This is a genomic window from Citromicrobium bathyomarinum (assembly GCA_001306305.2).
Taxonomy (GTDB): domain Bacteria; phylum Pseudomonadota; class Alphaproteobacteria; order Sphingomonadales; family Sphingomonadaceae; genus Alteriqipengyuania; species Alteriqipengyuania bathyomarina.
Genome location: CP155577.1, coordinates 115,343 through 227,753 on the forward strand (window position 1 = coordinate 115,343; position 112,411 = coordinate 227,753).

108 protein-coding genes and 2 tRNA genes (2 of these 110 cut by a window edge) are annotated in these 112,411 nt (G+C 66.3%); 45 read left to right on the plus strand and 65 right to left on the minus strand.

The features are described 5' to 3' along the window. Positions 1–243, plus strand: partial view of an outer membrane lipoprotein carrier protein LolA gene (locus VO57_000590; protein ID XBL69870.1) — the final stretch only. Its footprint begins 426 nt before the window's first position; only the last 243 of its 669 coding nucleotides appear in the window; its start codon lies beyond the left edge, outside the window; its stop codon occupies positions 241–243. 392 nt (positions 244–635) lie between these two features. On the opposite strand, the gene VO57_000595 is transcribed toward VO57_000590, so the two are convergent. Further along, positions 636–2,108 carry an alkaline phosphatase gene (locus VO57_000595; GenBank protein ID XBL69871.1) on the minus strand — a complete coding sequence of 491 codons (1,473 nt, stop codon included), beginning with the start codon at positions 2,106–2,108 and terminating at the stop codon, positions 636–638. Between the two features lie 149 nt (positions 2,109–2,257). On the opposite strand from VO57_000595, the gene VO57_000600 reads away from it, so the two are divergent. From VO57_000600 to VO57_000610, 3 genes are read left to right on the plus strand one after another with little or no spacing between them, the layout of a single operon-like run. Further along, the gene (locus tag VO57_000600; protein XBL69872.1) at positions 2,258–3,055 is read left to right on the plus strand and encodes an exodeoxyribonuclease III; all 798 of its coding nucleotides are present in this window, start codon (positions 2,258–2,260) and stop codon (positions 3,053–3,055) included. A gap of 32 nt (positions 3,056–3,087) precedes the next feature. Next, on the plus strand, positions 3,088–4,125 hold the full coding sequence (ribA, locus tag VO57_000605; protein XBL71366.1) for a GTP cyclohydrolase II: 1,038 nt from the start codon (positions 3,088–3,090) through the stop codon (positions 4,123–4,125). After that, complete coding sequence (locus tag VO57_000610; GenBank protein ID XBL69873.1) at positions 4,122–4,667, plus strand: N-acetyltransferase; 546 nt, start codon at positions 4,122–4,124, stop codon at positions 4,665–4,667. Before ribA ends, VO57_000610 begins: the two co-directional genes overlap by 4 nt. Positions 4,668–4,788: 121 nt before the next feature. Here the strand turns inward: VO57_000610 and VO57_000615 are convergent, their stop codons facing one another. Next, on the minus strand, positions 4,789–5,799 hold the full coding sequence (locus VO57_000615) for a right-handed parallel beta-helix repeat-containing protein (protein ID XBL69874.1): 1,011 nt from the start codon (positions 5,797–5,799) through the stop codon (positions 4,789–4,791). Positions 5,800–5,964: 165 nt separating this feature from the next. Here VO57_000615 and VO57_000620 point away from each other — a divergent pair, with 165 nt between their 5' ends. From VO57_000620 to phhA, 5 genes are all read left to right on the plus strand, one after another. Continuing rightward, a complete protein-coding gene (locus tag VO57_000620) occupies positions 5,965–6,300 on the plus strand; it encodes a hypothetical protein (protein XBL69875.1) in 336 nt (111 codons plus the stop codon). Between the two features lie 65 nt (positions 6,301–6,365). Then, on the plus strand, positions 6,366–7,541 hold the full coding sequence (locus VO57_000625; GenBank protein XBL69876.1) for an acyl-CoA dehydrogenase family protein: 1,176 nt from the start codon (positions 6,366–6,368) through the stop codon (positions 7,539–7,541). Further along, positions 7,541–8,761 carry an acetyl-CoA C-acetyltransferase gene (locus VO57_000630; GenBank protein XBL69877.1) on the plus strand — a complete coding sequence of 407 codons (1,221 nt, stop codon included), beginning with the start codon at positions 7,541–7,543 and terminating at the stop codon, positions 8,759–8,761. The genes VO57_000625 and VO57_000630 overlap by 1 nt, the downstream gene beginning before the upstream one ends. After that, positions 8,761–9,609, plus strand: coding sequence for a MaoC family dehydratase N-terminal domain-containing protein (locus tag VO57_000635; GenBank protein ID XBL69878.1), 849 nt, complete (start codon positions 8,761–8,763; stop codon positions 9,607–9,609). Before VO57_000630 ends, VO57_000635 begins: the two co-directional genes overlap by 1 nt. 118 nt (positions 9,610–9,727) lie before the next feature. Next, positions 9,728–10,621 (plus strand): phenylalanine 4-monooxygenase, encoded by an 894-nt coding sequence (phhA, locus tag VO57_000640; GenBank protein ID XBL69879.1) that lies wholly within the window; start codon positions 9,728–9,730, stop codon positions 10,619–10,621. 104 nt (positions 10,622–10,725) lie between these two features. Here the strand turns inward: phhA and VO57_000645 are convergent, their stop codons facing one another. The 5 genes from VO57_000645 to VO57_000665 all read right to left on the minus strand — a co-directional run bounded on the left by VO57_000645 (position 10,726) and on the right by VO57_000665 (position 16,444). Continuing rightward, positions 10,726–10,998, minus strand: a complete 273-nt coding sequence (locus VO57_000645) for a hypothetical protein (protein ID XBL69880.1) — start codon at positions 10,996–10,998, stop codon at positions 10,726–10,728. A 104-nt stretch (positions 10,999–11,102) separates the two neighbouring features. Then, positions 11,103–11,348: a hypothetical protein gene (locus VO57_000650; protein ID XBL69881.1), complete on the minus strand. Its 246-nt coding sequence runs from the start codon at positions 11,346–11,348 to the stop codon at positions 11,103–11,105. Between the two features lie 146 nt (positions 11,349–11,494). Next, positions 11,495–12,304 carry an undecaprenyl-diphosphate phosphatase gene (locus tag VO57_000655; protein XBL69882.1) on the minus strand — a complete coding sequence of 270 codons (810 nt, stop codon included), beginning with the start codon at positions 12,302–12,304 and terminating at the stop codon, positions 11,495–11,497. A gap of 82 nt (positions 12,305–12,386) precedes the next feature. Then, positions 12,387–14,558, minus strand: a complete 2,172-nt coding sequence (locus tag VO57_000660; GenBank protein ID XBL69883.1) for a M13 family metallopeptidase — start codon at positions 14,556–14,558, stop codon at positions 12,387–12,389. 149 nt (positions 14,559–14,707) lie between these two features. Further along, on the minus strand, positions 14,708–16,444 hold the full coding sequence (locus VO57_000665) for an ABC transporter transmembrane domain-containing protein (GenBank protein ID XBL69884.1): 1,737 nt from the start codon (positions 16,442–16,444) through the stop codon (positions 14,708–14,710). A 274-nt stretch (positions 16,445–16,718) separates the two neighbouring features. Here VO57_000665 and phaZ point away from each other — a divergent pair, with 274 nt between their 5' ends. Then, on the plus strand, positions 16,719–17,954 hold the full coding sequence (phaZ, locus tag VO57_000670; GenBank protein ID XBL69885.1) for a polyhydroxyalkanoate depolymerase: 1,236 nt from the start codon (positions 16,719–16,721) through the stop codon (positions 17,952–17,954). A gap of 25 nt (positions 17,955–17,979) precedes the next feature. On the opposite strand, the gene VO57_000675 is transcribed toward phaZ, so the two are convergent. The 6 genes from VO57_000675 to VO57_000700 form a co-directional block, all read right to left on the minus strand. Further along, entirely contained in the window at positions 17,980–18,582 is a 603-nt protein-coding gene (locus VO57_000675) for a DUF4126 domain-containing protein (GenBank protein ID XBL69886.1), read from the minus strand. A 47-nt stretch (positions 18,583–18,629) separates the two neighbouring features. After that, the gene (locus VO57_000680) at positions 18,630–19,583 is read right to left on the minus strand and encodes a DUF5996 family protein (protein ID XBL69887.1); all 954 of its coding nucleotides are present in this window, start codon (positions 19,581–19,583) and stop codon (positions 18,630–18,632) included. A 22-nt stretch (positions 19,584–19,605) separates the two neighbouring features. Next, positions 19,606–20,787 (minus strand): acetyl-CoA C-acyltransferase, encoded by a 1,182-nt coding sequence (locus VO57_000685; GenBank protein ID XBL69888.1) that lies wholly within the window; start codon positions 20,785–20,787, stop codon positions 19,606–19,608. A 103-nt stretch (positions 20,788–20,890) separates the two neighbouring features. Continuing rightward, positions 20,891–21,340, minus strand: a complete 450-nt coding sequence (locus tag VO57_000690) for a MaoC family dehydratase (protein XBL69889.1) — start codon at positions 21,338–21,340, stop codon at positions 20,891–20,893. 53 nt (positions 21,341–21,393) lie between these two features. Then, positions 21,394–22,791 (minus strand): DUF5935 domain-containing protein, encoded by a 1,398-nt coding sequence (locus VO57_000695; protein ID XBL69890.1) that lies wholly within the window; start codon positions 22,789–22,791, stop codon positions 21,394–21,396. Beyond that, the gene (locus VO57_000700) at positions 22,788–22,919 is read right to left on the minus strand and encodes a hypothetical protein (GenBank protein ID XBL71395.1); all 132 of its coding nucleotides are present in this window, start codon (positions 22,917–22,919) and stop codon (positions 22,788–22,790) included. The genes VO57_000695 and VO57_000700 overlap by 4 nt, the downstream gene beginning before the upstream one ends. 118 nt (positions 22,920–23,037) lie before the next feature. Between VO57_000700 and VO57_000705 the strand changes: the two genes are divergently transcribed. Together VO57_000705 and VO57_000710 are read left to right on the plus strand one after the other, a co-directional pair. Continuing rightward, on the plus strand, positions 23,038–24,312 hold the full coding sequence (locus tag VO57_000705; protein XBL69891.1) for a TIGR04063 family PEP-CTERM/XrtA system glycosyltransferase: 1,275 nt from the start codon (positions 23,038–23,040) through the stop codon (positions 24,310–24,312). 12 nt (positions 24,313–24,324) lie between these two features. Further along, on the plus strand, positions 24,325–25,452 hold the full coding sequence (locus tag VO57_000710; GenBank protein XBL69892.1) for a hypothetical protein: 1,128 nt from the start codon (positions 24,325–24,327) through the stop codon (positions 25,450–25,452). A gap of 16 nt (positions 25,453–25,468) precedes the next feature. Here the strand turns inward: VO57_000710 and ung are convergent, their stop codons facing one another. After that, the gene (ung, locus tag VO57_000715; protein XBL69893.1) at positions 25,469–26,155 is read right to left on the minus strand and encodes a uracil-DNA glycosylase; all 687 of its coding nucleotides are present in this window, start codon (positions 26,153–26,155) and stop codon (positions 25,469–25,471) included. Between the two features lie 113 nt (positions 26,156–26,268). Between ung and VO57_000720 the strand changes: the two genes are divergently transcribed. Genes VO57_000720 through VO57_000730 form a run of 3 tightly spaced genes read left to right on the plus strand, consistent with a single transcriptional unit; the run spans position 26,269 to position 28,115 of the window. Continuing rightward, on the plus strand, positions 26,269–26,886 hold the full coding sequence (locus VO57_000720) for a ribonuclease D (protein XBL69894.1): 618 nt from the start codon (positions 26,269–26,271) through the stop codon (positions 26,884–26,886). Between the two features lie 24 nt (positions 26,887–26,910). Continuing rightward, positions 26,911–27,579, plus strand: a complete 669-nt coding sequence (gene lptC / locus VO57_000725; protein ID XBL69895.1) for an LPS export ABC transporter periplasmic protein LptC — start codon at positions 26,911–26,913, stop codon at positions 27,577–27,579. Then, complete coding sequence (locus VO57_000730; GenBank protein XBL71367.1) at positions 27,579–28,115, plus strand: LptA/OstA family protein; 537 nt, start codon at positions 27,579–27,581, stop codon at positions 28,113–28,115. The genes lptC and VO57_000730 overlap by 1 nt, the downstream gene beginning before the upstream one ends. A gap of 45 nt (positions 28,116–28,160) precedes the next feature. Here the strand turns inward: VO57_000730 and holA are convergent, their stop codons facing one another. The 4 genes from holA to VO57_000750 are packed head-to-tail and all read right to left on the minus strand — an operon-like array spanning position 28,161 to position 32,736. Further along, entirely contained in the window at positions 28,161–29,210 is a 1,050-nt protein-coding gene (gene holA, locus VO57_000735; protein XBL69896.1) for a DNA polymerase III subunit delta, read from the minus strand. A gap of 13 nt (positions 29,211–29,223) precedes the next feature. Next, entirely contained in the window at positions 29,224–29,715 is a 492-nt protein-coding gene (gene lptE, locus VO57_000740) for an LPS assembly lipoprotein LptE (GenBank protein ID XBL69897.1), read from the minus strand. Then, positions 29,715–32,240, minus strand: coding sequence for a leucine--tRNA ligase (gene leuS, locus VO57_000745; GenBank protein XBL69898.1), 2,526 nt, complete (start codon positions 32,238–32,240; stop codon positions 29,715–29,717). The genes lptE and leuS overlap by 1 nt, the downstream gene beginning before the upstream one ends. A 28-nt stretch (positions 32,241–32,268) precedes the next feature. Next, entirely contained in the window at positions 32,269–32,736 is a 468-nt protein-coding gene (locus tag VO57_000750; protein XBL69899.1) for a DUF3576 domain-containing protein, read from the minus strand. A 354-nt stretch (positions 32,737–33,090) separates the two neighbouring features. On the opposite strand from VO57_000750, the gene VO57_000755 reads away from it, so the two are divergent. Together VO57_000755 and phbB are read left to right on the plus strand one after the other, a co-directional pair. Next, the gene (locus tag VO57_000755) at positions 33,091–33,846 is read left to right on the plus strand and encodes a hypothetical protein (GenBank protein ID XBL69900.1); all 756 of its coding nucleotides are present in this window, start codon (positions 33,091–33,093) and stop codon (positions 33,844–33,846) included. 126 nt (positions 33,847–33,972) lie between these two features. Next, complete coding sequence (gene phbB, locus VO57_000760) at positions 33,973–34,695, plus strand: acetoacetyl-CoA reductase (GenBank protein ID XBL69901.1); 723 nt, start codon at positions 33,973–33,975, stop codon at positions 34,693–34,695. 39 nt (positions 34,696–34,734) lie between these two features. On the opposite strand, the gene VO57_000765 is transcribed toward phbB, so the two are convergent. Then, positions 34,735–35,496, minus strand: coding sequence for a DUF4019 domain-containing protein (locus VO57_000765; GenBank protein ID XBL69902.1), 762 nt, complete (start codon positions 35,494–35,496; stop codon positions 34,735–34,737). A 113-nt stretch (positions 35,497–35,609) separates the two neighbouring features. Here VO57_000765 and VO57_000770 point away from each other — a divergent pair, with 113 nt between their 5' ends. After that, the gene (locus VO57_000770) at positions 35,610–36,455 is read left to right on the plus strand and encodes an alpha/beta hydrolase (GenBank protein XBL69903.1); all 846 of its coding nucleotides are present in this window, start codon (positions 35,610–35,612) and stop codon (positions 36,453–36,455) included. Next, positions 36,452–36,691, plus strand: coding sequence for a ribbon-helix-helix domain-containing protein (locus tag VO57_000775; GenBank protein XBL69904.1), 240 nt, complete (start codon positions 36,452–36,454; stop codon positions 36,689–36,691). Before VO57_000770 ends, VO57_000775 begins: the two co-directional genes overlap by 4 nt. Before the next feature lie 21 nt (positions 36,692–36,712). Here VO57_000775 and VO57_000780 read toward each other — a convergent pair whose 3' ends face one another. Next, positions 36,713–36,940: a hypothetical protein gene (locus VO57_000780; protein XBL69905.1), complete on the minus strand. Its 228-nt coding sequence runs from the start codon at positions 36,938–36,940 to the stop codon at positions 36,713–36,715. A 68-nt stretch (positions 36,941–37,008) separates the two neighbouring features. Next, positions 37,009–38,292 (minus strand): UDP-N-acetylglucosamine 1-carboxyvinyltransferase, encoded by a 1,284-nt coding sequence (gene murA, locus VO57_000785; protein ID XBL69906.1) that lies wholly within the window; start codon positions 38,290–38,292, stop codon positions 37,009–37,011. A 109-nt stretch (positions 38,293–38,401) separates the two neighbouring features. On the opposite strand from murA, the gene galU reads away from it, so the two are divergent. Then, entirely contained in the window at positions 38,402–39,283 is an 882-nt protein-coding gene (galU, locus tag VO57_000790) for a UTP--glucose-1-phosphate uridylyltransferase GalU (GenBank protein ID XBL69907.1), read from the plus strand. Between the two features lie 250 nt (positions 39,284–39,533). Here the strand turns inward: galU and VO57_000795 are convergent, their stop codons facing one another. From VO57_000795 to VO57_000810, 4 genes are all read right to left on the minus strand, one after another. Next, positions 39,534–41,066 carry an acyl-CoA synthetase gene (locus tag VO57_000795; protein XBL69908.1) on the minus strand — a complete coding sequence of 511 codons (1,533 nt, stop codon included), beginning with the start codon at positions 41,064–41,066 and terminating at the stop codon, positions 39,534–39,536. A gap of 110 nt (positions 41,067–41,176) precedes the next feature. After that, positions 41,177–41,881, minus strand: coding sequence for a M23 family metallopeptidase (locus VO57_000800; protein ID XBL69909.1), 705 nt, complete (start codon positions 41,879–41,881; stop codon positions 41,177–41,179). Between the two features lie 393 nt (positions 41,882–42,274). Further along, positions 42,275–42,742: a peroxiredoxin gene (locus VO57_000805; GenBank protein XBL69910.1), complete on the minus strand. Its 468-nt coding sequence runs from the start codon at positions 42,740–42,742 to the stop codon at positions 42,275–42,277. A 3-nt stretch (positions 42,743–42,745) separates the two neighbouring features. Next, on the minus strand, positions 42,746–45,424 hold the full coding sequence (locus VO57_000810; protein ID XBL69911.1) for a bifunctional [glutamine synthetase] adenylyltransferase/[glutamine synthetase]-adenylyl-L-tyrosine phosphorylase: 2,679 nt from the start codon (positions 45,422–45,424) through the stop codon (positions 42,746–42,748). Positions 45,425–45,543: 119 nt separating this feature from the next. On the opposite strand from VO57_000810, the gene VO57_000815 reads away from it, so the two are divergent. Next, positions 45,544–47,244: a M28 family metallopeptidase gene (locus VO57_000815; protein ID XBL69912.1), complete on the plus strand. Its 1,701-nt coding sequence runs from the start codon at positions 45,544–45,546 to the stop codon at positions 47,242–47,244. 31 nt (positions 47,245–47,275) lie between these two features. Further along, a complete protein-coding gene (locus tag VO57_000820; GenBank protein ID XBL69913.1) occupies positions 47,276–48,256 on the plus strand; it encodes an agmatine deiminase family protein in 981 nt (326 codons plus the stop codon). 151 nt (positions 48,257–48,407) lie between these two features. Here the strand turns inward: VO57_000820 and VO57_000825 are convergent, their stop codons facing one another. The 3 genes from VO57_000825 to VO57_000835 all read right to left on the minus strand — a co-directional run bounded on the left by VO57_000825 (position 48,408) and on the right by VO57_000835 (position 51,745). Continuing rightward, on the minus strand, positions 48,408–49,154 hold the full coding sequence (locus VO57_000825) for a sulfite exporter TauE/SafE family protein (protein ID XBL69914.1): 747 nt from the start codon (positions 49,152–49,154) through the stop codon (positions 48,408–48,410). Between the two features lie 4 nt (positions 49,155–49,158). Then, the gene (gene thrS / locus VO57_000830) at positions 49,159–51,168 is read right to left on the minus strand and encodes a threonine--tRNA ligase (GenBank protein XBL69915.1); all 2,010 of its coding nucleotides are present in this window, start codon (positions 51,166–51,168) and stop codon (positions 49,159–49,161) included. 70 nt (positions 51,169–51,238) lie between these two features. Further along, positions 51,239–51,745 (minus strand): hypothetical protein, encoded by a 507-nt coding sequence (locus VO57_000835; GenBank protein XBL69916.1) that lies wholly within the window; start codon positions 51,743–51,745, stop codon positions 51,239–51,241. Positions 51,746–52,040: 295 nt separating this feature from the next. Between VO57_000835 and VO57_000840 the strand changes: the two genes are divergently transcribed. Genes VO57_000840 through VO57_000850 form a run of 3 tightly spaced genes read left to right on the plus strand, consistent with a single transcriptional unit; the run spans position 52,041 to position 53,013 of the window. Then, on the plus strand, positions 52,041–52,205 hold the full coding sequence (locus tag VO57_000840) for a hypothetical protein (GenBank protein XBL69917.1): 165 nt from the start codon (positions 52,041–52,043) through the stop codon (positions 52,203–52,205). After that, entirely contained in the window at positions 52,202–52,825 is a 624-nt protein-coding gene (locus VO57_000845; protein XBL69918.1) for a hypothetical protein, read from the plus strand. The genes VO57_000840 and VO57_000845 overlap by 4 nt, the downstream gene beginning before the upstream one ends. Then, a complete protein-coding gene (locus VO57_000850) occupies positions 52,822–53,013 on the plus strand; it encodes a helix-turn-helix transcriptional regulator (protein XBL69919.1) in 192 nt (63 codons plus the stop codon). Before VO57_000845 ends, VO57_000850 begins: the two co-directional genes overlap by 4 nt. A gap of 6 nt (positions 53,014–53,019) precedes the next feature. Here VO57_000850 and VO57_000855 read toward each other — a convergent pair whose 3' ends face one another. Beyond that, on the minus strand, positions 53,020–54,696 hold the full coding sequence (locus VO57_000855; protein ID XBL69920.1) for an alkaline phosphatase D family protein: 1,677 nt from the start codon (positions 54,694–54,696) through the stop codon (positions 53,020–53,022). Between the two features lie 290 nt (positions 54,697–54,986). On the opposite strand from VO57_000855, the gene VO57_000860 reads away from it, so the two are divergent. From VO57_000860 to VO57_000870, 3 genes are all read left to right on the plus strand, one after another. Next, positions 54,987–55,739: an alpha/beta hydrolase gene (locus VO57_000860; GenBank protein ID XBL69921.1), complete on the plus strand. Its 753-nt coding sequence runs from the start codon at positions 54,987–54,989 to the stop codon at positions 55,737–55,739. A gap of 128 nt (positions 55,740–55,867) precedes the next feature. After that, on the plus strand, positions 55,868–60,583 hold the full coding sequence (locus tag VO57_000865) for an NAD-glutamate dehydrogenase domain-containing protein (protein ID XBL69922.1): 4,716 nt from the start codon (positions 55,868–55,870) through the stop codon (positions 60,581–60,583). A gap of 14 nt (positions 60,584–60,597) precedes the next feature. Beyond that, on the plus strand, positions 60,598–61,839 hold the full coding sequence (locus VO57_000870) for an FAD-dependent oxidoreductase (protein XBL69923.1): 1,242 nt from the start codon (positions 60,598–60,600) through the stop codon (positions 61,837–61,839). Between the two features lie 93 nt (positions 61,840–61,932). On the opposite strand, the gene queG is transcribed toward VO57_000870, so the two are convergent. Then, entirely contained in the window at positions 61,933–63,027 is a 1,095-nt protein-coding gene (queG, locus tag VO57_000875) for a tRNA epoxyqueuosine(34) reductase QueG (GenBank protein ID XBL69924.1), read from the minus strand. Between the two features lie 45 nt (positions 63,028–63,072). On the opposite strand from queG, the gene VO57_000880 reads away from it, so the two are divergent. The 4 genes from VO57_000880 to msrB all read left to right on the plus strand — a co-directional run bounded on the left by VO57_000880 (position 63,073) and on the right by msrB (position 67,296). Continuing rightward, positions 63,073–64,065 (plus strand): ATP-binding cassette domain-containing protein, encoded by a 993-nt coding sequence (locus VO57_000880; GenBank protein ID XBL71368.1) that lies wholly within the window; start codon positions 63,073–63,075, stop codon positions 64,063–64,065. Then, positions 64,062–65,291, plus strand: coding sequence for an ABC transporter permease (locus VO57_000885; GenBank protein XBL69925.1), 1,230 nt, complete (start codon positions 64,062–64,064; stop codon positions 65,289–65,291). Before VO57_000880 ends, VO57_000885 begins: the two co-directional genes overlap by 4 nt. 97 nt (positions 65,292–65,388) lie before the next feature. Then, positions 65,389–66,720 carry a cytochrome P450 gene (locus VO57_000890; GenBank protein XBL69926.1) on the plus strand — a complete coding sequence of 444 codons (1,332 nt, stop codon included), beginning with the start codon at positions 65,389–65,391 and terminating at the stop codon, positions 66,718–66,720. Between the two features lie 81 nt (positions 66,721–66,801). Then, on the plus strand, positions 66,802–67,296 hold the full coding sequence (gene msrB, locus VO57_000895) for a peptide-methionine (R)-S-oxide reductase MsrB (GenBank protein XBL69927.1): 495 nt from the start codon (positions 66,802–66,804) through the stop codon (positions 67,294–67,296). Here the strand turns inward: msrB and VO57_000900 are convergent. From VO57_000900 to VO57_000930, 7 genes are all read right to left on the minus strand, one after another. After that, positions 67,293–69,113, minus strand: a complete 1,821-nt coding sequence (locus VO57_000900) for a hypothetical protein (GenBank protein XBL69928.1) — start codon at positions 69,111–69,113, stop codon at positions 67,293–67,295. The two genes, msrB and VO57_000900, sit on opposite strands and share 4 nt — an antisense overlap. Then, positions 69,100–69,510, minus strand: a complete 411-nt coding sequence (locus tag VO57_000905) for a GtrA family protein (protein XBL69929.1) — start codon at positions 69,508–69,510, stop codon at positions 69,100–69,102. The genes VO57_000900 and VO57_000905 overlap by 14 nt, the downstream gene beginning before the upstream one ends. A 24-nt stretch (positions 69,511–69,534) precedes the next feature. Next, on the minus strand, positions 69,535–71,148 hold the full coding sequence (locus VO57_000910; protein ID XBL69930.1) for an NAD(P)/FAD-dependent oxidoreductase: 1,614 nt from the start codon (positions 71,146–71,148) through the stop codon (positions 69,535–69,537). Positions 71,149–71,236: 88 nt separating this feature from the next. Beyond that, positions 71,237–72,289 (minus strand): PLP-dependent cysteine synthase family protein, encoded by a 1,053-nt coding sequence (locus tag VO57_000915; GenBank protein ID XBL69931.1) that lies wholly within the window; start codon positions 72,287–72,289, stop codon positions 71,237–71,239. 47 nt (positions 72,290–72,336) lie between these two features. Continuing rightward, positions 72,337–72,421: transfer RNA gene (locus VO57_000920), tRNA-Leu, on the minus strand. 78 nt (positions 72,422–72,499) lie between these two features. Then, the gene (locus VO57_000925) at positions 72,500–72,781 is read right to left on the minus strand and encodes an integration host factor subunit beta (protein ID XBL69932.1); all 282 of its coding nucleotides are present in this window, start codon (positions 72,779–72,781) and stop codon (positions 72,500–72,502) included. 179 nt (positions 72,782–72,960) lie between these two features. Beyond that, complete coding sequence (locus VO57_000930; protein XBL69933.1) at positions 72,961–73,320, minus strand: GntR family transcriptional regulator; 360 nt, start codon at positions 73,318–73,320, stop codon at positions 72,961–72,963. Between the two features lie 190 nt (positions 73,321–73,510). Here VO57_000930 and VO57_000935 point away from each other — a divergent pair, with 190 nt between their 5' ends. The 5 genes from VO57_000935 to VO57_000955 are packed head-to-tail and all read left to right on the plus strand — an operon-like array spanning position 73,511 to position 79,330. Next, positions 73,511–75,370 carry an oligopeptide:H+ symporter gene (locus VO57_000935; protein XBL69934.1) on the plus strand — a complete coding sequence of 620 codons (1,860 nt, stop codon included), beginning with the start codon at positions 73,511–73,513 and terminating at the stop codon, positions 75,368–75,370. A 21-nt stretch (positions 75,371–75,391) separates the two neighbouring features. Next, positions 75,392–76,780 carry an amidohydrolase gene (locus VO57_000940; GenBank protein ID XBL69935.1) on the plus strand — a complete coding sequence of 463 codons (1,389 nt, stop codon included), beginning with the start codon at positions 75,392–75,394 and terminating at the stop codon, positions 76,778–76,780. Further along, complete coding sequence (locus tag VO57_000945; protein ID XBL69936.1) at positions 76,777–78,159, plus strand: amidohydrolase family protein; 1,383 nt, start codon at positions 76,777–76,779, stop codon at positions 78,157–78,159. The genes VO57_000940 and VO57_000945 overlap by 4 nt, the downstream gene beginning before the upstream one ends. After that, positions 78,156–78,635, plus strand: a complete 480-nt coding sequence (locus VO57_000950; protein XBL69937.1) for an FKBP-type peptidyl-prolyl cis-trans isomerase — start codon at positions 78,156–78,158, stop codon at positions 78,633–78,635. The genes VO57_000945 and VO57_000950 overlap by 4 nt, the downstream gene beginning before the upstream one ends. Positions 78,636–78,661: 26 nt before the next feature. Then, positions 78,662–79,330, plus strand: coding sequence for an NnrU family protein (locus VO57_000955; GenBank protein ID XBL69938.1), 669 nt, complete (start codon positions 78,662–78,664; stop codon positions 79,328–79,330). 18 nt (positions 79,331–79,348) lie between these two features. Here the strand turns inward: VO57_000955 and VO57_000960 are convergent, their stop codons facing one another. From VO57_000960 to rpe, 9 genes are all read right to left on the minus strand, one after another. Then, positions 79,349–80,146: a crotonase/enoyl-CoA hydratase family protein gene (locus VO57_000960; protein ID XBL69939.1), complete on the minus strand. Its 798-nt coding sequence runs from the start codon at positions 80,144–80,146 to the stop codon at positions 79,349–79,351. A gap of 63 nt (positions 80,147–80,209) precedes the next feature. Then, entirely contained in the window at positions 80,210–82,795 is a 2,586-nt protein-coding gene (locus tag VO57_000965) for an FG-GAP-like repeat-containing protein (protein ID XBL69940.1), read from the minus strand. A gap of 188 nt (positions 82,796–82,983) precedes the next feature. Further along, complete coding sequence (locus VO57_000970; GenBank protein ID XBL69941.1) at positions 82,984–83,661, minus strand: hypothetical protein; 678 nt, start codon at positions 83,659–83,661, stop codon at positions 82,984–82,986. Positions 83,662–83,668: 7 nt separating this feature from the next. After that, positions 83,669–85,591 carry a 1-deoxy-D-xylulose-5-phosphate synthase gene (gene dxs / locus VO57_000975; GenBank protein ID XBL69942.1) on the minus strand — a complete coding sequence of 641 codons (1,923 nt, stop codon included), beginning with the start codon at positions 85,589–85,591 and terminating at the stop codon, positions 83,669–83,671. Between the two features lie 67 nt (positions 85,592–85,658). Continuing rightward, on the minus strand, positions 85,659–86,129 hold the full coding sequence (locus tag VO57_000980) for a transcriptional repressor (protein XBL69943.1): 471 nt from the start codon (positions 86,127–86,129) through the stop codon (positions 85,659–85,661). 57 nt (positions 86,130–86,186) lie between these two features. After that, positions 86,187–86,882 (minus strand): peptide-methionine (S)-S-oxide reductase MsrA, encoded by a 696-nt coding sequence (gene msrA / locus VO57_000985; protein XBL69944.1) that lies wholly within the window; start codon positions 86,880–86,882, stop codon positions 86,187–86,189. Between the two features lie 257 nt (positions 86,883–87,139). Continuing rightward, positions 87,140–88,729, minus strand: coding sequence for a bifunctional phosphoribosylaminoimidazolecarboxamide formyltransferase/IMP cyclohydrolase (gene purH / locus VO57_000990; GenBank protein XBL69945.1), 1,590 nt, complete (start codon positions 88,727–88,729; stop codon positions 87,140–87,142). Between the two features lie 3 nt (positions 88,730–88,732). Continuing rightward, positions 88,733–90,673 carry a heparinase II/III family protein gene (locus VO57_000995; protein XBL69946.1) on the minus strand — a complete coding sequence of 647 codons (1,941 nt, stop codon included), beginning with the start codon at positions 90,671–90,673 and terminating at the stop codon, positions 88,733–88,735. Continuing rightward, entirely contained in the window at positions 90,673–91,338 is a 666-nt protein-coding gene (gene rpe / locus VO57_001000) for a ribulose-phosphate 3-epimerase (protein ID XBL69947.1), read from the minus strand. The genes VO57_000995 and rpe overlap by 1 nt, the downstream gene beginning before the upstream one ends. Before the next feature lie 234 nt (positions 91,339–91,572). On the opposite strand from rpe, the gene VO57_001005 reads away from it, so the two are divergent. The 3 genes from VO57_001005 to VO57_001015 all read left to right on the plus strand — a co-directional run bounded on the left by VO57_001005 (position 91,573) and on the right by VO57_001015 (position 94,723). After that, a complete protein-coding gene (locus tag VO57_001005; protein XBL69948.1) occupies positions 91,573–92,091 on the plus strand; it encodes a DUF2141 domain-containing protein in 519 nt (172 codons plus the stop codon). 93 nt (positions 92,092–92,184) lie between these two features. Then, positions 92,185–94,512 (plus strand): transketolase, encoded by a 2,328-nt coding sequence (locus tag VO57_001010; GenBank protein XBL69949.1) that lies wholly within the window; start codon positions 92,185–92,187, stop codon positions 94,510–94,512. Positions 94,513–94,528: 16 nt separating this feature from the next. Then, positions 94,529–94,723, plus strand: coding sequence for a hypothetical protein (locus VO57_001015; protein XBL69950.1), 195 nt, complete (start codon positions 94,529–94,531; stop codon positions 94,721–94,723). 129 nt (positions 94,724–94,852) lie between these two features. On the opposite strand, the gene VO57_001020 is transcribed toward VO57_001015, so the two are convergent. Then, a tRNA-Leu gene (locus tag VO57_001020) sits at positions 94,853–94,939 on the minus strand. Positions 94,940–95,123: 184 nt separating this feature from the next. Here VO57_001020 and VO57_001025 point away from each other — a divergent pair. After that, on the plus strand, positions 95,124–96,074 hold the full coding sequence (locus tag VO57_001025; protein ID XBL69951.1) for a complex I NDUFA9 subunit family protein: 951 nt from the start codon (positions 95,124–95,126) through the stop codon (positions 96,072–96,074). A gap of 18 nt (positions 96,075–96,092) precedes the next feature. Here the strand turns inward: VO57_001025 and VO57_001030 are convergent, their stop codons facing one another. The 7 genes from VO57_001030 to VO57_001060 all read right to left on the minus strand — a co-directional run bounded on the left by VO57_001030 (position 96,093) and on the right by VO57_001060 (position 101,762). After that, positions 96,093–96,584 carry an NfeD family protein gene (locus tag VO57_001030; protein XBL69952.1) on the minus strand — a complete coding sequence of 164 codons (492 nt, stop codon included), beginning with the start codon at positions 96,582–96,584 and terminating at the stop codon, positions 96,093–96,095. A gap of 13 nt (positions 96,585–96,597) precedes the next feature. Then, positions 96,598–97,620 (minus strand): SPFH domain-containing protein, encoded by a 1,023-nt coding sequence (locus VO57_001035; GenBank protein XBL69953.1) that lies wholly within the window; start codon positions 97,618–97,620, stop codon positions 96,598–96,600. 182 nt (positions 97,621–97,802) lie between these two features. Then, positions 97,803–98,030, minus strand: a complete 228-nt coding sequence (locus tag VO57_001040; protein ID XBL69954.1) for a hypothetical protein — start codon at positions 98,028–98,030, stop codon at positions 97,803–97,805. A gap of 128 nt (positions 98,031–98,158) precedes the next feature. Further along, entirely contained in the window at positions 98,159–99,037 is an 879-nt protein-coding gene (locus VO57_001045) for a dienelactone hydrolase family protein (GenBank protein XBL69955.1), read from the minus strand. Between the two features lie 64 nt (positions 99,038–99,101). Further along, positions 99,102–99,746, minus strand: coding sequence for a YceI family protein (locus VO57_001050; protein ID XBL69956.1), 645 nt, complete (start codon positions 99,744–99,746; stop codon positions 99,102–99,104). A gap of 144 nt (positions 99,747–99,890) precedes the next feature. Beyond that, positions 99,891–100,907 (minus strand): nitronate monooxygenase, encoded by a 1,017-nt coding sequence (locus VO57_001055; GenBank protein ID XBL69957.1) that lies wholly within the window; start codon positions 100,905–100,907, stop codon positions 99,891–99,893. Positions 100,908–100,946: 39 nt separating this feature from the next. Next, on the minus strand, positions 100,947–101,762 hold the full coding sequence (locus VO57_001060) for a LytTR family DNA-binding domain-containing protein (protein XBL69958.1): 816 nt from the start codon (positions 101,760–101,762) through the stop codon (positions 100,947–100,949). A gap of 155 nt (positions 101,763–101,917) precedes the next feature. On the opposite strand from VO57_001060, the gene VO57_001065 reads away from it, so the two are divergent. Beyond that, positions 101,918–102,442: a DUF2306 domain-containing protein gene (locus tag VO57_001065; protein ID XBL69959.1), complete on the plus strand. Its 525-nt coding sequence runs from the start codon at positions 101,918–101,920 to the stop codon at positions 102,440–102,442. A 4-nt stretch (positions 102,443–102,446) separates the two neighbouring features. Here VO57_001065 and purT read toward each other — a convergent pair whose 3' ends face one another. Then, positions 102,447–103,604, minus strand: coding sequence for a formate-dependent phosphoribosylglycinamide formyltransferase (gene purT / locus VO57_001070; GenBank protein XBL69960.1), 1,158 nt, complete (start codon positions 103,602–103,604; stop codon positions 102,447–102,449). A 10-nt stretch (positions 103,605–103,614) separates the two neighbouring features. Further along, a complete protein-coding gene (locus VO57_001075) occupies positions 103,615–104,892 on the minus strand; it encodes an aspartate kinase (GenBank protein ID XBL71369.1) in 1,278 nt (425 codons plus the stop codon). Positions 104,893–104,960: 68 nt separating this feature from the next. Between VO57_001075 and ubiG the strand changes: the two genes are divergently transcribed. Further along, on the plus strand, positions 104,961–105,689 hold the full coding sequence (gene ubiG / locus VO57_001080; GenBank protein XBL69961.1) for a bifunctional 2-polyprenyl-6-hydroxyphenol methylase/3-demethylubiquinol 3-O-methyltransferase UbiG: 729 nt from the start codon (positions 104,961–104,963) through the stop codon (positions 105,687–105,689). Here the strand turns inward: ubiG and VO57_001085 are convergent. From VO57_001085 to VO57_001125, 9 genes are all read right to left on the minus strand, one after another. After that, positions 105,686–106,675, minus strand: a complete 990-nt coding sequence (locus tag VO57_001085; protein XBL69962.1) for a glycerophosphodiester phosphodiesterase — start codon at positions 106,673–106,675, stop codon at positions 105,686–105,688. The two genes, ubiG and VO57_001085, sit on opposite strands and share 4 nt — an antisense overlap. Before the next feature lie 56 nt (positions 106,676–106,731). After that, positions 106,732–107,079: an arsenate reductase gene (locus tag VO57_001090; GenBank protein XBL69963.1), complete on the minus strand. Its 348-nt coding sequence runs from the start codon at positions 107,077–107,079 to the stop codon at positions 106,732–106,734. Further along, the gene (locus tag VO57_001095; GenBank protein ID XBL69964.1) at positions 107,076–107,402 is read right to left on the minus strand and encodes an antibiotic biosynthesis monooxygenase; all 327 of its coding nucleotides are present in this window, start codon (positions 107,400–107,402) and stop codon (positions 107,076–107,078) included. Before VO57_001095 ends, VO57_001090 begins: the two co-directional genes overlap by 4 nt. A 193-nt stretch (positions 107,403–107,595) precedes the next feature. After that, positions 107,596–107,976, minus strand: a complete 381-nt coding sequence (locus tag VO57_001100) for a hypothetical protein (protein ID XBL69965.1) — start codon at positions 107,974–107,976, stop codon at positions 107,596–107,598. A gap of 123 nt (positions 107,977–108,099) precedes the next feature. Beyond that, positions 108,100–108,567, minus strand: a complete 468-nt coding sequence (ruvC, locus tag VO57_001105; protein XBL69966.1) for a crossover junction endodeoxyribonuclease RuvC — start codon at positions 108,565–108,567, stop codon at positions 108,100–108,102. Positions 108,568–108,698: 131 nt separating this feature from the next. Continuing rightward, on the minus strand, positions 108,699–109,442 hold the full coding sequence (locus tag VO57_001110; GenBank protein XBL69967.1) for a YebC/PmpR family DNA-binding transcriptional regulator: 744 nt from the start codon (positions 109,440–109,442) through the stop codon (positions 108,699–108,701). Between the two features lie 128 nt (positions 109,443–109,570). After that, positions 109,571–109,921 carry a heavy metal-binding domain-containing protein gene (locus VO57_001115; GenBank protein XBL69968.1) on the minus strand — a complete coding sequence of 117 codons (351 nt, stop codon included), beginning with the start codon at positions 109,919–109,921 and terminating at the stop codon, positions 109,571–109,573. 68 nt (positions 109,922–109,989) lie between these two features. Further along, positions 109,990–110,226, minus strand: a complete 237-nt coding sequence (locus VO57_001120) for a DUF2312 domain-containing protein (GenBank protein ID XBL69969.1) — start codon at positions 110,224–110,226, stop codon at positions 109,990–109,992. A gap of 82 nt (positions 110,227–110,308) precedes the next feature. Continuing rightward, positions 110,309–110,620, minus strand: a complete 312-nt coding sequence (locus tag VO57_001125; GenBank protein ID XBL69970.1) for a DUF1244 domain-containing protein — start codon at positions 110,618–110,620, stop codon at positions 110,309–110,311. A 55-nt stretch (positions 110,621–110,675) separates the two neighbouring features. On the opposite strand from VO57_001125, the gene pyk reads away from it, so the two are divergent. Both pyk and VO57_001135 read left to right on the plus strand, forming a co-directional pair. Further along, complete coding sequence (pyk, locus tag VO57_001130) at positions 110,676–112,148, plus strand: pyruvate kinase (GenBank protein ID XBL69971.1); 1,473 nt, start codon at positions 110,676–110,678, stop codon at positions 112,146–112,148. Between the two features lie 109 nt (positions 112,149–112,257). Then, on the plus strand, positions 112,258–112,411 hold the 5' portion of the coding sequence (locus VO57_001135) for a GGDEF domain-containing protein (protein XBL69972.1). Its footprint extends 1,004 nt past the window's final position; 154 of the gene's 1,158 nt are visible here — the first part of the coding sequence; its start codon is at positions 112,258–112,260; its stop codon lies off the right edge, out of view.

Genomic DNA, 112,411 nt, shown 5'->3' on the forward strand with positions numbered 1-112,411 from the left:
AATCCCAACGTGCTCTCGGTCGAGGTGCGCGATCCCAAGAAGCCCGAATACGGCGTCATCACGCTGATCTTCGTGCGCAAGGCCGGTGCGCCGGGTGGGTGGGAGCTGACCAATTGGGTCTCGCTCGACGCCCAGAACAATCGCACCACGGTGCGGCTGGCGAATCAGCGCTACGGCGTGTCGGTGAGCGACTCCACGTTCACCTACAAGGACCCGCGCCGCGCATCCCGTCGGCCACGGTAAACCGTTCGTCGAGCGATGCACCCTGTGAGCGATCGAATGACTGCGGCGTTCATGGGGAAGCAAGGCTCGGCAACCTAGTTTCATTCTTGCAAGGCCTGATGAACCAGCGGGTTTCCCCCCTGTTGCCCCGCGGTTCCCTTCAAACACAGGCCTTGTCGCAAGCGTGACGAACGCGCGTAAGGAACCCCCGTGCCACAGCCCCCGGCGCGGGGGTTTTCTTATCTGTTTGGCTTCAAGCACGAGCGCGCGCATCCGCGCGCTCGGCTATCCTCGCTGACGCTGCGGGCGGCCTCGCAGGTGGCCACTGGCCATCTGCGCCTTCGGCCTCGACTCCGCCCTTGCCGGTCCGCCAAGGCGGACCGGTCTGGTGCGATCCAGGAATGTGGGCCGTCTTAATCTTCTTCCCAGCCGAATGCCTTGCGCATGATATCGGCGACCACGTTCTGCTCGATCACACCGTGGACCCGCTGCGATCCCGGGCCGGTGGCGAACAGCGCGACATCCTCGCCCCCGTGGGTTTCGGAGCCGAGCGGGACCAGCGACTGCTGCTGCGCCTGCGCGCCCGTCTCCGGCTCGCCGCGCTCTCCCTTCACCGCGCCCGGGCCATTGGCGTAGCCGAGCGTGGTATACGGCTGCCCGTCGCCTGCGATCACCGCCGCGTCATTGGCCGCACCCGGATGATCCTCGTCCCCGCTGGCAGGCGGATGGACCAGGCCAAGGATAGGATTGCCGCGCTTGGGATAGCCCGCGATCGTGAACACGTGGCTGTGATCGGCGGTGACCAGGATCAGCGTCTCGTCCGGATCGGTATTGTCGACCGCATACTGGATCGCGCGGGCGAACTCGATCGTCTCCTCCAGCGCGTAGCCCGCCTTGCCCGCGTGGTGGCCGTGATCGATCCGGCCACCTTCGACCATCAGGTAGTAACCTGCCGGATCGTCGGACAGACGGCGGAGGGCCTCGGCGGTCATCTCGGTCAGGGTCGGTTCGCTCGTGTCCGGCTTGCGGTCGAGCTGGTAGGTCATGTGGCTCGGCGAAAAGAGCCCCAGCACCGGCCTGTCGAGCGGTGCTTTGCGCATCGCCTGCGTATCGGCCACGAAGGTGCCGCCCGTGCGCGCGGCCCATGCGGCGGGAAGATTCGCCCCGGCGTCCTTGCGTTCGCCACCTTCACCAGTGCCCAGGAACTTGCGCGATCCGCCGCCCAGCGCGAGATCGAACGGGAAATCGACCAGCTGCTGCGCGAAGTCGGTGCACCCGAGCGCCTGCTGCGGAGCGGGCATGTCAGCGTCGGATTCCCAGTTGCGATCCGGGTTGTGGCCGTAAACTGCCGCCGGAGTCGCGTGAGTCAGTCGCGCGGTGCTGACGATGCCGACCGCCTTGCCATGGTCGAGCGCCTCTTGCGCGACCGTTTCCATCATGTGGCCCTGCGCCGCAGCGCAATCGCCGCGCGGCACGTCGGGCGCGGTGTTGATCACGCCGATCCGCGTCTTGGTCCCGGTGTTGAGCGCGGACGCGGTGCCCGCACTGTCGGCGACCTGCGCATCGGTGTTGTAGGTCTTGACCAGCGCGACATTGTCGAACTTTTCGAAGCTGAGCGAATTTTCCTCGCCCGTCTGGCCCTGCTGTTGCCCGGCAAGGATGCGCGCGGCGGTGATCGTTGAAATGCCCATCCCGTCACCGACGAACAGGATCACGTTCTTCGCCTTGCCCTGCGCTACTTGCCCCTGCTGCACAGGCGCGGCGGACTGCACCGCCGGGTCCGCGCCGTAGTAATTGGTAGTGGAGCTGCACGCCGCCAGCGGCAGCGCGATCAGCGCAAGGGCGGCGGCCCAGCGCCGGTGCGGGCGGGCGGAATGGCGGATCATGGCAGGCTCCCTCAAGTGAATGGCTGAAACGAATGGCCGAATCGGCGTTCCCATGCCCCTCGCCGAGGAATGAGACAAGCGTGCGACCGGTTGGCGCTTGTGATTCGTGCGCCTTGCGGGGGCCGGACCCCGCGCCTAAGTCCGCCGCCATGGTTTCTGTCACCACATGGAATATCAATTCGGTCCGCCTGCGCATGCCGCTGGTCGAGCAATTCCTCACCGCCCAAGCGCCCGACGTGCTGTGCCTGCAGGAGATCAAGTGCGTCGAGGAGCAGTTCCCTGCCAAGGCGTTCCGCGATCTCGGCTATGATCACATCGCGATCCACGGGCAGAAGGGCTATCACGGCGTCGCCACCGTCAGCCGCCTGCCGTTCAGGGAATTCTCCCGCCACGACTGGCAGGATAATGGCGAGGCGCGCCATATCGGCGTGCAGCTGACCGATCCCGTGCATCAGGGCATGGTGATCGAGAACGTCTACGTCCCCGCAGGCGGCGACGTGCCCGACCGGGAGGTAAACGCGAAGTTCGGCCAGAAGCTCGACTTCCTCGAACGCATGACGCGCTGGGCCGAAACGGTCGAGCAGCCGACGCTGATCGTGGGCGATTTCAATATCGCCCCGCTCGAAAGCGATGTGTGGAGCCACAAGCAGCTGCTGAAAGTGGTCAGCCACACGCCGATCGAGGTCGAGGCGCTGCAACGCTTCATGGATGCACACGGCTGGACCGATATCGGGCGCGAGCATGTGCCTGCGCCGGAGCGCTATTACAGCTGGTGGAGCTATCGCAATCCCAACTGGCAGACCAACGACAAGGGTCGCCGACTCGACCACATGTGGGCCAGCCCCGATCTGGCGAAGCAGGCCACGCGGCACACGATTCTGGAAGAAGCGCGCAATTGGGAGCGGCCTTCGGACCATGTCCCGCTGACGACGGAGTTCGAGCTCTGAGCGCGCAGGGCGCAGGCGGCAGCGCCCGCGCGCTGGCGCAGGCGATCGATGCGCTGCGCCATGGCTGGCCGATCCGGGTCGATGACGGCCCCGTATTGCTGCCGGTCGAGACTGCGGCAGAACCCGATGCGAGCGGCGCGCGGATGCTGATCGCGGCGGCGCGCGCGCAGACGCTCAAGCTGGCCAACCGGCGTGAAGCCGCCGTCCCCCACGCGCCGGTGCTGATCGAGGGGAGCGATCGCTTCACGCTCGATCTTGCGCGCGCGGTGGCGGACCCCGCGCTCGACCTTGCAAACCCGATGAAGGGTCCGTTCCGCGCGGTCGCGCTGCCCGAGGCAGAGTGGCCCGCGACCGCGCTCGAGATCGCCCGACGCGCGGGCGTGCTGCCCGCCTTCATGATCGACCCCGCACCGTGCGAAGAACCGCTCGATGTCACAACCGCCGATCTCGCCGCGTTCTCCGCGCCCGATACGCTGCGGATCGCAGCGCGCTCCCGCCTGCCGACCGCCGCTGCCGAGCAGGCCGAGATCGCGGTGTTCCGCTCGCCCGCGGACCTGCGCGAACATGCCGCGCTGATTATCGGGCGGCAGAACGCCGACCGTGTGCCGCTGGTGCGCCTCCATTCCGAATGCCTGACCGGCGACGTGTTCGGCAGCCTCAAGTGCGATTGCGGCCCGCAGCTCGATGCCGCGCTGGCGACCTTTGCCAAGGAAGCGGAGAATGGTGGCTATGGCGTTGTGCTCTATATGCGGCAGGAAGGCCGCGGGATCGGCCTGATCAACAAGCTGCGCGCGTACCAGTTGCAGGATCAGGGGCACGACACAGTCGAGGCGAACCTGCGGCTAGGCCTGCCCGACGAGGCGCGAGACTTTCCCATTGCGGGACGCATGCTTTCACTACTGGGGATTCCACGCATACGTCTGCTGACCAACAACCCGGCGAAGGTTACCGCGCTTGCCGAATCAGGCATCACCATCGTCGAAAGGGTTCCCTTGAGCGCGGGCATCAACCCCCACAACACACGCTATCTCGCGACGAAGCGCGACCGTTCCGGCCACCTTCTGCCATGAGATTGCCGACCATCCGGGAAGAAGTCGAAAACGACATCCCGGCAATTCGCGCTCTGACCCGCGCTGCCTTCGCCCATGCGGAACACTCGCAGGGGAATGAGCAAGACATCATCGATACGCTGCGACGCGACGGGGACCTGACCCTGTCGCTGGTGGCAACCAATATGGACGAGGCGGTAATCGGTCATATCGCGTTTTCCCCGGTCAGTATGTCCGACGGGACGCGAGACTGGTATGCGGCGGGGCCGATTTCAGTGATGCCGACGCGGCAACGTACGGGCATCGGATCGCAGCTTGCCGAAGAAAGCCTTTCGCGGATGCGCGCGTTGGGCGCCAAAGGTATCGTGCTGCTCGGCGAGCCAGACTATTATGCCCGCTACGGTTTCCGTCCCGATCCCGGGCTTGTCTTACCCGGTGCCCCGCCGGAGCATTTCCAGGTCCGGATGCTGGTCAGTGGCCCCCGGCCCGCAGGCATCGTCACCTACGCGTCGGCCTTCGGAGCCCAGCCCCCGCGGTCGAGCGCCGCACCGGAAATCAGATAGGCCGAGCTTTTCGCGATCGGCGCATTCCGGTTTTCCGACCCTGCTTACTTGGCATGTGGCTGCGGAAACGGCCGAAATGATCGCCCCGGCCCCGGCCCCGGCCCCGGCCCCGGCATCGACGTCAGCGCCGCTGGAAGGGCGTGAGGCCGGCACCCAGACGGTTGTCGTCGATCCGGAGGTTGGCCCCGGTCCAGTCCGCGACGAAGGCCGACTGGCGCGACAGCGAGGGCACGAAACGCGCGTCGTTGCCCGCGATCACCAGCCCGTCTGAACTATGGGTTTGCTCTTCGGCACCCACTGCGATGAACGCGGAGTAGTTCTCCTTGTCCTCGCCCTGGACGAACCAGTTATTGGTGATCTGCCCGCGCGCACCCTGCGGCAGGTCGATCATGTAATTGGTTTCGCGGCCATTCGAATCGTCGAAGCTGGAGGCCGCGATCTCGACCATCGCCGCGCGCGCCTTCACGTAATGGCCGCCCGTGCCCTGTTCGAACCGGCTGCGGGTCACGCGCAGGTGGCCGATATCGCCGGTATAGATCGAATGGGCGCAGCCGCCCGAGTTCTCGCAGGTGCCCAGCCGGGTGAAGGTGGATCGGTCGACCACCAGCCGCATCTGGTCGTCATGGCCGGTCAGGATGCCCTGCTGGCTATCGCGGAACCAGGAATTGGCCACAGTCAGCGTGCCCGCTTCCTGGCGGATACCCGCGCCATTGCCGTCCGCGACCGCGATATTGCTGAAGATAAGGCCCGAAACGCTCGCCTCGGTGCCGCGCAGGACCAGCGCCGCCTTGCCTTCGCACGCGGTGCCGGTGAACTCGGCGCTGCCCGGCTCGCTCGCAAGAAAAGCGATCCTTCCTGCCTGCTGCACCGCGCACTGGCGATAGGTGCCCGGCGCGATGGCGATGCTGCCCTCGCCCGATCCGATCGCATCGACGGCGGCCTGCAAGGTGGGGTATCCACGATTGGTCTCGACCACGACGAACGGGGGGTTGGGCGTCTGCGCCATCAGCGCCGCCAGCGGGATCAGCGCGATCGCCGCCACCGCGACCAGCGTGGCCAGAAGCATCGACGGTCGGCCAAGCACGGGCCGATCGACGAAGGTGGGGCTGATGCGGTCGCTATCGTGGGTCATGGGCGACAGGCGTAGGATGGAATGGTTAACAAGCCGCAAAGCCTTTGCATGCTGAATGGGCCGCATTTCCCTTTGCCCCGGGCGCGCAGCTCTGCTTAGTTTGCTCCAGCGCGCGCGGCGCATGCCTGCCGCCCCGCGCGGCATATTCCAACGGAGGATCCGCACATGAAATTCACGACCCGGATGGGGCTGGCTGGGGTGCTCGGCGCGAGTGCGCTGGCGCTGGCCGCCTGTGGCGATTCGGACGACGCGAGTGACGAAGTCGTTGCCGAAGATGTCGAGGTCGTCGCCGACGACGCGATGGACGGCGTCGCCGACGAACCGATCGAAGACGACTCGGCCATGCCCGAAGCGCCGCCGCCCGCCCCGGCGAGCGAAGGCCCTACCGCCGAAGAACGCGCCGAGGCCGATCGCGAGAAGATGCAGAGCGATGCCGAGGCTGCCACAGCAGCTGCCGCCGACATCCAGGCCGAACTTGACAACATGAAGACTGAAAACTGAGTATGACTCGGGGCGGCCCGCGTTCCGGGCCGCCCCGGCTTTCTGCCGCGATAAGAATATAAGGGATGATCATGTCGGGAATGGATGCCGAGGTCTTCGACCAGTTTATCGAACAGCTATGGCGCTACGTGCACGAGCGGCTGATTCCTGCTGAGAAAGACGTGATCGCGGCCAACGCGATTCCAGAAGAAATTCTCGACGAGATGCGCGAGATGGGCCTGTTCGGCCTGACCATGCCGGAGGAATACGGCGGTGCGGGGATGAACACCTCGCAATATGTCGAGACGATCCGCGTGCTGTCCTACGCCCTGCCGGCCTATCGATCGATCACCTCGATCAACCTCGGCATGGTGTGCACCGCGCTGAAGAAGTCGGGCACAGAGGCGCAGAAGGCCGAGTGGCTGCCCCGCCTTGCCGCGGGCGAAATCGCGTGTTTCGGCCTGACCGAGCCGGGCAGCGGCTCCGACAGCGCCGCGATGCAGACCACCGCGGTGAAGGACGGCAACGGCTATCGGCTGAACGGCTCCAAACGCTACATCACCAACGCGCCCTTCGCGAAGCTGGGCCTGATCATGGCGCGCACCAGCAAGGAGCCGCTGCCCAAGAACGCGCACGTTTCCGCGTTCCTCGTCGATATGGAAAAGGCGGGTGTCACGGTGGGCAAACCCGACAAGAAGATGGGCCAGGAAGGCAGCCAGATCGCCGACATCTATCTCGACGATGTGCATGTCGATGGCGACGCGCTGCTCGGCGGCGAGGAAGGCCAGGGCTTCCGCACCGCGATGATGAGCCTCGACAACGGGCGGCTCTCCGTCGCGGCGGCAAGCGCGGGCTACGCGCGCCGCATCCTCGATACCGCGATGCGCTACGCTCAGGACCGCAAGGCCTTCGGCGAACCGATCAACCAGTTCCAGCTGATCCAGGCGATGCTCGCGGACAGCGAGTCGGAAATCTACGCCGCCGAATGCATGCTCAAGGACGCGACCGCCAAGGTCGATGCGGACGAGCCCTCGCTGCTGCCCGCCGCGAGCACCAAGCTGTTCGCCTCCGAGATGTGCAACCGCGTGGCCGACCGCTGCGTACAGATCCACGGCGGTGCGGGCTATCTGGCCGAATACGAGGCAGAGCGGTTCTATCGCGACAGCCGGATCTACACGATCTACGAAGGCACCAGCCAGATCATGCAGCTGGTGATCGCCAAGGCCATGCTGCGCAACTTCGCCAATGGGGCGCAGGGCTGATGGCTCAGCTGCGCCGCGCCGCGATCGTCTCGCCGCTCCGCACGCCGGTGGGGCGGTTCCTTGGGACGCTGACCCCGCTTGAGGCGGGGCCGCTCGCCGCGATCATCATCAAGGCACTGGTCGAACGCTCGGGCGTCGATCCCTCGCGCGTCGACGATGTTGTCTTCGCACAAGGCTACGGCAGCGGCGAAGCACCGGCGATCGGGCGCTGGTCCTGGCTCGCCGCCGACATGCCGATCGAGACGCCCGGCTTCCAGCTGGACCGGCGCTGCGGGTCGGGCCTTCAGGCCGTGATCGAGGCGGCGATGATGGTGCAGACCGGCGCGGCGGACTGCGTGCTGGCGGGCGGCGTCGAGTCGATGTCCAATGTCGAGCACTACACCACCAAGGCGCGCCACGGCGCGAAGATGGGCGACCTCTCGCTCTACGACCGGCTGACGCGCGGCCGCCTGATGAGCCAGCCGATCGAGCGCTTCGGGGTGATCTCGGGCATGATCGAGACGGCGGAGAACCTCGCGAAGGATTACGACATCAGCCGCGAGGCGGCGGATGAATACGCGGTCGCCTCGCACCAGAAAGCCGCCGCCGCGTGGGACGCAGGCAAGTTTGATGCGCAGCTGGTGCCAGTCGATGTGCCGCAGCGCCGCAAAGATCCGATCCTCTTCGACCGCGACGAAGGCTTTCGCCCCGATGCCTCGATGGAGAGCCTCGGATCCTTGCGCGCGATCGAGAAGGACGGGATCGTCACCGCGGGCAACGCCAGCCAGCAGAACGATGCCGCCGCCGCATGCCTCGTCGTGTCGGAAGACAAGCTGGCCGAGCTCGGCCTCGAACCGCTGCTGTGGTTCGAAGGCTGGGCCGCCGCCGGGTGCGATCCGGCGCGCATGGGGATCGGCCCCGTGCCAGCCACCGAGCGGCTCTTCGCACGCACCGGTAAAGGCTGGGACGATATCGATCTGGTCGAACTGAACGAGGCGTTCGCGCCGCAGGTGCTCGCCGTGCTCAAGGGCTGGGGCTGGAGCGAAGACGATTCGCGCCGCGACATGCTCAACGTCAACGGGTCGGGCATCTCGCTCGGCCACCCGATCGGCGCGACCGGCGTGCGCATTCTCGCGGATATGGCACACGAGCTGCACCGGCGCGAAGGGCGCTACGCGCTCGAGACGATGTGCATCGGCGGCGGACAGGGCCTCGCCGCGCTGTTCGAACGCGCCGCCTGATGGCCACCGACTGGTCTGACTGGATCGGGCGCGAGGCGCGCGCTGCCGAACGCCTCGACGAGTCGCTCGCGGCACGCTGGCTCGCAACGCTCGACCTCACTGCGCCTGAGGATGCCGCGTTGCCGCAGGGCATCCACTTCGCCCTGTGCACGCCGCAGGCACCGACCGCGATGCTGGGCGAAGACGGGCATCCGGCAAGGTCGGACGACCCGGCAAGCCTCTACCCGCCGATCGACCTGCCCCGGCGGATGTGGGCGGGCAGCGAGATCGCGTTCCTGCGCCCCTTGATGCTCGGCGACCGGATCGACAAGCTCAGCCGCGTGGTCAGCCTTTCGGAAAAGGAAGGGCGCAGCGGTCGCCTCGCCTTTCTGGAGCTGGAACACGAGATCGCCGCCAATGGCGAGCCCGCAATCCGCGAGCGTCAGACGCTGGTCTATCGTGAGGCCGCCGCACCCGATGCGCCGCTGGTGCCGCCAGTGGTGGGCGAAAAGCTGTTCGATCCCAAGGCATGGGACCGGGTGCAGACGATGGTGCCGTCCGAGGCGCTGCTGTTTCGCTTCTCCGCACTCACCTTCAACACGCACCGGATCCACTACGATGCGCCCTATGCGCGCGAGGTCGAGCGCTATCGCGGGCCGGTGGTCCACGGGCCGCTGCTTGCGACTCTGCTGCTTCAGCTTGCGGCAGAGGTCGCGGGACCGGTCGCCTCCTTCGGTTTCTCCGCCCGTTCGCCTGCGATCGTGGGAGACACGCTGCACTTGGCCGTTCGCGAGCAGGGCGATACGATGCAACTGGCAGCCCTCAATGACGCAGGCGCGGTGCTGACCACGGCGCAGGCCAGCCGCTAGTTTGCGAGCGGTTCGTCGTTAAAATCGGCATAAATTGTTTCGTTACCCGCGAAGTGCTATCTGCACGGGCATGGACGCAGTACTCGAACGCAAGCCCGATTTTTCGCAAATACCCGTCATGCCCGACGACGTATTCACCGCGCCGCTCAAGCGGCCGGCGCATGTCGGGGAGGACTGGCTCGAACCCAAGCAGACCGAGTACGACAGCGAGGACGACCGGATCTGGGACGATCTGTTCGCCCGCCAGATGGAAATCCTGCCTGGACGGGCGGCGACCGCTTTTCTCGAAGGGCTGGAGCGACTCGACCTGGGCGCGGGCGGCGTACCCGAATTCGGCGAGCTGTCCGAGTCGCTCGACAAGCTGACCGGGTGGAGCGTGGTACCCGTACCGATGCTGATCCCCGATCACATCTTCTTCTGGCACCTCGCCAACCGGCGCTTCCCCGCGGGCAATTTCATCCGCACGCGCGAAACCTTCGACTACATCCAGGAACCCGACGTGTTCCACGATGTGTTCGGCCACGTGCCGATGCTGACCAACCCGGTCTTCGCCGATTACATGCAGGAATATGGCCGCGCAGGCTGGCGTGCGATGAAGCATAACCGCCTCAAGGCACTCGGCGCGCTGTACTGGTACACGGTCGAATTCGGCCTGATCATGGAAGGCGGGAATGATCTGCGCGCCTATGGCGCAGGGATTCTCTCAGGCCCGACCGAGGCTGTGTTCTCGGTCGAGGCGAAGAGCCCCAACCGGATCATGCTCAACGTCGATCGTGTGATGCGGACCGATTATGTGATCTCGGACCTGCAGCCGACCTATTTCGTGATCGAAAGCTTCGAGGATCTGTATCGCAAGACGGTCGAGCGCGATTTCGAGACGCTCTACCAGAAGCTGCCGCCGTCCTTCACCTACGCCAATTCGGCGGTGATCGACGTGGACAATGTGGTCAATGTCGGCACGCAGGAATACCTGCTGCGTGGCGGGCGCGGCAGCAGCGCACGGCCCGTATAGGGCTCTGCCCACACGCACCCCGGCACGGGTGCCTTTCGGACAAACAAAAACCGGCCCCGAATCGCTTCGGGGCCGGTCGAATTCATCCGACGGATGAAACCCGATTATTCCGCAGCAGCGGTTTCGTCGGTGGTTTCTTCGGTGGTCGCTTCGTCAGCGGCGTCGGTCGCCATGGTGTCTTCAGCCATCGCGTCGTCGGCGGCGTCGGTCGCCATCGCGTCTTCAGCCATCGCATCGTCGGCAGCGTCGGTCGCCATGGTGTCTTCAGCCATGGTGTCTTCGGTGGTGGTGTCTTCGGCGGTTTCGCCGCAAGCAGCGACGCCCAGGCCCAGAACGACGGTCGACGCGATCAGAGCGGCTTTGAAAGTGGTCTTCATGATTCTTCCCCTAGATTGGTTGGGGCTTCCGCATAGCCACGTTTTTGCCACACGGATACCCTGAATTTGCCTCAATCAGGATGGGATATGCAGATTTCTGCGGATTAGCGGCGGGCGTGCGAGGCCGCAAATGACACAATTGCGAGCACTGCCAGACCAATAGCGATCGCCACGAGCAGCGCGTTGGCACCCAGCGATCCGATCAGCGAGGCATCGCTGACGGCCATGCCAGACACCACGGTCGCGCCTGCACCCAGGGCGATTCGCAGCCACGCAGAGCGCGCATCGTCGGCACCGGTTACAAGCGCGACGATCCAGCCGATGACGCCGCCGCTACAGATGAGGATCAAAAAGCCTATCGCTCGATTCAACAAAAGTTAGGTTTCTGCACTTTTGTCGAACAGCCGAACCCGGGCTTGGTTCCCGCTCGTTTACCCCACCACCCTCAGCAAGGTGCGGATCGGGCGGCCGCGGACAAGGGCAAGCCCCTTGTCGGCTAGAATGCGAAGAGCCAGATCAGCGTGACCGAGCCGATCAGGATGCGGTACCACGCGAAAGGCGCGAAGCCGCGCTTGCTGACATAGGCGACGAAGGCCCGCACCACGACCAGCGCGACCAGGAAGCTGGCGACGAAGCCCAGCGCGATATGCGTCCAGCCGATCGTCGCGGTCCCTGCGAGAAGCTCCGGCTCCTGGACGATCTTGACTACCGACGCACCGAGCATGGTCGGCACCGCGAGGAAGAACGAGAACTCGGCCGCAGTCTTGCGCCCCACGCCCATCGCCAGTGCGCCCATGATGGTCGCGCCCGAGCGGCTGGTGCCGGGGATCATCGCAAGGCACTGGACGAAGCCGATTCCGATCGCCGTCTTCCACGACAGCGCCTCGACCCCCTGCTCCTCGCGCGTGGGGATGGCCTTCTCCAGCACGAGGATCGCGATCCCGCCCACGATCAGCGCGATGGCGACCACGGCGGGGCTTTCCAGCATCGCGTCGATCACGTCGAGGATCAGCAGGCCGATCACTGCGGCGGGCAGGAAGGCGAGCAGGATGTTGCGCACGAACAAAATCGCCTTGCGCTCTCCGCGCAGCAACCCGGTGCCCATGGTCCAGAAGGTTTTGAAATAGGTCACCACTACCGCGAGGATCGCGCCCAGCTGGATGATGATATTGTACTGCCGCCACAGCGCCGGGTCGTAGCCGAACCACGCCTGCGCGAGGATCAGGTGACCGGTCGAGGAGACCGGCAGGAACTCGGTCAGCCCTTCGAGGATGCCGAGCAGGATCGCGGTTACGATGGTGTCCATGGGCGACACGCTCAAAGACAAGGGGCCGCGCAAGTCAAGCTCGCGCGGCCCCACAGTGTCAGGATGACAGGCTTATGCCCGCTTACCAGATCCGGATCCGCTCTTCGGGCGGCAGGTACAGATCGTCCTGCGGGGTCACGTTGAAGGCGTCGTACCACGCATCCATGTTGCGCACGATGCCGTTGACCCGGAACTCTTCCGGGCTGTGCGGATCGGTCAGCAGGCGGGTGCGGGCCGCTTCCTCGCGCTGCTGGCTGCGCCACACCTGCGCCCAGGCGAGGAAGAAGCGCTGGTCGCCGGTCAGCCCGTCGATCACCTTGTCTTCCTTGCCATTCAGGCTGAGCTTGTAGGCGCGGTAGGCAAGGCTGAGCCCTCCCAGATCGCCGATATTCTCGCCCAGCGTCAGGCGACCGTTCACGCAGGTCTCGCCATCGTCGAGCGGGCAATAGCTGTTGTACTGCGCGACCAGTGCATCGCCCAGCTTGTCGAACGCGGCGCGGTCGGCGTCGGTCCACCAGTTGCGCAGCATGCCGGTGCCATCGGACTTGGAACCCTGATCGTCGAAGCCGTGGCCCATCTCGTGCCCGATGACGCCGCCGATCCCGCCGTAGTTCACCGCCGGATCATTGCTCAGCGCGAAGAACGGCTGCTGCAGGATCGCGGCGGGGAAGACGATCTCGTTCTTGGTCGAGTTGTAGTAGGCGTTGACCGTCTGCGGCAGCATGAACCACTCGGTCCGGTCGATCGGGCCGCCCAGCTTGGAAAGATTGTCCTTCCACTGCCAGCGGGCCGCAGCCATCCGGTTGGCGATCGGATCGCCCGGAGTGATGGTCAGCCCCTGATAGGTTTCCAGATTGTCGCGGTAGCCGATCTTGGGATCGAAGCTGTCGAGCTTGTCGAGCGCTTCTTCCTTGGTCGCCTCTCCCATCCAGTCGATCTCGCCGATCGACTGGCGCAGCGCGACACGCAGGTTGGCCACCAGCTCTTCCATCGCGGCCTTGTTTTCCGCCGGGAAGTACTCCGCGACGTAGGACTTGCCGAGCAGCTCGCCGAGCAGGCCCTCGGTCTCGCCGATCGCGCGCTTCCACCGGGGGCGCTGTTCGGGCGTGCCCTGCAGCACCTTGCCGTAGAACGCGAAATCCGCCTCATCGAAACGCGAGGGCAGGACCGAGGCGTTGTTTTCGAGGAATTCCTTGATCGTCCAGGCCTGCAGCACCTCGACCGGGGTATTCACCGCCAGCTCCATCAGCGCGGGCGTGCCGCCGCCGATCTTGTCGAGCGTTTCGTCCGTCAGGCCGAGCTCCTTCGCCTGCTCGAGGCTGGGCGGAAGGTCGCCGACGATGAAGCGGTCGGTATCGGCAAAGCCGCTCGCGGTGAGCAGCGCGGTGAGCGGGAAGCCACCGGCCAGTGCGCCCAGTTCTTCGGGCGTCAGCGCATTGTAGGTCAGGTCGCGGTTGCGGCGCGTCGCGCGGTCCCAGGAGACCTTGCGGGCAATGCTGTCTTCGAAATTGTACACGGACTCGGCCATCGCGGCGGGGTCGTCATAGCCTGCCTCTTTCAGCAGGAAGGTCAGGTATTCGCGATACTTGGCCTGGATCTCGCGGCCCTTGTCCGTCTCGTCGAGATAGTAGTCGCGGTCCGGCAGGCCGAGGCCACCCGATCCGACATAGACCGAATAGCGGGTCGGCTCCTTCGAATCGACGCTGACGCCGCCGCCCATCGGCGAGGAATAGCCCGGCGTGCCCCACAGCGTGGCGAGCTCCGCCAGTGTGCCCGCATCGCGGATCTTGTCGAGATAGGGCTGCGCGGGCGCAAGGCCGGCGGCATTGATCGCGTCGGTATCGAAATAGGAATTATAGGCGTCGACGATACGCTTCTCGTCCGACGTCAGCTGCGCGGCCGGCTTCTTGAGCAGGCTGTCGACCAGCGTGTTCACATCGCTGGTCGACTTCTCGCGCAGCAGGTTGAACGCACCGAAGCGGCTGTATTCCGGCGGCAGCGGGTTCGCATCGAGCCACTTCTGGTTGACGTAGGCGAAGAAGTCGTCGCCCGGATCGATCGTGTCGGACAGCAGCGAGGTGTCGACGCCCCATTCGCCGAAGCTCATCGTCGGCGTGGCGGTTTCGCCCTCGCTCGAGCCATTGTCCTGCAACAGCATCTCGATCCCGTCGGGCGCGTCCCCCTCATGGGCGGCGGCGGGCGCGGCGATCGCCAGCGCGGCAACGCTAGCGGTGGCTAGGAAGGTTCGGATCATGATTATGCCCCTTGTTCAAAGATTTGCTTCTATCGCCGCCCGCGATGAACGGCGGATTGCGCATGGTGCCGTCATACGCCCATGCGGGCCAGGTACAGCGACGCTCGTCGGGCCGAGTCTGTCGCTCATCGATTGAGGCAGCGCCGCAATCAGGCGGTGTCGCTGCGCGGCGCGTCGAATTGCAGCTTTGCGAGCTGCGCATAGAGCCCGCCGCGTGCGACGAGTTCGGAATGGGTGCCCTGCTGCACGATCCGGCCACCGTCCATCACCACGATCCGGTCCGCCTCGCGCACGGTGGCGAGCCGGTGCGCGATGACCAGCGTGGTCCGCCCGCGCATCACGTGGCCGAGCGCTTCCTGCACCAGCCGCTCGCTCTGCGCGTCGAGCGCGCTGGTCGCCTCGTCGAGCAGGAGGATCGGCGAATCGCGCAGGATCGCGCGAGCGATCGCGAGTCGCTGCTGCTGCCCGCCGGACAGGCGCGTGCCGTCCTCGCCCAGATTGGTGTCTAGCCCCTGAGGCAGCGCCTCGATGAAGTCGGCCGCATTGGCGAGGCGCGCGGCCTCCCAGATCTCCTCGTCGCTCGCATCCCAGCGGCCGTAGCGCAGGTTGTCACGCGCATTGCCGGAAAACAGCGTGCCGATCTGCGGGACGAAGGCCATCCGCTCGCGGATTTCGGCCGGGTCGGCGCTCGGCAAGGCAATCCCGTCAAGCCGGATCGTGCCCTCATCGGGATCGTAGAACCGCTGGGCGAGCATGAAGAGCGTCGACTTGCCCGCCCCAGACGGGCCGACCAGCGCGACGGTTTCCCCCGGCTCGATCTCCAGCGTCAGGTCGTCGATCACGACCTCGCCGGGGCGGCTGGGATAGGTGAAGCTGACATTGCGGAACGACAGGCTGCCGCGCGCGGGCACGGGCAGCGGCTGCGGTTTGGGCGGCGGGGCGATGGCCGGCTCTGCGTGTAGCAGCTCGGCCAGCCGGTCCGCCGCGCCCGCTCCGCGCAGCAGATCGCCATAGACTTCGGTCAGCGAACCGAACGCGCCTGCGACCAGCCCGCCGGTCAGCACGAAAGCGGTGATCGTGCCCCCGGTGATGACGCCTTCCGACACCGCGAGCGCGCCGCGCCACATGACCATCGTGATCCCGCCAAAGATCAGCACGATGACGATCGAGGTCATCGCCGCGCGCAGCAGGATGCGCCGTTTCGCGCTGTCGAAGGTTCGCTCGACCACACCGGCGAAGCGTTTGCCCTCGCGCTTTTCCTGGCCGAAGCTCTGGACGATCGGCATCGCGCTCAGCACTTCGGTGACATAGGCCCCGACATCGGCGACCCGGTCCTGGTTGGAGCGCGAAACCTTGCGAATCTTGCGCCCGAAGAACACGATCGGCGCGAGCACCAGCGGAATCCCGATCAGCAAGCCGAGGGTGAGCGAGGGCGCGAGATAGAGCAGCAGCAGGATGCCGCCGATTGCGGTCAGGCTGTTGCGCAGCGCGACCGAAACCGTCGTCCCCACCACGGTTTCGATGATCGCGGTGTCCGAAGTCATCCGGCTCGAAATTTCTTTCGGGCTGTTTTCCTCGTAGAAGCTCGGCGACTGGCGAAGCAGGTTTTCCTGCACCTTGAGCCGGATATTGGCGACCACCCGCTCGCCCAGCCAGCTGACGAAATAGAACCGCAGCGCGGTGCCGATGCCCAGCACCACCACGATCATCAGCAGGTACTCGAAGGCGTGCGCGATCTGCTCCGGCCCCGCGCTGCCGCCGAACGCATCGTCGACGATCACCTTGAAGCGCCACGGAATCGCTAGCGTCGCGGCAGATGTGGTGAGCAGCGCGGCAGCGGCGAAGGCGATCTCGCGCGGGTAGCGTGCCGCCTCACGGTAGACCATGCGCAAGGGGGCGAGCGAGCGAGCCTTGGGCGGGCCGGCCTCGGCTTCAGGTAAACTGCCCCGGCGCCGCCGGCCTTTGTGAGTCTGATCTTCGCGAGCCATGTGCGCCCCGCCTAGCCGCGCGGCGGCGGGAAATCCACGGTCGATGGACACCTCATCCACCTCGTACGTTGCCTATAATACATTGTGCGTTGCACAACGGCATGAACCCGGGCAGGCTATTGCCCAACCCGGAGGCGATTTTCGCCCCGACACTGAATGTAAGAGGCCCCCCGTGCTCTATCACGCTTACGAATTGCAGGCCGCCTGGCTGAACAGTGCCAGCGCGATGGCCTCGATCGGCTCCGAATTGCTGACCAATCCGCGCAACCCGATGGCCTATACCGGTATCGGACCGATCGCCGGCTCCGCGCTGGAGGTTTTCGCGCACGCCACGATCCGGCGCGGAAAGCCCGAATTCGACATCGAAAGCGTCACCGTGAAGGGCAAGGCCGATCCGGTGTCCGAGACGCTGGTGCTGCACCGTCCCTTCGGCGATCTCAAGCGCTTTCGCCGCGCAGGTCTTCCCGATGATGCACCTGCGGTTCTGATCGTCGCCCCGATGAGCGGTCATTTCGCCACCCTGCTGCGCGGTACCGTCGAACGGATGATCGAAAGCGCCGAGGTCTACATCACCGACTGGCACGACGCGCGCGACATCCCCCTCGCCGAAGGGCGCTTCGACCTCGACGACTACATCGATTACATCGTCGAGTTCCTGCAGGAGATCGCGCAGCGTAACGAAGGCGAGGCCGCGCATGTGGTCGCGGTATGCCAGCCCTCCGTCCCCGCGCTCGCCGCGACCGCGCTGATGAACGGCGTGAAGGACAAGGCCTCACCCAAGACACTCACCATGATGGGCGGGCCGATCGACACGCGCGAAAGCCCGACCACGGTCAACGACATGGCGATGAAGCGGCCGCTCAGCTGGTTCCGGCAGAACGTGATTGCTACGGTGCCCGCCCAGTACGCGGGCAGCGGGCGGCGCGTCTATCCCGGCTTCATGCAGCTGGCGAGCTTCATGAGCATGAACCTGGGCGGCCACATCCTCTCGCATTACGAGATGTACAAGCATCTGGTCGCGGGTGAGGACGAAAGCGCCCAGCTGACCAAGGATTTCTACGAGGAATATCGCAGCGTCTGCGACATGACGGCGGAATTCTACCTCCAGACGGTGGAAGAGGTGTTCCAGAAGCACTCGCTGCCGAACAACGAGCTGGAGCATCGCGGCAAGGTGATCGACCTGGGCGATATTACGCAGACCGCGCTGCTCGCGGTCGAGGGGGAGCGAGACGATATTTCGGGCATCGGCCAGACCAAGGCCGCGCTGCCGCTGGCGCGCAACCTGTCGGACAAGAAGAAGCGCTATTACCTCGCCGAAGGCGCAGGGCATTACGGCATCTTCAACGGCAGCAAGTGGCGCACAAAGATCGCGCCGGTGGTTGAGGAATTCATGGCCGAACACGGCTGATTGCAGCCGCAGCAGCTCGGGCACGCTAGGCTACGTCTGGCTTCGGCGTTCGCTTGAGGACGCGCCTCACGGTCCGCCCCACGACCACGATCAGCACGATGCTGAGCACCAGCAGCACGGCGGCGATGACCGCTGCGATCACCGGATTGGCGAAGGCCAGCGCCAGTAGCCCGACGGTGGCAACGTCTTCCGCGGTCGAGGCGACGACGTTGCTGACCGGTTCGGGACTGGTGTTGATCGCGGCGCGCGCGCTCGCCTTGCCCGCATGCGCGGCAAAGGCCGCCCCGCCGCCGAGCAGAAAGGCGACAACCTGCCATGTCGGATCGGACGGATCGATAATCGCCAGCGCCAGCAGCGCGCCCCCGATCGGTCGGATCAGCGAATGGACCGCATCCCAGATCGAATCGAGCCACATGACCTTGTCGGCGAGGAATTCCATCACCGCGCCGACGCCTGCGACGCCCAGCACCCATGGATTGGCGAGCACGTCGAGCACCTGCAGCTGCTCGGGCAGCGGCACCCACCCGGTCCGCATGGCGAGCCCGGTGATCAGGATCGTGGCGTAGAGCCGCCAGCCCGACAGCAGGCTGACACTACCCGCAAGGCCAAGGAGTTCGATGATTCCCATGGGGTCAGCCTAGCACATTTGCCGACGCCGCGCGCGCAAACGAATGTTCAGCGCCGCCGGTGCGCCGCCAGATCATAGGGCTCGCCCAACCGACCGACCGGGATGTCGAGCGCAGCGCAATCCCAATCGCCGCGCGTGGCGACCGCGCGGTAGGCGCGTTCGAGGAACCGCAACAACACCGCCTCGGGATCGTCGGCAGAGCGGACCGCCGCGTAGGGCAGCACGAATTCGCCCAGATCGGTGTGCCAGTAAGCTTCGGCAGGTTCGATGCCAGCCTTGTCCAGCCCCTCGGGCGTGGGGTAGCCATAGGCGTAGAACGCCGCTTCCTCGACCCCGCCACCGCCCGGCCAGAAGCCGAAACTGGCGACCTCGTGGCTATAGGCTTCGCGCGTAACCTCGTCGGGCAGGTTGGGAAAACCGCCGGGATGCAACGGTGCCTCGCGCCCAGAGAAACGAGTCACCGCAAGATCGAAGCTGCCCCAGAACAGATGCACCGGGCTGGACTTGCCGACAAAGCCGGTGCGGAACTCGAACAGCACCCGCGCAGCGTCGGAAAACGCGCGGTGGAGCCGCTGGACCGTGTCGCTATCCCACTCGCGCGGAGCATCGTCCTGCGCGAAGGGGATCGCCTCCTCGACCTCGTTGGGGCTGCCATCGATCGATGTGGCGATGCCCGCCTCGCGCAGCATGTCGCTCAGTTCGGAATGGAAGTCCGCCACGCTCTGCCCGGTGACGGCCATCGTCCGCTCATGCCCGTCCGATGTCGTCAGGACGAGACGCGAGGCGTGGCAATCGAGCAGGATCTCGGCTTCGCCCGCATCGGCCTGCACGGGGTAGGTACGAAAGCCGGTCGGCACGACCAGCATCGCGAGGTGCCAGCTGTGGTTGCACCACGGCAGGGCACGGGTCGGCAGCTTGCCGATCACCTGGAGGTAGGCGTGGACGGTGGCGTAAACCGATTTCTCGGCCTCGAAATCGAGCGCGGGCCACCGTCCAGCCATGTCAGTCTCCGTTATGCGAGGATCACAGGACCTCGAAGATGCCCGCTGCACCCATGCCGCCTCCGACGCACATGGTGACGCAGATGTATTTGGCACCGCGGCGCTTGCCTTCGATCAGCGCGTGGCCGACGCAGCGTGCGCCCGTCATGCCGTAGGGGTGGCCGATCGAGATCGAGCCGCCGTTGACGTTGAGGTCTTCGTCGGGGATGCCGAGCTTGTCGCGGCAGTAGAGCACCTGCACCGCGAAGGCTTCGTTCAGCTCCCACAGGCCGATGTCGCTCATCTTCAGGCCGGTGCGTTCGAGCACTGCGGGGATTGCGAAGACCGGGCCGATGCCCATCTCGTCGGGCTCGGTGCCCGCGACCGCCATGCCGACATAACGGCCCAGCGGGGTCAGGCCGCGCTTCTCGGCGAGCTTTTCTTCCATCAGGATGCTGGCCGACGAACCGTCGGACAGCTGGCTGGCGTTACCGGCGGTGATCGTGCTGTCGGGGCCCATCACGGGGTTGAGCGACTGCAGCCCTTCCAGCGTGGTGCTGGGACGGTTGCCTTCGTCCTTGGCGACGGTGACTTCTTGGTCGGAAACCTCGCCGGTTTCCTTGTCCTTCACCTTCATGGTGACGGTGACGGGCACGATTTCGTCATCGAACTTGCCGGCTTCCTGCGCGGCGGCGGTGCGCTGCTGCGAGCGGAGCGCGTATTCGTCCTGCGCGTCGCGGCTGATGCCGTAGCGCTTGGCGACGGTTTCGGCCGTCTGCAGCATCGGCATATAGACCGCGTTGTGCATCGCCATCAGCTCGGGATCGGGCATGACGCGCATTTCGGGGGTCTGGACGAGGCTGATCGATTCCTGGCCGCCGCCCGCGACGATATCCATGTTGTCGACGATGATCTGCTTGGCAGCGGTCGAGATCGCCATCAGGCCCGAAGAGCACTGACGGTCGATCGTCATGCCGGAAACGCCGATCGGGCAGCCCGAACGCAGCGCGACCTGGCGGCCGAGGTTACCGGCCTGCGCGCCCTGCTGGAGCGCGGCGCCCCACACGACGTCGTTGATTTCGCCGGCCTCGATCTTGGCCCGCTCGATCGCGGGGGCGAGCGAGTAGGAGCCGAGGGTCGCGCCCTTGGTGTTGTTGAAGCCGCCTTTGTACGCGCGGCCGATGGCGGTGCGGGCGGTGGAAACGATGACTGCACTACGGGTCATGGGAAGGGTCCTCTTGCTGAGTCCCAGCGGAAGCCGGGACCTCCTTATTCTTGCTGCCTGATCGCATGAGGTCCCAGCTTTCGCCGGGACTCACGCCAAGGATTTAGACGAAGAACATCGTCATCCATTCGCAGATCAGGGCGGGCTTATCCTCGCCTTCGATCTCGATCGTGATCTCGACCGTCTGCTGCCACTGGCCGGGGCGCTTCTCGGTCATTTCGAGCAGCTTCCAGTGGCCGCGGATCTTCTTTCCGCTCCGCACCGGGTTGATGAAGCGCGTCTTGTTGCCGCCGTAGTTGACGGCCATCTTGATCCCGTCGGGCTTGGGCAGGTCAGCTTCGGCGCTGAGATAGGGAATCATCGAAAGGGTCAGGAAGCCGTGGGCGATGGTGCCGCCGAACGGCGTCATCTTGGCCGCTTCCTCGTTCACGTGGATGAACTGGTGGTCGCCGGTTGCCTCGGCGAACTGGTTGATCCGGTCTTGGCTGATCTCAACCCAGGGGCTGGTGCCGATCTGTTCGCCGACCTTTTCAGCGATATCCTGCGGGCTCATGCGCGCCTCTCCTTTGCGTGGATTTGTGCGCGCTCCATGCCGTATGCCGGGCGCTAGCGCAATGGAGGCGGGCCTGTCGCTACGGCATCGGGAGCGGCGGCGCGCCGCTGTGCGGCCAGCCGCTCTCCCACAGTGGCACCCTGCGGCGAATCATAGCGCTTCGCATAGATTGCCAGCGCGATCTGGAGCCCTGCCAGCATCATGATGAAGGGCTGCCACGCGATCCCCTGAAACAGCGCGCCGACCAGATAGATCAGCTGCGCATATTGGAGCGCGATGGCCAGATGGCCGAGCCATTCGACCTGTGGGTCTGCCCGCCTGCGCATTCGCCGCCGGACCAGTTCCATCTGCAACAGGCCCAGCGCCTGGAGCAGCAGCCACGCGATCAGGCCGGGCCAGCCCTGTTCGCCCAGCATCTCGAAGATCGCCGAGTGATAGGCGCGACCCTCGTCCACCACCTTCTCGAACCGGGTGGTGGTCATGTTCCCCTCGCCCGTCGTCTGCGGCATGCGATAGGTGAAGCTGTTGGCGCGATAGGCCTCGAACCCACCGCCCAGCGGCCGGTCCTTCGCGTAGTCGATCGTCCATTCCCACACCGCCATCCGGGTCGAGGCGCTTTCGTCCTCCTCCGCAGTCATCATCGTGGCCATGCGGTCGGCATAGGATTGCGGCAGGAACGGGAAGGCGGCGACGCACAGCAGCACGCCGCCGACCGCGAGCAGCAGCTTGTGGCGGCTTTCGCGCAGGATCAGCAGGCCGAGCATGGCGATGCACAGCAGGCCCGTGCGCGCCTCGGTCCCGATCGGGATCAGCAGGCAGGCCCCTGCCAGACAGGCCGCGAAGATCTTGACCGGCAGGCTGGGGGGAAAGATCGTTCCGTAGCGGGTGAACCAGTAGAGCAATGGGATGATCGCGATCGCCACGGTCGAGATGGTGGAGCTCTCGTAGATGCCGCTATTGTCGTTCACGAACAGCGACAGCGTGCCGTAGCCGCCGCCGCCGAACACGGTCTTGATCCCGCCGGAAATGATGATCGCCCCGGCCGTCAGCACCATGACCAGCGCGGCGGCTTCGAAGCGCAGCTTGGTGGTCACGGTGAACGGCAGGAAAATCGCGAACACCAGCGTCTTCCACACCCAGTCCCACTTGGCGAGCGCGGGCTCGGTGAACTCGGCCCCCTGCAGCGTGAACCAGCTCCACACCAGCAGGAACAGCATCAGCGCCTGGCGGAAGGTAAAGGTCGGCTTCGTCTTCTTGTCCATCAGCAGCCAGCCGCCGAAGGCCGCCGCAAAGGCGATCAGCGAGACCGGCACGCTGGTGATGATCCCGAAACCCATCTTCTGCGGGGCGAGGATATCGACATAGAGATAGGCGCAGACCCACAGGAACGGGCGCTTGAGCCCGAACAGCAGGAGAAGGCCGAAAAAGCCGAGGAGGAACAGGTCGGTCATGCGCCCGGGTCGCTATCGGCTCCCGGTTCGAGCAGCGGATCCTCGTCTAGGTCGTCGCGCAGCATTAGCCGATAGGCCGCCAGCAGCAGCAATCCGTGGATCGAAACGATGACGATCATATCGATCACGGCGTGAATGCTCCATCGGGCAGGTGACGGGCACGGACCTTTCCGGGCCATCTCGCAGCCGCGCTATCAGGGCGGAGTTGACGCGGCGTTAAGGGCACCGCGCTAGGCACAGCCTGCCATGCGCGTTCTTCACGTCCTCGATCATTCGCTCCCGCTGCACAGCGGCTACGCCTTCCGCACCCGAGCCATCATGCGCGCGCAGCTGGCGGCCGGGCTGGATGTGCGCGGGCTCACCGGTCCGCGCCACAGCGCCGTCGGCCCGCAGACGGAAAGCTGCGAAGGACTCACCTTTCATCGCAGCGAGGGTGCGGCAGGCGGCCCTCCGCTGATCGGCGAGTGGCGCGAGGTTAAGGCACAGGCCGATGCAATCGTGCAGCTGGCGGAAGAATGGCAACCCGATGTACTCCACGCGCATTCGCCTGCGCTATGCGGTCTCGCTGCCGTCCGGGCGGGCAGGAAGCTCGATATCCCGGTGGTGTACGAGATCCGCGCCTTCTGGGAGGACGCAGCGGTCTCCAACGGGACCGGGCACGAAGGGTCGGCCAAATATCGCCTGACCCGGATGCTCGAAAACCATGTCGTGGGTCGCGCGGACGCGGTATTCACGATCTGCGAGGGGCTGCGCGACGATCTGGTCGCGCGCGGTTTCCCGCCCGGCAAGATCGGCATTTCGCCCAATGCGGTCGACCTGACCCAGTTCGGAGATCCTGCTCCGCGCAACGGCGAACTCGCCGCCCGGCTCGGCGTGAGCGACGGCCCGGTGATCGGCTTCATCGGCAGTTTCTACCCTTACGAAGGGCTCGACGATCTGATTGCGGCGCTGCCCGCGCTGCAAAGGCGCCACCCGGACGCGCGCCTGCTGCTGGTCGGCGGCGGGCCGGACGATGCCGCTCTGCGCGCACAGGCGGACGCCTCGAGCGCGGGCGACTCGATCGTCTTCGCAGGCCGCGTCCCGCATGGCGAGGTGGCCGACTACTATTCGCTGATCGACATTCTCGCCTTCCCGCGCAAACGCAGCCGCCTGACCGAACTGGTCACCCCGCTCAAGCCGCTGGAGGCAATGGCGCAGGGGCGTATCGTCGCCGCCTCGGATGTCGGCGGGCACAGGGAACTGATCGATCACGGGCAGACAGGGGTGCTCTTCCCCGCCGACGATCCGCACGCATTGGCCACCGTGCTGGGCGACATGCTCGATCGGCAGGCCGAATGGCCCGCGATCCGCGAAAGGGCCGGCAAGTATGTTGCGCTCGAACGCGACTGGGCGATAAATGCCCAGCGTTATCAAGCCATTTACCATCGCCTGCTAGGCAGGCCTTTGGATCGGTCGCCCGAAGGCGCGGCGTGGGCAGTTCCCGCTGGGAGAGCCCGCGCCAGCCAGGGCGGCACGCGATAGAGGACAAGCAGGGTGACCGAGAGCGATCACACCGCACAGACACACGCCGGCAAAGGTGCCGGATTTACGCAGAGCACGGCCTTCGTCATCATCGTCGGCCTGTGGTTCGCCGCGCTGTTCGGCGGCGGCTGCCTGCTGCTGCCTCCCGTATTGTTCGACGCGGCGTTTTCCGGCGAGCCGCCGTTCGGCCCCAACACGCGCATCATCTTTGTCGCGGTCGCTGCCGGGCTGGGGCTGCTGCTGGGCCTGTTCATCGCGAGCCGTGTGCGCAGCGATGACGAGCAGGCCCCCCGCTCGATCGAAACCAGTGCCGAACCGCGCAAGACCCGCAAGAGAAAGGCGCGCGCGCCGCTCGACGTTCGTGCCGCGCTCGGCATGCTGCGCGGCGCAGAAGACGAGGACGCGGACAAGGTGGCCGAGGAGAAGGAGCGCCCCGCCCCGCCTCCGCAAGATGCCCGCTACGAACTGACCGACGAGATCGGCCCGCCGATCGACGATCCCTATTTCGCATCGGCATGGAGCGATTCGGGCAGCCACGACGCCGATGTCCCGACCGACGAGACAGAGGATGCCGAGCAGGACGAATCCGTGCCGCTGCCCGGGCACGATCCGCAGGTCTTTGGCGCTGACGCAGCCCCGGACGACGGGAGCGACGACGCATGGCCGGTCGAGCAGGAAATCGCTCAGCCGACGCCCGTCCCGCAACCCTCGCGCTACAACCCTTTCGCCGATTTCGTGTCCAAGGAAGAGCCGGAGGACGCAGAGCCGCGCCGCAAGGAAGCGCCCGCTGCCCAACCGCTGTCTTTCGCGCCCGCAGCGCAGGCACAGCCCCCCCTCGACCTCACGCAGATCGAGCGGATGATGTCGCGCCCCACCGCGCCGCCTCCGCCCCCGGTCTGGCCCGCACCGCGTGCCGAAGAACCGGAATTGCAGGAGCTCGGAGTTGCAGAACTGGTCGAACGTCTCGCCCGCGCCCTGCAGGGTGAGGCCGAAGCGCAGGCTGGCACCACCCCGCCGCGCACCGGCGCACATCGCCACGAATCGGCGCTGGCGCCGAAATCCGTGCCCGATGAAAGCGACATCGACCGGGCGTTGCGCGTCGCGCTGGACCGACTGACCCGGCTCGACGACGTGGCCTGACAGCGCGCGGATTCGCTCAGGCGATCTGCCAGTCGACCGGGCCGAGGCCGACCTGTTCCAGAAACGCATTGGCACGGCTGAACGGTTTCGAGCCGAAGAACCCGCGATGCGCCGAGAGCGGGCTGGGATGCGGCGAGCGAATCACGCAGTGCCGCGTCGGCTCGTTCAGCTCCGCAATCCGCGACGCTTTCTTCTGCGCATGGCTGCCCCACAGGATGAACACCGCCGGCTGTTCGCGCGCCGCCACCGCCGCGACGCAGGCGTCGGTGATCGCGTCCCACCCGCGCCCCGCGTGGCTGCCCGCATTGCCCGCTTCGACCGTCAGCGTGTTGTTGAGCAGCAGCACGCCGCGCTGTGCCCACGCGGTCAGGTCGCCCGACGCGGGCGCCGGGATACCGCAATCATCCGCCAGTTCCCTGAAGACGTTCCGCAGCGAGGGCGGATGCGGCACGCCATCGGGGACGGAGAAGCTCAGCCCCATCGCCTGCCCCGGGCCATGGTAGGGGTCCTGCCCCAGAATCACGACCTTGACCTGGTCCAGCGGGGTCAGCTCCAGCGCGCGCAACCGGCAGCCCTGCGGCGGATAGATCGCCTTGCCTGCGGCTTCCTCCGCGCGCAGAAAGCCGCCCAGCTTGCGCGCCTCCGGCGTGGCGAGCACCGGGGCCAGCGTGTCTTGCCAGCTATCGGGTAGGTCTTGGCCCATGCCCCCTCGCTATTGGTCCGGGGGCCCAGAGGCCAGATGCCCTTCCCCTCTTTCCCCAATATGCCTAGGGAACGCGCAAGGGGCGGGCTGGCACCAGACGAAGAAAGTTCTCCATGGCCGTATATTTTCACGAGGAAGACCTGCCCGAGGGCGTGCTTGCCGAAGGCGCGGTGGCGGTCGATACCGAGACTATGGGTCTCATCACCCGGCGCGACCGGCTGTGCCTCGTGCAGATCAGCGACGGCAAGGGCGACGAACATCTGGTCCGCTTCGGCGTCGACAGCAGCTTCGATGCGCCCAATCTCAAGGCCGTCCTCGCCGATCCTGCGCGGACCAAGCTGTATCACTTCGGCCGCTTCGATCTCGCGGCGATCGAATACTGGCTCGGCGTCACCGCCGCTCCGGTGTTCTGCACCAAGATCGCGAGCAAGCTGACCCGCACCTATACCGACCGCCACGGGCTCAAGATGCTGGTCAGCGAACTGCTGGGCGAGGATATCTCCAAGCAGCAGCAAAGCTCCGACTGGGGCGCGCCCAAGATCAACGACGCACAGCGCGAATATGCCGCGTCGGACGTGCGTTACCTCCACCGGCTGCGCGATATTTTCGAAGAGCGGCTGGCACGCGAAGGGCGCACCGAAATCGCGCAGGCCTGTTTCGATTTCCTGCCGACCCGCGCGCGGCTGGACATTATCGGCTGGCCCGACACCGACATCTTCAGCCACGAGTAAGCCCGGTTAGGGTCTGAACCCATCATGCAGCACGATCAGGTGGAAGAAACGAGCGAGGCAAGCCGGCAGCGCCGCGGGCGGCAACGCCAGGCCGCGCCGGGCGGGTTTCACGATCGCCTGATCAAGATCCTCGCGGTCGCCCTGCCGATGGCGACCGGGGTGATCGTCGCCTTCCTCGTGATCGCCCCGTTCTCGCCGCGCGACGAGGTTTCCTTCGTGCTCGATCGCGACAAGGTGCAGGAAATCGACGAGCGCCTGAGGATCGACAACGCGACCTATCGCGGGTCGGACAATCAGGGCCGCCCCTTCTCGCTCACCGCGCGCGAGGCGGTGCAAAGGTCGAGCAAGGAAGGGATCGTGCGGCTGGACACGGTCATCGCCCGGATTCTGCTGCAGGGCGGTCCCGCGCAGCTGCGCGCGGAGGGCGGCGCGTACAAGATTTCCGACGAAGTGCTCGATGTGACCGGCCCGATTATCCTGAACGCGACCGATGGCTACAACCTGGTCGCGCGCGGCGTTTCGGTCGACCTGCGCGACCAGACTCTGGTGGGCGACGAAGGCGTATCGGGCGCCGTGCCCGCAGGCACCTTCTCCGCCGACACCCTGCGGGTCGATCTGGAGACCCGAACGATAACGCTTGACGGCAATGCGCGCCTGCGCATGGTGCCGGGCCGATTGGAGACCATGCAGTGATCCCGCGCCTCATCCGCCAAAATTCCCGACTGGCCGCACGATCCGGCGTGGTCGGCTTCGCGCTGGCCGCGTGCACTCTCACCGGCATCCAGCTGCACGCACAGGCGATTGCGGCGCATAATTCCAACGCGCCGGTGGATTACGCCGCCAACCGGATCGAGCTGCAGGACCGGCAGAACCGCGTGGTCCTGTCCGGCAACGTAGTGATCGAACAGGCCGACCTGCGGATGACTTCGGCGAGCACGATCGTCGACTATTCGGACGCCGGATCGCTCAGCATCCAGCGCATTTCCGCGACCGGCGGGGTCACCGTGACCCGCGGCAACGAAAGTGCGCGCGGCAATGTAGCGGTGTACGATTTCAACCGGCGGGTGATCACCATGACCGGCAATGTCCGGCTGAAGCGCGGGTCGGACACGCTCAATGGCGGGCGGCTGACGATCGATCTGCGCACAGGTCTTTCCAGCGTGGACGGGGCCGGCGGATCGGATGGCGGCGGCCGGGTAACCGGCTCCTTCTCCGTCCCCGAGGACTGATTTTCCTGTAACTTCGGCCCTAGAGCGGGCCGATACCGCATTAGATTAGCGCGAGGCGACCCGCGCGATCCACGCGATTTCCTGGCTCAGGAGCAGTTCGGCCTGCTGGCTGTTGGCGAGCAGCGCCTGATGCAGTGCGGTCAGGCGCGAGACCAGACGGTCGAGCCGTTTGCCACGCCAGATCCGCAGCTGTTCGGCCAGATCGCGCTCGTCCTTGAAGAAAATCCGCCGCGCGCGCTTTTGCGCATCGACGAAAGAGCCGACATCCTCGCCCGGGCGCATCCGTGCGGAAAGCTGCGCCAGGTGCGCCGCGCGCCGTTCGAACGCCAGCGCCACGCCGACCGGGTTCAGCGCCAGCGTATGAAGCCGCGCGAGTTCGCCGGGCAAGCGCTTGGCATGACCGCCCAGTGCGGCGTTGACGAGCGGCATGAAGCCGTCCTCCTCGCTCGACGCGCCGATCGCATCCCACGCGGCGGCATCGGCGGTCTTGGGCGTGTCGGGCGCTGCATCGAGGTATAGCGCCAGCTTCTCCACCTCGGCCTCGGCCAGCCGCCGGTCGAGGCCGGAGGCGCGGGCGATTCGCTGCGCCAGATCGCCTCCGAGCCGCAGCCCCGCCCGGTCGGCCAGATCGCGCACGGTATTGGCCATGTCGCCCAGATTGGGCGGATAGAACATCGCGACCAGCGTGCCCTTCGCACCCGCCACCAGCTTCGCGCTGCGCGACTTGTCGGTCGCGTTGACGGCCACCACCAGCACCGGGCAAGCCTCTCCCTCGGCCTCCAGATGCAGTTTCAGCGCGTCGTGCGCTTCCTCGCCTGTCGCGCGCACCAGAATGTGGCGCGCATCGCCGAACAGCGAGGAAGAGCGCGCCTCGTCCGCCAGCCTGACGGGATCGCGGCGCAGTTCCGCGCCGGACAGATCGACCCGCTCGCCCGCATCCTTCAGATTGCCCACGATCGTCGCGGCGGCGGCTGAAGCGGCGCTCTCGTCGGGACCGCACAGGAAGAAGGTGTGGCACTCGCGCGCCGCCTGTCCTGCGACCCGGCCGAAAGTGTTCTGATTGGCCTTGAGGGATTGCTGACCCGCCGCCGCCATGCGTCCGCGCGCCTCAGTCCTGCGCGCGTAGCGTCAGCGAGACTCGCGTCACGATCTGGTCGGCGACGACTTGGGCCAGCCGTTCGAGTGCCGCGCGTTCGGCGGCGATGGTGGCGTAGTCGCTCGACACGACGTCGATCCCGGCGTCGGACCCGGCGGTCGAATCGAGCAGGATCGCCCCGCTCGACAGGTCGACCAGCTGATAACGCGCGCGCAGCGTGCGCCGTTCGCGGCTGACGGTTTCGTCGCTCAGCAGGCCGAGACTGCCCAGCTCGTCATCGAGCAGGATATCGAGGCGGTAGCGCGGGGTCTGGCCCGCCGGGCCGATCGACAACCGGTCTTCCAGCGCGGTGGCGACCAGCCAGCCGTCGCGCCCCTCGATCGGGGCGACTTCGACCGCCGACAGATCGGCAACCGCCGCCTTGCCATTGGCTCCGGCATAGATCGGCTGGAGCCCGCAGGCCGAGAGCGCGAGCAGCGCGAGAAAGGCAAACGCGAATCGCATCAGGTGACGATATTCACCAGACGGTCGGGCACCACAATGACCTTGCGAATTTCGGCTCCGTCGATCGAGCGCTGGACCTTGTCGCTGGCCAGCGCCAGTTCCTCCAGCGCCTCTTTCGATGCGCCCTTGGGCACAGTCAGCGTGTCGCGCAGCTTGCCCTTGTGCTGAACCGCAATGGTCACCTCGTCCTCGACCAGCAGGCTCTCGTCGACCTCGGGCCACGGCGCCTTGGCGATCAGGCCCTGCCGTCCGATGGAATGCCATGCCTCTTCTGCAAGGTGCGGCATCATCGGCGCGACGAGCTGGAACAGCGTCTGGATCGATCCGGTGCGGGTTGCCGAAGGCTCCGCCTTCTCGAGCGCACCGACCAGTTCGTAGAGCTTGGCGACCGCCTTGTTGAAGTGCAGCGCCTCGATCGTCTCGGCGACGTCGTGCACGCTGCGCGCGGTCTTGCGCGCCAGATCGGCATCCTCGCCCTGCGCCGCCGGATCATGTTCGCCGACCAGACGCCACACGCGCTGGACGAAGCGCGCGCAGCCTTCGATGCCGCTTTCGGACCACGGCAAGTCGCGTTCCGGCGGGCTGTCGGACAGCATGAACCAGCGCACGGCGTCGGCACCATATTGCGCGATGATCGTATCGGGATCGACCACGTTGCGCTTGGACTTGGACATCTTGACCACGCGGCCGACGCTGACCGGGAAGCCGTCTTCCTTGAGCACCGCGCTCTTGGCGTCGCGGGTGATTTCCTCGGGCGCGAAATAGACCATCCGGCCCGAATCGGGCTCGCGCCGGAAATAGGTTTCGTGCGTGACCATGCCTTGCGTGAACAGGCTGGCGAAGGGCTCGGTAAATTCGACCATGCCCAGCCGGGCGAGCGCCCGGGTCCAGAAACGCGCATAGAGCAGGTGCAGGATCGCATGCTCGATCCCGCCGATATACTGCTCCACCGGCAGCCACTTGGCGACCTCTTGCGGATCGAACGGGCGATCCGCAGGCTGGCTGGCAAATCTCAGGAAATACCACGAGGAATCGACGAAGGTGTCGAGCGTATCGGTCTCCCGCACCGCCGCGCCGCCACATTTGGGGCAGGTGGTGTTCTTCCAGATCTCGTGCCGGGCGAGCGGATTGCCGGGGGTCTTGAAGTCGATATCCTCGGGCAGGGTCACCGGCAGATCGGCCTTGCGCACCGGCACCACGCCGCAAGCATCGCAGTGGACGAAGGGGATCGGCGTGCCCCAGTAACGCTGGCGCGAAACGCCCCAGTCGCGCAGGCGCCAGACGGTCTTGCCCTCGCCCCAGCCGTCGCGTTCCGCCCGGTCGATCACCCACTGTTTGGCGCTATCGACGTCCATCCCGTCGAGCGGGCCGGAATTGACCAGCACGCCCTCGCCCGGCTCTGCGGTCGTGCCCAGCGGGCGGTCCGCATCGGCGGCGCTGACGCCGACCACGCGCAGGATCGGCAGATCGTATTTGCGCGCGAAGTCGAAATCGCGCTGGTCGTGGCCGGGCACGCCCATCACCGCGCCGGTGCCGTAATCCATCAGCACAAAATTGGCGATGAACAGCGGCAGCTCGCTGCCCAGCAGCGGGTGGCGCGCGGTCAGGGCGGTCATATAGCCCTTCTTTTCCGCCGTTTCGAGGTCGGCCGCAGTGGTCCCGCCGCGCTTGCATTCCTCGATGAAAGCAGCTGCGCCTGCATCCTTTGCAGCAACCGCCTGCGCGATCGGATGATCGGGCGCGACCGCGACGAAACTGGCCCCGTAGATCGTGTCGGGCCGGGTCGAATAGACCTCTACCCGCCCGCCGTTCGAGAGATCGAACGCGAGCTGCAGGCCGCGGCTCTTGCCGATCCAGTTTTCCTGCATCAGGCGGACCTTGTCGGGCCACTTGTCGAGGCTTTCGAGACCGTCGAGCAGCTCTTCGGCGAAATCGGTGATCTTGAGGAACCACTGCGCAAGCTTGCGCTTCTCGACCTCCGCGCCGGAGCGCCAACCACGGCCTTCGATCACCTGCTCGTTGGCGAGCACGGTCTGGTCGACGGGGTCCCAGTTGACCTCGCTTTCCTTGCGATAGACCAGCCCTGCCTCGAACAGGTCGATGAACAGCGCCTGCTCGTGCCCGTAGTAATCGGGTTCACACGTGGCGAGTTCGCGGCTCCAGTCGAGCGCGAAACCCAGCCGCTTGAGCTGCGCCTTCATCGATTCGATGTTCTCGCGGGTCCACTTGCCCGGATGGACGCCTTTTTCCATTGCCGCGTTTTCCGCCGGCATGCCGAACGCATCCCACCCCATCGGGTGCAGCACCTCGTGCCCGCGCATCGCCTTGTAGCGCGCGAGCACGTCGCCCATCGTGTAGTTGCGCACGTGCCCGATATGGATCCGACCCGAAGGGTAGGGAAACATTTCGAGCACGTAGCTCTTGGGCCGGTCGCTGGCGCTGTCCGCACGGAAGCACTCGGCCTCGTCCCATGCCTTCTGCCAGCGCCCGTCGGCACTCGACGGGTCGAAACGCGTGTCGTTCATAGGTACGTCTTTTCGCGAAACAGGCGGATCAGCTCGAAATCGCCTGGCGGCGCAGTTCGCGCGCCTTGGTCAGGATAATGTCTTCCAGTTTCTGCACGGTCGCGGCCTGTACCGGCGCATCGACCCAGGTGCCGCCCTGGTTGACCTGGCGGCTGGCAGCGACGCGCAGGGCATCGGCGCGCAGATCCTGGTCGAGGATGGAGATGGTGAGCTTGACCCGCTCACCCGGGTTCTCGGGATTGGCGTACCAGTCGGTCACGATCACCCCGCCCGCGCTGTCCGCCTGCAGCAGCGGTGCAAAGCTGACTGCTTCGAGGCTGGCGCGCCAGAGATAGGAATTGACCCCGATCGTGGTCACCTGGCTCGCCGCCAGATCGGGATCGGGCAGTTCGTTGCCGCCGCCAGCGCAGGCGGCAAGAGCGGCGCACGCGCCGGCGAGCAGGCCGCAGCGAATCGCGGTGGAGGCGGAACGGGTCGAGGAGCGGCGCTGGATCATCTGTGCTGGCTTTCCACTGAAACTGGCCCAAGGAAATCGCCAGGGGCCCATGAGAATGGCGTATGGATCGGTCGGCAGACCGCGCGTATGTAGCCTCTATCGCCGCGCAACGGGCGCAGCAAGTGCGCGCCTGCCTTGCCGCGTACAGCAGCGCCAGGCGGCTTTACGCATCATGAACCCGGATTGCGATTGTGTGCCGCGTGCAACACCTGACATGCAAGTGCGCAGGGTCCTGTGGAAAAGCTGGCATCCGCCAGGGCGCTGTCCTAGTGTTCAGGGGAACCATTGGTCTGGGCAAAGCGCTTCCAGCTTTGTTCATCCTGCCGTAAATCGTGCGGCGCTAGAGTGAGTGTAATGAGCGTCAAGGTCGCCTCAGGACTACGCAAGCTGATCGTGCCCGCCTTGGGCGGCGCGCTGGCGCTTGTCGCGATTCCGGTGGTTGGCGTTGCTCTGGCAGAGGCCACGTCGCCTACGCTCGTCAGCACCATCGGTGAAAACGCGGGTCGTTTCACGCCCGCCTCGGTCGACCCTGCGCTCGCCCGCCGTGTGGCGGAACGCTACGCCGCCCGCCAGCAGCCGCTGCCCTTCACCCCCGCCGCAGGCAAGACGATTCCCGATCGCATGGTGACCGTGGCCGTACGGGTAGACAATGATGTGGCGCGCGCCGTTTCGGTCCGCTCGGCTATCGACGCGGCCCGTGGCGAGCCCGGTCGCCGCGATATCGCGATTGCGCCCTCTGCGTTCGACCTCGGTGTTGCCCGTGGATACCAGAGCTTCGCGAAGCCCGCAGCCGAGCTGCCCAAGTCCGTCTCGCGTATTTCCGTGCCCGACCTTGCCGAATTCCGCCCGTCGAAAGGCGTGAAGGAAGAACCGAGCCGCTTCCAGCCTCGGGTCTCGATCGATCAGGACCGCATGCGCGGTCGCACCTCGCGCACCCTCGACGGTCGCAGCGATCGCGAAGTCGATCTTGGCGGTGCCTACCGCGTCACGCGCAATCTCGACGTGACCGCAGGCGTCCGCCTGTCGGACGAGAGCGACCGGCTTGCACCGCTGACCAATGGTGCGGAAGACAGCCAGTCGGTCTACATCGGAACCCAGCTGCGCTTCTGACGCCCGGCTGATCCTCGCGCACCGACGCGGCGCAAATCTCTCTCTGCCATCTCTTTTTCTTTGCCCGCTGCTGCGGGTGGGCTACGTCTGGGCGAATAAGATAAGAAATACAGGGGAGAGAGTGGAATGGCACGTGTCGCTGTGGTGACGGGTGGAACCCGGGGTATTGGCGAAGCGATCAGCCTTGCGCTGAAGGAACAGGGCCGCACGGTCATCGCCAATTATGCCGGCAATGACGAACGCGCGCAGGAATTTGCGACCCGCACCGGAATTGCCGTGATGAAGTGGGACGTGGGCGACCACGAGGCTTGCCTCGAGAATGTCTCGCGAATCACCGAGACTCACGGCCATGTCGAGATTCTGGTCAATAATGCCGGGATCACCCGCGACGGCACGCTCGCCAAGATGAGCTTCGACGACTGGAACGAGGTGATGCGGGTCAATCTGGGCGGCTGCTTCAACATGGCCAAGGCGTGCTTTCCCGGCATGCGCGAGGGCAAGTGGGGGCGGATCGTCAATATCGGGTCGATCAACGGCCAGGCCGGCCAGTACGGACAGGTGAACTACGCCGCTGCCAAATCGGGTATCCACGGCTTCACCAAGGCGCTGGCGCAGGAAGGCGCGCGTTTCGGCATCACCGTCAACGCGATCGCGCCCGGTTATATCGATACCGATATGGTTGCCGCCGTCCCCGAAGAGGTGCTGGGCAAGATCGTCGCCAAGATCCCCGTCGGACGGCTCGGCCAGGCGGAGGAGATCGCGCGCGGCGTCGCCTTCCTCACCGCCGATGATGGCGCCTTCGTCACCGGATCGACCATGAGCATCAATGGCGGGCAACACATGTATTGAGGGTGCGCGGACGCGCCGCGATGGCGCGCCCGCATCCGCTCAATTGATGAAGTAGCCGACGACCCTCCAGCTGCCGCCGTCCTCCTGCTCGAGCGTCACCGACTCGGTCACGCCCTTGCGGTTTGCAAAATCGCTCCGGAACTGGACCACGCGATAGCCGCGCGGCGGTGCATTGACCGACTGATAACCGATCGCCTCGCGCTCCATCACCGCGCCCAGCGGAACCCGCGCCGCCTGCGACGCAGCCTCCCACCCCGCGACCGTGTTCTGCTCCCGGAACTGCTTGCCCGCCGCGGCGAAGCTGGCGCTCCAGTTGCTCGCGTCGACCATGGCAAGCCATGCGCGCGCCGCGTCCTCGGTCGCGTGATCGAGCGCCACCTGTTCGGCCGGGGTGTCCGCCATGGGCGGTTGATCGGCCGTCCCGGCGGCCAGGGCGAGTGCAAGAATAAGCGACATGAGAAGGCATCCTCCGATGATCCAGCCGCGCAGCTTGCTGGCGGCACGGGGGCCGGGATGGCGCCCGTTCGATGGACCGGAGATATCGGCGCCCTCCGCCGTGTTGGCTTCCCCCAAAGGATTGTACCCAAGGATTTCGGGGCCTTCATCCTCAAGCAGAATCCGCGCCGCCTCCCGGCTGCTGGTGACCGCAAGCTTGCGCCGCGCGGCACGCAGGCGATCATTGACCGTATGGACCGACCTGTCGAGCTCGCGCGCGATCGACTTCGCGTCATGGCCGCGCAGGATCAGGCGCAGTGCCTGCTTTTCCTTTTCGGTAAGTGCGTCGATCCCCTCGTGCATCATAGCATTTGTCTAGGCCGCCGAAGGATTTCCAGACACCCCAAATTCTTGGGGGCACACCATCGCGGCCCTTCACGGGGATTGCTCTTGCCGGGAACACCGCGCACACCTGACGCATGGTCTTTACGAGAGAGCGCGCCGGGTTTCGCGGCCTATTCGCCATGGGCCTCCTCGGCCTTTACGCGATGCTGGTCTCGACAGCGGCGAATGCGGGGCCGGTTTCCAGCCGGGTCTACGAGCCCGTGTCGCTCGCCGACACCCAAATGGAATTCCGGGGCGAGCCGCCACAGACGATCACCGCGCAAACCGCAGACGGCTTGACGCTTGCAGGTGCCTACTGGCCGCCGGACGATGGCGTGGACCAGATCGTGGTCGTGTTCCACGGCAATTCGTACAACCACCTCGTCATGGCGGTGCGTGCCGAGCCCTGGCGGGTCGGCGGGCGCGGGGTGCTGGTCGCATCCTATCGCGGGTTCGGCGACAATCCGGGCAAGCCATCCGAAACCGGCCTCTATCGCGATGCGGATGCGTGGATTGCGAAGGCGCGCGAATTGCAGCCCGATGCCCGGGTCTACCTCTTCGGCTTCTCGCTCGGCGGAGCAGTCGCGCTAGAAATGGCCGCCCGGCGCGATGCGACAGCGGTAGGCACCTTGGGCGCGTTCACCAGCCTCAAGGATGCGGCGCCCGCCCTACTACGCCCCTTCGTGACCGAGCAGTACGACAATCTCGAAACCATCACGCGCGTGAATGAGCCGATCCTGCTGCTTCACGGGACAAGGGACGAGACGATCGACCCGCACATGGCCGAACGGCTGGAGAAAGCCGGCGGTGCCAACGTCACCCGCGTCAATCTGGCAGGAGGCGGACACTGGGTGCCCTTCGATTCGATCGCCGAGAAAATCTGGCTGCAGTGGGAAGAGGCGGAGGCCGGTAGGCCTGCCGCAGCCGAGAAAGCACCGTGAAATATCATCCGCCCGTCAAACGGTCGGTCGAGATTGCAGGCCACAAGACCAGTATCACGCTGGAGCCGGTGTTCTGGGAGATGCTGCGCGATGCCGCCCACGCCCGCGGCGTACCGGTCAATGCGATCGTCGCGCAGATCGATGTCGAGCGGCTCGATGCGGACGAGCCCACTGGACTCGCCAGCGCGATCCGGCAGTGGCTGGTCGGTCAGCAACGGGGCGGAGACGCAAGCTAGCGCCCCGCCCCGTCGATGCACTCAATATTTCGCAGTCGCGTCGCTTGCCGGAAAGGTTTCGTCGAGAGCCTCGTCGGTCTGGCTCATCTTGTCACCCTTGGTCGCCGTGGCGGAGGAGCCTGCGTTGCGCACGCCCCCGCTCGGCTGGCCATCGGCGAAGGCGACGCCATTTTCGTCCTTATGGTTCTTGTAGGCCTTGTAGCCAAGATAGCCGAGGCCACCGAGGATTGCGGTTCGAATCAAACCCATGTCACGTCTCCGATACTGTTCTTACTTGGCGAACGTGGGAGAACGGGTTTGGGTCCGAATAATCGGCGCTAGTCGTCGCCGACCCGTTCGATCTGCGCGCCGATCGCCTGCAGCTTCTCTTCCAGCCGCTCGTACCCGCGGTCGAGGTGATAGATCCGGCGGATCTGCGTCTCGCCCTCGGCGGCGAGCGCGGCGATCACCAAGCTCATCGAGGCGCGCAGGTCCGTCGCCATCACTTCCGCACCGGTCAGGCCCGGCTGGCCCTGCACGATCGCGGTGCGCCCCGACACTTCGATATTCGCGCCCATGCGGCTCAGTTCGGGCACGTGCATATAACGGTTTTCGAAGATGGTTTCGGTCAGCACGCTGGTGCCCTCGGCCACGGTCAGCAGCGCCATCAGTTGGGCCTGCATATCGGTCGCGAGGCCAGGATAGGGCGCGGTCGAAAGGTTGACCGCCTTCAGCTTGCCATCGGCGGCGATGTTGACGCCCTTGGCATCGCTTTCGACATGGACGCCGATATTGCGCAGCGCATGCAGCGTGGCGGACATGTCGTCCGCCTTGGCCCCTTCGAGGCGCGCCTCGCCGCCGGTGATCGCTGCGGCGCAGGCGTAGGAGCCTGCCTCGATCCGGTCGGCCATCACCTTGTAGGTCGCCCCGTTGAGCCGCTTGACCCCGTGGATAACGAGGTCCGACTGGCCGATATTCTCGATCTCGGCACCCATCGCGACCAGCAGGTTGCACAGGTCGATGATTTCCGGCTCGCGCGCGGCGTTACGCAGGGTCGAGGTGCCGTTGGCGAGGACCGCCGCCATCAGAGCATTCTCGGTCGCGCCGACCGAGACGACGGGGAAGTCGAATTCGCCGCCCGGCAGGCCGCCATCGGGGGCGTGCGCGCGGACATAGCCCTGCGCCAGCTCGATCCGCGCGCCGAGCGCTTCGAGCGCCGAAAGATGCAGGTCGATCGGGCGGTTGCCGATCGCACAACCGCCCGGCTGCGACACGGTCGCCACCCCGGCACGCGCGAGCATCGGCCCGAGCACGAGGATCGAGGCGCGCATCTTGCGCACCAGATCATAGGGCGCCGTGGTCGAGGTCAGCCGCGTCGCTTCGAAGGTGACCACCCGGCCGAAATCTTCCGGCCGCGTTCCCGCGATGTTCACCGCCACACCGAACTGCGTCATCAGGTGCTGGAAGCCGTCGATGTCGGCCAGCCGCGGCAGATTGCGCAGCGTGACCGGTTCGTCGGTCAGCAGCGCACAGGGGATCAGCGTGAGCGCGGAGTTCTTGGCACCCGAAATCGGAATCGTTCCGGAGAGCTTTTGCCCTCCGATAATGCGTAGTTTGTCCATCCCTCGGTCGTGTAGCGGTCGCGCGCGCCAACACAAGTCGCAGAGGCGCGCGGGCGAGTGGTTAAGGCGCGTCATTGACGCTTGGCGCGCACGGACATAGTTTGCGATAATGGCACATAAACCGATCAAAAAGGCCGTTTTTCCAGTCGCAGGCCTGGGCACCCGGTTCCTCCCGGCGACCAAGGCGATCCCGAAGGAAATGCTCGCGATCGTCGACCGTCCGCTGATCCAGTACGCGGTGGACGAGGCGCGCGAGGCGGGGATCGAGCAGATGATCTTCGTCACCGGACGCGGCAAGACCGCGATCGTCGAGCATTTCGACATCGCCTTCGAGCTCGAACAGACGATGGAGGAGCGGGGCAAGGATCTCTCGATCCTCGATTCGTCCCGCGCCACGCCGGGCGACATTATCACCGTGCGCCAGCAGGTGCCGCTGGGCCTCGGCCACGCGATCTGGTGCGCCCGCGCGATCGTGGGCGACGATCCCTTCGCGATCTTCCTGCCCGACGAGCTGATGGTCGGCAAAGCAGGTGGGACCGGATGCATGAAGCAGATGGTCGACGCCTACGAAAAGGTCGGCGGCAATCTGATCAGCGTGCTGGAAGTGCCGCAGGAAAACGTGTCGAGCTATGGTGTAATCGATCCGGGCAAGGAAGATGGCTCCCTGACCGAGGTGAAGGGTCTGGTAGAGAAGCCGCCGGTCGCAGAAGCGCCGTCGAACAAGATCATCTCTGGCCGCTACATCCTCCAGCCCGAAGTGATGCGGGTGCTCGAAACGCAAGGGAAAGGGGCCGGCGGCGAAATCCAGCTGACCGACGCGATGGCGAGGATGATCGGCAACCAGCCGTTCCACGCCGTGACCTTCGACGGTGCCCGCTACGACTGCGGCAGCAAGACCGGCTTCGTCGAGGCGACGCTGGCGCTGGCTCTGGAACGCGAGGACATGGGGGATGAAGTCCGCGCGATGGCGGAACGCCTGCTCAAGGCGTAAGCCATGCGCCCCACTCGCGGCGGGGTCGACGATTTTCCTACCGCGGAGCGCTTTGCTAGGGCGAAAGACGCTCTTTCAAACCGTCAATCGTCGACGCGCGCCCGCCTGACGATGGGCTGAGCTCGGCTGAGCATAAAAGGGCCCCCGAAACAGGCGATATGTCGCCCTCGCCCGGTCGAGCCGGCCGACGACCGCGTGTTCTCAGCGACTTAGTGCGATCGGCCGGAGGGTGACACCCGGGTGACACGTGTCACCCTGTCACAGCCTCAGCCTTCCGCGCATATTCGTCGCGCAGCTCGCGCTTGTAGAGCTTGCCGTTGGCTTCGCGCGGCAGATCGGGCCGGAAATCGAACTGGCGCGGCATTTTGATGCTGCTCAGCTGGGGCTCCAGATAGTCGCGGAGCGTCTGTTCGAGGGCGTCTCCGGCCTGCGCCATGTCGACCGGCTGGATCACCGCGACCACGCGTTCGCCGAGATCGGGATCGGGCGCGCCGATTACCGCCGCATCGAGTACGTCCGGATGGGCGATCAGAAGGTTCTCGATCTCCTGCGGATAGATGTTGATCCCGCCCGAGATGATCATGTGGCTCTTGCGGTCGGTCAGGAAGATGAAGCCGTCCTCATCGACATGGCCGATATCGCCCAGCGTCATCCACCCGCGCTCGTGCATCACCTCGGCGGTTTTCTCGGGATCCTTGTGGTAGCTCGGGAGGGTTTCGTTCTCGAAGAACAGCAATCCCGTCTCGCCAGCGGGAAGTTCTGTCCCGTCGGGCGCGCAGACATGCACCTTTCCGTGGACCATGCGGCCGACGGTGCCCGGTTTGGCGAGCCAGTCCTCGCTCTTGACCAGCGACATGCCGATCATTTCCGAACCGGAATAATATTCCTGGATAATCGGCCCCCACCACTCGATCATCGCCTGCTTGATCGGCACCGGGCACGGGGCTGCCGCGTGGATCGCACGCTTGTGGCTGGAGAGGTCGTAGCGGGTCCGCTCTTCCTCCGGCAGCTTGAGCATGCGCACGAAGTGGGTCGGCACCCACTGGCTGTCGGTCACGCGGTATTTCTCGATCGCGGCGAGCGCGCTCTCGGGCGTGAACTTCTCCATGATTACCACCGTCCCGCCAAGGCGGTGTATCGTGCTGCACCAGCCGAGCGGTGCCGCGTGATAAAGCGGCGCGGGCGAGAGATAGACCAGGCTCCCGTCGGTCGGCATGCCAACGCCCATCGTGGCAAGGCCGACCAGCGCGTTGGGCGCGGTGATATCCTCGCTCGGCGGCGGAGGCGGCACGATCCCCTTGGGCCGTCCGGTGGTGCCCGAGGAATAGAGCATGTACTGCCCAGGCACGGGATCCTCGATCGCCCCGGCAGACTGCGCGGCGATCTCTTGCTGGAAGTCATCGCTGTCGACATCGACGATTCGCAGATCGGGCGCGATTTTTGCCAGTTCCTGCGCCACATCGGTAAACGCGGGCGAGGTCAGCAGCAGGCTGCATTCCGCATCGGCGAGGATATAGGCGATCTCGGGTGCGGTCAGCCGGGTCGAGATCGGCACCAGCATCGCGCCCATGCGCTGCGTGGACCACACGATTTCGAGATAGAGCGGGCGATTCTCCAGCAGCAGCCCCACGCTGGTGCGGCGGGTGATGCCCTGCGCGCGCAGCCAGCGGGCCATGCGATTGGCGAAGGCGTCGAGCTCGCCATAGGTGACCTGTTCACCGGACGTGGCATTGATGATCGCGGCATGGTCCGGCCGCGCCGCGGCGTGTGTTATCGGATGCATATGTCTCTCCCGTCGCGCAGTCTTTCGAATGGACAGGGAGCACGCAAGAAAAAAGGCGGCGCCGAAGCACCGCCTTTTTGTAAAACTCGGTTCTGGAAGAGACCGGAGGCTTACTCTTCCTCGTCGCCGCCGCCGATGCCGCCGGGGCCCATCGCGAGACGGAAGGCTTCCTGAGCTTCGGTCTCGACCATGAACGGGCGCGGGTCGACAGCGCGGCCGTCGATACGGACTTCGTAGTGGAGGTGCGGGCCGGTCGAGCGGCCGGTCGAGCCGACATAGCCGATCAGGTCGCCCTTGCGGACCTGCTGACCATCGGCGACGATGATCCGCGAGAGGTGCGCATAGCGCGTCTCGATCGCGTTGCCGTGACCGATCTGGATGTAGTTGCCGTAGCTGCTGAACCAGTTGGCGCGTTCGACGGTGCCATCCGCAGTGGCATAGATCGGCGTGCCGCTGGGCGCAGCGAGGTCGATACCCTTGTGGTTGGCGCGCTTGCGCAGAACCGGGTGGTCACGCATGCCGTAGCCGCTGGAGACGCGGGCATTCTCGAGCGGCATCCGCGAGGGGACCGATACGGTGGGGATGGCTACCGCCGGCGTGGTCCGTTCCACATCCAGCGTCTGCCAGCTGGCGAACAGCTGACGGAACTGCGCATCGCCATTGCCGAGCGGGCTCTGCGCCTGCTCTGCGGCGTCCGAAACATCGACCGCTGCGGCGGCGCTGCTGCTGTTGGCTTGGGCGGGGGTGGCTGCGATGGCAAATGCGGCACCGCATACGAGGCTGGCGCGCAGGAAAAAGCGATCAGTGGTCAGCAAAATATCCGTCCCTCTGTCGGCGGCGAAGCATGTTGCTCCGCCCGTTCCGATCCCTGGCGTATCCTCGATCCGTGAGACCCGCCGAGACCCCTAAAAGTTGGCGGGAACCACTCCCGCCCTCGTCTGTTTAGTTTGATAGGCGGGTCCCGGTTAACTTGCCAAGCGGGTCTTGGGCCCTGCGCGACGGAACGGCTGCATTGCGCGTTGAGTCGTTGAACCGCCGCTTAATCCACCCCGAAAATAGTCGGTTAACCTCCAGAAGGTCCGCTTTTCTGCGGCTCCTTGGCGATTCTCCACAAGCTGCGGTGAAATGCCTTGCGCGGTTCGTCGCCCGGGCGATCCGGCGGTCAAGCGAATGCGGAGCCTTTTGCACCGCATCCGCCCTGCAGAGATTCAGAGTGCCTTGACCGCGGTGAGCACGTCTTCCGCGTGACCCGCAACCTTCACCTTGGGCCAGATACGCGCGACCCTGCCCTGCTCGTCGAGCAGGTAGGTGCTGCGGACCATGCCCATGAAGGTCTTGCCGTACATCTTCTTCTCGGCCCACACGCCCAGTTCGTCTGACAGCCCGCCTTCCTCGGCATCGGTTGCAAGGTCGACCGTCAGATCGTGCTTGGCGATGAAGTTCTGGTGCTTCTTGGTCGAATCCTTGCTCACGCCGAGCAGCGCACAACCCGCCGCCTCGAATTCATCCTTCAGTGACGAGAAGTCCTTCGCCTCGGTGGTGCAGCCGGGTGTGTTGTCCTTGGGGTAGAAGAACACCACCAGCTTGCGACCGCGATAGTCGGACGGCTTCACGCTCTCGCCGTCGTGCCGCACCATCGCAATATCGGGCATCTGCTCGCCTTCGGTCACGCTCATCGCTCATATCTCCAGTCGTTCGTCGAACATCGTCTGCCAGGTTCGCGCGACCTCCTGCCGCGCCTCGGCCATGCGGTGCAAGAGCGCATCGATATCCGCGCACCCGCACGCCCGCGCGAGCGCTTCGCCGGATGGGCCCTGCGACACCGCGAGATCGGGCGCGAGCAGTCGCGCGGCGACGATCAGCCGGGTGAGAAAGTCGTGCGCCTCGGCAAATTCGCGCGTCAGCGTGCCCGCGTGGACCAGCGTTTCGCACACCTTCGCCAGCCGCGGATCGAGCGCGACACGGTCGCGCAGCTGGATGAAGTGGAGGATGAACTCGATATCGACCAGCCCCCCGCGCAGCAGCTTGGCGTCAAGCGGGCCCTTGGCCGGCTTGTGCTCCGCCATGTCGGAACGCATTTTCAGGATGTCCTGCCGCAGCGTGACCGGATCGCGCGGCGCGCACAGCACGTCGCGGATAATCTCCTCCACCTGGGCGCGCGCGGAGAAGGAGCCTGCGACCACGCGGGCACGCGCCAGCGCCATATGCTCCCACGTCCATGCCGATTCGCGCTGGTAGCGGGCGAAACTCTCCACGCTCACCGCGAGCGGCCCCTGCGCGCCCTGCGGCCGCAGCCTGGTGTCGATTTCGTAAAGCGGGCCTTCGGCGGTCGGGACGCTCATCGCCACGCTCACCCGCTGGGCGAGGCGATTATAATAGCGCGTCGCGCTGACGGGACGCTCACCGTCGCTCTCCGCCGCGTGGTCGCCGGTGAACAGATAGATGATGTCGAGGTCGGAGGCATGGGTCAGCGCCTCTCCGCCCAGTCGCCCGAGGCCGAGGATCACCATCTCGCTGTCGGCGATGCTTCCGTGGGTCCGCGCGTAATCCGCCACCGTCCCATCGAGCGCAGCCTGCAGCGCCGCCTCAGCCACGGTCGCAAACCCGGTCGCGATTTCGAGCGGGTCGTGCACCCCGCCGATCAGCTGCACGCCGAGGGCAAACCGCTGTTCGCCGGTGACCACCCTGATCCGGTCGAGCAGCGCCTCGTAGTTACCCTGGGGCTCGGCCCGCATCATCCGGCGACGCAGCGTGGGGACGCTCTCGGGAAGGTCGAGTGCGGAGCGATCGATCAGCGCGTCGAACAGGGCCGGGCGTAGCGCGAGATCGTTGGCGAGCGGCGGGGCAAGCGTGATGATCGAGAGCAGCTGGTCGAGCAATGCCGGGCGCGCTTCGAGCAGGCGAAACAGGTTGATCCCGCTCGGCAAAGCTTCCAGCAATCGTTCCAGCCGCACGATCGCGCGATCCGGTTCGGACGAAGCGGCCAGCGCGTCGAGCAGCGGGGGCAGGATACGACGGAACGCGTTCTGCGCATCGGTGCTGCGCAGCGCGCGGTAGCGCCCGTCGAGCCAGCCGGAGACCCGATCCGCCATCGCCGATTCGTCCGCCAGCGGGCTCGCCGCAACCAGTTCGCGCACCGGGCGCTGCTTGGCCGCGCCCGTCTCACTCGCTTCGAGCAGCCGGTCGAACGCTTGCGCAGCAGCGCTCATATGCGGTTCGAGGTCGGCCAGCAGACCGGCCCCGTCGGCAAAACCGTCAAGATGCGCAAGCCGCTCCAGCGCCTCGCCTTCGGGGACCGTATGGGTCTGCCGGTCTTCCATCATCTGGATGCGGTGTTCGACCACGCGCAGCCGGGCGTAGGCATCGGCGAGCTGCGTTGCGACGTCATGCTCGACGATATCCGCGCGGGCGAGCGCATGCAGCGCGGCACGCGTATCGCTGCTGCGCAGGCGAGGTAGCCGCCCGCCATGGATCAGCTGGTGGGTCTGGGCGAAGAACTCGATCTCGCGAATGCCGCCCCGCCCGCGCTTGAGGTCGAAGCCGGGGCCAAGCTTCGGCTCGCCACCATAGGCCTCGCGAATCCGCACACGCAGCTGGGCAATGTCGTCGATCGCGCCGAAATCCACGCTCCGTCGCCAGACGAAGGGCCGGATGCTGGCGAGAAACCGCTCGCCCCGCTCCACGTCCCCCGCCGCCGAGCGCGCGCGGATGAACGCGGCGCGCTCCCACGCCAGCGCCGCGCTTTCGTAATGCGAGGCGGCTGCGTTGACCGACACCGCCAGCGGGGTGACCTCCGCCGCCGGGCGCAGCCGCAGGTCGACCCTAAAGACGTACCCCTCATCGGTATGATCGGCGAGCAGGCGGACGATATCGCGAGCCATGCGCTGCGCTGTTTCTGCGGGTGACGAGCGCTCGCCATGCGCCAGCACAGCAGGATCGAACAGCAGGATCGGGTCGATGTCCGAACTGTAGTTGAGTTCGCCCGCACCATGCTTGCCCAGCGCGAGCGCGAAGAATCCATCGACACTGTCCATCGTCGTGCGCGCGCGCGCCGCCTCCGCGATCGCGCGGTCGAGCGAGCGATCGGCAAAGGCGGACAGGCGCGCCATCACCTCATCGAGCGACAGCACCCCGGCAAGGTCGCCGATCGCCAGCGTCAGCGCGAGGGCCAGCCGCTCTCTCCGCAGGGCAACGCCAATGTCCGCGCCGTCGCCCGCGTGCGCGCAGTAATCGAACGCGGCATCCAGATCGCCCGCCGCCAGCAGAGCGGCTAGCTCCGGCAGGCGTTCGAGGCTGCGTGCAAGGAAGGGCGCGTTGCGCTGCGCCCGGTCGATCGCGGATTGCCATTCGCCAGCCATTGGTTTGCCCTGCCCGTTGCCCCCGGTGGTGGCAAGCGCACTGTGGCAGCCCTCTCGCTTGCCCTGCGGCGCACAGTTTGCAACAAGCGCGCCGAAGCGAACTCCCCGGAGAACCTGAGATGAAACGCATTCTTGTCGTGGCGGCCGCCGCCCTCGCCCTTGCCGGTTGCGATGCCGCCGTATTGTCCGGTTCGGACGGGAATGACGACACGCTCGACATTCCAGAGATTGCCGATGGCGACATCTCCGAAAAGACGATGGTCGATGTCACCCGCGAGCTGTCGTCCGACGAGTTCGAAGGCCGCATGCCCGGCTCCGAAGGCGAGAAGAAAACCGTCGAACTGCTGACGCAGCGGTTCGAGGCGGCCGGCCTCCAGCCTGGAAACGACGGCAAGTGGACGCAGGACGTCCCGCTGGTCGAAATCACCGGGAGCGATTTCGCGCCGCTGTCGATCACCGGCGGCAAGGACGGCGGGATGGCGTTCGAATATGGCAAGGACTGGGTCGGTGTAAGCTATCGCGAGACCCCGCGCACCCGGATCAACAACAGCGAACTGGTGTTCGTCGGCTACGGCATCAACGCGCCCGAGCGCGGCTGGAACGATTACGAAGGGCTCGACATGAAGGGGAAGACCGCGGTCATCCTCGTCAATGATCCCGATTTCGGTGCCGAGGATCTCGAAGGGCCGTTCAACGGCAAGGCGATGACCTATTACGGGCGCTGGACCTACAAGTTTGAAGAGGCCGCCCGGCAGGGAGCCGCAGCCGCGCTGATCATCCACGAGACCGAGCCTGCCTCCTACGGCTGGAACGTCGTCGAAAGCAGCTGGTCCGGCCCGCAGGCCTACCCGCAGCGGGGCGAGAACGCGCCGGCGCTGACCGAAATGAACGGCTGGATTCAGAACGATGTCGCGCAGAAGATTTTCACTGCGGCGGGCAAGGATCTCGCCAAGTTGAAGGAAGCTGCGCGCAAGAAGGATTTCAAGGCGGTGCCGCTGGACGTGCAGGCGTCGACCAGCTTCGCCAACGAAACCCGCGAATACATGTCGCAGAACGTGATCGGCATTCTGCCGGGCACCAAGCGGCCCGAGGAATACGTGCTCTACACCGCGCACTGGGATCACCTTGGCCGCTGCACGCCCGCCGATGACGGCGACGACATCTGCAACGGCGCGGTCGACAATGCCACCGGCACCGCAGCGCTGGTCGCACTGGCCGAAGCGCAGGCGAAGGCGGGCGCGGCGGATCGCAGCATGGTGTTCCTCGCGGTCACCGCAGAGGAACAGGGCCTGCTCGGCTCGACCTATTACGCGCAGAACCCGGTCTTCCCGCTCGACCAGACGGTCGGCGGGGTGAACATGGACGCCTTCCTGATCGCAGGCCCGGCGCGCGATGTGACCGTGGTCGGCCCGGGCAAGTCGCAGCTCGACGAATTCCTCGCCGCTGCGCTGAAGGCCGATGGCCGGATCGCGACCGACAACCCCAATCCGGAAGCGGGATACTACTACCGTTCCGACCACTTCCCCTTCGCCAAGCAGGGCGTGCCGATGCTCTATCTCGACGGTGGCGAGGATCTGGTCGACGGCGGGCGTGAGGCCGGAGAGGCGGTCGCCAAGGAATACCGCGACAACCGGTATCACGGGCCCAAGGACGAGTTCGACGAGAACTGGGACTGGTCGGGCGTGATGGCCGACCTGCAGCTCTATTACCGTCTGGGCCGCATGATGGCGATGTCGACCAGCTGGCCCAACTGGGTCGAGGGCGACGAATTCCGCGGCATTCGCGACGAGAGCTGCGCCGCGACCAACGCAGGTTGCTGACCGGCTCGTGACCCAACAGAAGGTGCGCGCAATGCGGCTCCCCGCAGAGTGGGAGCCGCAGGACTGGTTGTGGATCGGCTTCCCGCATGATCCGGACGAGTGGGGCGATGCCTTCGCTCCCGCGCAGGAGGAGATCGCAGCCTTCGCCAACGCGGTTGCCGAGAGCGGGCAGGAAGTCCGCCTGCTGGTCCGCGATGCCGCGAACGAGGCGCGCGCGAAGGCGCTGGTGACGGGCGCGGTCCATCTCGAACGGCGCACCTATGGCGATGTCTGGCTACGCGACACCGGCCCGCTCACCGGCTTCGACGGCGCGACGCGTCGCGCAGTGCGCCCCGGCTTCAACGGCTGGGGCGGCAAATACCTGATGGCGGGCGACGATGCGATCGCGGCGGAGCTGGCCGGGGACGAGGGCCTGCCGGTCGACCGGCCCGACTGGATCCTCGAAGGCGGTGCGATCGACACCGATGGACAGGGCACGGTCCTGACCACCGAGCAATGCCTGCTCAACCCCAATCGCAATCCCGCACTCGGTCGCGAGCAGATCGAGCAGCGGCTGGCCCGCGATCTGGGCCTGACGCGCGTCGTGTGGCTCGGCGACGGGCTGCTCAACGACCATACCGATGGCCATGTCGACAACCTCGCGCGGTTCGTCGCTCCGGGTATGGTCGCGCTGGCCGAGCCCTTCGGCAGCGACGACCCCAACGCGGATGTTTATGCCGACGCCAAGGCCAGGCTCGAAGCCGCGGGGCTGACGGTTGCGGCGATACCCTCACCCGGCCTCGTCACGCGCGGGGACTGGGTCGAGCCTGCCAGCTACGCCAATTTTCTGATCGCCAATTCGATTGTCGCGGTGCCGACTTTCGGTGTGCCGCAGGATGAAGACGCGGTCGCCGCGATCGATGCGCTGTTTCCGGATCGATCCGCGATCGGCTTGCCGATGCGCGCAGTGCTGGCCGGCGGTGGCGGCTTCCATTGCGCCAGCATGCAGATGCCCAGCGCTCCGACGCGGTAGGACTTTCTTAAGGCGCACACGCCAAGCTGGTGCGCATGATCCGCTCCATCGCCATCGCCCGCCGGTTCGAGGCGCTTTCCGCCGCCCGCACGATCATCGTATCGGCCTGCGCGATCGCGCTGATCGTGGCCGAGCGCTTCGTCCCGGTCTTCTAGACGACCAGCTTGAGCAGCGCGGCCAGCGCCGCTGCGGCCAGCACCACACCCACGAAGATGCGCCACGCGCGGTCGGACACGTGCCCGTCCGCCCTGCGCCCCAGCCATGTGCCCAAGATCACGACCGGCAGCAGCATCGCGCCCAGCAGTGCGAGTCGCCACTCCATCCGCCCGAGCGCAATGCCCGATCCGATCCCGATCATCGCCGCGAAGGTGAAGATCAGGATCATCGAGCTCTTCGCCATCTGCCGGGGAATCGCGCGCCCGACATAATAGGGCACCACCGGCGGGCCGGGCATCCCGGCGAAACCTGTGAGAATACCGGTCGCCACGCCGGTCAGCCCGGTGGTCACCATGCCGGGCCGCTCAGGCTCGCGGACCGGGAACAGCATCGCGAAGAAGGCGGAGAGCGCAACCAGCGCGATCAGCAGGCGCGCGATGTTCGGCGGAGTCGCCGCGAGCAGGGCCAGGCCCGGCAGCGTGGTCAGCAGGACCAGCAGGATGATCGTCCACACGCTGCGCTCCGCCTCGCGCAGCAGGCGCGGCAGTTCGAGCCCGCCGATCAGCAGCGCGACCACATTGGTGGTCAGCACCGCCTCGACCGGGGTCAGCGTCAGCGCGAGCACCGGCACCAGCAGGATCGCGAGCCCGAAGCCCGCCAGCCCGCGAATGAACGCTGCCGTGAGCCCCGTGCCCAGCGCGACTGCGAGTTGCAGCCAGGTGAAACCGGCGAAGATCTCCAAGACGTCAGTCGCGCAGGTCGGCCAAGAGATCAGGCGGGGTCGCGCCGTCGCGCAGCATCGCGATCGCCTCGTCGAGGCTCATCACCCGCTGTTCCCTCTCGCCCAGCGTGCGGACGGCGACCGTGCCTTCCTCCGCCTCGCGCTTGCCGACCACCAGCAGGTGCGGGACCTTGGCGAGCGAGTGCTCGCGCACCTTGTAGTTGATCTTCTCGTTGCGAAGATCGCTCTCGGCGCGAATGCCCGCCGCGCGAAGCTTGGCCAGCGCTTCACTGGCGTAGTCGTCCGCATCAGAAACGATCGTCGCGACCACCGCCTGCGTCGGCGCGAGCCACACGGGCAGCTTGCCGGCGAAATGCTCGATCAGGATGCCGATGAAGCGTTCGTAGCTGCCGAAGATCGCGCGGTGGAGCATCACCGGGCGATGCTTCTCGCCATCCTCGCCGATATAGCTCGCGTCCAGGCGCTCGGGCAGCACGCGGTCGCCTTGGATCGTGCCGACCTGCCAGGTCCGCCCGATCGCGTCGGTCAGATGCCATTCGAGTTTGGGGGCGTAGAACGCACCTTCGCCCGGCAGTTCTTCCCAGCCGTACTCGTCGTTCATCATGCCCGCTTCGGCCACCGCGTCGCGCAGTTCCTGCTCGGCCTTGTCCCAGTCGGCATCCGAGCCGAAGCGCTGTTCGGGGCGCAGCGCCAGCTTGATCGCGTATTTGAAGCCGAAGTCGCGATAGACCGCGTCCGCCAGCTCGATGAAGGCGCGCACTTCCTCGACCACCTGTTTCTCGGTGCAGAAGATATGCGCGTCGTCCTGCGTGAACTGGCGCACGCGCATCAGCCCGTGCAGCGCGCCGTGCGGTTCGTTGCGGTGGCAGCAGCCCATTTCGCCCAGCCGGATCGGCAGCTCGCGATAGCTGGTAATGCCCTGCTTGAAGACGAGGACGTGCGCCGGGCAGTTCATCGGCTTGAGCGCCATCCAGTCGGCGTCCTTGGACACCAGCTCGCCCTCGTCCTCGGTATTGGGCACCTCGTCGGGGATGACGAACATGTTCTCGCGATACTTGCCCCAGTGGCCGGACTGCTCCCACTGGCGCGCGTCCATCACCTGCGGGGTCTTGATCTCGCGATAGCCCGCACCGTCCATCTTGCGGCGCATGTAGGATTCGAGCTGGCGCCAGATCTTGTAGCCTTGCGGGTGCCAGAAGACGCTGCCGTGCGCCTCTTCCTGCAGGTGGAACAGGTCCATCTCACGGCCCAGCTTGCGGTGGTCGCGCTTGGCGGCTTCCTCCAGCCGGTGAAGATGCTCGTTCAGCTGCTTCTTGTTGAGCCAGCCGGTGCCGTAGATGCGGCTGAGCATCGCGTTCTTCTGGTCGCCGCGCCAGTAGGCACCGCTCACGCGCGTCAGCTTGAACGCCTGCGGGTCGAGCTTGCCGGTGCTGGCGAGATGCGGCCCGCGGCACATGTCCAGCCAGTCGCCCTGGCGGTAGATCGTCAGTTCCTCGCCCTCGGGAAGCTCGGCGGCCCATTCGGCCTTGAAGCTCTCGCCATGGTCCTTGAACCACTGGATCAGCTGCTGGCGGGTCCACACCTCACGCTCGAGCGGGGTATCCGCCGCGATAATCCGGCGCATCTCCTCCTCGATCTTCGGCAGGTCTTCCTCGGTGAAGGCACCGCGTCCCTCGGCCGGGGCGAAGTCGTAGTAGAAGCCGTCATCGGTCGCGGGGCCGAAGGTGATCTGGGTGCCGGGGAACAGGTTCTGGACCGCTTCGGCGAGCACGTGCGCATAGTCGTGCCGGGCCAGCTCCAGCGCCTCGTCGACATCCTTGCTGGTCACCAGCGCCAGCTGCGCGTCGCCTTCGAAGGGCCGCGTGATGTCGCGCAGTTCGCCGTTCACGCGGGCAGCGATCGCCGCCTTGGCGAGGCCGGGGCCGATCGCGGCGGCGACATCCGCCGGAGTCGATCCTTCCGGCATCTCGCGCACGGAGCCATCGGGCAGGCTGATCTTGAGCAGTTCGGTCATTTTATCGTGCTTTCGTCCGAGCAGTGTTCGGGAGAATAAGGTTCAAGCGCCTATGGTCGGCACAGCGCGGCTAGGCAACGGTGCTCTCACCGCAGGTGTTGCGAAGCAGGGCCAGGTCGGCTTCCTCCATGCCGCCCCGCTCGCCCGAGAGATTGCCTTCGACATAGGCCGCCAGGGCATGTGCATCGGCGAGCGCGTTGTGCGGCACCGCACTCACGCCAGCGGTATCGAAGCCGGGCAGGCTGAGCAGCAGGCAGGCATAGCGGAACGGATCGTTGCGCTTGCCCTGATCGCGCAGCAGCATGCGGTTGAAGTGCACCAGATCCTCGGGCCAGTCGGCGATGAAGACATGCGGGCCATCATCCTTCCTGAGGAACTTCTGCATTTTCTTGACCGCCTGCAACCGCGCGACCGGCTCCTGGTCGAAATGCGGCACAACATACTCGCGCACCCAGGGCACGATCAGCTCGTGCGCATGCAGCACCTCATAGAAATGCGCGCCGTCCTGTCGCACCAGCGCGAGGCTGAGCAGTTGGCCGTCGGTGCCGTTGAATTCGGTGTCGATGTAATATCGCATGGGATTCCCGCCGCGCCGTCAAATCCGGTTGCAGGTTCGGGAAGCAGGCGCAGCGCCACCCGAACCCGGGTGGCGATAATCGCGTCTCAATACGCGACCATCCGCCCCCGGTTGCCCGAGGTCGTGGTGGTCGTAGTCGAGGCGATCACGATGGCCATGGGCCGGAATATAAGCCGCAAGCGCGCAAGGTCCAGCACGATATTTGACAAGGGCGCTTTCATATATGGAAAGGGTGGTTGACACGAGGCCCGAGTCGTGACAAGTGCGCTTTCCATAGAAGAAAGGAACCTTGACCATGAAAGCCATCGCACCTGTCCTTTGGGGCGCCGCCGTCATCCTCGTCGCGCTGCTGAACATCGTCGACGTGCTGCCCGACTGGGCGACGATCGCCGCTATTCTGACCCTGCCGTTCCTGGCAGTCGCCACCGGCACCCGCTGCGGCCTGGGGAAAGCAGCGTGAGCGAGGCGGCCCGGCTCCCGCTGCACCGGCGCCCGGCCTTCTGGGCGGGCGGCATCTTTGCTGCCTTCGGGATCATCTCGGCGCTGCGCATGACCGATGCGATCGGCAGCACGACCGGGTTCATCCTGATGGTGATCGCGATGCTGCAGATCATCCCGCTCACCCGGGCGAGCCTCGCCAAGCAGCGCTCCATCGGTCATCTCAGCCCCGCGATCGTTCGCTACACCCGCCGCTTCCTGCTCGCCAGCTTCGGCTACATGCTCGGCCTCGGCGTCGCGGTCACGATCGCGAACCGGGTCGATCTGAGCGAGATCGAGAGCTTCCTGATCGCGTTGCTGCCGGTCATCCCGGTGCTGGGGATGATCTGGACCATGGCGCGCTACCTGATCGAAGAAGAGGACGAGTTCCTGCGTCATCGCGCGATCATGGCGAGCCTGTTCGGGCTCGGCGGGGTGCTGACGCTGGGCACCTTCTGGGGCTTCCTCGAAACCTTCGAAGTGGTCCCGCACATCTGGGCCTGGTGGGTCTTCCCCGTGTGGGCAATCGGCATGGGGCTGGGCCAGTGCTGGATGGCGCTGGCCGACCGCCGCGCCAATGATGGCCTGGGCGACGAGTCATGAAGAACCGCCTCAAGGTTCTGCGCGCCGAGCGTAACTGGAGCCAGCAGGCACTGGCCGAGGAACTGGGCGTGAGCCGCCAGAGCGTCAACGCGATCGAGACCGGCCGCTACGACCCCTCGCTCCCCCTCGCCTTCCAGATCGCCGAGGTGTTCGGGCTGGCGATCGAAGAGATCTTCATCCGCGAATAGCTTGCCCTACCCCATGGCGAGCGTGTTCGACCCGAGCGCGCTCGCCATATTGTGCGTGCCGCCCAGCGCGGTGCCGCGCTGGCGCACACCCGAGACGAAGCGCCATTCGCAGCTGGCAGCCTGCGGGGTCAGCTCGACCGCCATGTAGCCACGGCGCGAGGTATCCGCCCATTGCAGCTGCGGGTTGGCATCGACCAGCGCACGCTCCAGGAACTGCGTCGGGATCTGCGGCAGATAGCCTTCGAAGCCGGGCGAGGTCACCGAAGACACGCCGAACTCGACGCCCACCGGCGTGCCGTCCTGCGCAAGGTCGAATGCCCAGCCGTTATGCGTATCGCCTGCCAGCACCACCAGATTGGCATCGGCGGCCAGCGCGGCGTCGAACACCCGCTTACGCGCGGCAGGGTAGCCATCCCACGCGTCCATGTTGAACGGGATGCCCGCCGCAGAGGCCATCGCCCCCGCCATCAGCCGCTGGCGCAGCGCATCGGGCATCGACTTTGGCAGCGCGTCCGCCAGTCCGGTCGGCGTGCTCAGATTGCCCATCAGCACCTGCTGGACCAGCACCTGCCAGCGCGTACCGGCGCGGGTCGACGCCTTGAGCCCGTCGGCCAGCCACGCCTCCTGCGCCGCGCCCATCATCTGGCGCGACGGATCGGCCCACGCGCCATCGTGGAACGCTTTCAGCGCAGCCATCATCTCTTCGGGCGTGGACTTGCCCGCCAGCACCTTGGCCACATCGAGCTGCTCGGACCGCGCAGTGAGCCGCGTTTCCAGCCGGAACAGCGTGGCGAGATCGCCGACCTGATAGGCCTTCCACGGATCGTCCGAGACCGGCAGCCACTCGCGATAGGCGCGCATCGCGGCGGCCTTGCGCGCGTCCCACGGCCCTTCGGTTTCGGGCTGGTGGTTCTGCGCCCCGCCTTCCCACGAATCGTTCGCGGTCTCGTGATCGTCCCACACGAGGATCATCGGATAGAGCTGGGTCAGCCGCTGCAGGTCGGGATCGGCGCGATAGGTCGCGTGACGCAGGCGATAATCGGCCAGCTGGACGATCTCGTTCTCGGGCGCGTCTACCCGGCCCGGCACGATCTGGTCGGGCGACGGGTAATGCTGTGCGTCATATTCGTAGTAATAATCGCCGAGGTGGACCAGCAGATCGAGGTCGTTGGCCTGCGCCGCATGGCCATAGGCGTTGAAATAGCCGAAGCCGAGGTTCGAGCAGGAGAACACGCCCATCCGGAACCGGCCGGTCGGCCCCTGCGGCAGGGTGCGGGTGCGCCCAGTGGCGGAGCGGGAGCCATCCGGCCCGACGAAGCGGTAATAGTACCAGCTATCGGGATCGAGCCCGCTGACCTGCGCCTTGGCGCACCAGTCCTTGCCCGGCGCGGCGACCGCTTCGCCCTCCGCCAGCACGCGGGTGAATTCGGCATTGTCGCTCACCTGCCACGCCAGCTTCGCCTCGTTCGAGCCGACGAAGCGGGTCCACAGCAGCACGCCGTCCTGGCTCGGTTCGCCGCTGGCGATGCCGTGGGTGAAGCCCTTTGCGCCAACCTGCGCGGAGAGCGGCATGGCGAGCAGGCCGGCCCCCATGATGCCGCCCGCAAGCAGGCTGCGGCGATCGAGTGAAAGGGCGGAGCGGGCAGTGCCGCTGGCGGGGGGAGGAGCGAGGAGGTTCGACATGGCATCCGCCTAGACCGGGTTCGTGAAACATCCGAGACACGGCCTGTCGCAGACCAGCAACGTCTGACACACCTGACACACTGTCCAAAGGCAAAAAACCTGCCCCCCGCCCAGCCCCGCGTTCAGACGCCACGCGAAGCGCAGGAACAGGATCGGCAGGGGCGGTCGCAACCGGCATGGCCCCAATGCTAGCGCGCCCCGTGCAAGTAGGAAAATCCGGCGTACGCCCGCACGCCCTCACCCGCCTGCGGGGAATGGACAGGCCCCTGCCCCGCCCGTACCCCACACTCATGAGCGACTATCATGCAATGCCCGACGGGCGGCGGATCGCCTACCGCCTGACGCAAGGCTCCGGCACCGCGCCCGCGATCGTCTTCCTGCCCGGCTACATGTCCGACATGGCAGGATCGAAGGCGAGCGCGCTGTTCGACTGGGCGGCAGCGAACCGCCACACCTGCCTGCTGCTCGACTATTCGGGCTGCGGCGAATCGGACGGCGACTTCGCCGATGGCACGCTGTCACGCTGGCGCGACGAGGTGCTCTCGCTGATCGAGGCTAAGCTGGGCGGGCCGGTGGTGCTGGTCGGATCGTCGATGGGCGGCTGGCTGATGCTGCTGGTCGCGCTGAAGCTTGCATCCCAATCTCCGGACCGGCTGGCCGGACTGGTCGGCATCGCCGCCGCACCCGACTTCATCGACTGGGGATATGACGACGCGCAGAAGGCGCAGCTGGCACGCGGCGAGACCGTGCTGGAAGACAACCCCTACGGCCCCGAGCCGACCCCGACGCATGCCGGGTTCTGGACCGATGCGCGCCAGCACCTGCTGCTGGGCGCACCGATCCCGATCACCTGCCCGGTCACCCTGCTGCAGGGCCAGCGCGATGCGGAGGTGCCGTGGGAGACCGCGCTCCGCCTCGCCGAGCGGCTGGTTTCCGACAAGGTGCTGGTTCAGCTGGCAAAGGATGGCGACCACCGCCTGTCGCGCGAAGAGGACGTGGCGCGGCTGCTGGCCACCGTCGGGCAGCATCTGCTGACCGCATGATCGATGCCGCGATCCTTGCGGGCACCCGTGCGACCATCTAACGGCGGCGATGGAGAGGCAGTGCCGTAACGGCACTGATGCACAACCAATGTCCCGGCAAAGCCGGGCGCGGAAGACAGGACCGATACATGGCAGCCGACCACAGGCAGTCCGAAGCCGATTTGTTGCAGCAGCTGGCCACCCGGATGCGCGAATCCCTGCTGCCGGTCGACCGGCCTTTTGACGAGGGCGAGATCGAAGCCGCCGCATCGCTGGTGCTGCAAACCGCCGAGCAGCGCCGGCCGGGCGAACCTGCCATCGCGATCACCAGCGTCGAATCCGGCACCCGCAGCAAGCTGCGGCTGGCGCTGGTCAACGACGACATGCCGTTCCTGGTCGATTCGATCTCCGCACAGGTTGCCGAGTTCGGCCTCTCGATCGACCGGCTGGTCCACCCCGTGCTGCGGGTCGAGCGCGATGCTCAAGGCAAGCTGGAAGACCTTCCCGGCAAGGGCGGCAACGCCCCGCGCGAATCGATGATCTTCCTCGAAACCGACCATGCCGACAACGAGGTGCAGGGCGAGCTGGAGCAGGCGCTCACCGCAACGCTCGCCGATGTGCGCGCCGCGGTCGCCGACTGGGAGGCGATGCGCAAGGCGATGCAGCACGACGCGACCAACCTTGCCGACAAGGAAGGCTCCGCGCTGCTCGACTGGCTGAGCGGCGGGATGCTGACCCAGCTGGGCCATCTGGTCCGCCATGCCGACGGGCGCGAGGAAAACACGCTGGGCATCTGCCGGGCCAGTGCGCGCGAAATCCTCGCCGACCAGTCCTACGCCCGCGCGTTCGACTGGTTCGACGATCCCGCCAACGCGACCGCGCGGATGCCGCTGATCGTCAAGGCGAACCGCGTTTCCAACGTCCACCGCCGGGTGCCGCTGGACCTGTTCCTGGTGCCGATACGCGAAGGCGGCAAGGCCGAGGGCAGGACCGTGGCGATCTCGATCCATGCCGGGATCTGGACCAGCGCCGCGCTGACCACCGATCCGCACGCGGTGCCGCGTCTGCGCCGCCAGCTGGGCGAGCTGATGGACCAGCTCGAATTCGATCCGGGTGGCCACGCGGGCAAGGCGCTGGTCCACGCGCTGACCGCGCTGCCGCACGACCTGCTGATCGGCTTCCGCGACGAGGACGTGCGCCGGATCGCGACCACCACGATGACGCTCAACGATCGCCCCCGCCCCCGGGTCGCGGTGGTCGAGGCGCCGCTGGCGCGGCACCTGTTCGCCTTCGTCTGGCTGCCGCGCGACATGATGTCGACCGAGGTGCGCCACCAGATCCAGGCCCTGCTGGAAGACCAGACCGGCTCCACCCTGCTCGACTGGAGCGTGGAGATCGAAGGCGGCGCGCTCGCGCTGCTGCGCTTCGTGCTCGATTTCCGCGAAAGCACCACTGCCTATCGCGAGGAAGACATGCAGGCGCGCGTGCAGGAAATGCTGCGCGGCTGGTCCGAAGCGGTCGAGACCGAGCTCGCCAAGGCATTCGAGGAGAAGGACGCGCAATCGCTGGCGCAGCGTTACGCGGACAACTTCCCCAGCTTCTACCGTGCCGATAGCGGCGCGGGCGAGGCCGCGCTCGACATTGCTCGGATGCGCGATCTGGCGAGCCACGCGGGCGAGAGCGGCGATGAGGCGCCCGACGAACGCGGGGTCCGCCTGCGCCGCAGCGAGGCCCAGCACGGGGGCAACCTGCGCCTCAAGATCTATCAGCACGAAGGCACGCTGCCCTTGTCGGAAGCGGTGCCCGCGCTGGAGAACTTCGGCCTCAAGACGATCAGCGAAGTGCCCACGCTGCTGGACGGCGGCGCGCTGGGCGCGATCCACGATTTCAACTGCGACCTAGGCCCCGGAGTCGACCCGGCGGAGCTGCTGGCCCGCGCGGAGCCGATCGAGACCGCGATCGCGGCGGTGCTCAACGGCCATGCCGAAGACGATGCGTTCAACCGCCTGGTGCTGAGCGTGGGGCTGGATGCGCGCGAGGCGGAATGGCTGCGTGCGATCTATCGCTACCTGCGCCAGACGGGGATGAGCTTCACAATCTACACCGTGGTCGATGCGCTGGCGAAGGCCCCGGCGGTGACCCGCGCGCTGATCGACCTGTTCGTCGCCCGCCACGACCCCGCGTTCGAGGGCGATCGCAAGACGGCCGAAAAGACCGCGCAATCCGCGATCAAGGACGGGTTGCAGAACGTCGCCGCGATCAACGACGACCGGCTGCTGCGGCTCTATCGCAGCGTGATCGAGGCGATGCTGCGGACCAATGCCTTCGCGCTGCATCCGGGGATCGCGCTGTCCTTCAAGTTCGATTCGGAAAAGGTGCCGGGCCTGCCCAAGCCGATCCCGTATCGCGAGATCTTCGTCTATTCGCGCCGGGTCGAAGGCATCCATCTGCGCGCCGGCCCGGTCGCGCGCGGCGGCTTGCGCTGGTCCGACCGGCGCGACGACTTCCGCACCGAAATCCTCGGCCTGATGAAGGCACAGCGGGTCAAGAACGCGGTGATCGTGCCGACCGGCGCGAAGGGCGGCTTCTACCCCAAACAGCTGCCCGACCCCGCGCATGATCGCGATGCGTGGGCCGCCGAAGGCAAGGCGAGCTACCAGATCTTCATCCGCTCGCTATTGTCGATCACCGACAACATCGTCGAGGACGAGGTGGTTCACCCCGAAGGCATCCGCATCCTCGACGAGGCGGACCCCTATTTCGTGGTCGCGGCGGACAAGGGCACGGCGAGCTTCTCCGACGTTGCCAATGCGATCGCGGAAAGCGCGGACTTCTGGCTCGACGATGCCTTCGCCAGCGGCGGCAGCCACGGTTACGATCACAAGGCGATGGGCATCACCGCGCGCGGCGCGTGGGTCTCGGTCCAGCGGCACTTCCGCGAAATGGGCGTCGACGTGCAGAGCGATCCGGTCAAGGTCGTGGGCTGCGGCGACATGTCGGGCGACGTGTTCGGCAACGGCATGCTGCTGTCCAGATCGATCCGGCTGGTCGCCGCGTTCGACCACCGGCACATCTTCATCGACCCCGATCCCGACGCCGAGGCAGGCTGGCAGGAACGCAAGCGGCTGTTCGACCTGCCCCGCTCCAGCTGGGACGATTACGGCAAGGAACTGATCTCGAAGGGCGGCGGGGTGTACCCGCGGACCGAGAAATCGATCACCCTGTCGAAGGAAGCACGCTCCGCGCTCGGCGTGGACCGGGCCGAGTTCGACCCTGAATCGCTGATCTCCGCCATCCTGAAGGCGCCTGCCGACCTGCTGTGGTTCGGCGGCATCGGCACCTATGTGAAGGCCGAGAGGGAGAACAATATCCAGGTCGGCGACCCCGCCAACGACGCGCTGCGCGTCAATGGTGAAGACCTGCGGGTGAAGGTGATCGGCGAAGGCGCCAACCTCGGCGTGACGCAGGCAGGCCGGATCGAGTTCGCGCTGAACGGCGGGCGGCTCAACACCGACTTCATCGACAATTCGGCAGGCGTCGACTGCTCGGACAACGAGGTCAACATCAAGATCGCGCTCGCTGCGGCGCGCCGCGCGGGCGAATTGTCGGAGGACGAGCGCAACAAACTGCTGTCCGAAATGACCGCCGAGGTCGCCGCGATCGTGCTCGAAGACAACCGCCTCCAGGCGCTCGCCGTGTCGATCGCCGAACAGGGCGGGGAGCAGGCGACCGCATCGACCATCCGCCTGATCGAGACGCTGGAAGATGCCGGCATGCTCGACCGGCGGACCGAGGGCATCGGCGAGAACGAGGTCTTCACCCGCCGCGCGGGCGAAGGCATCGGCCTGACCCGGCCCGAACTCGCGGTGCTGCTGTCGAGCAGCAAGCTGACCCTGCAGGACGCGATCGAGGCGGGCACGCTGGCCAGCGATCCGGAGATGGAAAGCACGCTGTTTACCGCCTTCCCGACCCCGCTGCGCACGCGCTTTGCCGAACAGATCCGCCAGCACCGCCTTCGCAACGAGATCATCGCGACCGCGCTTGCCAACCGGATCGTCAACCGGATGGGCATGGTCCATCCGTTCGAACTGGCGGAGGAAGAGGGCGTCGGGCTGCACGAGGTCGCGAGCGCCTTCGTCACTGCCGACCGGCTGTTCGACGTGACCGCGATCTGGGAAGCGCTGGACGAGGCTGCGATGCCCGAAGACGCGCGCCTTACCCTGTTCGACCGGGTGGCGATGGCGATGCGGATCCAGATGGCCGACGCGATCCGGGTGTGCGGCGACACCGCCAGCCCGAGCGCGATCGTCGAGGACCTGCGGCCCACGCTCGACATCTTGTCGCAGGGCACGGTCAACCTGCTGGGGGCGGAAAGCCGCCAGCGCTCCGCCCGGATGCGTGCCGAATTCGCCAAGGCGGGCGCACCGGAGGATATCGCGGCCGCGGTCGCCCACCTGTTCGACCTTGACGGCGGGATCGGCATCGCCAGGCTGGCCAAGGATCTCGACGTGGACCCGCGCGAGCTGGCCAAGGCCTTCACCGCGCTGGGCGGCGAGCTGGGCCTCGACTGGGCGCAGGGCACCGCTGCGCTGATGAGCCCGTCCGACGTGTGGGACCGTCTGCTGGTCGCCGGGCTCGCCCGCGATTTCCAGCATATGCGGCTGGAATTCCTGCGCCGCATGTTCGCGCAGGACGGCGATCAGGCAGGCGATCCGGCGGCGATCGTCGCCGCGTGGCTCGAACGGCACGAGGCGGCGGTGCGCCAGTTCCGCGGCATCATCCGCCGCGCGCAGGCGCAGAACCCGGTCGCCCCCGCCACGCTGGCGCAGATTGCCAGCCAGGCGCGCAACCTGCTGGGCCGGTAAGGGAGAGCGAGGGGATGAGCTTTGCGGATGTCCTGATCGTGGGCGGCGGCCACGGCGGCGCGCAGGCCGCGCTGGCGCTTAGGCAGCGCGGCTTTGAAGGCCACATCACGATCGCCACCCGCGAAGCTTTTCCGCCCTACGAGCGGCCGCCGCTGTCCAAGGATTATCTCGCGGGCGAGCGCCCGTTCGAGAAGATCCTGATCCGCCCGGAAAGCTTCTGGGCGGAGCGCAAGATCGAAATCCGCACCCGCACTGCGGTGGTGGCGATTGATCCGCAGGCGCGATCGGCCGAACTGGGCGATGGCAGCACGCTCGATTACCACACGCTGATCTGGGCCGCGGGCGGCGATCCGCGGCGCCTGCCGTGCGACGGCGCGGATCTGGACGGGGTCCATTCGATCCGCACGCGCGGCGATGTCGACCGGATTCGCGCACAGCTGGGCGGCGGGGTCAAACACGTCGCGGTGATCGGCGGCGGCTATATCGGGCTGGAGGCGGCGGCGGTGTTCCGCAAGCTGGGCCTGCCCGTCACCGTGATCGAGCGGGAGGACCGCGTGCTCAGCCGGGTGGCCGGGCCGGACCTGTCCGGCTTCTACGAGGCCGAGCACCAGCGGCAGGGCGTCGAGCTGCTGCTGGGCCACAATGTCGAATGCCTGCTGGGCGACGATCAGGGCCGGGTACGCGCGGTGGCGATCGAATCGGGCGATGGCAACCGCAGCGAGGTGGAAGCCGATCTGGTGATCGCCGGGATCGGCATCGTCCCCGCAGTCGGCCCGCTGCTGGCGGCGGGCGCGGCAGGCACCAATGGCGTCGATGTCGACGATTTCTGCCGCACCACGCTGGACGATACCTATGCGATCGGCGACTGCGCGGCGCATTCCAACCCCTATGCCGACAACCGGGTGATCCGCCTCGAATCGGTCCAGAACGCGACCGACATGGCCAATACCGTGGCCCGCCACATCACCGGCGAGCCCGAGGCGTACAACACCGTCCCGTGGTTCTGGTCCAACCAGTACGACCTCCGGCTGCAGACGGTCGGCTTCTCCCGCGACGACGACGATACGGTGCTCCGCGGCGATCCTGACAGCCGCAGCTTCTCGATCGTGTATCTGCGCGAAGGCCGGGTGGTCGCGCTCGACTGCGTCAACGCCACGCGCGACTATGCGCAGGGGCGGCGTTTGATCGAGGCGCGCAGCGAGCCGGATCTTGAGGCGCTCGCCGATCCCGAGGTGGCGCTGAAGTCGCTGCTGTAGCGCCCACCCTCAATACACGTCACCCCGGCCCCCGAGCCGGGGTCGGTGCTTTCTTTCGCAAGCCCCACCCGAAGAAGAAGCACCAACCCCGGATCAAGTCCGGGGTGACGGCGAGGATAGGGGAGCCAGCCTCTCAGCCGCCCACTGTGCCGCCTCCGCCACCACCGGATCGGGGTCGCTCAGCAGCGGCTCGACCTGCGCCAGCAGCGCGCCCTCCCCGCTATTGCCCGCCGCGATCAGGCAGTTGCGCACGAAGCGATCGCGCCCGATCCGCTTGATCGGCGACTTGCTGAACAGCGCGCGAAAACCCGCATCGTCCAGCTGCAGCAGGTCGGCGAGCGCCGGTCGTACCAGTTCGGCGCGCGGCAGGAAGGCGCGGTTGGCCGCCGCGCTGCTCGCGAACTTGTTCCATGGGCACACGCTCAGGCAATCGTCGCAGCCATAGATGCGGTTGCCCATCGCCTCGCGAAATTCCTCGGGGATCGGCCCCGAATGCTCGATCGTGAGGTAGGAGATGCAGCGCCGCGCATCGATCGTGTAGGCGCGGGGGAAGGCGTCGGTCGGGCACGCATCCTGACACGCGCGGCACGATCCGCAACGGTCCTCGTGCGGGCCGTCGGGCGTGAAGGGCAGCGTGGTGTAGACTGCGGCGAGAAACAGCCAGCTGCCGTGCTCCATGCTGACCAGATTGGTGTGCTTGCCCTGCCAGCCCAGCCCCGCGCGCTGCGCCAGCGGCTTCTCCATCACCGGCGCGGTGTCGACGAACAGCTTCATGCGCGTCTCGCCCAGCCCGCGCTTCTCCGTCTCGGCGACCAGCCAGCGCGCGAGCGCCTTGAGCGCTTTCTTGAGCACGTCGTGATAATCCTGCCCCTGCGCATAGACCGATATGCGCGCGCGGTCTTCCGGCTCCGCCGCGTCGAGGGGATTGTCCGCTGGGGCGTAGTTCGCCCCCAGCGCGATCACGCTGCGCGCCTCTGGCCACATGCCCTGCGGGCCGCTGCGCACCGAGGGATCGCGCTCCATCCAGCCCATCGACCCGTGGTGGCCCGCCTCCAGCCATGCAGACAGCCGCTCGGCCATGCGCGGGTCGTCGTGCGCGTCGGCAAAGCCGATGCTGGCAAAGCCCAGCTCGCGCGCCTTTTCGACGAGCTCGGTTTGCAGTTGGTCGATTTCAGAGCGTTCGCTCATCGACGGGCTTGCTCCTTCATGCGGACCGCGGCACGCTCCACCGCGATGACCGACCTGCTAGACCAAGCGCCCGCCAGCGACAAACCTCTCGAAAGCCACGACTATGCGATCGAGGCGCGCGGACTGGTCAAGCGCTTCGGCGAGACGCTGGCGGTGAAGGGCGTGGACCTGACCGTGCCGCGCGGGGCGATCTACGGCATCCTCGGCCCCAACGGCGCGGGCAAGACCACCACTTTGCGCATGATCCTGGGCATTATCGACCCCGACGAAGGCGTGCGCCGCATTTTCGGCGAGGATCGCCCGCAGCGGATCGCCCGCCGGATCGGCTACCTGCCCGAGGAACGCGGGCTCTACCCCGCGATGAAAGCGCCCGACGCGATCGCCTTCATGGGGTCCTTGCGCGGCCTGCCCCGCGCCGAGGGCCGCAAGCGCGGCATCGCGATGATGGAGGAATACGGCCTCGGCCACGCGGTCGACAAGAAGATCAAGGAATTGTCCAAGGGCATGGCGCAGACGGTCCAGCTGCTCGGCACGCTGGTGCACCGGCCCGAACTGGTGATTCTGGACGAGCCGTTTTCCGGCCTCGACGCGATCAACCAGGGCAAGCTGGAAGGGCTGATCCGCCAGCTGGCAGCCGATGGCACGACGGTGATCTTCTCCACCCACGTGATCCACCATGCCGAACGCCTGTGCAGCGATGTCGCGATCATCGCGGGCGGGCAGGTGCCCTATGCCGGATCGGTCGAGGTCGCGCGCGACCGGCTGCCGCCTCAGGTGCGGCTGGAGACCAAGAACGAGAGCGGCGCGTGGCGCAATGCCCTGCCCGCCAGCGCGACGCGCGACGGCGATGCGTGGATCTTCGAAGTGCCCGACACCGGGATCGAGCCGCTGCTGCGCGCGCTGATCGAAGGCGATGCAGGCATCCGCTCGCTCTCGATCGAGCGTGCGGGGCTGCACGACGCCTTCGTCCAGATCGCGGGCGAAGCCGCGGCCGAGGCGATGCGAAGCGATGCCCCCGCTGAGGAGATTGCGGCATGAGCAGTTCGGCACGTCTCTCCCTGTGGCAGGCCGCATGGGTCATCGCCCGGCGCGACTTTACCGCGATCGTGTTCAGCAAGGTGTTCCTGCTGTTCCTGATCGGCCCGCTGTTCTTCCTCGGGATTTCGGCAGGCGGCGGCTATGTCGGCGCGATGGCGGCGGACAGCGCGGACGAGCCGCAGCTCGCGGTCGCGTTCACGCCCGATGCCAATGCGGCAATCGAAAGAGTGCGCGACGAGCTGGAGCCGCTGGTCGGCATGCCCGATGTAACGCTGGTCGAGCAGGCCGACGGGGCCGATCCGCGCGCGCTGCTGGAGGATGAGGACCGCAATCTGCTCGGCGTGCTGTCGGGCAGCCTCACCGATCCGCTGCTGACCGGCCCGAAGGAAGACGTCGAGCGGTGGGAGGGCGAAGTCGCCATCATGGTCGGCGCGGCGCGCGGCGAAGCGATCCCGCAGGCGAATATCGCGATCGACATGACCGACGGCGCGATCAACCGCCAGACCGCACAGGATGCGACCGCGCGCGCAGGGATCGTCATGCTGTTCATGCTGACGATCTTCCTTGCCGGCATGGTCCTGTCCAACCTGGTCGAGGAGAAGGGCAACAAGATCATCGAGATTCTTGCAGCGGCGATCCCGATGGATGCGGTGTTCGTGGGCAAGCTGTTCGCGATGCTCGGCGTCAGCCTGGTCGGGCTGACCGTGTGGGGCGCGGCCGCCGGGGTGATCCTGATTCTCGGAGCGGGCGCACTGCCCGTGATTCCCCCGCCCGCGGTCGGCTGGCCACTGTTCTTCGCGCTGTTCGTGATCTATTTCGCGATGGCCTACCTGCTGATCGGATCGGTGTTCCTCGCGGTGGGATCGCTCGCGCCTACCGTGCGTGACGTGCAGACGGTCAGCATGCCGGCCACGATCCTGCAGCTGCTGATCTTCTTCCTCGCCAATTTCGCGGTCGGCCAGCCCGGTTCCGCGCTGGAGATCTTCGCCGCGATCTTCCCGCTGTCGAGCCCGTACATGATGGTCGCGCGCGCAGCGAAGGAAGGCGTCATGTGGTGGCACCTCGCTGCGATCGCGTGGCAGGTGCTGTGGGTCGCGATCTTCGTGAAGATCGGCGCCAGCCTGTTCCGCGCCAAGGTGCTCAAGTCGGGCAGCGCGGGGCGCGAGAAGGGCGCGGGGCGCAAAGGTCTGCTGGGGCTGTTCGGCAGCGCCTCCAATCAGTCCTGATTAGGAACCTATCTTGACTTGAGCGGCAGGTAGGGCAGGATGCCTCTTCGTCACGGTACGCCCATGAAGGCGCGCCGGACGCGAGAGAGGAATGCCCATGGCAACCACCGCACAATCCCCCGCTGGCACGCACCAGTGGTCCCGCTCGCCCAGCGCGCACAAAGCGCTTGAGGCGCATTACGCCGCCAATCCGGACACGCGGCCTGACTATCCCCACAAGTGGGATACCAGCCGCAGCGACATCTATTTCGAGAATCGGTGGGAGCCGATCTTCAAGGAAATGCGCGCGGCGGGCCCGGTGCATTACATCCCCGAAAGCCCCTTCGGCCCCTACTGGTCGGTGGTCGGCCACAAGGCGGTCCAGCACACCGAGGCGCTGCCCGACATCTTCTCTTCGAGCTGGGAATATGGCGGCATCACCATCCTCGACGATCTGCCCGACATTCCCGAAGAAGAGCGGATGCGGCTGCCAATGTTCATCGCGATGGACCGGCCCAAGCATACCGGCCAGCGCAAGACCGTGGCCCCCGCCTTCACCCCGGCGGAGATGAAGCGGCTGGAAGACGACATCCGCCAGCGCACCGGCGAAACGCTGGACGCGCTCCCGCGTGGCGAAGTGTTCGACTGGGTCAACACCGTCTCCATCCCGCTGACCACCGGAATGCTGGCGATTTTGTTCGACTTCCCGTGGGAAGACCGCGACCTGCTGACCCACTGGTCCGACTGGGCAGGCGACACCGAACTGGCGACCGTGCGCGCGCTTGACGAGACTCGGCGCGGGATGCTCCACGAGATGGCCGCCTATTTCCAGCTGCTGTGGGCCGAGCGGGCGCAGAAGGGCGAAGCGCCGGACCTGATCAGCCGGATGATCCATTCGCCTGCGATGAACCAGATGGAGCCCCAGGAATTCATGGGCAACCTGGTGCTGCTGATCGTGGGCGGCAACGACACCACGCGCAACACCATGAGCGGGATCGTGCATGCATTCGATCGCTTCCCCGACCAGCGCAAAGCTTTCGAGGAAGACGCGAGCCTGATCCCCAATGCGGTGCAGGAATGCATCCGTTACCAGACGCCCCTCAAGCACATGCGCCGCACCGCGACGCAGGATACCGAGCTGTTCGGCCAGAACATCGCGGCAGGCGACAAGGTGCTGCTGTGGTACAATTCGGCCAATCGGGACGAGAGCGTGTTCGAGGATGCCGAAAAGCTCGACATCACGCGCGAGAACGCCCGGCGACACCTCGCCTTCGGCTATGGCATTCACCGCTGCGTGGGCGCGCGGCTCGCCGAGCTGCAGCTGCGCGTGCTGCTGGAGGAGATGCACAAACGCCGTCTGCGCGTGCATGTCGCAGGCGATGTCCAGCGCGTGCGCGCCAACTTCGTCGAGGGCTTCCGCAAGCTGGAGGTCGAAGTCACCGAGTTCTAGCAAGGCGGCGCATCCGGCGGCGCGCGGGCTTCGTATCTCCTTCAGCGTCCCTACATGGACACTATGCGAGAGAATGATGCCATGACCCGACCGACCGCCAATCGCCGCTCCGCACTCGCCCTGTTTGGGGGCGGTGTCGCCAGTCTCGCGCTTGTCGCCTGCGGGCGCAGCGCCGAGGCGAAGAGCTTCCCCGTCAGCCGCAGCGAAGCCGAATGGCGCAAGCGGCTGACCAAGGCCGAATTCTACGTGCTGCGCGAGGAAGGCACGGAGCGCGCCTACAGCTCTCCGCTCGACAAGGAAAAGCGCGCCGGGACCTTCGCCTGCGCGGGCTGCGGCAACGCGGTCTATTCGAGCAAGCACAAATACGACAGCGGCACCGGCTGGCCCAGCTTCTGGCAGCCGATCCGCAGCGGGGCGGTGGGCACCTCCACCGACTACAAGATCGGCGTGCCCCGCACCGAAGTACACTGCGCACGCTGCGGCGGGCATCTGGGGCATATTTTCAACGACGGCCCGCGGCCGACCGGCAAGCGCCACTGCATCAACGGCGTCGCGCTGGACTTCAAACCCGCCTAGTCGCGCACTTCCCACACGCGGAAGCTGGCCGGCGCACCGGTTTCGACCCTCTCCAGCCAGTCCGGCGCATCGTCCGCCAGCAGCCGTGCGGCAAAGCTGCGCGCGCCGCCGCGCCGGGCGTACAGGTCGGGCTCGGCCAGATCGTCGCACAGCACCAGATAGTCCGCGCCATAGCTGCGCAGGATCGTGCGCGAGAGCTTGGGCTCGACCAGAAACGCTCCGATCACGTCGTGCATCGCCGCCTCGGCGCGGTGGTGCCCGGTGGCGATCACGCTGTGTCCGGTTTCGAGCAGCACGCTCGGCCCGATATCGAGCGGGGCGAAGACCGTGCCCTTCGGCAGTGCATTCAGGCGCGCGGCGCTGGCCTGCAGGTCGCACGAACTCTCGACGATACCCGCGGCCTGCGTTCCGGCGGCCTCACCACCGACCTGCGCGGTGAGAAGGGGTGCGGGCGGCGCGCTCGAGGCGAGGTTCTCCGCCAGCGCGACCGGGGCCATCGGCAGCAGCGCGAGCAGGGTCGCCACGCCGACCGCGATCTTGGGAGTCGGCTTGCGCGCAGTACGCAGGCGGTGCAGCGCCTCGCCCAGCAGCCAGGCGAGCGGAACCGTCGCCAGCAGGGATGCGAACGCGAGCGAGCGCGAAACCAGCAGGCCCAGCGCCAGCGTGCCCGCGAAAAGCAGCACGAACTCTCCCAGCTGCGCGCGCTGTGGCAGCGGGGCGCGCAGCCACAGCCGCACCGCAACCGCGAAGGCGAGCGCGAGCTGGAGCAGCGCCGGGATGATCGTGGCGGTCTGATCCCATACCGGGCGTCCCTCGATCACGTTGACGTACCAGTAATCGTGAACCAGCGGGTCGAGCGAGCCGAACGGCGTGGTCAGGCACGCGGGCGAGGCTGCGCCGAACAGGACGACGCCGCCTGCGCCGATCGCTCCCAGCGCGCCGAACACCGCGATCGGCGGCAGCGGGCGCGCATGGCTCAGCACACTGGTGCCGAGCGCGACGACGAGGAAAAATCCCAGATGCGCCGGGGTGATCGCATCGCAATATTGCGCAGCCTGCGGCCAGCCCCGGGTCGCGAGATAGAGCACGATCAGCCCGCCTGCGAGCGCCTGCAGGTAATGGGTCAGGCCAAGGCGCGTCGACGGATCGCGCAACCAGCGCAGCGCCAGGATCGCACCCACCAGTGCGGCCAGCGGCAGCCCCTCGATGGAAATCATCAGGCCACTCGCCATCGCAAGCCCCGCGACGATCGGCCCGCGCGGGTTGTCGCGTTGCGACAGGCCCCAGAAGGCGGCGGCGAAGCAGGCGATCTGCCAGCCATGATGGTCGATCCTGAGCGGCTGGAACTGATACGAGAGCAGCGGCATCATCCCCGCGACCAGCACCGCCCAGCCGCCGGTCTCACGCCCGAACAGGCGGATCGCGACCGGCGCGACGAAGGTCATCGCGACCAGCAGGGTCAGCAGCGGCACCGCAATCAGGGCCACGCCTTCGGCAGCGCTTTGCCCGACCAGCGGGGTCAGAGCGCCGATGACCAGCGCCAACGGAATGTCGACCAGCCGCGACCAGTGCATCGGCACCTCGCGCAAGGGATCGATCCGGTGCTGGTCGAGATCGAACCAGCCCTGCCCGCCCAGCAGATCGCGCACCTGCACGAGGCGCAGGATGTCGTCGGGATCGGGGAACTGCCAGTGCGCGATGCGCCCGACCGATACCAGCAGGAGAATGAGCGCGAGCAACGCCCACATCCGCACGATATGCGGCATATCGGCAAAGCTTGGGCGCGGCAGGCTGGTGCCCGCACTAGGCGAGCGCACGAAACACCACCACGTTGCGCAGCCACCAGGTGAGCGCGAAGCTGAGCACGATTGCAACCAGCTTGCCCGCGCGCGGATCGATCGACAGCGCCTGCGCTGCGGCGACGATGCCGGTAGTCAGCGCCAGCCCGGCGAGTGCGGAGACGACGAACAGCACCTTCTGGCGCGTGCGCGCGATCCCGCTCTGTGCAACGCGCCCGGTAAAGACCGCGCGGCTGGACAGCAGCCAGTGCGCGAGGATCCCCAGCGTATAGCCCGCCGCAGAGGCAGGCGTCGCGGCGAGGCCCAGCGCCATCAGGCCGAGGAAGGAACCCATGTCGACCGCCAGCGCCCCCACGCTTGCTAGCAGGTAGCGCAGGATCGTCAGATCGCTCAGCCGGTGCAGCATGGCCTGCATGTGCGTGCCCTTCCCAGTATCTCGTCAGGCGGCGCGGCGCTTGTCGGCGTCGGTTTCGCCATCCTCGACGATACGGGTCGGCACGTCGCGCATCGAATTGAGCGCGGCGGCCTGATCGCTCGTCACGGATTCACGGGCAGGCAGCGCCTTGTCCGCGCCCTCGTCGCCCGCTTCGTGATACTCGGCATCCTCGTTGACGCACCAGATGTCGTAAACGCGCGCGCCGGCGAGGATATTCTCGACCGTCAGCATCGCGGTCATCATCGCGTGGTCCTGGTTGTTGTAGCGGTGCATGCCGTTGCGCCCGACCAGGTGCAGCGTCGGATATTTCGCCTCCAGCTCGCCGCGCATCGCCGCGACATTGACGGCGTAATCCTCGTCATAGACGGGATAGGCCTTTTCCTGCCGCACGACCGCGCCGCCCATGACCTTCTTCGGGTCGAGCAGGCCGAGCACCTTCATCTCGGTGGTCGCAAGCTCGATCAGGTCGGCATCGTCCATCGACCACAGTCCGTCGCCTTCGAAGCAGAAATATTCGAGGCCGACGCAGGCCATCTCCGCGTCCGGGATCATCTCGGGCGACCAGCTGCGGAAGTTCTGCACGCGGCCGACCTTCACCTTGCTGTCGTGGATGTAGATCCAGTTGTCGGGGAACAGGTCTTCGCCTTGGACCATCAGCGCGACGGTCAGGAAGTCGCGGTAGCGCAGATTGCTGCCGTTCCAGCTGGTCTCGGGCAGCGGATGCAGCCGCGCGCCAAGCTCGCGCATCGGCGCAGAGCTGATCGCGTGCGCGGCGTTGACGACGATCTTCGATCCGTCCTTGCCCACCGCGCTCATCCGCCAGCCGCCCTCACCATCGCTGGCGAGCTGTTCGAGGCCATGGCCCATGATGACCCGCCCCTTGCCGCTTGCGATAATCTTGTCGCGCGCGGCCTCCCACATCATGCCGGGGCCCTGCCGCGGATAGCGGAAGCTTTCCAGCAGCGTCTTGGCCTGCATCCCGTCATTGGGCTTCCTGTTGAGGCCGAGGCTGCGCTTCAGCCCGTCGACCACCGCGCCCATCAGCGAAAGCCCCTTGATCCGCTGCGCCGCCCAGTCCGCGCTCATCTCGTCGCAGGGCATGCCCCACACCTTCTCGGTGTAGGTCTTGAAGAAGATCGAATAGAGCTTTTTGCCGAACTGGTTGGTGGTCCAGTCCTCGAAGCTCTTCACATTGCGGTTGGGGAAGGCACGCGCCCACAGGTAGCTGGCCATGCACATGGTCGAGCGCCACAGGCCGAGGTTACGCAGCGCCTCGAACGCGCGCAGCGGGTAGGAGTAGAACATGCCCTCGTAATAGATGCGGCTCATCCGCGGGCGCTCGATGAAGTCGTCGGGCAGGATCTCGTTCCACAGGTCGACGACCTGCTGGGACTTGGAAAAGAACCGGTGCCCGCCGATGTCGAAGCGGTAGCCCTCGTGCTCCACGGTGCGGCTAATGCCGCCCACGTAGGTCGCATCCTTCTCGATGATGGCCACGCTCTTGCCCGCCTTGGTCAGCAGGTAGCCTGCGGTGAGCCCTGCGGGGCCTGCACCGATGATCGCCACGTCTACATCGATTGACGGGACATTGAGAGCTGGTCGGTTCGCTTCGGTCATCAGACCCCCCGGTTGCGGTTCGCTTGACCGGGGAGTGAAGGAAATTGGTTAGGGAGCCGTAAACGAAAGCCCTGGCCGCGCGGCTACGCTATTCGAGAATTTCGAGCATCCGCTCATACGCCGGGCGCCAGTTTCCGCCCCATTCGGCCAGCCATTCCTCGCTGTAATAGGTCGAGGCGTAGCGTGCGCCGTCGTCGCACAGCAGGGTGACGATGCTACCGGTCTGCCCGGCGGAGGCCATTTCCTCGATCAGCTGAAGGCAGGCGAACAGGTTGGTGCCGGTCGATCCGCCGACCTTGCGGCCCAGCGTCTTCGACAGGGCGAACATCGCGCCGATCGAGTCGGCATCCTGCACCGCGATCATCCGATCGATCACGCCCGGCTCGAAACTGGGTTCGACCCGCGCGCGCCCGATCCCCTCGATCCGGCATTCGCAGCGACCGTCCAGCGTCTCGACCGCGCGGTCGGCGTAATGGCGATGGAAGACCGAGCCTGCGGGATCGGCGACGCACAGCTGCGTCGGGCGGCGCTGATAACGGATATAACGGCCCAGCGTGGCCGACGTGCCGCCGGTGCCCGCGCCGCACACGATCCACGTGGGATCGGGATGATCCTCCTCGCTCATCTGCGAGAAGATGCTCTGCGCGATGTTGTTGTTGCCGCGCCAGTCGGTCGCCCGCTCGGCGTAGGTAAACTGGTCGAGGTAATGCCCGCCGGTCTCCGCCGCGAGCCGCTCCGATTCCGCGTAGACCATGCCCGGATCTTCGACCGGATGAATCTGCCCGCCGTAGAACCGGATCTGCTCCAGCTTCGCCTCGGCGGTGCTCGCAGGCACCACCGCGATGAACGGCAGGTCGAGCAGTTTGGCGAAATAGGCTTCGGACACGGCGGTCGAGCCCGAGGATGCCTCGATCAGCGTGGTGCCCTCGCCGATCCAACCGTTGCACAGCCCGTAGAGGAACAGCGACCGGGCGAGCCGGTGCTTGAGGCTGCCCGTGGGGTGCGAGCTTTCGTCTTTGAGATAAAGCTCGATCCCCCGGCAATGCGGCAGCGGCACACGGATCAGGTGCGTGTCGGAGGAGCGGTTGTAGTCCGCCTCGATCAGGCGGATTGCGCGGTTGAGCCATGTTTCCCAGGTCATGCGCGCGCCTGTGCGACATGCGCCTGGCGAGGGCAAGGGCTCCACAATGGTGCGGGTGGTGGGACTCGAACCCACACGTCCAGAGGACAGGGGATTTTAAGTCCCCGGCGTCTACCATTCCGCCACACCCGCGCAGCCGGAGCGGGCGCGAATAGCCGTGTTTTGCTGTTATGGCGAGCGCCCGATGCGTCTCGGGCGAGGTCCGGGCGATCAGTCCGGATTGAGCGCGTTGCGCATTTCCTTGCCGGGCTTGAAATAGGGCACGCGCTTGGCCGGCACGTCGACCGCTTCGCCGGTGCGCGGGTTGCGCCCGGTGCGCGCTTCGCGCTCGCGGGTGGAGAAGGCGCCGAAACCGCGCAGTTCGATCCGTCCGCCCTCGGCCAGACGCTGGGCGATCTCCTCGAAGAAGATGTCGACGACCTGCTCGACTTCCTGAGCGCGCAATTCGGGGTTGTCCTGCGCAAGCTTCTGCAAAAGCTCGGATCTGATCATGCCTCGCGCCTCCCGTCTAAAGCGTGCCCGGCCGGTTCACCCGCGAATGCGTCCCGGCTCTTCAATACGACGACCCTAATGTGGGGGCCTTCGTGGCAAAACCGGTCCGATTTTGCAATGCACCAACATGATAAATGTGAATTTTAGTCCGACGAAGGGCACGTCGCGCCCATGGCCGGTCAGGCGTCGGCAGAGTCCAGCAGTTCGCGCGCGGACAGGCCCAGCCGGTCGAGCCGCTCGCGGATCGCGGGCCATTCGTCCTGCAGGAAGCCCTTGCGCTCCGCCGCGCGCAGTTTCGCCGCCGCGCCCTCGCGCACATACATGCCGACCCCGCGGCGCACCGCGATCAGGCCATCGGTCTGGAATTGCTGGAAGGCCTTGGCCACGGTCAGCGGGTTGGCACCATGCTCCGCCGCAAAGGCGCGGACCGAGGGAAGCATCTCCCCTTCAGCGAACACCCCGTCCATGATGTTTGCCGCAATCAGATCGCGCAGGCGCAGATAGACGGGGCGCTGGGAGGTGGGGCCGGTGTTCGCCATGGTGGTTCAGTGACATAACACAGCGGGTCGGGTCAAGGTTCCTGCGCGCCGCGCGCCGCGCGCTTGTTCAGCGCATAATCAGACATGCAGGCGTCACTTGGGCTTCACACGGCGGTTTTGCACGCTAGGGTGCGCGCCATAATGGGCCGGAGAAGAGGCGGCCCGACAGATACTTCGGGGAAGCAACTACATGAAAGACATGGCTTTGTGGAACGAGGGCGATTGGATCGCCGCGATCGCTGCCGTAATCCTGACAGCGTTTCTGGTGGTTGGCGCGCTTGCCATCACCAGGCCCAAAGAAGAGGTCCTCGGACATCCCAAGGGCCTCTACGTTCTGTTCTTCGCCGAAATGTGGGAGCGCTTCTCCTATTACGGCATGCGCGCCCTGCTGGTGCTCTATCTCGTCAAGCACTGGCTCTATTCCGATGGCGGAGCGAGCCTGATCTACGGGGCCTATACCAGCCTCGTCTACATCACCCCGGTGCTCGGCGGCTGGCTCGCCGACAAGTATCTCGGTCAGCGCAAGGCCGTGCTGTACGGCGCCGTCCTGCTGACAGCGGGACACTTCTTCATGGCGTTCGAGGGCGATGGGTCGGGCTATGCCAACGATCCCGCGCTCAACATCTTCTGGCTGGCGCTGGCGCTGATCATCGTCGGATCGGGCTTCCTGAAGGCCAATATCTCGGTGATCGTCGGCCAGCTCTATCCGCGCACCGACGTGCGCCGCGACTCGGCCTACACGATCTTCTACATCGGGATTAACCTCGGCGCGGCCGCCGGTACGATCATCGCGGGTTACCTGGGTGAAACGATCGGCTGGGCCTACGGCTTCGGCGCGGCGGGTATCGGCATGCTGCTAGGCCTCGTCGTGTTCGTCCTCGGCAAGCCGCTGCTTCGCGGCCAGGGCGAACCTCCCTCGATCCAAAAGCTCGCGAGCAAGGTTGCTGGCATCAAGCTGGAATGGGTGCTGTACCTTGTCGGCCTCGTTGGCGTGGCGATCATCTGGGCGCTCATCCAGTTCCAGGAAGCGGTCGGCTGGATCCTGCTGGCTTCGGGAATCTTGCTGCTCGGCTACGTGCTGCAGCAGGCACTCTACCGTCTCGAAGACAATACCGGTGGCATCAGCGCAGGATCGACCAAGCCGGTCTTCTTCGGCGGTGTGGTCGTCCTCCTCGTGACCGCGGCGGTCCTGTGGATCATGGGCGATGCTGGCTATGTCATCGGCGGTATCGGCGGCGCGATCGGCCTGCTGCTGGTCGTCGCGGCCTGCATCATGGAAGCGGGCAAATCGCGCAACGATGCGCGCGATCGCGTCTTCGCGATGATCTTCATCATCCTGCTGATGCCGTTGTTCTGGGGCCTGTTCGAGCAGGCAGGCGGTTCGGTGAACCTCTTCACCGATCGCTTCGTCGATCGCCAGGGCGTGCCGACCTCGCTGTTCCAGTCGATCAACCCGATCTACATTATCCTGCTCGGCCCGATTTTCGCGGCGCTGTGGCAGTTCCTCGGCAAGCGGGGCTGGGAACCCAACACCTACGCAAAAATGGGACTGGGCATCGTGCAGATGGGCCTCGCCTTCGTGGTGCTGGTCTGGGGTGCGAACGCCGCGGGTTCGGCGCTGGTGCCGGTGCTGTTCATCTTCCTGTTCTACCTGCTCTCGACCACGGGTGAGCTCTGCCTCAGCCCGGTCGGCCTGTCGGCGATCAACCGCCTTTCGGTGCGCCACATGGCCAGCCTGATGATGGCCGCGTTCTTCTTCGGCACCGCCGGGGGCAACTACGTGGCCGGCTTCATGGGCACGCTGATGGGCGAAGGCGGCGAAGGCGGCGAGATCACCCGTCAGGGCGCACTCGACGTGTACTGGAGCATGGGCCTGGTGGCCGCTGGCATCGGTGCCTTCGTCGTGTTGGTCAGCCCGCTGGTGAAGAAGCTGATGCATTTGGATACGCTGACCGACGACGAAGTCGGCGACGATCTGGAAGGCCAGCGCGAAGGCCCGGGCGAGGCGCAGGGTGCGGGTATCCACCCGACCACGCGGCCTTCCCACTAAGTCGGCGCAGAGGGGGGAACGATGCGCACACGGACACTGATCGCAACCGCCTGCGCGCTCGCGCTGGGGGCCTGTACGGGGATGGACGACGGCACGGGGGGCGAGACGCGCAGCGCGTCCGCCGCCTCGCCGTCGGTCGGTGCGGACGGGGGCACGCCCTACGCCTCCACCTACCAGCGCTATCCGGGGCGGCCGACCGCGCTGGTCGGCGCGACCGTGTTCGACGGCGCGGGCAACCGGTTCGACAACGCGACCGTGCTGTTTCGCGATGGCGAAGTGGTTGAGGTGGGCATCGGGCTGTCGACCGATGGCTACGACGTGATCGACGGCACCGGCAAGTTCGTCACCCCCGGTGTGATCGACATCCACTCGCACCTCGGCGACTATCCCACCCCGTCGGTTCAGGCGCATAGCGACGGGAACGAGGCGACCAGCCCGACCACGCCGGAAGTCTGGGCCGAACATTCGGTCTGGCCGCAGGACCCGGGCTTCAGCCGCGCGCTCGCCAATGGCGGGGTCACCGCGCTGCAAATCCTGCCCGGTTCGGCCAACCTCACCGGCGGCCGCTCGGTTACGCTGAAGAATGTCGCCTCGCGCACGGTGCAGGGGATGAAGTTCCCCGGCGCGCCCTACGGCATGAAGATGGCCTGCGGGGAGAATCCCAAGCGCGTCTATGGCAGCCGCGGACGGATGCCCTCCACCCGGATGGGCAACTTCGCGGTCAACCGGCAGATGTGGCTCGACGCGCGCGCCTATGCCGCGGGCGATCGCTCCAAACGCGACCTCGCCAAGGAGACGCTGGCAGGCGTGCTCGACGGTGACATCCTGATCCACAACCACTGCTACCGCGCCGACGAAATGGCGCTGGTGATGGATATGGCCAAGGAGATGGGCTACAAGGTCACCGCCTTCCACCACGCCGTCGAAAGCTACAAGATCGCCGATCTGCTGCGCGAAAACGACGTGTGCAGCGCGATCTGGGCCGACTGGTACGGCTTCAAGATGGAAAGCTACGACGGTATCCGCGAGAACGCGGCGCTGCTGTGGAAGTCGGGCGCCTGCGTGGTGATCCACTCGGACGACGAGAACGGCATCCAGCGCCTCAACCAGGAAGCCGCCAAGGCGCAGGCCGCCGGGCGGCGCATGGGGCTCGACATTCCCGATGCCGACGTGGTCGGCTGGTTCACGCTCAACGCAGCCAAGGCGATGGGCATCGACAAAATGACCGGCAGCCTCGAACCCGGCAAGATGGCCGATGTGGTGCTGTGGAACGGCGACCCGCTGAGCGTCTATTCACGGCCCGAAAAGGTCTGGATCGACGGCGCGCTGCTGTACGACGCGCTGGATCGCAGCCGCCGCCCGGTGAGCGATTTCGAACTCGGCCAGCCCGGTGCGGGAGACGTCAAATGATCCGCCTCGCTCTGCTCGGCAGCGCCGCCGCGCTCGCTCTTGTCGCTCCTGCCGCCGCGCAGGACTTCACCATCACCAATGCGACCGTCGCCACCGGCGACGGCTCCGAGCCGGTCGAGAACGCCACCGTGGTGGTCCGCAACGGGCGGATCGTCGCGGCGGGCGCGGGCATCAGCGTGCCTGCGGGCGGAGAGGTAATCGACGGCACCGGCAAGTGGGTGACCCCGGGGATCTTCTCCGCAGTCACCGATCTCGGCCTGTCCGACGTCGACGGCGTGAGCGAAAGCAATGACACCGCGGCGGGCAATTCGCCCTTCAGCGCCGCACTCGACGCGTCGACTGCGCTCAACCCCAATTCGCAGGACGTGATGGTCGCGCGCGCCGACGGGATCACCCGGGCAAGCGTTTCCACCCGCCCCTCCGCCTCGATCTTCGGTGGCCAGGGTGCGGTCATCGATCTGGGGGCCGATCCGGAGATGGTCACCCGTCCACGCGCGTTCCAGCTGGTCGATCTGGGCGAGACCGGCGCGCGCATTTCGGGCGGCAGCCGCACCAGCGCCCACGCGCTGCTGCGCAATGCGCTGCGCGAGGCGCAGTCCTACGGCGATCGCGCCGCCATCGGCGCCGCGACCGCGCGCCCTTCGGACACCAGCTTCGGTGACGACGTTCCGCTCGACCCGCGCCTCTCGGGCCGCGACAGCGAGCGGGCGGGCGACGTGCTGCTGACCCGCTTCGATGCGGCCGCACTGGTGCCCGTCGTGCGCGGCGAGCAGCCGCTCTACGTGGTTGCAGAGCGCGCTTCGGACATTCGCGAGGCAATCAGGCTCAAGCGGGACTTCCCCCGGCTCGACCTCGTCATCCTCGGCGCAAGCGAGGGCTGGCTGGTCGCGAACGAGATCGCCGCCGCCAATGTGCCGGTGATCGCCGACCCGCTAGACGATCTGCCGACCGGGTTCGACCAGCTCGCCGCGACGCAGAGCAATATCGGGCGGATGCGCGATGCAGGCGTCACCGTCGCGATCGGGCGGATGAGCGGCGGGACCGGCGAACAGCCGCGCAACGCGCGCCAGTATGCCGGCAACCTCGTCGCGCTGTCGCGGGTGCCGGGTGCCACAGGCCTGACCTGGGGTGAGGCGCTGGCCACGATCACCTCGATCCCGGCGCAAATCTCCGGCTTCGGCGGGCGTCTGGGCACGCTCAGCCAGAACGCTGCCGCCGATGTGGTGATCTGGGATGGCGACCCGCTGGAGGTGGGCACAGTGCCCGAAGCGGTGTTCATCGACGGCGTCCGCCAACCGACTGACACCCACCAGTCGGGCCTGCGCGAACGCTATCGCGACCTGAACGAGGCTGACCTGCCGCAGGCTTACGACTGGTGAGGTTCGCGCTCGCCCTTGCGGCGCTGGCGCTTCCCTGCACGGCTATTGCGCAGGATAGCGCTACGCCCGAACAGCCCGCGCACGATCTCGCGTGGCACAACCGTCAGCAGGCGGCGATTGCCGAGCTGAAGGCGGAGGATGGCTGGCAGGTGTTGCCCGGCGGGCTCAAGTGGCGTCGCCTCGCCGGAGACGGCAGCGGGCCGAAGCCGACGGTCGAGGATACGGTCACCGTGCACTATGCCGGGCGTCTGCTCGACGGGACGCAGTTCGACAGTTCCTACGACCGGGGCGAACCCGCGACCTTCCCGCTCGGACGGCTGGTGAAGGCGTGGCAGCTCGCGATTCCGCAGATGGGCGTGGGCGATACGATCGAACTCTATACCCCGGCGGATCTGGCCTATGGCCCGGTCGGCAAGGGCCCGATCCCGGGCAATGCAACGCTGGTGTTCAAGGTGGAATTGCTCGGTATCGAATAGCCGCATTGGCGCAGGGAGGGATTGTGATGGTCGACCCGCTGGTTTCGCTGATAGCCGCAAGCATCGCCTTCGTCGGCACGCATTTCGCGATGTCGCACCCGCTTCGCGCATCGATGGTCCGGCTGCTGCGCGATGGCGGCTTCATGATCGCCTATTCGCTGGTCAGCGCGGCTACGATGGCGTGGATGTATTTCGCCTTCGTCGCCACGCCTGCGGGCGCGCCGCTATGGGGCGGCTATGGCGACGGCGTGTGGATCGCGGCGAGCATCATCACGCTGCTGGCGCTGGTGCTGTTCGCGGGCTCGCTGATCGGCAACCCTGCCCTGCCCGCCCCGGGCGCGGAGAAGGCCGCGCTGCAGGCGCCGTCGGGCGTCTTCAAGGTGACCCGTCACCCGATGATGTGGGGCTTCGGCCTGTGGGCGTTCGCGCACCTGATCGCCGCACCGACATCGCGCACCGTGGTGGTTGCCCTCGCGATCGGAGTGCTCGCGCTGGTCGGCGCACGCCTGCAGGACCGCAAGAAAGAGCTGCTGATGGGCGATGCGTGGCGGCAGTGGGAGGCGAACACCAGCTACTGGCCCCGCCTAGGCCGCATCTTCTCTGTCGGGATCGTGCCGTGGATCGGCGGTATCGCAATCTGGCTGGGCGCGACTTGGTGGCACACGATGGATGCAGGCGTGTGGCGCTGGGTCTGAGCGCCCCGCGAGCAAGAACTACTCGCCCCTGAAATCGGCCCCGCGCTTTTCCAGCAGCGCGGCGACGCCTTCCGCGTGATCCGCGGTGTGGTGCATCAGCCCCTGCGTATTGGCCGCGAGTTCGAGCGCGCCATCGTAGCTCAACCCGCGCGACTGGCGCAGCAGCATCTTGGTCTGGCGCAGCGCGGCGGGCGGCATGGCGGCGACCTTGGCGGCGAGCGTCTGCGCCTGTTCCACCAGCGCGTCGGGTTCGACCACCCGGCTGACCAGACCCCATTCCTGCGCGGTGGCGGCGTCGATCACATCCCCGGTGAAGAACAGCTCCGCCGCGCGCGCATCGCCGATCACCCGCGGGAGCAGCCAGGTGCCGCCATCGCCCGGGACCAGACCGAGCTTGAGGAAGGTCACGCCGAACTTCGCGCTGCTGCTCGCGATGCGCATGTCGGCGAGGCAGGCAAGATCGCAGCCCAGACCGATCGCCGGGCCGTTAATCGCCGCGATCAGCGGAACGCGCAGGCCGTGCAGCGCGCGCAGGATGCGGTGGATATTGTCGCGATAGCCGTCGGCGATGGTCACCGGCGATCCGGCGAAATTGCCGGTGCGGTTCTGCATCGCCTTCACATCGCCGCCCGCGCTGAACGCCCGCCCCGCGCCGGTCAGGATCGCGCAGCGGATGGTGCTGTCGGCATTGATCGCGTCGCAGGCGGCCGCAAAGGCCTCGCCGTCCCCCGCCTGGCCGAGAGCATTCATGCTCTCCGGCCGGGTGAGGGTCAGCGTGGCGATTGCGCCGGTGGCGCTATGGTCGAGAACGGACATGCGCCTGCCTAGCGCGCTGTCCGCCGGTTCGTAAACCGCTACGCCGAAGCGCGCTCGCGTCCGCTAGAACACCCCGATGTCGTTGCTCAGCGAGACGAAGGTGCCGTCGGCGCCGAACCCGATCAGGTCGGCGTGGCCATCGCCATCGACATCGGCGACGATGCGCGGGAAGCGATCATTGCTGCTCCACCCGCCCGCACTATCACTCGAACCGAATGCTTCGAGCGCCTGCTCCCACGCGCCGAAGGTGCCATCGCTCTGGCCATAGGCAACGTAGACGCCATCACGGCCGAACCCGACGATGTCCGCCCGTCCGTCGCCGTTCACATCGGCGACCTCGCGCGGCAAGAGGTCGTCGCTGGACCACCCCCCCGCGCTAGCGGCGGTGCCGAATGCATTGGTCGCGAGGAAGTAGTCGCCGAAGGTGCCGTCCGTCTCGCCCAGCGCGACGAAGGCACCCGCCGACCCGAAGCCGACGAGATCGGCACGACCATCGCCATTCACGTCCGCCACGGTGCGCGGATAGCGATCATTGCTGGTGAAGCCGCCTGCGCTGGGCGATTCGCCGAAGGCGTCGATGCCGAGGAAGTATTCGCCGAAGGTTCCGTTCGCCTGACCGAGCGCGACGTAGGTGCCATTGGCAGCAAAGCCGACGATATCGGCCCGGCCATCGCCATTCACATCGCCCATGACGCGCGGATAACGATCCGCGTTGACCCAGCCGCCGGCTTCGCTGTTGGTCCCGAAATTGGCCGTTGCGAGCAGCGTAGCACCGAAGCCGCCATTGCCATCGGCCAGCGCGACATAGGTGCCGGCTGCCCCGAAACCGACGATGTCGGCATTCCCGTCGCCGTTCACGTCGGCAAGCATGCGCGGATAGCGATTGGCGTCCGCCCAGCCACCGGCTTCATCGGCCGCGCCGAAGCCCTGATAGGCCAGAGTGGGCGCAGCGAAATTGCCATTGCCAGTGGCCAGCGCGACGTACACGCCTGCCGATCCGAAACCGATCAGATCGGCACGCCCGTCTCCGTTCACATCCGCTGCAGCGCGCGGATAGATGGTGTTGTTGACCCAGCCGCCACCGGCGTCCGAATAGCCGAAACTGGCGATCGCCAGCGTCGGATTGCCGAACAGGCCGATATTGATCGTGCCGTCGCCGAACTCCGCACGCTCCACCCCGGACAGCGTATCGACGCCATCCGCGCCGGTGATCCGGACCCGCCCGTCATCCAGGCGCTCAATCGTGTAATCGCCGCGGTTGCCGCTGAAGCGGGCCACATCGGTGCCGAGGCCGCCGAAGATCTCGTCATCGCCCAGACCGCCGACGATCAGGTCATTGCCCGCTTCGCCCCACAGCCGATCATTGCCGCCACCGCCGAAGATCTGGTCGTTACCCGCGCCGCCGTCGATCTGATCAGCGCCGAGCAGGCCGGAGAGGATATCGTCGCCCTCATAGCCGAGCAGGATGTCGCGCCCGTCACCGCCGGTCAGCGTATCGGGGTTCGGGGTGCCGAAGAAGCGATCGGGAAGGTCGTAGACATATTGCGTATTCACCGCCGGGAAGCCGCTGTTGATGAACAGCTGACCGGTCTCGGCATTATACTGCAGAAGCTGCCCCTCGGTCTGCTCGGCGGCATAGAACGGGTCGCCCAGAGCATTGCCGGAGGGATCGAACAGCTGGATGATCGCGCGGTCGGTCTCCGCATCCTCCGGGCGGGACCAGACGATCGTTCCATCTGGCAGCACCGTCACGCTTCCGCCCGACACGTCGGGAACCACGACATCGGTTCCGATCGGCTGTCCATCGGTGCCATAGCGCCTTACGTGCAGTCCCTCGTCGCCCCAGACGACAGCCACGGTGCCGTCGGCAAGAGCAAATACATCGTTCAGGTAGGTGTTCGCCGAGGGTGCGATGCCGGTTGCGATGGTGAAGCTGCTGCCCACCCGTACGCCCGAGGCGTCAACGCGCTCGCCCACCAGATTGAATGTGCCGTTGCCACCCTGCGGCCCGGCGTCCAGCCAGATCGCAAAGCTGCCACTGCCGAGCTCTGCGGCCCGAACATATTGCTGGTCGCCCGACGGGTCCGACACCAGATTGCGGATCGTCGTGCTGCCATCGTCGAGAATCGCCACCCGGACGTCTCGCGTTTCGACACCCTGCTCGGTACGCTGGAGATAGTCGTAATAGACCTGCAGCGAGCCATCAGGGAGCCGGATCATGTCCGTGATATCGGAGGCGAACTCCGGCCACGGATACTGGTTCAGGAACGTGCCATCGGGCGCGAAGTCGAAGATGTAGCGCGGATAGCCGCTCAGTTGCGACGTCTGGAACGCGAAGCTGCCATCCTCGAACGCGACGCCGGTAAGCCCGTAGAATCCGGTGAACGTCGGTGACGCTGCGTTGCCGGCCTGTACAGGAGAGCCGACCGCATTCCCCGCGGCATCGAAGCGCTGCACGTACAGCGTGTGAAGGACGTCGGACGATTGGTTGCGCGACCGGGTGAGCTCGTAGAAGACGACCGTTCCGCCGTCCGGCATGGCCAGCTGGAAGCGATCTCCGATGTCGTAGGTATAATTGGCATCGGGCGGCGGCGGCGTGGGCACCAGAGTCCGCGAACCATCCTCGATAATATACTGGATATCACTCATCAAACCATCTCCCCGGAGGCGCCTGGCAGCGCAAGGCTGCGTGACTTCTACAGCAAAGTTCGGTCAGATATAAGTCGCTAGTCCGCCTCTTCTTTTCGGCAGGGAGGCAAGGCGGGCCTGCGCCCACGCCTGTTCGCCTCCCCGCCGAGTGGTGGCCCGGCGCGGCCCCGACTGCGTCGTCTGCAAGCTCAGCGCGTGGACGAAAATGTGATCCGGTAGGGCGCGGCGGGCATGCCCGTGTCGGCGGAGCGGAAATTCATGAAGCTGCCGTGATTGGCCCAGATCACATACTTCTGCCCGGGCGCTGCGACACACTCCATCGAGAAGGTCCGCCCGTCGTCGGACGCCCGAACCTTGCCATCGCACTGCGGCGGCGCGTTCTCCGGACCGCTGGCGAAGCTGAAGCTGTCGCGCTGCATTTCGCGATCGAACGTGACCGACAGCGTGAAAGCTCCGGGTTCGACGACCCCGCCGTCGGCCGGGCTGCTCGATACGACTTGCGGCGCGGTCGAGCCAGAAGCCGCAGGCTTGCCACCCGTCGACAGGGTGCCGGACGCCATGAGTATGATGAGAACGGTCAGTACCACGATGATGCCTCCTGTGATGAACGGCCATGGTCCTGACCGCCGCGGGGCGGCCCCGTCCATCACGGAAATCTCGTCACGATTTTTCTGGGCGGCGTAGATCCGCGCGGCCTCGCGGCTGCTGCCCACGCCCAGCTTGCGCCGGGCACTGCGCAGCAGCTCGTTGGCCGCCGCTTCGCTATCGCCGGTATGCGCGATCGCGCTTTTGACGGTGTGCCCTTCGGCCAGCAGGCCGAGGATGGCGCGCTCCCGGTCGGTCAGTTCGCCGGGTGCCGCCACCATTCGCGCTCTAGGCCCTCGCCTCTTCGACCCCTGCCGAATTGTGGCGCAGCGCAGCCAGCACGGTATCGAGGATGTTCGCGGCATTGAGCCCGGCCTCGTCGTACTGCTTCTTCGGGTCGTCCTGGTCCTGGAAGATATCGGGCAGGCGCATGGTGCGCACTTTCAGCCCTTCGTCGAGCAGGCCGGAATCGCTGGCAAAGGTCAGCACGTGCGCGCCGAGCCCGCCGATCGCGGCCTCCTCGATCGTCACCACGACATCGTGATCGCGCATCGCCTTCTCGATCAGCACGGTGTCGAGCGGCTTGGCGAAGCGCATGTCGGCAACGGTGGTCGACAGGCCGCGTGCCTCCAGCTGCTCCGCCGCGTCGAGCGCTTCGCCCAGCCGCGTGCCGAGCGAAAGGATCGCCACCTTGCTGCCTTCCTTGACGATGCGGCCCTTGCCGATCTCCAGCTTTTCCAGTTTCTCTGGAATCTCCACACCCGTGCCCGCGCCGCGCGGATAGCGGAAGGCGATGGGCCCGTCGTCGTATTCGGCGGCGGTGTAGGTCATGTGCGCCAGCTCCGCCTCGTCGGCGGCGGCCATCACCACCATGTTGGGCAGCGTGGCGAGATAGGTGACGTCGAAGCTGCCCGCGTGGGTCGCACCATCCGCGCCGACCAGCCCGGCGCGGTCGATCGCGAAGCGCACCGGCAGGTTCTGGATCGCAACATCGTGGACCACCTGGTCGTAGGCGCGCTGGAGGAAGGTCGAGTAGATCGCCGCGAACGGTCGCATGCCCTGCGCGGCGAGGCCGGCGGCAAAGGTAACCCCGTGCTGTTCGGCAATGCCGACGTCGAAGGTGCGCTCCGGGTGCGCCTTGGCGAATTTGTCGACGCCCGTGCCGCTCGGCATGGCGGCGGTGATCGCCACGATCCGCTTGTCGGTCTCGGCCAGCTTGGCGAGCGTTTCGCCGAACACGTTCTGGTAGTTGGGCGGGCCGCCCGACGATTTCTTCTGTTCGCCGGTGATGACGTCGAACTTGGAGACGCCGTGATACTTGTCGGACGCCTGTTCGGCGAACTTGTAGCCCTTGCCCTTCTCGGTCACGACGTGGATCAGCACCGGGCCCTGATCGGAATCGCGCACATTCTCCAGCACCGGGATCAGGTGGTCTAGATTGTGCCCGTCGATCGGCCCGACGTAATAGAAGCCCAGTTCCTCGAACAGGGTCCCGCCGGTCACCATGCCGCGGGTGAATTCTTCCGCCTTGCCGAGCGAGGAGTGGATCCGGCGGTGCATCTTCTTGGCGACCTTGGAGGCAAGGCTGCGCAGGCCGAGATATTCGCCGCTCGAGACAACGCGCGCCAGATAGGCCGACAGGCCGCCCACCGGCGGAGCGATCGACATGTCGTTGTCGTTGAGGATCACGACCAGCCGATTGCCCGCCTGTTCGGCATTGTTCATCGCCTCGTAGGCCATGCCGGCGCTCATCGCGCCATCGCCGATCACCGCGATCGCGCGGCCCGGCTTGTCCTGCAGCTTGTTGGCCATGGCAAAGCCGATGCCCGCGCTGATCGAAGTAGAGCTGTGCGCCGCGCCGAAGGGGTCGTATTCACTCTCGGAGCGCTTGGTGAAGCCCGACAGGCCGCCGCCCTGACGCAGCGTGCGGATGCGATCGCGCCGCCCGGTCAGGATCTTGTGCGGGTAGCACTGGTGGCCCACGTCCCAGATCAGGCGGTCTTCGGGCGTATTGAAGATGTAGTGGATCGCCACGGTCAGCTCGACCACACCGAGGCCGGAGCCCAGATGCCCGCCGGTCGTGCCGACCGCATCGATCATTTCGGTGCGCAATTCGTCGGCCAGCTGGCGCAGCTTGCCACGCTCAAGTTTCCGGAGGTCGGCGGGAAGATTGACCTGGTCGAGCAGGGGCGTTTCGGGACGTTCAGACATGACGGCCATGTCTAGACTCCCGCTTTCGGCTTGTCGATTCAAAGCGCTTCGTGTCCGGATCGACGTTTCAGCGGCTGCATTCGGCGCACAGGCCGCGCAGCTCGATCACCGGGCGCACGTCGGAATAGCCCGCATCGCGGCCCGCTTCGCGCAAGGCGCCGGTGACCCGGTCATCGTCGATATGATCCGCCGCGCCGCAATCGTCGCAGATCAGGAAGATGCAGTCGTGCCGGCATCCCGGGTGCGAGTTGACGAGGAAGGCGTTCGCGCTCTCGATCCGGTTGGCGAGGTTGCCGCGCACGAAGATGTCGAGAATGCGATAGACGCTGTTCGGCGCGACCCGGCTGCCGCGCTGATTGCTGAGGTTTTCGGCGATGTCGTAGGCCGAGACGGGCCGGGTATGCTTCGCCAGTTCATCGAACACCTCGGCGCGCATACCGGTCCAGCGTTCGCCCTGTTCTTCGAGCGAGCGTTTCGCGGCCTCGGCAAGGGCCTCGCCCTCGTGTTCCTTGTGCGTGTGTCGGTGTGCAGTAGCCATGGCCGACTAGATAGCGTGCCCCGGAGCGCCTTTCCAGTTCGCGCGTGCTGCTCGGCCTCAGTCTTTCAGAAAGCTGGCGCGGTAGACCGCCGGATAGAATTCCCTGAGCGCGGCGACCTTGGGCGCATCCCAGCGAACGATATAGCCGTGGCGCGGGTTCTTGAGCGCGAAGTTCTGGTGATAGTCCTCCGCCGGATAGAACGCCTGCGCGCGCACGATATCGGTCACGATCGGCTTGTCCCACACGCCGGAGCGTTTCATTTGTGCAAGATAGGCCTTGGCCACGCGCAACTGTTCGGCCGAGGTCGGTATTACCTCTGCATTGTACTGCGATCCGCGATCCGGCCCCTGCCGGTTGCGCAGAGTCGGGTCCGCGACCACCGAGAAGAAGATCCGCAGCAGCTGGTCGTAACGGATCTGCGAGGGATCATAGGTGATCTTCACTGCCTCGACATGGTCGGTCACCCCGCTGGAGACGAGCTTGTAGCTCGCCTGCCGCTCGGTCCCGCCGTGATAGCCGGCGACCGCGCTCTTCACGCCTTTGACGTGGCTGAACACCGCCTCGACACCCCAGAAGCATCCACCCGCGAAGATCGCGGTCTTGAGCCCGCTTTCCTTCGCCTTGGTCTGGGCTATCGGCGCGCGGACGTGGTTTTCCGCCGCCATCGCCTGCCCGCACCCGGCCAGCGCGAGCGATCCTGCAAGCAGCAGGCCGAGCATGCCGGAGGCAAGGCGGGGACGGCGTGCGGCCATCAGAAGAGCCCCAGCGCGAGGCCTTCTACCCCGCCGAAGCGGGTTGCTAGCAATGCGACGGCACCAAGGCCAAAGCCGATGCCGAAATTGCGGAGAAGGTCGGAACTGAAGAACTTCATGGGACTGCTCGTTCGTGTGTCTCAATAGCTACGTGAGCAATGGATGTAGGGATGCATCCCTGTCGTCGCGGTGAATTCGACGAACAGCTACGGCTAACCGTGCAAGACCTAGGACGGGGCACGCCCGCCCCGGCCCAATCAGTGGCGGAAGTGGCGCATTCCGGTGAAAACCATCGCCAAGCCGGCCTCGTTCGCGGCGTCGATTACTTCCTGGTCGCGCATCGAACCACCCGGCTGGATGATCGCGGTCGCGCCTGCCTCGGCCGCGGCCAGCAGGCCGTCGGCGAAGGGGAAGAACGCATCGGAGGCGACTGCACTGCCGACCGTGCGCGGCTCTGCCCAACCGTATTTCTCGGCAGCTTCGGCGGCCTTGATCGCGGCGATGCGGCTCGAATCGCGGCGGTTCATCTGGCCCGCGCCGATCCCGGCGGTCGCGCCGTCCTTGGCATAGACGATCGCGTTGGACTTGACGTGGCGCGCCACGGTCCACGCGAACAGGCAGTCCTTCAGCTCCTGCTGCGTCGGTTCGCGCGTCGTCACGACTTTCAGATCGTCGGTCGAAATGGTCGCGTTGTCGCGGCTCTGCACCAGCAGCCCGCCGGTGATCGGCTTGACGCTCAGCCCCTCGCGCCGCGGGTCGGGCAGGTCGCCGACGGTCAGCAGGCGCAGGTTCTTCTTCTTGGCAAAGGCCTCCCGCGCCTCGTCGCTCACGCCCGGCGCGATGACGACTTCGGTGAAGATCTCGCAGATCGCCCGCGCGGTCTCGCCGTCGAGCTCGCGGTTGACCGCGACGATCCCGCCGAACGCCGAGACGCTATCGCAGGCGAGCGCTTCGTTCCACGCATCGATCAGCGTGCCACGCTGGGCCACGCCGCACGGGTTGGCGTGCTTGACGATCACCACCGCGGGCTCCTGCCCGCCGAACTCCGCGCACAGCTCCAGCGCGGCGTCGGCGTCGTTGTAGTTGTTGTAGCTCAGTTCCTTGCCCTGAAGCTGCTCGGCCTGCGCGATGCCCTGCGCGTGCGGCCCGGTCGGCGTGTAGAGCGCGGCCTGCTGGTGCGGGTTCTCGCCATAGCGCAGCACCGTCGGAGCTTTGCCCCCGACCGAGAGGTAATCGGGAAATTGCTGCTGCTGGTCGGCAAAGGCGAACCACTGGCTGATCATCGCATCATAGGCGGCGGTCGCGGCGAAGGCCTTGGCCGCCATCTTGCGCCGGAAATCGAGGCTGGTCCCGCCCTTGCCGCTTTCCAGTTCCGCAATCAGCGTCGCATAATCCGCCGGATCGGTGAGGATGGTGACGAACTGGTGGTTCTTCGCTGCCGAGCGGACCATCGAAGGCCCGCCAATGTCGATATTCTCGATCACCTCGGGCCGGTCCGCGCCCTTCGCGACCGTCGCCTCGAACGGGTAGAGATTGACCACCACCAGATCGATCGCGCCGATCTCGTGTTCCTGCATCGAGGCGACGTGATCATCGTTGTCGCGCAGCGCCAGCAGCCCGCCGTGCACCTTGGGGTGGAGCGTCTTGACCCGCCCGTCCATCATCTCGGGGAAGCCCGTCAGGTCGGAGACATCGCGCACCTCCAGCCCCGCTTCGCGCAGCGCCCTGGCGGTGCCGCCGGTCGATACAAGCTCCACGCCCCGGTCGGCGAGGGCGCGGCCAAGCTGGGGCAATCCCTCCTTGTCGGAAACCGAAAGGAGAGCCCTGCGGATAGCGATGTCAGTCACGTGTTATCCCATCTTCTTGAACAACCAGGCGAAGCTGCCGCCGCTGCGCGGAGCCATCCCCTGCAATACGAGCTGCTGGATCGGCTGCGGCCGACCCTGTCCGTCGACGAAGAGGCTGTCTTCGATCGAGAGCGTGCCCGTATATTCACCCGCGACGCGGAATTGCCAGTGCGAACCGTCGGGCAGTGCGAGTCCTGCGCCCTTGCGGTCCTCCGAAAGGCGAGCGACGATCCCCGGGCCGAGATGGAAACGGATCGCGTAGCCCACCTTGCCGCGCTTGCCGCGCTTGCTCGCGGGCAACAGCACGTCTTCCCCGGCCAGCTCCGTCCCATCCTCGCGCAGCACCAGCACGCGCTTGTGGTTGAGGCCGAAGCGCCCGGCATAGCCGTCATGCGTCGCCTCGATCCGGGTCGCGCCGCCGCGCGTGCCGCCGACCGTGCGCCGGTCGACCTCGACCTCGCCCACGCCCGCGCCGAGCTTGCCCTTGATCAGGATCGCGGTCGAATTGACGTCTTCGAGAACCAGCGTGGAGTGCGCCGCAGTCGCGCGCAGACCCTGCTCGATCCGCGCGGGCACCTGCCCCCCGGCCCACGCCGCGCCGCCGCAATTGACGATCAGGCGCTGGCCTGCGGACGAAAGTTCGAAGGCGAGGGTAGAGGCGCAGCCCGACCGCGCGTAGCGGGCCAGAGGCGGCGGGGCCGCATCGAACTGCAGCACCGTCTTGCCCGCATGCGCCCTGTGATAGCCCCAGCCGCGCGGCTCCTTCAGCGGGCGGGTGCGCACCCCGCTCGCGCCGATCAGCTCGCTGACCCGTTCGGAGGCCACGGCACCCGCGCCCTGCCAGTTGCCCAGCCCGCCCTCGCCATGAACCACCGCAAGCAGCGGCGGGACCAGCAGTTCGGAGACGGCGCCGACGAACTTGGGCGGCTCGATCTTCATCGAGCGATAGCAGGCGGCCAGCTCGGTCAGCAGCTCGAGCATGTCCATCTGCGACAACGGGCTGCGCGATTGCACGCCGCCATCCTCGCCCACGAAATCGCCCAGCGCGCGGGCCAGCCCGGCTTCGGCATAGAGGCGGCGCGGCTTTCCTTCGGGCAGCAGCAGCCCTGCGGCGACCAGCCCGGCCCAGGCATGAATCTCTGCCTCCCGGTCGGGTGCCTTGGTGACATGGGAATCGAGCCAGTCGGCCGTCTTGTCCAGCGCGGCCAGCGTGCGTCCGCGCACCGCCTTGTTCGACAGGATCAGCGGCGCGTGGACCAGCCAGGCAAGCAGCCGCCTGCCCGCCGCCTCGACCTCCCAAGCATGGCCCTTGCCGGGCGTGGCGAAGGCATCCAGCCACATGCGGTGGATGCGCAGCGCGGTCGCCTCGACCTGCGGACGCGCGCCGGAGCCGGCCAGATCGCGCAGCCAGAGATAGGAATGCACCGCACGCTCCAGCGGCGGGGCCATCCGGGTACCGTTCTTGAAGTCGAGCTGGGCGATCGGCAGCTTGACCCCGTGGACCAGGAAATGCCCGGCCCTGAGCGCAATTCCCGCCGCCCGGTCGCCCGGCAGCGAGGGCGTGACGGTCGCGAGCACGCGGCGCTTGGCAGGCTTCGACAGCGGCGAGGTGATCAGCCGCCCGCGGATGCCGGCTGCGTAGGCCATGCGGACCAGCCGCTCGCCCGCACTGACCCGGGGCGCGCCGATTTCCTGCGGAACCAGCGCACGCGAGGGGGCCAGAACTTCAACCTGCGGGATATCGCGAGACGCGGGTGGGGTTTCGGCCGATGCCATGGGGAGCGGAGCGGGCGGGTCTTCCGGCGCGCTCAGCGCGGTCGGCTCGGGCTTGTCGGCCAGCGTCATGATCAACTGGCGCGCGGCGCGTTCCTCGCGATCGGGCACCTCTTCATGCGCGTCGTCCTGCGCGCTTCCTGCCGGACCATGCCCCACCCGTTCGACCATCAGCTCTCCCTGCCCTTCAGTCTTTCGATATTGGCGGCGTAGCGATCGGGTCCGCCTCTGAACGTCGCCGATCCCGCCACCAGCACATCGGCCCCGGCGGCGACGCAGCGCGGTGCGGTCTCCGCATCCACTCCGCCGTCAACCTCCAGCCAGATCTCCCGCCCGGTCGCGTCGATCATCGTCCGGATCGCCTCGATCTTGCGCAGCTGGCTGTCGATGAAGCTCTGCCCGCCGAAGCCTGGATTGACGCTCATCACCAGCACCAGGTCGACCATGTCGATCAGGTATTCGAGCACGCTTTCCGACGTGCCGGGGTTGAGCACCACGCCCGCCTTCTTGCCCAGCGAACGGATCGTCTGCAGCGTGCGATGCGTGTGCGGCCCGGCCTCGGGATGGATCGTAATATGGTCGGCACCCGCCTCGGCAAAGGCTTCCAGCCACTGGTCGACCGGGCTGACCATCAGGTGCACGTCGAACGGCTTGTCGCTGTGCGGGCGCAGCGCCTTCACCACGCCCGGGCCGATCGTGAGGTTGGGCACGAAATGCCCGTCCATCACATCGATATGGATCCAGTCCGCACCTGCAGCGTCGACGCTGCGCACCTCCTCCCCAAGCCGGGCGAAATCGGCGGAAAGGATGGACGGGGCAATCAGCGGTACGGTCATCTTGACGAAATCGGCTTGTATGACAGGCGGGAGCTTCGGCTCCCCTTAGCGCGCGGCGAATCGGAAAGAGACAGCAGCGACCACGTTTTCCCCCGCGAGTCGTCGTTATGCCGCAAGGATAAGGCAGTTCATGGCCAATTCACGGCCTTGCCGATATTGGACAGGGAAAGCGGGCAGGCTTGCGACGCGATCGCCATTGCCCCAAATCCCACACTCATGAACGGAAATAGATCGATGCGTTTCAGCCCCGTCAGCCTTGCTGCACGCGCCGCGTTCGCCGCCGCAGCGGGCAGCCTCGCCCTCTCGCCGGTCGCGGCGCAGCAGGTCACCTATGCCAAGGTGATCTACAACGACCTGAGCAAGTGCAGCAGCGGCGCGGGCCCTGCAATCCGGATCACGGTCACCGGCCTGCGCTCGAACGAGGGCGGCCTGTACGTGCGCACTTTCCGCGCGCGCGGCTCGGAATGGCTGCGCTCGCAGCGCTATCTGACCCGGCTCGAAACCAAGCCGCGCAAGGGCACGATGACGGTCTGCGTGCCGGTGGACAACGCGGGCGATTACGCGCTGACCGTGCACCACGATGTCAACGACAATCGCAAGAGCGACCTGTCGGTCGATGGCGGCGGCATCTCGAACAATCCCGAGGTCAAAACCCTGCTCGGCATCCCCCTCCCTCCGTCGCTCAGCAGTGCGCGTTTTACGGTCGGCTCGGGGGTCACCAACCTGCGGATCGATATGCGCTACAAGGATTGAGCGCTCCCGGCCGCATTATCCGCCAAGCGATCCTTGCGCTGGAGATCAAATCTCTGTCTGACCGGCGGGCAGCCCCCAGACTGAGGATGACTCATGGCCACGAAGACGAAGCCGGGGATCGAACCGGACCGTATCAGTTTGCTCGAAACGCTCGACCGGCGGCTGCGCTGGCTGTCCTCGTGGACGATCCACAACGCCAATAATGTGCGCGAGAGTCGCGATAACCTGAAGGTCGGCGGGCATCAGGCGAGCTGCGCTTCGATCAGCAGCATCATGACCGCGCTCTATTTCCACGCGCTGGGCCCTAACGACAAGGTCGCGGTCAAGCCGCACGCGGGGCCGGTGCTGCATGCGATTCACTATCTGCTCGGCAGCCAGTCGCGCGAACAGCTGGAGGCGTTTCGCGGCTTCGGCGGCGCGCAGAGCTACCCCAGCCGCACCAAGGACCGCATTCCGGTCGATTTCTCGACCGGCTCGGTCGGGCTGGGTGTGGCGGTGACCGCCTTTGCCAGCTTGGTGCAGGATTATCTGGTCGCCCACAGCGCGCTCGCGCCTGAAAAGACCGGTCGGATGGTCGCGCTGATGGGCGATGCCGAACTCGACGAGGGCAATATCTACGAATGCCTGATCGAGGGGTACAAGCACGACGTGCGCAATTGCTGGTGGATCGTCGACTACAACCGCCAGTCGCTCGACCATACCACCGCCGACCGCATGTTCCGCCGGTTCGACGACATCTTCCGCACCTGCGGCTGGCGGGTCGTCACGCTCAAATACGGCAAGCTGATGGAGCAGGCCTTCGAGGAGCCGGGAGGCGAGGCGCTGCGCGAGTGGATCGATACCACCTCCAACGCCGAATATGCCGCGCTGACCTATCAGGGCGGCGAGCAATGGCGCGCACGGCTGACCAGGGATATCGGCGCGCAGGAGGGTGTGGCCAAGCTGCTTGAGCGGCGCGACGACGAGGCGCTGGCGCGGCTGATGACCAATCTGGGCGGCCATTGCATGGAAAGCCTGACCGAAGCTTTCGACGCGGCCGACGACGACACGCCCACGCTGTTCATCGCCTACACCATCAAGGGCTACGGCCTGCCCTTCGCGGGCCATAAGGACAACCATGCCGGCCTGATGAACACCAGCCAGATCGAGGCGCTGCGCGACCAGCAGGGCATCGCCGAGGGGAGCGAGTGGGAACCCTACGCCGGGATTGGCGACAATACTGAATCCGCGCTGCGCGATCTGGTCGAAGGCACACACATCGCGCGCGACAAGGGTCAGGTCCACGCGCCCACCTTCGATGTGCCTGCGATCGCCGCACCCGAAGGCAGCGAGCAGGCGACGCAGACCGCTTTCGGCAAGATCCTGCTCGACCTCGCCAAGGGCGGTTCGCCGCTGGCCGACCGGATCATCACGACATCGCCCGATGTGACCGTGTCCACCAACCTCGGCGCGTGGGTGAACCAGCGCGGACTGTTCCGGCGGCAGCAGATGGAGGATGTATTCCGCAAGGCGCGCATTCCCTCGGCCCAGAAGTGGGAGGGCGATACGGCAGGCCAGCATCTGGAACTGGGCATTGCGGAAAACAACCTGTTCCTCGCGCTGGCCGCGATGGGGCTGTCGGGTGCGCTGTTCGGCGAGAGGCTGCTTCCCATCGGCACGGTCTACGATCCCTTCATCGCGCGCGGCCTCGATGCGCTGAACTATGCCTGTTACCAGGATGCGCGCTTCATGCTGGTCGCAACCCCGGCGGGGGTTACGCTGGGGCCGGAAGGCGGCGCACACCAGTCGATCAATCCGCCGCTGATCGCGATGGGCCAGCCGGGCCTGCGGCATTACGAACCCGCCTTCGTCGATGAACTGGCGCTGCTGATGGAGGAGGCGTTCGGCCTGCTTCAGGCCCCCGACGGCGAAGCGGTCTACTTCCGCCTCACTACGCGCGCCATCCCGCAGGTCGAGCGCACCGACGATGCGTGGCGCGAGGGGGCCAAGAAGGGCGCCTACTGGCTGCGAGAGCCGGGCGAAGGTGCCGAGGCTGCGATCGTGACCATGGGCGCGATTACACCCGAGGCCATCACCGCCTGCGATGCGATGGCGGACGACCTGCCCGGCCTCGGCCTGCTGGTGGTGACATCGCCCGACCTGCTGCACCGCGAATGGAGCGCGCGCATGGCGCAGGATGGCGCGGGACCGTCCCATATCGAAAGCCTGCTGTCGCAGCTGCCCGCCGGAGCGCAGTTGGTCACCATGCTCGACGGCTCACCGGGCGCACTCTCCTGGCTGGGCGGGGTCGATGGACGCCGAGTCTCTCCGCTGGGCGTGGATCGCTTCGGCCAGACCGGCGATCTGGTCGATCTCTACCGCGAATATCGCCTCGATCCCGACGCCGTGATCGCAGCGATGGCCAAGCTGTTCGCGGCTTGAGGCAAGGACGACCCAGATGACAACGCCCGTGCTTGCCCACGAGCTGGTGCAACAGCGCGACAGCATTCCTGTCGACGATGTCATCGATGGCCCCATCCTGGATGTCCACCCCACGGCAGAGAGCCCTGTCGGCGCGCTCCGTGTAATGCGGCGCAAGCTGAACGCAGGCTATTGTGGGCTCAGGATCTGTGGGCTCAGGATCGCAAAATAGCAGCGCGCGAAGATCTGTGTCGCTGTGTCGACGCCGATTGGCCGATTTCCCCCGCGGACATCCCTAATCACATCGAGATTGGACGCCCCGCACAGCGCCGCTGTACCAATACCAATCCTTGATTGGAAATGGTGCCCAGAAGAGGACTCGAACCTCCACGACCTTGCGATCGCCGCCACCTGAAGACGGTGCGTCTACCAATTCCGCCATCTGGGCACACGTGGCAGGCCGGTCATCGAAGGCGCGGCCGCCGGGTAGGCGCGGGCCACTAACCGAGGGAGGGCATGCCTGTCAACGCAAATAGAGAACACGCATGCCAGCCTTGCGAGGCTCGTCGCCATCCGGCAAAGCGGCGCTGCATATCAACCGCCCAATTGCCCCCTTCGGAAAGGCCTACCCGATGCCCATCACCAATCCGCTCGCCGACAAGGTGGTGACGATCTTCGGCGGCAGCGGCTTTATCGGCCGCCACGTCGCCGAAGACCTGCTGCAACAGAATGCCCGCGTGCGAATCGCCGCGCGCCATCCGGAAGAAGCGTTCTCGCTCAAGCCGCTGGCCAAGCTCGGCCAGCTGCAGTTCGCCCGGTGCGACATTCTCGACGAGCGCAGCGTGCGTGCCTGCGTCGAAGGGAGCGATGCGGTCGTCAACCTGGTCGGCACCTTCGAAGGCGACCTGATGAAGCTGATGGGCGAGGCTGCGGGCAATCTGGCGCGCGCGGCTAAGGACGCGGGCGCGAGCCGCTTCGTTCAGGTCAGCGCGATCGGCGCGGACCGCAACGGCCCGTCCACCTACGCGCAGGCCAAGGCACTGGGCGAGGAACTGGTGCGCGATGCCTTCCCCAAGGCGACGATCCTGCGCCCCTCGATCATCTTCGGCCCCGATGGCGGCATTCTGAACCTGTTCGCCGATCTGATCGCGAGCCTGCCGGTGCTGCCGGTGTTCGCGCCCGATTCGCCGCTGCAGGTGGTCCATGTCGACGATGTCGCGGCGGCGATCACCAAGGCGCTCCTCGACCCGTCCGAGTTCGGCGGCAAGATCTACGAGCTGGCCGGTCCGGACAAGTGGACGATGATGGAGCTCAATCAGCGGATCGCCAAGGCGCAGCGGCGCAAGCGCACCTTCGTTCCGATGCCCGACAGTGCCAGCGCCGCTTTCGCCGCGCTGCCCGGCACGCCGATGGGGACGGACCAGTGGCGCATGCTCAAGGCGGGCAGCACCGCCTCTGAAGGGGTGCCTGGCTTCGCTGCGCTTGGTATCCAGCCGCGCCCGCTGGAGCTGGTGATCGACCACTACATGGTGCGCTATCGCAAGCATGGCCGCTTTGCAGAGAAGATGGACAGCGCAGGCTGAGGGCGCCCGCGCGCAAGCTCAGCCTTCGGCAGGCGTTTCGTCGGTATCCGGCGTCTTCGCCTCGGCGATCAAGGCGATCGGTTCGACCAGCAGGATCGCACCGTCATTGCCGCTGATCCGCACGCGCTGCCCGGCCGGAGTGTCGGGCCCGCGCGCGATCCACTCGCTGTCGCCCAGCCGCACGCGCCCGCTGCCGCTCTCGATCGGCTGGACGACCAGCGCCGTCTCCCCGACCATCCGCCCGCCACGCTGGTTGAGCAGCGGATCGCTGCTGACGATCGGCTTGTCATTGAGGTAGCGGCGCGCGCTGTAGACCGCGATCAGAGAGAGCGAGACGAAGCTGACGATCTCCAGCGGCCAGCCGAAGGGCAGCACGAACGCCAGCGCGCCTGTGACGAGCGCGGCCACGGCGAGCCAGATGAGGTAGACCCCCGGCACCAGCAGTTCGAGCACGGCCAGCAAGAGGCCCAGCGCGATCCATATCCAGTAGTGGTCGATCCCGTCGATCATCGCCGCTTACCGATCACTGCGGATCGCCGCGGCCCGCGCGGGGCACTGAGGCGCGTTCGCGGGTCACCGGATCGCGCTCGCGCGAGAGCGGCACGCCGTTGTTGCCGCCGACCGGCGCGTTATCGCCCGGATTGATGGCATCGCGCACCAGTTCGCCGATCCCGCCGAGCGAACCGATCAGCTGGGTCGCCTCGACCGGGAACAAGATCGTCTTGGCATTGGGGCTGTCGGCGAACTTGCCCACCGCCTTGGTGTATTCCTGCGCGACGAAGTAGTTAATCGCCTGGTTGCCCGAGGATGCGATCGCGTCGGACACCATCTGGGTGGCCTTGGCTTCGGCTTCGGCGGCACGCTCGCGCGCCTCGGCATCTCGGAACGCACTCTCGCGTGCACCTTCGGCCTTCAGGATCGCGCTCTGCTTCTCACCCTCGGCGCGCAGGATGCGGCTCTGGCGATCGCCCTCGGCTTCGAGGATCTCGGCGCGCTTGAGGCGTTCGGCCTTCATCTGGCGGGCCATCGCTTCGGAAATGTCGCGCGGCGGGCGGATGTCCTTGATCTCGACCCGGGTGATCTTGATCCCCCACGGCGACGTCGCATGGTCGACCACGCTGAGCAGGCGGGCGTTGATCTCGTCGCGCTTGGACAGCGTCTCGTCCAGATCCATACTGCCCATCACGGTGCGCAGGTTGGTGGTGGTCAGCGCCATGATCGCGGGGTGCAGGCCAGAGACCTCGTAGGCCGCCTTGGGCGCGTCGAGCACCTGGAAGAACACCACCGCATCGACCCCGACCATGGCGTTGTCCTTGGTGATGATTTCCTGCCCAGGAATATCGAGCACCTGTTCCATCATGTTGATGCGGTGGCCGACCCGGTCGATCAGCGGAAAGATGATCGTCAGGCCCGGATCGGCAGCCTTGGTGAACTTGCCGAACCGCTCGATCGTGTAGACGTAGCCCTGCTTCACCATGGTAATGGCGGTCATCAGGAAGACGAGCAGCAGGAACACCAGCAGCCCGAGAACGACAATTCCACCCATCCGATCCACTCCTGATTTTACAGGATTACAGCGTAGCGGGCGGGGGCGACGAGGCCAAGTGAAACCGGGGTCTGGCGGGCGTATGCGGGCGTGTAACAACGAAAAAGGGCCGCCCTTGCGAGCGACCCCTTTCAATCCCGAGCCGCGCTATCGCGGCTCAAGGCGATTCCGATAGAATGAGCTTAATTGCTCACCGCATCGTCGTCACCCGAATCGGCCAGCGCGTAGGCACCAGCGATCACACCGGCGATCAGCGCCAGCGCGAGGAACTGGGTGCCGTAGCTGAGACCCGCGAGTTCGCTTTCTTCCGACGCCGGAGCGGCGGTGCGAACGGGTTCGGCCTGAGCGGCGATGGACCCACCGGCGAGAGCGAGCGCGGCGGCGGCAGTCAAAGTCTTGGCAATACGCACGTATCTTCCCCTCTTAAGAAGCTTCATTCAGCCCCATGCACAAGCGCCATCCCATGCACAAGCCTGTGGATTCGGCAGCGGAACACGATTTTGAGCGCTGTCGCATTCTTGCAACAGCGCGCCAGTCGTCACAGCGCAGTAGCGTAAAGCGCCATCAAATCAGCAAAGGCCTTCTCCGCAGCAGGTTCGGCATAGGCCGGGCTGTCCGGCACGGTCCAGCCGTGATCGCCATCATAGACCTCGATTCTAGCCGGACGTCCCGCCTCTTCCGCCGCCTCGCGCAGGATGCGCTTGTGATCGGGCGCCTCCGCGTCGTCGTTCTTCGCGATCGCGACCAAGTAATGCGCCTGCGTATCGTCGAAGGTGCGATGCGGGCTCATCGGATCATCCTCGCGCACCAGCCCGCCACCGTGGAAGCTGGCGACACCCTTGACCCGTGCGGGAACCGCCGCCGCCGTCCAGAAGGTGAACGGCCCGCCCATGCAATAGCCCTGCGTGCCGATCCCACGCGCGGTGTCGACTTCCTTTTGCGCATCGAGCCAGTCGACCGCTGCGGTCGCGTCGCTCATGATCGCCTGTGCAGTCAGCTTGTCGCGCCACGGCTTGACCTTCTGGAAGCCGCCATTGCCCGCGAAGGTGGCGAAATCGGCGAACTGCTCGCCCGCGACGTCGCGGTAATAGGGGTTGACCACCAGCACCGCATAGCCATGCCCGGCCAGCCGCCGCGCCATGGCGCGCTTCGCCTCGCGCAGGCCGGCAATATCGGGCCAGAACAGCACGCCGGGCGCCGCGCCGGAGGCAGGCGCGACGAAGAAGCCGTCCATCGTGCCTGCAGAGGTCTCGAAGGATACCTGACGCTCGGTCAGCGCCGGCAGCGAGGCATCGCCGCCGGAGCCCCCCGCCATCGGTGCGCAGGCCCCGATCGCGGCCACCCCGCCGAGGATGCCGAACTGCCGCCGGTTGAGCCCCTGCTTCGCCCACTGGGCCAGCTTCGCCTCATCACACATACGCGTGCCTCCCCTGAAATGAGCCGCGGCTCGGGCCCGCAGCGCGCCCGGTTATCGTGCTTGCCTACTGCTTTTCGAAGGCGGCGCTGATCGTCAGTTCGACCTCGTCGCTCACCAGCGGGAGCGCGTAGTCGACCCCGAAATCGGACCGCATAATCGTCGCGGTGCCTTCGAAGCCGATCGTTTCGACCTTTTTCATCGGGTTGGAGCCTGCGCCGGTAAAGCGGGCGTCGATGGTGACCGGCTTGGTCACGCCATTCATGGTCAGATCGCCGGTAATGCTGGCACTGGTACCATCCGCGCCGACGTCGACACTGGTCGAGACGAAGCGCGCAGCTTCAGGCTCGGCGCCGAAGAAATCGGGGTCGCCGCCATCCTTGGCGGGGCGCAGAAGGTGATCGCGCAGTCCTTCGCTGACCACGGTAACGCTGGTGATCGGGATGGTCACGTCGACCTTGGCGGAGGACAGGTCGGCAGGATCGATCTGCAGCATGCCGTCAACGTCGCCGAACGCGCCGAAATAGCTGTTGAAGCCGAAATGGTTGACCGTCCACGCGACCAGCGTGTGCGCAGGATCGGTCACATAGGTGCCGCCGCTGACCCGGCTGGCGTCCATCTGGCCCGGCACCTGCGGCGCGCCTTCCTGGAGAGCGAGAGCAGGAACGGTGGCCAGGCCGACGAGGGCGGCCACGGTGAGAGACTGGATCATGCGCATGGAAGAACCCTCCGGAAGGTGTGATAGCGAACGTGGGGCGGCTCTCGCGCAGATGCGCGGGTTTCGCGCGCGCGTGCCTCCCGGGATAAAGCGCGAGACCGCCTGTGGTTCCCGTAGCAGAGGGCCGGGTGCGTCCGCTCAGCGCCGGGTCAGCGCCTCCTCGCTTTCCGCCATCAGCGTGGCGATGATCTGCGCAACGGGCTCCTCTTCCTTGACCATGCCGACCGATTGCCCGGCCATCAGGCTGCCGTTCTCGACATCGCCGTCGATCACTGCGCGGCGCAGCGCGCCCGCCCAGTAGTGCTCGACCTGCAGCTGCGCCTCGGCCATCGCGATCTCCTCGCGGTCGAGCCGTCCGGCGATCTCGCGCTGGGTCGCGGTGAATTCCTCGGTGCCCTTGTTCTTGAGCGCGCGCACCGGGATCACCGGCAGCCGCGCATCGACCTGGACGCTGGCGACCGCTTCGCGGGCGGAGGCGCGGAAGAAGGCCTTCTTGAAGTTCTCGTGCGCGATGCTCTCGGTCGCGCAGGCAAAGCGCGTGCCGAGCTGGACGCCGCAGGCGCCCATCTCCAGATAACCGGCAATCGCGCTGCCGCGCCCGATGCCGCCCGCGACGAAGATCAGGTGATCCTGCGACAGTTCGGGCAGCATTTCCTGCGCCAGCACGCTGGTCGAGACCGGCCCGATATGGCCGCCCGCTTCCATCCCTTCGATCACCAGCGCGTCCGCGCCCGAACGCAATAGCTTCTTCGCCAACGCCAGCGTGGGCGCGAAGCAAATGACCTTGGCCGGGTTCTTTCCGCCCTTGATCGCCTCGACGCTGCCCTTGGGCGGGATGCCGCCCGCGAGCACCACGTGGGTGACGGCGTGCTTTTCACACACCGCGATCAGATCGAACAGCTGCGGGTGCATGGTAATCAGGTTGACGCCGAAGGGTTTGTCGGTGCGCTTCTTCGTCTCGGCAATCTCGGTATCGAGCAGCTCGGGCGTCATCGCGCCGCAGGCAATCACGCCGAAGCCGCCCGCGTTGGAGATCGCGGAAACGAGGTTGCGTTCGGAAACCCAGCTCATCGCGCCGCATAGTATCGCGTATTTGCTGCCGAGGAATTGGGTGCCGCGCGCCATCAGCGCGTCTGTCTTGGGAGTGTTGCTCATGCTGGCGCGGTTACGAGCGTCGAGCGCGGTGGGCAAGAACTACAACCAGCCCGAGTCCTTCAACTCCGCGACACGGGCACGCGAGACCGGCGCCTCCAACCCGCCGGTAAGCACCAGCCGCAGGTTGCGCCCGTCGCGCTTCACATCCTCGACTGCGTCGCGCGCGACCCACCAGCTGCGGTGGACCTGCGCGCCCTCGACCCCGCCCAGCTCGGCCACTGCGTCGCGCATCCTGAGCAGGATCAGTTCGGAGCCGAGCGCGGTATGCACACGCACATAGTGGTCCTCCATTTCCAGCGCGAGCAGGTCGCTGCCCAGATGCGCGGGCAGGCGGTCGAGAAAGCGGGCCTCTGGCGCAGGCGGAGTTTCGACCTGTGAAGGCGCGGGTGTCGGCGGCGGAGCGTCGGCCACAGGCATGGCCTTGCGCCGCTCGATCTGGTGGAACAGCACGGTCACACCGCTGCCGACCAGCAGCACGTAGGGGTAGGTCCGCGCAAAGTTGTCGAACGGAGGCAGCGAGAAGGGGCCCGGCAGCTGACCCGCCCAGAACACCGCCAATGTCACCGGCACGCTCGCCAGCAGGCACGCGGCGACCCATAGCGGCCATTCCGGCAGATCGAGCCGGGGGCCGAGGCTGGTGACCAACGCGCCGATCGGCCGGAAGCAGGCATATCCTGTCAGCGCGAGACCGACCCAGTAGAGGAGGCGGACGGACAGCGGCATCTGGAAACTTCCGAAGGGGCCCATCACCGCCAGCACCACGCCGAGCACAATCATGATCGACAGGTCGATCAGCACCTTGCGCAGCACCGGGTGCTGGGCAGTATCCTCGGCGCGGCGCTCGCTCGTGTCCATCGGCGCAAAGTGGCGGACCATTCGCGCTTCGTAAAGTGGCAAACATACGCGAATCCGGCGCTTTCACGAAGGGTCTGCGTCGTCCGCGAAGTCCGCGTTGCACGCGAACGGGCCTGAGGCATCCAGGGGGAGACAGACATCCAGGAGACCTTCGCATGACCACCCTCGCCGCCCCCGCAGCCCGCTCGAAGCCCCGGTTCGACAACGGCCCGATCCTCAAATCGATCATCACCATTGCCGGCGCGCTGATGACGGCTGCCATCGCAATGGCGGTCTTCAAATTCCTTGCCGGGCTCGCACCCGACGACGGCCGCTACCGCAACATCGCGATTGCTATCCACATCGTCACCGTGCTGCCCTGCGTTCCGCTCGGCGCCTACCTGCTGCTCTCCACCAAGGGCACGAAGCTGCACAAGATGCTGGGCAAGATCTGGGTGTCGCTGATGGTCGTCACCGCCATCGCGATCACTTTCGTGCGCGGCGGGACGGACTTCAGCTGGATTCACATCTTCGTGCCGATCACGCTGCTGGGTGCGTGGCAGGTGGTCCGCACGGCCCGGAAGGGCGACATCGCGAGCCATCGCCGGAACATCACGCGGATGTACCTCGGCGCGCTGATGATCCCCGGCCTCTTCTCGTTCCTGCCGACCCGCCTGATGGGGATGTGGCTGTTCGGCTGAGCGCCTAATCGTAGGTCAGCGTGACCCGGTCCGCTGCCTCTTTTGCGAGGCGGCGGGCTTCGTCCGTATCGCCCGCAGTTGCCAGCGCGACACCCATGCGGCGGAAGGGGCGCGTGACCGGCTTGGCGAAGATGCGGACATCGGAGCCGTTGGCCATCGCCTCCGCCAGCCCGTCGTAGGAGACGTTCTCGCTCTCGCGGTCGGCAAGGATCACCGCGCTGGCCGCAGGGCGCGCGCGGATCGTGTCGGGCACGGGCAGGCCCATCACCGCGCGTGCGTGCAAGTCGAACTCGGTCAGGTTCTGGCTGACCAGCGTGACCATCCCGGTGTCGTGCGGGCGCGGGCTCAATTCGGAGAAGATCACCGCATCACCGCGCACGAAGAACTCGACACCGAACAACCCGTGCCCACCCAAATTATCGACCACCTTGCGCGCCATCTCCTGCGCTTGCGTGAGCGCGGCCTCGCTCATGCCGTGCGGCTGCCAGCTTTCCTGATAGTCGCCGCGCTCCTGCCGGTGCCCGATCGGCGGGCAGAAGGTGACGCCGTTCTTGTGCCGCACCGTCAGCAGCGTGATCTCGTAATCGAAATCAATGAACTGCTCGACGATCACCCGCGCCCGGTCGCCGCGCATATTGGCCACGGCATAGTCCCACGCGGCTTCCAGCCCCTCGGCGTCCTGCACCGTGCTCTGGCCCTTGCCCGAGGACGACATCACCGGCTTGATGACGCAGGGAAAGCCCGTGTCCTCTGCCGCCGCGCGCACTTCGTCGAGGCTGGTCGCATAGCCGTAGCGCGAGGTCCGCACGCCCAGCTCCTGCGCCGCCAGATCGCGGATCGCATCGCGGTTCATAGTCAGCTGCGCCGCGCGCGCGGTGGGTACGACATGGACGCCATTGGCCTCGACCTCGGCCAGCACTTCGGTGCGGATAGCCTCGATCTCGGGCACGACATGGTCGGGCTTGTGCTTCTCGATCACGCTGCGCAACGCATCGCCGTCGAGCATCGAGAACACCTCGCGCGCGTCGGCCAGCTGCATCGCGGGCGCATTGTCGTAGCTGTCGCAGGCGATGACATAGGCGCCCAGCCGCTTGGCCGAGATCACGAACTCGCGCCCCAGCTCACCCGAGCCGAGCAGCAGGATTTTGGCGGTGTGGCTCACGCCGCCAGCCTCAGGCCGCGTCTTCCGCGTCGAGGCCGTAGGCCGTGTGCAGCACGCGCACCGCAAGCTCGGTCTCGTCCTCGTCGATCATCACCGAGACCTTGATCTCGCTCGTGGTGATCGCCTGGATGTTGATGCCCCTGTCGGCCAGCGCACGGAACATGTCGCTCGCGACCCCTGCGTGGCTCTTCATGCCCACGCCGACGACACTGATCTTGGCGATATGGCTGTCGGTGATGATCCGGTTGTAGCCGATCGCCTCGCGCTTGTCCTCCAGCAGGGCCTGCGCGCGGGCGAGGTCGGTCTGGGGAATCGTGAAGGTCACGTCGGTCTCACCCTTGTCGCGGCCCACGTTCTGGATGATCATGTCGACATTGATGCTGGCCTCGGCCAGCGGGCCGAAGATCTCCGCCACCGCGCCCGGCTTGTCGGGCACGCGGGTGAGGATGATCTTGGCTTCGTTCTTGTCGTGCGCGATGCCGGTGACGAGCTTGCGTTCCATTTTTCCCTCTTCGACCATCCGCTCCATTTCTTCCTCGGAGACGATCAGCGTGCCCGGCAGGTCGTCTGCCGGGGTCGCGCTGTCGTCCACGAAGCTGGAGAGCACCTGTATGCGTACGCCTTCCTTCATCGCGAGGCTGACAGAGCGGGTCTGCAGCACCTTCGCGCCGACGGAGGCGAGTTCGAGCATTTCCTCGTAGGTCACCGCCTTGAGCTTGCGCGCCTTGGCGACGATCCGCGGGTCGGTGGTGTAGACCCCGTCGACATCGGTGTAGATATCGCAGCGGTCCGCCTTGACCGCTGCCGCAACCGCGACCGCGCTGGTGTCCGACCCGCCCCGGCCGAGCGTGGTGACGCGCCCTTCCGCGCTCAGCCCCTGGAAGCCCGGGATCACCGCAATCGTGCCCTCGGCCATGCTGGCGAGCAGCGCATCGCTGTCGATCGCATCGACGCGCGCCTTGGCATGGGCCTCGATCGTGCGAATCGGGAGCTGCCAGCCGAGCCAGCTGCGCGCCTTCTGCCCCAGCGACTGGAGCGTCATCGCGAGCAGGCCGGAGGTGACCTGTTCCCCGCTCGCCACGACCACGTCGTATTCCGCCGGGTCGTAGAGGGCGTGCGCTTCCCGGGCGAAGTTGACCAGCCGGTCCGTCTCGCCCGCCATTGCGGAGACGACCACCGCAACCTCGTTCGCCGGCCCGCCGTCTTTGGGAGCCGCCTGCTTGCGCACGATCTGCGCCACGCGCCGAATGCGCTCGGTCCCCGCCATCGAGGTCCCGCCGAATTTCATCACGATCCGCGCCAAGGGCGAAGCCTTCCTCGCTGGTGCCACTTTCGGCGCGGTGTTAGGGAGCGGGGATGAGCGATGCAACAGCAACCATTCGCCCCGATGAAGCCGCCCATTTCGGCGCACTGGCAGCGGACTGGTGGGACCCGAAGGGCTCCTCCGCCATGCTCCACCGTTTGAACCCGGTGCGGCTGGGCTTCATTCGCGAGTCGATCGACCGCCACTGGGGCGGCGATATCGAGAGCGCTTCGCCGCTTGCGGGCAAGGCGGCGGTCGACGTCGGCTGCGGCGCGGGCCTGCTGTGCGAACCCTTGTCGCGCCTCGGCGCCGAGGTGACGGGTGTCGATGCCGCACCCGAGAATGCCGCCGCCGCCGCCGCCCATGCGGAAGCTGCCGGGCTCGACATCCGCTACATGGCGGGCGAGATCGGCACGCTGGACCTTGGCAGTTTCGACCTCGTCACCTGCATGGAGGTGATCGAGCATGTCGCGGACAAGCCCGCCTTCCTCGCTGCGCTCACCGCCAAACTTGCCGATGACGGCCTCCTCATCCTCTCCACCCCCAATCGCACCGCCGCCAGCCGCCTGCTGCTGGTCGGCGCGGCGGAGGCGGTCGGCGCGGTGCCGAGGGGCACGCACCACTGGGACGACTTCGTGACTCCCGATGAGCTGGCCGACCTGCTCGCCGATGCGGGCCTGACCGTCACCCAGACCCAAGGCATTGCCTGGCGTCCGGGCAAGGGCCTGCACCTGTCGGACGACATGAGCCTCAACTACATTCTGGCCGCGCGGCGCGCCTAGTCCGCCCGCACCAGCCCGGGATCGTCGGTGAAGTAGCCGTCGACTCCGGCGGCCTTGAGCAGTTTCACCAGCCCCCGGATGTCGCCGATCCCGTTTTCGCTCGCGTCCGATCGCAGCGATGCGGGCAGGAACACGTTTTCCTTTCGCACGGTCCACGGGTGAACCTTCAGCCCCGCCGCATGGGCATCGCGCACGAGGTCGGTCGGCGTGCCGTCGTCGTTCAGCACATGGCCCATCCACGGACCGATCCCGTCGGCATAGGTCGCCACTTCGGCGAGGCCGGTCGGCGTCATGATCCCCGCCCAGGTGATCCCCGGCTCGTCATAGGGGCCGCCTTCGGGGCGGATCAGCAGGATCAGCGGCGCGTCGATCATCTTGTCGAGCCGTTGCAGCGGCGCGATGTCGAACACTTGGACGAACACGTCCGAATCCGCGCCATCGAGTCCCTCTGCCTTGAGCTGCCGGACCAGCAGGTCGACCGTATCGATCCCGCTTTCCTGCAACAGCCAGGTGGGGTGCTTGAGCTCGGGATAGAGCCCGATCTTGCGGCCCGTTTCGGCTTCCTTCGCACGCTTGAGCGCGATGATGTCGGCAAAGGTCGGGATTGCGTAGAGCCCGTCGAAGCGCGCATTGGCCGGGCGCAGCGCGGGCATCCGCTCCTTCGCGCGCAGCGTCTGCAATTCGGCGAGCGTGAAGTCCTCCGCGAACCAGCCGTTGACCATCTGGCCTTCGATATTCTTGGTCCGGCGGCGGTCGGCGAACTCGGGATGGTCGGCGACATTGGTCGTCTCGCCGATCTCGTTCTCGTGCCGGGCGACCAGCACCAGATCCTTGGTCACCACCAGATCGGGCTCGATATAGTCCGCCCCCTGGTCGATCGCGCGTTCGTAGCTGGCGAGCGTATGCTCGGGCCGTTCGCCGCTCGCGCCGCGATGGGCGATGATCAGCGTGTCGCCATCGGCATTCACGGGGGTCAGGTCAGCCATGCCTTGCGCGCTCGCACAGGCGGGTGACAGGGCGATGGCCAGTGCCCCAAGCCATTTCAGCACAATTCATCCTTCCATTCCGGTTCCCTGAAGCCGACCAGCAGGCCGCCCTCATGTTCGAGTACGGGGCGTTTGATCAGGCTTGGATGTTGCACCATCAAGGCAATCGCCTTCTCTTGGCTGAGATCTGCCTTGTCGCCCTCGTCCAGCTTGCGAAACGTCGTGCCGCGCTTGTTGAGCAGCACTTCCCAGCCCGCGACATCGGCCCAGCCGCCGACCTCGTCGGCGCTCGGCGCGTCCTTCTTGAAGTCGCGGAAGCTGTGCTCGATGCCCTGCGCCTCCAGCCACTTCCTCGCCTTCTTGACCGTATCGCAATTGGGAATGCCGTTGAGCGTGGTGGTCATGCGTCCTCTTCGTCTGGCTCATCATGTTGGTAGTGGATCACCTGCGGGTCGAGGCAGGTGAACATCGTGTAGCGGGCATAGTAATGCTTCCTGCCCGCGCCCTGAACGCCGGCATGGTCCGGGTGGCAGCGCCACGCCTTGGCCGCCTCGCGCGTCGCCCATTCGGAGATCGTCACCGTCTCGCCATCATCGGCGGCGTAGGTCTTCACGGCGAGGAAGCCGGGCTGCTCGCGCGCGAGCGCCTCCATCGCATCGGCGTGTTCGGCATAGGCCGCCGCGTCGTAGCGGGCGCGTTTGCGGCTGCGGAAGACGACCAGGTACATCAGGCGATTCGCCCGCCAGCCGCCGCGCGCCTGACACATCTGACACACAGTCCAGAGACACAAAACGCCCCGCCGGGCAGGTGCCGTGGCGGAGCGTCTGGCAAGCGGTGGGCGTGGCTCGACATGCGCGCAGGTCTAGCGCGCCCGCCACGATTAGGACAGCGCCATGCGCCGCCCCGCCCGATGATTTTGCCTAGCCGAAGCGGAAATCGAGAATCCGGCCCGAGGAGCTGAATCCGCAGGTAAACTGGTCGCGCGACCGGTCGCGCACGTCGATCCGGCCCTGCACGGTAAAGACGCCGCGCTCGCGTTCCTCGGCATAGGTGATCTGGACCCGGCCATAGCGGCTTGCCTCGCGCCCGCAGGCGTTCACCGCCGCGCGCTCGAACTCACTGTTCTGGCGGTAGGAATAGCCGTAGCCGTCACCATACCCGTCGCCATAGCCGCCACCATAACCATCATTATAGCCGCCGCCCGGGCCGTAGCCGTCATCGTACCCGTAACCGGGGCCATAGGCGCAGCCGCCCAGCAGCAGGGTGCCGGCGAGCAGAGCGGGAATCATCAGTTTACGCATGGAATCTCTCCCCAAAATTGCGAGTCCACCATCCCCGCTGTTCGAATGGAGACTCTACGATCGGAGAAATCCTGTGTTCCCGCCGTGGCTTAGCAGCGCGAGGCTGAGCGGCGGGCATGGGGCCTAGGGCGCGTGGGCATCGGCGATGGCGACCGCCAGCGCATCCGCCGCGTCCGCCCCGGCGATCGTCACCCCGGGCAGCAGCACCTTGAGCATCGCCTGCACCTGGCGTTTCTCCGCCGCGCCGGTGCCGACCACCGACTTCTTGACGTAGCGCGCAGCATGTTCGCGCACGTCGAGCCCGTGCGCGCCGCACGCGGCCAGCACGCTGCCGCGCGCCTGCGCCAGCTTGAGCGTGGATTTGGGATTCTTGTTGAGGAAGATTTCCTCGCACGCCCCTCGCGCGGGCCGATACTGCTCGATCACCACCGCCAGCTCGCGCTGCAGCTGCGCCAGCCGCTCGGTCATCGGCGCTTTCGCATCGGTCGCGATCTGCCCGTTGGCGATGTGGGAGAGGCGCGAACCCTCGCTGCGGATCACGCCCCAGCCGGTGCAGGTGAGCGAGGGGTCGAGGCCGAGGATGATGGTCATTGTCTCGTCCCCAAGCCGTCATGCTGAACTCGTTTCAGCATCCCGTCCGCCACCCGCGCCGAAATCGAAGGTGGTAGGGCTGGACCCTGAAACAAGTTCAGGGTGACGCCCCCTCCACCAACAGTCGCAGCCTAGTCCAGCTTCTCCATCACCTCGTCGGAGATGTCGTAATTGCCCCAGACGGTCTGCACGTCGTCATCATCGTCGAGCGCGTCGATCAGCTTCAGGAGCGTGCCTGCGTTCTTCTCGTCCATGTCGACGGTCAGGTTGGGCTTCCACGCGAGCTTGACGGTCTCCGCCGAACCGAGCGATTTTTCGAGGTTTTCGGCCACTGCGTGCAGATCGTCCGGCGCGGTCCAGATCTCGTGGCCGTCGTCGCTCGACGCGATGTCTTCCGCGCCCGCTTCCAGCGCGGCTTCCAGCACCTTTTCCTCGTCGCCCGCATCGGCGGGATAGACGATCAGGCCGAGCCGTTCGAACCCATGCGCGACCGAGCCTTCGGTGCCGAGGTTGCCGCCGTTCTTGGAAAACGCGGTGCGGATATTGGTTGCGGTGCGGTTGCGGTTGTCGGTCAGCGCCTCGACGATGATCGCGCTGCCGCCGGGGCCGTAGCCTTCGTAGCGCACTTCCTCGTAGTTATCGCCGTCGTTGGCGGAGGCCTTGTCGATCGCGCGCTGGATATTGTCCTTCGGCATGGACTGCGCCTTGGCCGCGTTGACCGCGAGCCGCAGGCGCGGGTTCATGTCCGGATCGGGCATGCCCATCTTCGCCGCGACGGTGATCTCGCGGGAAAGCTTGGAAAACAGGTTGGACCGTTTCTTGTCCTGCGCACCCTTGCGGTGCATGATGTTCTTGAATTTGGAATGGCCTGCCATGGGAACCTGCAAAAAGTGATGCTTTTTAGGGACCCCGGACTGGAGCCCCGTCAGACAGTCGGCACTAGCGAAGGTCGGCGCGAACGACAACGCCGTGTCGCCTGCGCGTTTCGATTGGACTGTGCGAACTAGATCCGCACCGCCGTACCGCTGGCGCTCACCATCAGCATCGAGCCGGTATCGCCGATTACCTCGTAATCGAGATCGACGCCGACCACCGCGTTTGCACCCAGCTTCTGCGCCTCGGCCTGCATTTCCTGAATCGCGTCGTGGCGCGCTTCTTTCAGCACCTTTTCATAGGAGCCTGCGCGCCCGCCCACGATGTCGCGAATCCCGGCGAAGAGGTCGCGGAACATGTTCGCGCCGATGATCGCCTCGCCGGTCACGATGCCGAGGTAATCCTGCACCGGACGCCCCTCGACGGTGGGCGTGGTGGTGACGATGATGCCGGTTTCGGCGGTTCTCCACGGGCTGGCCATTCGCGCATTCTCCTTCTCATCGCAGGATAGCGGAAGCGATTTTGCGGGGCCAGCCCCGGGAGGCGCGATCAGCCCATGCCGAGCGCGGCCTTGTAGGTGTCGAGGATCATTTCCTGCTCGCTGCGGTCGTCGGGCTTCATCTTCCGCAGGCGCACGATCTGGCGCATGATCTTGGGGTCGTAACCGACCGCCTTGGCTTCGGCATAGACGTCGCGGATATCGTCGGCGATGCCCTTCTTCTCTTCTTCGAGGCGTTCGATGCGCTCGATCAGCAGGCGCAGGCGGTCGTCGGTGGTCTCGGCCATTTGGGGGTAATCTCCGGTAAGGGGTAGAATCGGTTGGCCGCTGGGTAGCCAGCAGGCGCCGGATCGTGAACCCGGCGCGTGCCTAATCCACGCGATTCTTCTTGAGGCTCGCCTCCATCCGGTCGAGCTGCTCCTGCGTGGCGGGGGTCTGGCGGGTCGCCTTCCACTCGTCCTGAGGCATCCCGTGGATCAGCTCGCGGGCCTGCGCCTTGTCGCCGTCATAGCCCGCATCGCGAATCCAGTCGGCCAGGCAATTGCGGCAGAAGCCGGACAGGCCCATCAGATCGATGTTCTGCGCATCGTGGCGATGGCGCAGGTGGCGCACCAGCCGCCGGAACGCGGCGGCGGCGACCGCATCGTCCAGCTGGTCGAGGGGATCGGGTGATTGCGCCATGGCGGGGCTCCTTTGGCTCTTGTCTTGCAACATTCCCCTGCCATAGCCGTGGGCCATGCCCAAGCCCGATCCCCAGCTCAGCCCCCGAAGCCGCAAGGTCAAGATCCTCGCCACCGTCGGCCCCGCCAGCAGCGATCCGGAGATGCTGCGCCGCCTGTTCCGCGCCGGCGTCGATGCGTTCCGCGTTAACATGAGCCATGGCGAGCAGGCGACTCACGCCAAGACCATCGCCGCGATCCGCGCGCTGGAGAAGGAATTCGACCGCCCGATCGCGATCCTCGCCGACCTTCAGGGGCCCAAACTGCGCGTGGGCACCTTCAAGGACGGCAAGGCGGTGATTCGCCATTCGGGGCACTTCACGCTTGATCGCGACCCTACGCCGGGCGACGAAACCCGCGTCCACCTGCCCCACCCCGAGCTGTTCGGCATCCTCGAAAAAGGCCAGCGGCTGCTGATCAATGACGGCAAGATCCGCCTGAAGGTGATCCGCGCGGACGAGGACGCGATCCTGTGCTCGGCAGAAGTCGGCGGAGTCATCTCCGACCGCAAGGGCGTCAACGTGCCCGATGCCGAGGTGCCGATCCCCGCGCTGACCGACAAGGACCGCAAGGATCTGGCCTTCGCCTGCCAGCAGGGCGCGGACTGGATCGCGCTCTCCTTCGTGCAGCGGCCCGAAGATGTGGCCGAAGCGCGCAAGCTGATGACCGCGACCGACGGGATGATGCCCGCGCTGTGCGCCAAGATCGAAAAGCCGAGCGCAGTGCGCCGCCTGTCCGAAATCGTCGACCTTTCAGACGGGATCATGGTCGCGCGCGGGGATCTGGGCGTGGAGCTGGACCCGGAAGACGTGCCCCCGCTGCAGAAGCGGATCGTCGACATGACGCGGCAGGCGGGCAAGCCGGTGATCGTCGCCACCCAGATGCTCGAATCGATGATCGAGAGCCCTGCGCCGACGCGCGCCGAAGTCTCCGACGTCGCCAATGCGGTGTACGACGGCGCGGATGCGGTGATGCTCAGCGCCGAGACTGCGGCGGGCGAATGGCCCGAGGAAACCGTCGCGATCATGGACCGGATCGTGACCAAGGTGGAGCAGGACGAGGGCTATCGCGCGCGGATGAAGTTCCTCGAAACGAAGGCCGATCCGACCACCGCCGACGCGCTCAGCCATGCATGCTCGACCATTGCCGAGACGGTCAGCGTGGCGGCGATCACGGTGTTCACCTTCTCCGGATCGACCGCGCGGCGCGTTGCGCGCGAGCGGCCTTCTGTGCCGATGCTGGTACTGACCCCGCAGAAACGGGTCGCCCGGCGGGTCGCGCTGCTATGGGGCGCGCACGCGGTGGTGACGCGCGACATCCTCAGCTTCGAAGAAATGATCGGCAAGGGCAAGCGGATGGCGCTGCGCCACGGCTTCGGCAAGGCGGGCAACAAGCTGATCGTGCTGGCGGGGGTGCCCTTCGGCACCCCGGGCAGCACCAACCTGCTGCACGTCGTCTCGCTCAGCGGGGACGAACTGAAGGGGCGGTGAGTTACGTCGGCGTCAGGGTCAACAGACGCAAGCGCCCAAGCGCCGGTCTCTCCATAAGAAAACCTTTATCCTATCGCTGTAGACCCGCCCCCATGCGGAGAAGGCGACAGTGGCGATAGCGATAGACCTGCATCTGACGATCCTGGGGGTGATCGTAGGATTGATCCTCGTGTCATTGCTCGTCCACCTTGCCTTGCGTCGTGGCTCCGCGCTCGGGTGGATGGCAGCGGCACTGCTGTGCGTATCGGTCGAGCTGCTGATCT

What these genes read in the sequence shown, in the direction of transcription:
- VO57_000595 (XBL69871.1), bottom strand. Translation starts at nt 2,108, where the DNA reads ATGATCCGCCATTCCGCCCGCCCGCACCGGCGCTGGGCCGCCGCCCTT.
- VO57_000600 (XBL69872.1), top strand. Translation starts at nt 2,258, where the DNA reads ATGGTTTCTGTCACCACATGGAATATCAATTCGGTCCGCCTGCGCATG.
- VO57_000610 (XBL69873.1), top strand. Translation starts at nt 4,122, where the DNA reads ATGAGATTGCCGACCATCCGGGAAGAAGTCGAAAACGACATCCCGGCA.
- VO57_000615 (XBL69874.1), bottom strand. Translation starts at nt 5,799, where the DNA reads ATGACCCACGATAGCGACCGCATCAGCCCCACCTTCGTCGATCGGCCC.
- VO57_000620 (XBL69875.1), top strand. Translation starts at nt 5,965, where the DNA reads ATGAAATTCACGACCCGGATGGGGCTGGCTGGGGTGCTCGGCGCGAGT.
- VO57_000625 (XBL69876.1), top strand. Translation starts at nt 6,366, where the DNA reads ATGATCATGTCGGGAATGGATGCCGAGGTCTTCGACCAGTTTATCGAA.
- VO57_000630 (XBL69877.1), top strand. Translation starts at nt 7,541, where the DNA reads ATGGCTCAGCTGCGCCGCGCCGCGATCGTCTCGCCGCTCCGCACGCCG.
- VO57_000635 (XBL69878.1), top strand. Translation starts at nt 8,761, where the DNA reads ATGGCCACCGACTGGTCTGACTGGATCGGGCGCGAGGCGCGCGCTGCC.
- phhA (XBL69879.1), top strand. Translation starts at nt 9,728, where the DNA reads ATGCCCGACGACGTATTCACCGCGCCGCTCAAGCGGCCGGCGCATGTC.
- VO57_000645 (XBL69880.1), bottom strand. Translation starts at nt 10,998, where the DNA reads ATGAAGACCACTTTCAAAGCCGCTCTGATCGCGTCGACCGTCGTTCTG.
- VO57_000655 (XBL69882.1), bottom strand. Translation starts at nt 12,304, where the DNA reads ATGGACACCATCGTAACCGCGATCCTGCTCGGCATCCTCGAAGGGCTG.
- VO57_000660 (XBL69883.1), bottom strand. Translation starts at nt 14,558, where the DNA reads ATGATCCGAACCTTCCTAGCCACCGCTAGCGTTGCCGCGCTGGCGATC.
- VO57_000665 (XBL69884.1), bottom strand. Translation starts at nt 16,444, where the DNA reads ATGGTCTACCGTGAGGCGGCACGCTACCCGCGCGAGATCGCCTTCGCC.
- VO57_000675 (XBL69886.1), bottom strand. Translation starts at nt 18,582, where the DNA reads ATGGGAATCATCGAACTCCTTGGCCTTGCGGGTAGTGTCAGCCTGCTG.
- VO57_000680 (XBL69887.1), bottom strand. Translation starts at nt 19,583, where the DNA reads ATGGCTGGACGGTGGCCCGCGCTCGATTTCGAGGCCGAGAAATCGGTT.
- VO57_000685 (XBL69888.1), bottom strand. Translation starts at nt 20,787, where the DNA reads ATGACCCGTAGTGCAGTCATCGTTTCCACCGCCCGCACCGCCATCGGC.
- VO57_000690 (XBL69889.1), bottom strand. Translation starts at nt 21,340, where the DNA reads ATGAGCCCGCAGGATATCGCTGAAAAGGTCGGCGAACAGATCGGCACC.
- VO57_000695 (XBL69890.1), bottom strand. Translation starts at nt 22,791, where the DNA reads ATGACCGACCTGTTCCTCCTCGGCTTTTTCGGCCTTCTCCTGCTGTTC.
- VO57_000705 (XBL69891.1), top strand. Translation starts at nt 23,038, where the DNA reads ATGCGCGTTCTTCACGTCCTCGATCATTCGCTCCCGCTGCACAGCGGC.
- ung (XBL69893.1), bottom strand. Translation starts at nt 26,155, where the DNA reads ATGGGCCAAGACCTACCCGATAGCTGGCAAGACACGCTGGCCCCGGTG.
- VO57_000720 (XBL69894.1), top strand. Translation starts at nt 26,269, where the DNA reads ATGGCCGTATATTTTCACGAGGAAGACCTGCCCGAGGGCGTGCTTGCC.
- lptC (XBL69895.1), top strand. Translation starts at nt 26,911, where the DNA reads ATGCAGCACGATCAGGTGGAAGAAACGAGCGAGGCAAGCCGGCAGCGC.
- holA (XBL69896.1), bottom strand. Translation starts at nt 29,210, where the DNA reads ATGGCGGCGGCGGGTCAGCAATCCCTCAAGGCCAATCAGAACACTTTC.
- lptE (XBL69897.1), bottom strand. Translation starts at nt 29,715, where the DNA reads ATGCGATTCGCGTTTGCCTTTCTCGCGCTGCTCGCGCTCTCGGCCTGC.
- leuS (XBL69898.1), bottom strand. Translation starts at nt 32,240, where the DNA reads ATGAACGACACGCGTTTCGACCCGTCGAGTGCCGACGGGCGCTGGCAG.
- VO57_000750 (XBL69899.1), bottom strand. Translation starts at nt 32,736, where the DNA reads ATGATCCAGCGCCGCTCCTCGACCCGTTCCGCCTCCACCGCGATTCGC.
- VO57_000755 (XBL69900.1), top strand. Translation starts at nt 33,091, where the DNA reads ATGAGCGTCAAGGTCGCCTCAGGACTACGCAAGCTGATCGTGCCCGCC.
- phbB (XBL69901.1), top strand. Translation starts at nt 33,973, where the DNA reads ATGGCACGTGTCGCTGTGGTGACGGGTGGAACCCGGGGTATTGGCGAA.
- VO57_000765 (XBL69902.1), bottom strand. Translation starts at nt 35,496, where the DNA reads ATGATGCACGAGGGGATCGACGCACTTACCGAAAAGGAAAAGCAGGCA.
- VO57_000770 (XBL69903.1), top strand. Translation starts at nt 35,610, where the DNA reads ATGGTCTTTACGAGAGAGCGCGCCGGGTTTCGCGGCCTATTCGCCATG.
- VO57_000780 (XBL69905.1), bottom strand. Translation starts at nt 36,940, where the DNA reads ATGGGTTTGATTCGAACCGCAATCCTCGGTGGCCTCGGCTATCTTGGC.
- murA (XBL69906.1), bottom strand. Translation starts at nt 38,292, where the DNA reads ATGGACAAACTACGCATTATCGGAGGGCAAAAGCTCTCCGGAACGATT.
- galU (XBL69907.1), top strand. Translation starts at nt 38,402, where the DNA reads ATGGCACATAAACCGATCAAAAAGGCCGTTTTTCCAGTCGCAGGCCTG.
- VO57_000795 (XBL69908.1), bottom strand. Translation starts at nt 41,066, where the DNA reads ATGCATCCGATAACACACGCCGCGGCGCGGCCGGACCATGCCGCGATC.
- VO57_000805 (XBL69910.1), bottom strand. Translation starts at nt 42,742, where the DNA reads ATGAGCGTGACCGAAGGCGAGCAGATGCCCGATATTGCGATGGTGCGG.
- VO57_000810 (XBL69911.1), bottom strand. Translation starts at nt 45,424, where the DNA reads ATGGCTGGCGAATGGCAATCCGCGATCGACCGGGCGCAGCGCAACGCG.
- VO57_000815 (XBL69912.1), top strand. Translation starts at nt 45,544, where the DNA reads ATGAAACGCATTCTTGTCGTGGCGGCCGCCGCCCTCGCCCTTGCCGGT.
- VO57_000820 (XBL69913.1), top strand. Translation starts at nt 47,276, where the DNA reads ATGCGGCTCCCCGCAGAGTGGGAGCCGCAGGACTGGTTGTGGATCGGC.
- thrS (XBL69915.1), bottom strand. Translation starts at nt 51,168, where the DNA reads ATGACCGAACTGCTCAAGATCAGCCTGCCCGATGGCTCCGTGCGCGAG.
- VO57_000835 (XBL69916.1), bottom strand. Translation starts at nt 51,745, where the DNA reads ATGCGATATTACATCGACACCGAATTCAACGGCACCGACGGCCAACTG.
- VO57_000840 (XBL69917.1), top strand. Translation starts at nt 52,041, where the DNA reads ATGAAAGCCATCGCACCTGTCCTTTGGGGCGCCGCCGTCATCCTCGTC.
- VO57_000850 (XBL69919.1), top strand. Translation starts at nt 52,822, where the DNA reads ATGAAGAACCGCCTCAAGGTTCTGCGCGCCGAGCGTAACTGGAGCCAG.
- VO57_000855 (XBL69920.1), bottom strand. Translation starts at nt 54,696, where the DNA reads ATGTCGAACCTCCTCGCTCCTCCCCCCGCCAGCGGCACTGCCCGCTCC.
- VO57_000860 (XBL69921.1), top strand. Translation starts at nt 54,987, where the DNA reads ATGAGCGACTATCATGCAATGCCCGACGGGCGGCGGATCGCCTACCGC.
- VO57_000865 (XBL69922.1), top strand. Translation starts at nt 55,868, where the DNA reads ATGGCAGCCGACCACAGGCAGTCCGAAGCCGATTTGTTGCAGCAGCTG.
- VO57_000870 (XBL69923.1), top strand. Translation starts at nt 60,598, where the DNA reads ATGAGCTTTGCGGATGTCCTGATCGTGGGCGGCGGCCACGGCGGCGCG.
- queG (XBL69924.1), bottom strand. Translation starts at nt 63,027, where the DNA reads ATGAGCGAACGCTCTGAAATCGACCAACTGCAAACCGAGCTCGTCGAA.
- VO57_000880 (XBL71368.1), top strand. Translation starts at nt 63,073, where the DNA reads ATGACCGACCTGCTAGACCAAGCGCCCGCCAGCGACAAACCTCTCGAA.
- VO57_000885 (XBL69925.1), top strand. Translation starts at nt 64,062, where the DNA reads ATGAGCAGTTCGGCACGTCTCTCCCTGTGGCAGGCCGCATGGGTCATC.
- VO57_000890 (XBL69926.1), top strand. Translation starts at nt 65,389, where the DNA reads ATGGCAACCACCGCACAATCCCCCGCTGGCACGCACCAGTGGTCCCGC.
- msrB (XBL69927.1), top strand. Translation starts at nt 66,802, where the DNA reads ATGACCCGACCGACCGCCAATCGCCGCTCCGCACTCGCCCTGTTTGGG.
- VO57_000905 (XBL69929.1), bottom strand. Translation starts at nt 69,510, where the DNA reads ATGCAGGCCATGCTGCACCGGCTGAGCGATCTGACGATCCTGCGCTAC.
- VO57_000910 (XBL69930.1), bottom strand. Translation starts at nt 71,148, where the DNA reads ATGACCGAAGCGAACCGACCAGCTCTCAATGTCCCGTCAATCGATGTA.
- VO57_000915 (XBL69931.1), bottom strand. Translation starts at nt 72,289, where the DNA reads ATGACCTGGGAAACATGGCTCAACCGCGCAATCCGCCTGATCGAGGCG.
- VO57_000925 (XBL69932.1), bottom strand. Translation starts at nt 72,781, where the DNA reads ATGATCAGATCCGAGCTTTTGCAGAAGCTTGCGCAGGACAACCCCGAA.
- VO57_000930 (XBL69933.1), bottom strand. Translation starts at nt 73,320, where the DNA reads ATGGCGAACACCGGCCCCACCTCCCAGCGCCCCGTCTATCTGCGCCTG.
- VO57_000935 (XBL69934.1), top strand. Translation starts at nt 73,511, where the DNA reads ATGAAAGACATGGCTTTGTGGAACGAGGGCGATTGGATCGCCGCGATC.
- VO57_000940 (XBL69935.1), top strand. Translation starts at nt 75,392, where the DNA reads ATGCGCACACGGACACTGATCGCAACCGCCTGCGCGCTCGCGCTGGGG.
- VO57_000945 (XBL69936.1), top strand. Translation starts at nt 76,777, where the DNA reads ATGATCCGCCTCGCTCTGCTCGGCAGCGCCGCCGCGCTCGCTCTTGTC.
- VO57_000955 (XBL69938.1), top strand. Translation starts at nt 78,662, where the DNA reads ATGGTCGACCCGCTGGTTTCGCTGATAGCCGCAAGCATCGCCTTCGTC.
- VO57_000960 (XBL69939.1), bottom strand. Translation starts at nt 80,146, where the DNA reads ATGTCCGTTCTCGACCATAGCGCCACCGGCGCAATCGCCACGCTGACC.
- VO57_000965 (XBL69940.1), bottom strand. Translation starts at nt 82,795, where the DNA reads ATGAGTGATATCCAGTATATTATCGAGGATGGTTCGCGGACTCTGGTG.
- VO57_000970 (XBL69941.1), bottom strand. Translation starts at nt 83,661, where the DNA reads ATGGTGGCGGCACCCGGCGAACTGACCGACCGGGAGCGCGCCATCCTC.
- dxs (XBL69942.1), bottom strand. Translation starts at nt 85,591, where the DNA reads ATGTCTGAACGTCCCGAAACGCCCCTGCTCGACCAGGTCAATCTTCCC.
- VO57_000980 (XBL69943.1), bottom strand. Translation starts at nt 86,129, where the DNA reads ATGGCTACTGCACACCGACACACGCACAAGGAACACGAGGGCGAGGCC.
- msrA (XBL69944.1), bottom strand. Translation starts at nt 86,882, where the DNA reads ATGGCCGCACGCCGTCCCCGCCTTGCCTCCGGCATGCTCGGCCTGCTG.
- VO57_000995 (XBL69946.1), bottom strand. Translation starts at nt 90,673, where the DNA reads ATGGTCGAACGGGTGGGGCATGGTCCGGCAGGAAGCGCGCAGGACGAC.
- rpe (XBL69947.1), bottom strand. Translation starts at nt 91,338, where the DNA reads ATGACCGTACCGCTGATTGCCCCGTCCATCCTTTCCGCCGATTTCGCC.
- VO57_001005 (XBL69948.1), top strand. Translation starts at nt 91,573, where the DNA reads ATGCGTTTCAGCCCCGTCAGCCTTGCTGCACGCGCCGCGTTCGCCGCC.
- VO57_001010 (XBL69949.1), top strand. Translation starts at nt 92,185, where the DNA reads ATGGCCACGAAGACGAAGCCGGGGATCGAACCGGACCGTATCAGTTTG.
- VO57_001015 (XBL69950.1), top strand. Translation starts at nt 94,529, where the DNA reads ATGACAACGCCCGTGCTTGCCCACGAGCTGGTGCAACAGCGCGACAGC.
- VO57_001025 (XBL69951.1), top strand. Translation starts at nt 95,124, where the DNA reads ATGCCCATCACCAATCCGCTCGCCGACAAGGTGGTGACGATCTTCGGC.
- VO57_001030 (XBL69952.1), bottom strand. Translation starts at nt 96,584, where the DNA reads ATGATCGACGGGATCGACCACTACTGGATATGGATCGCGCTGGGCCTC.
- VO57_001035 (XBL69953.1), bottom strand. Translation starts at nt 97,620, where the DNA reads ATGGGTGGAATTGTCGTTCTCGGGCTGCTGGTGTTCCTGCTGCTCGTC.
- VO57_001045 (XBL69955.1), bottom strand. Translation starts at nt 99,037, where the DNA reads ATGTGTGATGAGGCGAAGCTGGCCCAGTGGGCGAAGCAGGGGCTCAAC.
- VO57_001050 (XBL69956.1), bottom strand. Translation starts at nt 99,746, where the DNA reads ATGATCCAGTCTCTCACCGTGGCCGCCCTCGTCGGCCTGGCCACCGTT.
- VO57_001055 (XBL69957.1), bottom strand. Translation starts at nt 100,907, where the DNA reads ATGAGCAACACTCCCAAGACAGACGCGCTGATGGCGCGCGGCACCCAA.
- VO57_001060 (XBL69958.1), bottom strand. Translation starts at nt 101,762, where the DNA reads ATGGACACGAGCGAGCGCCGCGCCGAGGATACTGCCCAGCACCCGGTG.
- VO57_001065 (XBL69959.1), top strand. Translation starts at nt 101,918, where the DNA reads ATGACCACCCTCGCCGCCCCCGCAGCCCGCTCGAAGCCCCGGTTCGAC.
- VO57_001075 (XBL71369.1), bottom strand. Translation starts at nt 104,892, where the DNA reads ATGAAATTCGGCGGGACCTCGATGGCGGGGACCGAGCGCATTCGGCGC.
- ubiG (XBL69961.1), top strand. Translation starts at nt 104,961, where the DNA reads ATGAGCGATGCAACAGCAACCATTCGCCCCGATGAAGCCGCCCATTTC.
- VO57_001085 (XBL69962.1), bottom strand. Translation starts at nt 106,675, where the DNA reads ATGGCTGACCTGACCCCCGTGAATGCCGATGGCGACACGCTGATCATC.
- VO57_001090 (XBL69963.1), bottom strand. Translation starts at nt 107,079, where the DNA reads ATGACCACCACGCTCAACGGCATTCCCAATTGCGATACGGTCAAGAAG.
- VO57_001095 (XBL69964.1), bottom strand. Translation starts at nt 107,402, where the DNA reads ATGTACCTGGTCGTCTTCCGCAGCCGCAAACGCGCCCGCTACGACGCG.
- VO57_001100 (XBL69965.1), bottom strand. Translation starts at nt 107,976, where the DNA reads ATGCGTAAACTGATGATTCCCGCTCTGCTCGCCGGCACCCTGCTGCTG.
- ruvC (XBL69966.1), bottom strand. Translation starts at nt 108,567, where the DNA reads ATGACCATCATCCTCGGCCTCGACCCCTCGCTCACCTGCACCGGCTGG.
- VO57_001110 (XBL69967.1), bottom strand. Translation starts at nt 109,442, where the DNA reads ATGGCAGGCCATTCCAAATTCAAGAACATCATGCACCGCAAGGGTGCG.
- VO57_001115 (XBL69968.1), bottom strand. Translation starts at nt 109,921, where the DNA reads ATGGCCAGCCCGTGGAGAACCGCCGAAACCGGCATCATCGTCACCACC.
- VO57_001120 (XBL69969.1), bottom strand. Translation starts at nt 110,226, where the DNA reads ATGGCCGAGACCACCGACGACCGCCTGCGCCTGCTGATCGAGCGCATC.
- VO57_001125 (XBL69970.1), bottom strand. Translation starts at nt 110,620, where the DNA reads ATGGCGCAATCACCCGATCCCCTCGACCAGCTGGACGATGCGGTCGCC.
- pyk (XBL69971.1), top strand. Translation starts at nt 110,676, where the DNA reads ATGCCCAAGCCCGATCCCCAGCTCAGCCCCCGAAGCCGCAAGGTCAAG.